Source organism: Sphingomonas sp. CFBP 13603, assembly GCF_014892665.1.
Classification (GTDB): domain Bacteria; phylum Pseudomonadota; class Alphaproteobacteria; order Sphingomonadales; family Sphingomonadaceae; genus Sphingomonas.
In genome coordinates, this window is the sequence record NZ_JADBIA010000001.1 from 450440 (window position 1) to 562880 (window position 112441).

A 112441-nucleotide genomic window follows, 5' to 3' on the forward strand; every position below is an offset into this window, starting at 1 on the left:
CGCGGCGCCGACGACGAGCGGCGGGATCGCGCCGGCGACGCCTAGCGAGGTGCCGACGAGCATCACGGTGAGCGGGATCATCACGATCAGCAGGATGATGAAAGGGACGGAACGGAGGATGTTGACGATGATCCCGAGCACGGCGTTGGCGACGCGGTTCTGCGACAGGCGGTCCCGGTCGGTGAGGTAGAGCAGGACGCCGAGCGGGAGGCCGAACGCGATCGTGAGGATCAGCGATCCGCCGAGCATGACCAGCGTGTCGAGGCAGGCCTTGCCGATGTCCGACCAGTCGATGTTGGCGAAGAAGCTCATGCCGCCAGCGCCGCGAGCATGCGCTGCGTTGCCGGGTGGGCGGCGTTGGCGAAGATGTCGGCGACGTCGCCGGTCTCGACGATGCGGCCGCGCTCGAGGACGGCGACGCGGTCGCAGACGTAGCGGACGACGTCCATTTCGTGGGTGATGAGGACGATCGTCAGGCCGAGGTCTCGGTTGAGCTCGCGGAGGAGGGTGAGGACCGAGCGGGTGGTTTCGGGATCGAGTGCGCTGGTCGCTTCGTCACAAAGGAGGATGTCGGGGTCGGTGGCGAGCGCGCGGGCGATACCGACGCGTTGCTTCTGGCCGCCGGAGAGCTGGGCAGGGTATTTGGCGGCGTGATCGGCGAGGCCTACGCGGTCGAGCAGTGCGGCGACTTTCGTCTCGCGCTCGGCTTTGGATACGCCCGCGAGCACGAGCGGGAACGCGACGTTCGCGGCGACCGTGCGCGACGACAGCAGGCCGAAGTTCTGGAAGATCATGCCGATCCGGCGGCGTAGCGCGCGCAGGTCCGCCGCCGACAACGCGGCTACTTCGACACCATCGACCTCGACCCGGCCTGAACTCGGGCGTTCGAGCGCGTTGATCAGGCGGATCAGCGTCGACTTGCCTGCGCCGGACTGGCCGATGACGCCAAATACGCCGCGCGCCGGGATTTCCATCGACACGCCGTCGAGGGCAGCCGCGTCGCTTGCCGGGTAGGTTTTAACGACGTCAGTTAGGCGTATCATGCGGTGCCCATGACCTGCGCGGCAAACCGCTCCATTTCCTCGGCCTGTGGGCTCATCTGAAGCAGCAGCAGGTCGAGACCGGCCGCCTCGTACTCAGCGACGCGCTCCTTCAACTGTTCGGGCGTGCCGACCAGATTGGGACGCAGGCCGCGGTTGGAGACGGAATATTCCTGGATCTTGAGTTCGCGTTCGAGCTGCGTGCCCGACAGCCACTGGTCGAAGTTCGCGTAGCCGGCGGGGAGTTCGGTGACGCTGGTGACGCGCTCCAGCTCGCGCTTGGCCTCTGCCTCGCTGTCGCGGACGATCGCGTAGGCGGCCATGCCATATTGCATCGGCGCGCCGCCGGCTGCCTCGCGTCGCGCGGCCATGTCGGCGATCTTCGGGGCGATCGCGTCGGCGGGGTCGCCGTGCATGACGTACGCGTCGCACTGCGCGGCGATCATCGCCTTGGCCTTCTCGCTTTCGCCGCCCGCGTAGACGGTCGGGCGCTTGGCGGGCTTGGGTGAGCAGATCGCTTGTTCGGTGGTGTAGAACTGGCCCGCGAAGTCGAAGCGCTCCTGCGTCCACAACCCATCGACGACGGTCAGCCACTCGGCGGTGCGCGCGTAGCGATCGTCGTGCTGGTCGAACTGGAGGCCGTATTGCTTGGCCTCGTCCGCCCACCAGGACGACACGACGTTGAGCGCGAGCCGCCCGCCGGAGATCCGATCGATGTTCGCCGCCGCCTTGGCGAACAGCGCGGGGTGGTGGAAGTTCGGGCGGACCGCGACCATCAGCTCGATGCTGTCGGTCACCGCCGCCAGCGCCGCCGCAGTCGACCATGCGTCGAGTGCGGGCTGTTCGATACCCTTGATATCGTTGAGGTTCAGCTCGGCGATCAGCGTCAGGTCGTAGCCCCAGCGCTCGGCGTTCTGCGTCAGCGCCTTGTTATACGCCCAACTCGCCTCCATCCCCTCGTCGGGGACGTTGCGAAGCCAGCCGCCGAAGACGGGAGTCCAGTAACCATAGCGCATCAGCGGGCCTTCTCGATCTGTTCGATCAGGTAATCGACGAGGCGGTCGTGGGGATCCCAGCCGAGCACATCCAAGGGCTTGGCGACGAAATTCGACAGCGCGTTGATGTCGTAGAAGCGCGCGACGCCGTCGCGGTCGTCGATCATCACCTCGACCCCGCCGACGTCGAGATCGACCGCGCGGGCGATCGCTTCGGCGGCGTCCTTCAAGGTCTGCGAGGGCTCGACCGCGGCCATCCTGATGCCCGAGCCGGGGACGACGCATGCATCCGCGGGGCAGAGATCGAATGCGCCGCCGCCCGCGACCTCGATCGCGTAGAGGAACTTGCGGTCGAGCGTCTCGATCCGGGTGATCGCACCGTCGCGGACGGGAACGTATTCCTGGACCAGCAGCACGCCGTCTACGCTGCTCGGCAGGCCGGCATCGGCTACCGCGGTGCGCAGTTCGTCGAGGCTGTCGAAGCGGATGATGCCTGCGCCTGATCCGCCGATGTTCGCCTTCACGACCAGCGGGAAGCGCAGCGTCTGCGCGGCAGGGACGACGTCGGCGGCGCGGTGGACGACGCGAGTCTCGGGGATCGCGAGGCCTAGCGAGGCGATCAGCGACAATTGGCGGGCCTTGGAGGCGTCGATCGCGAGGACGTCGGTGCCATTGACCACGCGTGCGCCGGTGCGGCGCCAGTGATCGAGCAATGCCATCGTGTCGAAGATCGGATGCTCGTCGTTGCGCAGGAAGCTCGACATCGCGATGCGGTTGAAGACGACGGGGGCGGGGGCGCTCTGGTCGGCGGGGTTCCAGAAACCGTCCGGCGTCGCGCGCGAGAAGTCGACGCCTCGGCGGTCGAGGGCGGCGAACAGCGGTTCGAACCAGAGCGGGTGCTCGTAGAGAATGGCGAGATCGGTCATCGCGACCCGGATACGCATTGCGCACGGGCGTGCAAACCCAAGCAAAACTTTGCCGCGCGCAATATCGTGTCGCCGGGCCGCTGACAGGGAGGGGAGGACGCGGTAGCGTAGCGGATGATCTCCAGATTCGTCACGCTCGCTCTTGCCGTCCTCGGCGCGGTTTCCGTCTCGGCGCAGGAGGCTCCGCTTGCGCCGCCGCCTGTTGCTCCGGCGACCGTCTCGATCGTGATGACGACGAGCGAGGGGCCGATCACGCTGGCGCTGGAGAAGGATCGCGCGCCGCTGACGACCGCGAACTTCCTGCGCTATGTGGATCAGAAGCGGCTCGATGGGGTGACGTTCTACCGGGCGATGAAGCTCGGGGCGGACTCCGGGTTGATCCAGGGCGGGCCGCGGGGTGATGCGAAGCGGCTGCTGCCGCCGGTGAAGCATGAGCCGACCAGCCAGACCGGGCTGTCGCATGTCGACGCGACGATCTCGATGGCGCGGTTCGCGCCGGGGAGCGCGACGGCGGACTTCTTCATTACGGTCGGGCCGGTGTTGTCGCTCGATGCGAACCCGGCTGGGAGCGGGGATACGGCCGGGTTCGCGGCGTTCGGGCACGTCGTTGAGGGGATGGACGTGGTGAAGCGGATTCTTGCTGCGCCGACGTCGCCGACTGCCGGGGTTGGGGTGATGAAGGGGCAGATGATTGCTGCGCCGGTTAAGATTTTGACCGTTCGTCGGGTGAAGTAACGCCACCACTCAATTCCACCCCGGCGGAGGCCGGGGCCCAATTGGGGGACGTTGCTAACGTGGGACTGCGATCAGTTACTCCTACCTTTCCAATTGGGCCCCGGCCTTCGCCGGGGTGGTGTGAGGAAAGGTTACCCGCCACTAGATTGTTTCCCCGCGAAGGCGGGGACCCAGACTGGGCTCCCGCCTTCGCGGGAGAACAAGGGGGCGGGTGGTGCCGTTAGTCGAGGGCCTCAGGCCGGCGCCATCACCCGGATGATTCCGGCCGCGACCTTGGCCGTTACCGGGGTCTTCGCCAGAACCTCCCCGTCGATCGAGATCGGCAGCGGCGGGATCGTGTTGATCTTCAGGCTCTTTCCCCGAAAGTCCCGCACCTTCTCGTGACGAGACTCGAGCCGGAACACGCTCGCATACCAGTTCTGCACCAGTCGCCGCTTCACGTGCCCCATCACCGCCTGCACGACGATCTCGCCCGAATCGACTGCCGCCGCATCCACCAGTTCGGTGCCGCCATGATAGGGCCCGTTCGAGATTCGCACCTCGACGACGCGGATCTTCACCGCGGTCGGGCCTTCGCCGACGATCAGCGTGAACGGGCGGAAGCGCATATATTGATACGTCGCCCACGCCAGATAGCCGACCTTGCCGAAGATCTTCTTCAACCCGTGCGGGACCGTCTCGGCGATCTTTGGGCTGATGCCCATCGCCGCGCAGTTTGCGAAATAATCGCCGTCGATCATGCCGAGATCGATCCTGCGCGGCTTGCCGGTGCGGATCACCTCCACCGCGCCCTCGATATTCAACGGAATGCCGAGCGTGCGCGCAAAACTGTTGGCGGTGCCGAGCGGCAGTACGCCGAGGATCACGTCGTGGCCGACCATCAGGTCCACCAGCCCGCTGACCGTACCGTCGCCGCCGCCGAGAATCAGCAGGTCCGGCTTCTTCGCGAGCGCCCGCAACACCGTCGCCTCCAGGTCCTTCGGATCCTCGACCGCATGCGCGTCGACCTCATAAGGCAGCCCCGACATCGCCGCACAGGCGCGCTTGAACAGCTTCTGGCCCTTGCGCGACTTGGCGTTGACGACGAGCGCCGCGGACGTGATCGTATCGTTCGACATAAGGCCCCCAACGCACGGCATGCGGTTTCGCACCCGTAACGCTTTGCCCGTAAAACTTGATCCGTCGCCGCGCATCCCGCAAAGCCCGCCGCATGACCGCAAGCTATCCCGCGCTTCGCCTCCGTCGCACCCGCGCCTCCGCCTGGAGCCGCCGCCTCCATGCCGAGACCGTGCTGACGCCCGCCGACCTGATCTGGCCGTTGTTCGTCACCGAGGGAGCCGGCGTCGAGCAACCGATCGCCAGCCTGCCGGGCGTGTCGCGCTGGTCGGTCGACGGGATCGTCGCGCGCGGCCGCGAGGCGCGCGACCTCGGCATCCCGTGCATCGCGCTGTTCCCGTATACGCAGGTCGAGCGGCGGACGGAGGATGGTCGCGAGGCGCTCAACCCGGACAATCTGATGTGCCAGGCGATCCGCGCACTGAAGGATGCTGTGCCCGAGGTCGGCGTGCTGACCGACGTCGCGCTCGATCCGTATACGAGCCACGGCCATGACGGGCTGGTCGACGCGGCCGGCTATGTCGTCAACGACACCACCGCCGAGATGCTCGTCGCGCAGGCGCTCAACCAAGCTAATGCGGGTGCGGACATCATCGCGCCGTCGGACATGATGGACGGCCGGATCGGCATGATCCGCAGCGCGCTCGAGGCGGACTCGCACCACAACGTCCAGATCATGTCGTACGCCGCCAAGTACGCGAGCGCGTTCTACGGTCCGTTCCGTGACGCGGTCGGCTCGCGCGGGCTGCTCAAGGGCGACAAGAAGACGTACCAGATGGACAACGCCAACGCCGAGGAGGCGCTGCGCGAAGTCGCGATGGACCTGGCGGAGGGCGCCGACACGGTGATGGTCAAGCCCGGCCTGCCATATCTCGACATCATCGTCCGCGTACGCCAGGCGTTCGAGGTGCCAGTGTTCGCGTATCAGGTGTCGGGCGAATACGCGATGATCGAGCACGCCGTCGCGGCGGGGGCTGCCGAGCGCGACGTGATGGTGCTGGAGACGCTGATGTCGTTCAAGCGCGCCGGTTGCTCGGGTGTGCTGACCTACCACGCGGCGCACGCGGCGAAATTGCTGAATGGCTGACGCTGTCGGCGCGGACGACAGGCCCCTGATGGCGCGCTGGTGCCGGACGATGTTCGTCGCGACGATCCTGACGGGCTCGTTCCTGTTGTTCCTCGTCCAGCCGATGGTCGCGCGGATGGCGTTGCCGCGGCTGGGTGGCGCGCCGGCGGTGTGGAACTCGGCGATGCTGGTGTACCAGGCGCTGCTGCTCGCGGGCTATGCGTATGCGCATTGGCTCGGGCGGGTCAGGCCGCGTGCGCAGGCGGCAGTCCATCTTGGCGTGCTTATCGTTGCGGCACTGTGGTTGCCGATCGGGTTGATCGCGATGGACCTGCCGGCGGACGCGTTGCCAGCCTTGTGGGTGCCGTGGCTGCTCGGGCTGTCGATAGGGCCGTTGTTCTTTGCGGTCTCCGCGCAGGCGCCGCTGATCCAGCGCTGGTTCAGTGCGGCGAGTGGCGGCGGCGATCCGTATGCGCTGTATGCCGCGTCGAACCTCGGCAGTTTCGCGGGGCTGATCGCGTACCCGCTGCTGGTCGAGCCGCTGATGGCGGTGCACGGCCAGAGCCTGTTATGGAGTGGCGGCTATCTGCTGCTGATCGTGCTGGTGCTTGCCTGCGCCACGCGCCTGCCGAAGACCGCGGCGGTCGATCATGTCGCAGCGACCAGCGCGCCGCCGGGCGCGCGGCGGATCGCGCATTGGATCGCGCTGGCGCTCGTGCCGTCGGGGATGATGCTGGCGACCTCGACCTATATCACTACCGATATCGTCGCGATGCCGCTGCTGTGGGTGATCCCGCTCGGGCTGTACCTGCTGAGCTTTAGCGTGGCGTTCGCGAACGATCGCTGGCTCGCCGACCTGCTCACGCGGATCGCGCCGATCACGATTTTGCTGTTCGGTGGCATCATCATGGGCGGGGTCAACGAGCGGCCGTTCTTCAGTGCGGGGATCGCGCTGGTGTTGCTGTTCATGATCTCGGTTGCGTTGCACACGACGCTGTACCGCAAGCGGCCGGCGCCCGATCGTCTGACCGGGTTCTATCTCGCGATGTCGGCGGGTGGCGCGCTCGGCGGGGTGTTCGCTGCGCTGGTGGCGCCAGTGGTGTTCGACTGGACGTATGAGTATCCGCTGCTGATCCTCGCGGCGGGCGCGCTGGTGCCGCAGATGTATCTGTTCGGGCGATTTCGCGCGCTGTGGATGGGCAAGGGGCCGGCGAAACATGTCGCGCTGCTCGCGATCGTCGTCGTGTTGGTTGTCCTGATCGGCTTGCGGATCACCCATCCCGACGGCGCCTTCGGCGAGAGCCGGCAGGGTCTCGATTTCCTCGTGATAGCCGCCATCGGGTTCGTCGCGATCGGCGCGCGGCGGCCGTACATGGTCGTGCTGTCGGGGGCGCTGGTGCTGTTCGGCGGGTATCGGTCGCTCGAGTTCTCGCTCGATCCAGGCGCGCGGGTTCGGAGTTATTTCGGGGTTTATACCGTACGCAACACGCCGGGCCCGAATGGCGGCGTTCGCGAGCTCGATCACGGGACGACGGTGCACGGCATCCAGCTACGTGGTTCGCCTGAGCGCGAGCAGACTCCGACCACCTATTACGCGGCCGGATCGGGCGTAGGGCAGGCGATGCGAGCCGCGCCTGCCTTGTACGGCCCGCAGGCGCGGATAGGTGTCGTCGGGCTGGGGACGGGGACACTGTCTTGTTACGCAAAGCCCGGTCAGCACTGGCGGTTCTACGAGATCGACCCGGCTGTGGTGCGGATCGCGCGCGATACCGGGCAGTTCACCTATCTTTCGCGGTGCCTGCCCAAGTCGGAAATCCGGATGGGCGATGCGCGGATCGCGCTCGCGCATGATGCGCCCGATAGCCTCGACCTGCTCGCGCTCGATGCGTTCTCATCGGACTCGGTGCCTATGCACCTGATGACGCGCGAGGCGTTCGCGACCTATGGCCGCGTGCTGTCGCGAAACGGGCTGCTGCTAGTGCATATCTCGAACCGGTTCATCGATCTCGAACCCGTGATCGCGGCGGCGGCGCGAGAGGGCGGGTGGACTGCGGTCGAGCTGAAATATCGCCCGTCGAGCTTGCTGGTCGATCGCGCGTCGGCGTCGGACTGGGTGGCGTTGTCGCGTGACCCGAAGGCAATCGCGGCGTTGCGAGCGGGTGATGCCGAGTGGGCGCCGCTGGTGCCGCGCAAGGGCTTCACCGCGTGGACCGACGATTATTCGACGATCCTGCCGTTGTTGAAGGGGTTCTAGCCGTCTGATCCTCCCCCGCTAGGGGGAGGTGGCGCCGAAGGCGACGGAGGGGGAGGACACGCAACCAGCATGCTCGCTTTCCTCCCCCTCCGTCTGGCAAGCGCCAGACACCTCCCCCTGGCGGGGGAGGATCAGAAGTGAACTAAGCGGCGGGGAGGCTTGCCTGGATGCGCGTGATCGTGGCGCCTTGGCGATCGTTCTCCGCCTGCGCCTTGTCGCGGATCGCGGCTAGCGCCGGATAGTCGGCTTGCAGCTTGGCAGCGCGATCGGTGGCGCGTTGCTCGATGTCCGTCACTAGTGCGGACGATTGTGCGCGCCAGTCGTCGAGCCCGGCGAGTGCGGTCTGCGCGGCGAGCCACGCGTCGCTGCCGACTGCGCCGCCGCGTGCGGTCCGTGCGAGGGCCTCGGTTTTGGCTGCGTCGCGCGTGAAGCCGGTGGCGATCGCATCGAGCTTGCCCGAGATCGTCCGGATATCGGCATCGAGCACCGGATCGGGCGCGGCCACCGCGGTCTTCACCTCGGGCTCGGCGAATCCGAGCTTCTCGACCGGGCGCAGTCCGAGCGACGGATAGGCGGTGGTATCCTTGCTGCATGCGGACGCCGCGAGCAGGGCGAGTAGCGACAGCGAGCGGAGCGGAGCGGCGAGTTTCATGCCCGCCGCTCTATGCGTCCGCGTCGCGCGACACAACTTTATCGCGCTACGCCCTTGCGCCCCCGAAAATGCCTGCTATCAGCGCCCCTCCAGTGCACCCATAGCTCAGCTGGATAGAGCATCAGACTACGAATCTGAGGGTCGGGCGTTCGAATCGCTCTGGGTGCACCAGGATTTTCCGCTTCACGGCGGGCTTGTCGAACCGGTCACGGGACGGCGATGCACCCATAGCTCAGCTGGATAGAGCATCAGACTACGAATCTGAGGGTCGGGCGTTCGAATCGCTCTGGGTGCACCATTTTTCCTTATCATCGGGCGTCGAGCCAGCGGGCGATGCGATCGAGCAGCCGGTCGGTCGCGTCCAGTCTGCCGCCCATTTGCAGAAAGGCGTGGATCATGCCGTCGAACCGGTCGTGGTCGACCGTGACGCCCGCGTCGCGCAGGCGCTGTCCGTATGCTTCGCCTTCGTCGCGCAGCGGGTCGTTCTCGCAGGTTACGAGCAAGGTCGGGGGCAGGGCAGCGAGGTCGCCTGCCAGGACGGGCGACGCGCGCGGACCGGTGCCGTCTGCGTCCAAGGCTAGGTACAGGTCGATCTGGCGCTCCAAGGACTTCACGTCGATGATGTTGCCGTCTTCGCTTTGCCGCGACGGGTAGGTGGCATCGCGGCGCAGGTCGGTGTTGGGGTAGAGCAGGATTTGGCCACGTAGGGCTGGTTCGCCTTCCGACGTTGCGCGGTAGGCGAGCGCGGTCGCGAGCGTACCGCCTATACTGTCCCCGGAGACGACGATGCGCGACAGGTCGATGTCCAGCGCGTCGGCCTGTGCGATGAGGCCGAGAAGCGTCGTCCAGCTATCGTCGAGTTGCGCGGGGAAGCGGTGTTCGGGCGCCAGGCGATAGGCGGGGGCGGCGACCAGCCAGCCGGTCCGGTTCGCCAGCGCGCGCAACGCCGGGTCGTGGCCGTCGATCGACCCGGCGATCGCGCCGCCGCCGTGGATGTGCAGCAGCAGCGGCAACGGACCAGGCTTCGGGCGATAGAGCCGCACGACCAGCGGGCCGGACTCCGACGGCAGCATGAGGTGGGTGATCGCATGGACCGGTTCCGGATCGCCCGAGAAGGTCTTCAGCAACGCCGTCTGGTAGCGGAAGTCGGCGAGCCACCGCACATCGTCGGCGTGCGGATCAGCATCCGGGGCGAGTGTCTGTATCGTGTCGAGTATCGTTCGAGCCTGTGGATCCACCGGCGCATCTCCTTCGCGGACCGGACGTTCGGTGGCTGTAACGGGTTCCCTGCGCGGGCGGCTGCGACTTTGGACAAGGCCGGGCGTTCAGCGCACTAAGGATTTGAAGGAGATGGCTATGAAGCGGACGGGCAAGCGATTGATCGGCGGGGCGCTGCTGGCGGCGGTATCGGGGATCGGGCTGTCGCTTTATTCGAGCCGCGTCGCGCGGCTTGCCGAAGACCTGGTGCCGGCGGAAGGTCGCTTTCTCGACGTCGCGGGCGCTCGACTGCATTATATCGATGTCGGCAGCGGGCCGGCGATCGTCATGGTCCACGGGCTCGCCGGGCAGTTGCGCAACTTCAGCTATGCGCTCGTCGATTTGCTCAAGGACGAGTATCGCGTGATCGTCGTCGATCGGCCGGGGTCGGGTTACTCGACAGCAACGGGTGCGATGCCGGGGATCATCGGGCAGGGCGCGATCATCGCCGACTTCATCCAGAAGCTCGGGCTCGATCGGCCGTTGCTGGTCGGGCATTCGCTGGGCGGTGCGCTCAGTCTGGCAGTCGGGCTCGACCATCCGCATCTGGTTCGCGCGCTCGCCCTGATCGCGCCGCTGACGCAGCCGTTGGAGCAGGTGCCGGAGAGTTTTCGCGGGCTCGCGCGGATCCCGTCGGGTGCGCGTCTGGCGTTCGCGCAGGTGCTGGGGACGCCGCTCAGCCGGTTGACCGCGAAGAAGACGCTGGAAGGCGTGTTTGCGCCCGAGGCTGTGCCGGAGGATTTCATCACACGGGGCGGCGGCGCGCTGTCCGCGCGGCCGATCGCGATCGCGGCGGCGGCGGCGGATCTTGCCGGGGCGAACGACGACGTGACGGCGATGGTCGGGCGGTATGCGGAGATCGGTTTGCCGGTGCGGATCTTGTTCGGGCGGCAGGATGCGATTCTTGATCCGGCCTGGAATGGTCACCGGACTGCTGCGGTGATTCCGGGGGCTAAGATCGACACGATCGAGGGCGGGCACATGATCCCGATCACTGCGCCGGAGGCTTGTGCGCGGTTTGTAATGGCTGCGTTTGCGGCTGGGTGAGATTGCGGTTGGGGGCAGCGTACTTAAATAAACTATCCACCCCGGCGGAGGCCGGGGTCCAGTTGGAAAGGTCGATGTAACTGAGGACAGCGCTCCCTTAGCGACGTTCCCCAACTGGGCCCCGGCCTCCGCCGGGGTGGTTGCAGAATGGTCAGAACCGATCTGCCATAATCGAGCGGCAACTCCCGCTCCTTGTTCTCCCGCGAAGGCGGGAGCCCAGTCTGGGCTCCCGCCTTCGCGGGAAAACAAGCTTGCGTTTGAGTACCGGTCAGCCCGCGACGGGGAGCTTCACCTGGCCGGCTTCGTCACGCTCCAGAGCGCCGTAGGACAGCACGACCTCCAGCAGCAGCGGGCCGCCATAGATGTGCGGGAACAGCTGTCCCCCCCGCGACTCTTCCCACTTCACGTCGTCGCCAAGCGCTTCGAGATCGATCGCCGCGACGTGCAGGTCCGACTGACCGGCGAAGTGCTTGTCGACCGTCTCCGTCAGTTGCTCGGCGGTGGATAGATGAATGTAGCCGTCAGCCACATCCACCGGCGCGCCCGCAAAGCTTCCGCTTTCCAGAGTCGCCAGTTGCTCCCCGGTCAGCACCTTATAGGCGATCGGATCGCGGCTCATTCGCCGTCCTCCGGGCCCGCAGCCGTGTCCTCGCCGATCGTCGCGCCGGTATCCGGAGCGACCTCGGGCACGGCGTCCGCCAGGTTGATCTCGGCGTCTTCCTCGGTTTCCTCGATCCGTGCGGCGGAGACGACGTGTTCGCCCTTCGCCACGTCGAACAGCTTCACGCCGGCCGAGTTGCGGCTGATGACGCGGAGCGACGCGAGCGTCGTGCGGATCAGTTTCGCCTGGTTGGTCACCAGCATCAGCTGATGGCCCTTCGCCGCGGCGAAACTCGCCACGACGGGGCCGTTGCGCGCGATGTTGTCGATGTTGGTGATGCCCTGACCACCGCGGCCGGTGCGACGGTAATCATAGGCGCTCGACAGCTTGCCATAGCCGTTCTCGCAGACCGTCAGGATGAACTGCTCGCGGTCCTTGAGATCGTTGTAGCGGTCGGCGCCCATGCCGTGATCGCCCTCGCGCTCGCCCTTCCACGGTGCGAACTTGAGGTACGTCTCGCGCTCCTCGGGCGTTGCGCCAACACGGTGCAGGACCGACAGCGAGATGACCTCGTCGTCGCCTTTCAGCGTGACACCGCGCACGCCCGTCGACGTCCGGCTCTGGAACTCGCGGACGTCGTCGCCGGCGAAGCGGATCGCCTTGCCGAGCTTGGTCGCGAGCAGCACGTCGTCATGCTCGCTGAGCAGCGCGACGCCGATCAGCTTGTCCTCCGAACCCTCTTCGAAGCGCATCGCGATCTTGCCGTTCGACGGCACGTTGGTGAACGCGTCCATCGCGTTGCGGCGGACGAGGCCGTGCTGCGTTGCGAACATTACGTGCAGGCGGCTCCACTCGCTGAGATCTTCCGGCAGCGGGAGCACGGTCGAGATCGTCTCGCCCGGTGCCAGCGGCAGCAGGTTGATCATCGGCCGGCCGCGCGTGGCGGGGCCACCCTCGGGCAGGCGCCAGACCTTGTAGCGATAGACCTTGCCGAGGTTCGAGAAGAACAGCACCGGGGTGTGCGTCGAGGTGACGAACAGCTCGGTGACGACGTCCTCGTCCTTCGTCGACATGCCCGCACGACCCTTGCCGCCACGCGCCTGTGCGCGGAACGTGTCGAGGCTGGTGCGCTTGATATAGCCCTGCATGGTCACGGTGACGACCATGTCCTCGCGCTCGATCAGGTCCTCGTCGTCGATGCCATTGGCGGCGGCGGCGATCTCGGAACGGCGCGGCGTGGCGAATTCGTCACGGATCGCGATCAACTCGCCGCGCATCACTTCGTACAGCTTCGCACGGTCGCCGAGGATGTGGAGCAGCTCGCCGATCGTCGCGGCCAGCGCCTTCAGCTCGTCGCCGATCTCGTCGCGGCCGAGCAATGTCAGGCGGTGGAGGCGGAGATCGAGGATCGCGCGGACCTGCGGTTCGGACAGCTTGTAGATGCCGTCGGCCTGCTTGTCCTCGACCGCCTCGACCAGCGCGATGTACGGTGCGATCTCCTCGACCGGCCATTCGCGCGCGAGCAGCTTGCCGCGCGCTTCGGCGGGGCTCGACGACCCGCGGATGATCTTAACGACTTCGTCGAGGTTGGTGACCGCGATGACGAGGCCGAGCAACAGATGCGCGCGCTCGCGGGCCTTGGCGAGTTCGAACTTCGAGCGGCGGGTGATGACCTGCTCGCGGAAGGTGATGAACGCGCCGATGATGTCGCGCAGGTTGAGCAGCTCGGGGCGGCCGCCGCGGATCGCCAGCATGTTGGCGGGAAAGCTCGACTGCGCCGGGGTGTGCCGCCAGAGCTGGTTGAGCACCACGTCGACGGTCGCGTCGCGCTTCAGGTCGATGACGATGCGGACGCCCATGCGGCTCGATTCGTCGCGGATGTCGCTGACGCCTTCGATCCGCTTGTCCTTGGCGGCTTCGGCGATCTTCTCGACCAGGCCGTTCTTGCCGGTCTGGAACGGGATCTCGGTGAGGACGATCGAGCGACGGTCGCCCTTGCCCTCCTCGACGATGTGCCGCGAGCGGACGATGATCGAGCCACGGCCGGTCTCGTAGGCGGACTTGGCGCCCGCGCGGCCGAGGATGATCGCGCCGGTCGGGAAGTCGGGACCGGGGACGATCTCGAACAGTTCCTCGGTCGTGATCGCGCCATTGTCCATGTAGGCGAGGCACGCGGCGATCACTTCGCCGAGATTGTGCGGCGGGATGTTGGTCGCCATGCCGACGGCGATGCCGCCCGCGCCGTTGACCAGCAGGTTCGGGAAGCGCGCCGGCAACACCGAGGGCTCGCGCTCCGAGCCGTCATAGTTGGGCGTGAAGTCGACCGTGTCCTTGTCGAGGTCGCCGAGCAGCGCGTTCGCCACCTTGCCGAGGCGCGCCTCGGTGTAGCGCATCGCCGCGGGTGGATCGGGATCCATCGAGCCGAAGTTGCCCTGGCCGTCGATCAGCGGCACGCGCATCGACCAGTCCTGGGTCATGCGGGCCAACGCGTCGTAGATCGAACTGTCGCCGTGCGGATGGTATTTACCCATCACGTCACCGACGATGCGCGCGGACTTGCGGTAGGGCTTGCCGGCGACGAAGCCGCTCTCGTGCGCGCCGTACAGGATGCGGCGGTGGACGGGCTTCAGGCCGTCGCGGACGTCGGGCAGTGCGCGCGCGACGATGACGCTCATCGCATAGTCGAGATAGCTCGACTTCATCTCGTCGACGATCGAGATCGTGGCGATGCCGGCGGGCTCGCCGCCCTGGGGTTCGGCGAGTATGGTCTCGTCGGTCAAATCTGAACGCTTTCGGCTTGTTGCGGTGTTGTGACACACCTTAGCCGAGGGGGGGGCACCTTACTACCCCCGCGCACGCGTACGCACGCGAGGGAGCAAGGTTTCATCGTTAATTTCGGGCTTATTTGCAGGCGGTCTTGGTCTTGTTGCCGGCGAGCGAGCAATCGTACGTGACGGTCTTGCCGTTCGCTAGCTTGGCGCTGACCATGCGGCCTTTCTTGACCGTGGTGGTACGCTTGGCGACCTTGGTGTTGCCCATCGGCGTGGTGGTCTTGGTCGTCGTGGTGTGCGTCGCGACGGTCTTCGGCTGGACGGTCTTGGTCTGAGCCTGAGTGGCGGCAACCGCTGCGCCGCCGGAGAGCAGCGCGCTACCGGCGAGGATCGCGAGGGGGAGGGACTTCTTCATGCGGGTATCCTCTCGTTTCGGCCTTGGTGGACGATGCCAAGAGACTGCGCCGGAGGACCTGAACGGAGTGTGGCAGGCAGGTGAAATCGGCGTCATGCATAGTGCCGAAGTCCAGCCAAGGCCTTGTCATTCCCGCGGAGGCGGGAACCCATAGTGGCGAACCTTTCGGCTCCATCGCTACCGTCAGAGCATATGGATCCCCGCCTGCGCGGGGATGACGAGGTGGTTGGTCGGCAAACCGGTATCGCTGGCCGTTATGGCGTTACCTCGACCCCGTCCCACGCAAACAGTTTGCCGCTGTCGGGTGCGCGCAGGCCGTCGATGACGTCGAGCAACTGCACCGCCGCGCGGTCCGGCTTGAACAGGTTACCGGGCGTCACGTTGCCCTGGAACGGCTTCGACAGGCCGGTGTCGACCGTGCCCGGATGTAGGCCGACGACGATCCCGCTGGAGTTCCGGCGCTTGTCCTCGATCGAGACCGTCTTCACCAACTGGTTCAGCGCGGCCTTCGACGCGCGGTAGCCATACCAGCCGCCGAGCTTGTTATCGCCGATGCTGCCCACGCGAGCAGACAATACAGCAAACACGATCCGCCCCGCCTTCGGCATCGTCGGCAGGAAGTGCTTCGCCACCAGCGCCGGCCCGATCGCGTTGATCGCGAAGTTGCGCGCCATCCACACCGGATCGAGCTCGCGCATCGCCTTCTCGGGACCCTTGTCGCCGTCGTGGAGCAAGCCCGTCGCCACGATCACCAGCGTCGGCGACCCGACTCGCAAAGCCGCCGCCGCAATGCTAGCCTCGTCTTCCAGATCGAGATGCCGATCGCCGCTCTCCGACCGCGCGAACCCGTAGACCTTATCGAACGCCCCTTCCTCGATCAGCGCCTCTTCCAGCGCCTTGCCGATCCCGCCCGATACACCGATGACGACCGCGCTGCTCACTTGCGCACGAACCGGAACTGCGCGTCGCTGCTGCCCGCCGCGTCATACGCATAGCCGTCGCTGTCGAACCCCTTGATCCCCTCGATGTCGTCGACGCGGTGCTCGACGAGCCACCGCGCGACCAGCCCGCGGGCCTTCTTCGCGTGGAAGCTGACGAACTTCTGCGCCTCGCCCTCGCGGAAATCGATCGCCACGACGCGGATCGACTTGGGCAATTTCCCATCCGCCGCCGCCCAATATTCCTGGCTCGCGAGGTTGAGGATCGTCCCCGATCCCTCCGCCTCGACATCGTCCGCGAGCAGCTTGGCGATCCGATCCCCCCACCAGTCGGTCAGCTTGGTCTTCCGCGGCGCCCAGCGCGTGCCCATCTCCAGCCGGTAGGGCCGCATCAGGTCGAGCGGGCGGAGCAGGCCGTACAGCCCCGACAGCATCCGCACGTGATCCTGCGCGTAATCGACCGCCGCCTCGTCGAGCGTCTTTGCCTCCAGCCCGGTATAGACGTCGCCCGCGAACGCGAACATTGCCGGCCGCTCGGGCAGCGTGTCGAAATCGCGATACCGGTCGGCGTTCAGCTTCGCCAGCGCGGGCGAGATGTGCATCAGTTCCGACAGCTTCTTCTGCGTCAGGTGCGCGGCGGCGTGCGCCAGCGTCTTCGCCTCGTCGGCGAACCGCGGCGTGGTAGGCTCGAGCTTGGGCAGTGCGCTCTCGTAATCGAGCGTCTTGGCGGGCGATAGGACAGCGATCATCGTCGCGATCTACCGCCCACCGCCATCTCGTTCAATCGCGGTTCACGGGGTAAATTCCATGCGCGGGGATACAAGCCGCTTGCTTGAACGTATGCACGGCGGACCATATAGCGTCGGCGCGCGCCACCACGGTAGGGCCGACGCAGAGGGAGAGTTTCCGCATGAAGACCATTTCCAAGCTTGCACTGGTTGCGGCATTCGCCACTGGCGTAAGCAGCATGGCGCTCACCACGCCCGCCTTCGCCAAGGACAAGAAGGCCGATGCGGCGCCAGCGATGAAGCTGAGCCCCGAAGTCCAGAAGCCCGGCATCGCCGCGCAGACCGCGCTGGCCGCCAAGGATTATGCCGGCGCGCAGACCGCGATCGACCAGATCGATGTCGCTGCCAAGACCGATTACGAGAAGTATATCGGCGCCGCCCTGCGCTATCAGCTCGAAACCGAGAAGATCGTCGCCGCGCAGACCGCGAACCCGAATGCGCCGGTCAACGAGACCACGCTCGCCAAGCCGCTCGACGCGCTGATCGCGAATGCGGCGACGCCTGCTGCCGATCGTGGTCGCTATGCGTATCGCCGCGGTGCACTCGCGTTCAACGGCAAGCAGTATCCGGTCGCGCTGCAGTATTTCGCGAAGGCCAAGGAGCTTGGCTACACCGATCCGAACCTCGGTCTGCAGATCGTCAAGGCGAAGATGGATAGCGGCGACGTCGCCGGTGGCACCGCGGATCTCGAAGCCGCGATCGCACAGATGACCGCAGCGGGTCAGAAGGCGCCGGAAGAATATTACCGGTACGCGGTCGCCAAGTCGTACGCCGCAAAGCGCAACGCCGACACGATGGCGTGGCTGAAGAAGTGGGTCACCGCGTATCCGTCGGCCAAGAACTGGCGCGACACGCTGGTGCTCTCGGGCATCCAGCAGAACGCGCTGATCACGCTCGACGAGACGCAGAAGATCGACATCTTCCGCCTGATGCGTGCGACCAACTCGCTCGCCGACCAGACCGACTATCTGCAATATGCCGATAGCGTGAACCGTCGCGGCCTGCCGAGCGAAGCGCAGGCAGTGATCAAGGAAGGCATGGCGCAGGGCAAGATCCCGGCGTCGAACACGATGGCGAAGGGCCTACTGGCCGACGCGACGAAGAACATCGCCGCCGACGGTCCGCTCGCAGGTCTCGAAAAGCGTGCGACGACGGCTGCCAACGGCAAGCTCGCCGCGGGTACGGCCGATGCGTATCTCGGCCAGAACAACTACGCCAAGGCGATCGAACTGTACCGCTTGGCGCTGACCAAGGGCGGTGTCGACGCCGACGACGTCAACCTGCATCTCGGCATCGCGCTGGCACGCTCGGGCGACAAGGCCGGCGCTGCGACCGCGTTCTCGGCGGTGAAGGCCGCACCGAAGTCGGACGTTGCCGGTCTGTGGACGACTTGGGCTGCCGCACCGGCTGCATAAGCCAGCGAAGCCTGGACTTTAGGAAACGGGGCGGCAGCGATGCCGCCCCGTTTTCGTTTATGGGGCTTTGTTCCTGATCCTCACCCGCAAGGGGGAGGTGGCGCCGAAGGTAACGGAAGGGGGAGGACACGCAACGTCGTTCGTTGCTTACGGCGCCCGTCGTCAGGCGAGTGCCTTCAACCTCCCCCTTCCGGAGGAGGATCGAGGGGCTGATGTCAGTCCACCACCACCGGTATTCCCGACAACGCCTTGGCCGTCCGGATCGTCAGCGACGTCTTCACGCTCGCCACGTTCGGCGCTGGAGTCAGGTGGGTCGTCAGGATTTCCTGGAAGCTCTTCAGGTCCGCCGCGACGATCTTCAGGATGAAGTCGATCTCGCCGTTGAGCATGTGGCATTCCCGAATTTCCGGAATGTCTGCAATATGATGCTCGAACGCGGCGAGGTCGTGCTCGGCCTGGCTGCGCAGCGACACCATCGCGAACACCGTGATCGGGAAGCCAAGCCGGCTCGCGTCGAGGTCCGCATGATAGCCACGGATCGCACCCGCTTCCTCGAGCGCTCGGACGCGGCGGAGGCAGGGCGGTGCGGTAAGGCCCACCTGGTCGGCCAGGTCGACATTGGTCATCCGACCGTCGGCCTGCAACAGCGACAGGATCTGCCGATCGATCCGGTCAAAACTCATTTCACGCAACTCCTGATGGGCATCGCAAACCAAGCGATTCATTCTTCATAGCGATAAGATTGTTGCGGCGAAACGCAATTGTCCCACAATGCGACGAAGAGGGTGCCTACCAAAATGGGTTGTTCCTTCGCATCGCCGCGCGCGTTAAGGAATCGGTACGGAGAGCGTGCTAGGCCCGCTGAAGCCGGGGAACGATGTGCGGTTCGACGATAGCCTGAAGACGATCCTTGCCGCCGACATGGCCACCGGTTTCGGTGCGCAATCGGCATGGCGGCAGTTGGTCGACCTGATGGGACGCGGCCGGGCCGTGGTCGATGAGCCCGCGATCGCGCGGTTGCGGTTGTTGCGGCAGGCGGTGCCGGTCGACGTTCGTGCCGCGAGTGCCCGGGCGCTCGCCTTCGCCAAACCCGATGCGCGACTGGTCGGTTTCTTCGCCGAGGACGTTCTGGCGATCGCCGCGCCGGTGCTGCGGACGGCCACGCTGGCGACCGACGAATGGCTCGCGCTTCTCCCGCGGCTGACCCCGGCAAGCCGGTCGGTCCTGCGTCACCGCCGTGATCTGTCAGCTGGCGTTCAGCGCGGTTTGCAGAGCTTCGGCTCGACCGACTTCGTCCTGCCCAATCCCGACGTCGACGAGGGTGCGGTATCGTCGGAACCGATCGTCGAACCCGTCGTCGATGTGACGATCGCGGACGAGGTGATCGAGCCGTCCGCCGGCGAGCGTGTCGTCGCGGAGATGCTGGCTGCCGAGCCAGCTATCGCCACGCCTGCTATCGTCGAGACGGTTGCCGCCGAACCCGTCGCGTCCGCTGTCGTACCGCCCAGTGCGCCACTGAGCGAGACGCCGTTCATGGCACTGGGTGCCGTCGCGCGTGGCCTGCCGTTCGTGGCGGAGGCGCTGCGCCATGCCAAGCTGGCGGAGGCCGAACCGCCAGCATCTGCGCCGGTAAACGCCGCCCCGGCCGACCGGTTCGAGATCTCCGACCTCGTCGCGCGGATCGAGGCGTTCAACCGCGACCGCACGGTCGAGGATGCGATGCCGGCCGCGGCACCCACCGAGATCGAGAGCTTCCGGTATGAGACCGACGCGCGCGGGGTCATCCGCATGGTCGACGGCGTCGCGCGGTCCGCGCTGATCGGCGTGTCGCTCGCGCATGCGGCCAAGCAGGGCGAGGCGCAGCTCGACGGCGTTGCCGCGGGTGCGTTCCGGCGCCGGTCGCGGTTCGGCGATGCCCGGCTCGAGGTCGGCGGCTTGTCCGACGCGTTCGGATCGTGGCGCGTATCCGGGGTGCCCGCGTTCGATCACGATTCGGGGCGCTTCACCGGCTTTCGCGGCACCGGACGCCGCCCGCGTCGCGACGAGACCGCGGAACCGGCACGTGCGGCCACCTCACCGATATCCGATTCGCTGCGCCAGCTCGTCCACGAACTGCGCACGCCGACCAATGCGATCGCCGGGTTCGCCGAATTGATCGAGACGCAGTTGCTCGGCCCCGTATCGCCGACCTATCGCGACCGGGCGACCACGATCCGCACGCAGGCGGGCGATCTGCTCGCCGCGATCGACGATCTCGACACCGCCGCGCGGATCGAAGGCCATGCGCTCGATCTGCGGCCGACGACGGTATCGGTCCGCCCGATGCTGGACCGCGTGATGCTGGACCTGCAACCGCTAGCCACCTTGCGCGGTGCAAGCCTCGCGCTCGCGATGCCGGCGGGCGACTGCGATGTGCTCGGCGATGACCGCGCGGTCGAACGGTTGATCGGTCGCCTGCTCGCCGCGCTCGTATCGGCGGGTCGGCAGGGCGAACGGCTCGGCCTGGTTGTCCGGCCGGTCGCGGATACCGTGACGATCGAATTCGACCGCCCCGCAGCGCTTGCCGCGCACGCTACCGATGTCCTGCTCAGCATCGATGCCGAGCAGGGCGGCGACGGCGATGGGGCACCCCTGCTCGGTACCGGCTTCGCGCTTCGTCTCGCGCAGAACCTCGCAGTCGAGTTGGGCGGCGCGCTGACGATCGGTTCGGAACGCCTCACGCTTCAGCTTCCCGCGGCGCATGCCCGCGCGGTGGAGCGGACCGCCGACGAACAGCGGTGATCGCCGACCGCGCGTATCGACCGCCGCGGCCTCAGCCTTCGCAACGCGTGGCGTGGCCCGACGATTTCAGTACGCGCTTTACCGTCTTCGTCGACGTCGAGGAGGAATTCGACTGGCGCGCGCCGCTGGACACGCGCAACCGCGCGACGACCGCGATGGCGGCATTTCCCGACGCGCATCGCCGCTTCGCCGAGCGCGGCGTCGCCCTAGCCTGCATGGTCGACCACCCGATCGCTACCGACCCGGCCGCGGTCGAGATCCTGAAACGGGTCGTCGAGGATGGGCGATCCGAGATCGGCACGCAGTTGCACGCCTGGGTCAATCCACCGTTCGAGGAGGATGCGACACCGGAAGCGAGCTACGCCGGCAACCTGCCGGGCGCGCTCGAAGCTGCCAAACTCGATACGCTGACCAAGGCGATAACGACCGCGTTCGGCGGCGCGCCACGTGCGTATCGCGCTGGCCGCTACGGCATCGGTCCACGGACTTTCGCACTGCTGTCGGCGCTTGGCTACCGGATCGATAGCTCGATCCGACCGGGCTATGATTACCGCGCGGACGGCGGTCCGGATTTCTCGCGGGGCGACGCGCATGCTTACCGCGACGGTCGCATCGTCGAACTGCCGTTGACTACCATCTTCACCGGCTACGCACGGCGGGGCGGGGACAGGCTGTATAATGTGCTCGGGCATCTGCCGAAGGGCAGGGGACTGTTCGCTCGCGCCGGCCTCCTGTCGCGGGTCGCGTTGACCCCGGAGGACATGCCGATCGAGGCCGCGCTCGAAGCCGTCGCGGTTGCGGTCGGCGAGGGGCTTCGGTTGCTGAACCTCTCGTTCCACTCGCCATCGCTAGCCCCCGGCCACACGCCCTATGTTCGCGATGCCGCCGACCTGAAACGCTTTCACGCGTGGTGGACGGCGATGCTCGACGAACTGGACCGTCGCGGCATTCGTAACGCGTCGCTCGACGAAATCATTGGTGCGCTTGGATAGGTATCGTCGTCCTTTGGAACCGCAGTTCGGCCTATGCGCGGTGTGCTGACGCCTTAAAACAGAAAGGGCGGCCCGTTGCCGGACCGCCCTCTTGGTAAGCAATACTGAAAGCGAGATTAGCGCTTCGAGAACTGGAAGCTGCGACGGGCCTTCGCCTTGCCGTACTTCTTGCGCTCGACGACGCGGCTGTCGCGGGTCAGGAAGCCTGCTGCCTTCACCGATGCGCGCAGCACCGGCTCGAAGCGGGTCAGGGCCTGGCTGATGCCGTGCTTGACCGCGCCGGCCTGGCCCGAAAGGCCACCGCCCTTGACGGTGCAGACGACGTCGTACTGACCTTCGCGCTCGGTGATGCCGAACACCTGGTTGATGACGAGACGCAGCGTCGGACGTGCGAAATACACTTCCTGGTCACGACCGTTGATCGTGATCTTGCCGGTGCCGGGCTTGACCCAGACGCGCGCGACCGCGTCCTTGCGACGGCCGGTCGCATAGGCGCGACCCTGCTTGTCGAGGATCTGCTCGCGCAGCGGCATCGGCTCGCGGACGGGCTCGTTCGAGACCGGCGCTGCGATATCGCCTTCGCTGGTCGGCAGAGCCTGCTCGGCGGGGGCAGCCGGCGCGGGCTGGTTGGTCAGGCTCGCGAGATCGGCGAGCGACTGGCGGTTGTCGGACATTATGCGCCCACCTTGTTCTTGCGGTTCATGCTGCCGATGTCGAGCACGGCAGGGTTCTGTGCCTCGTGCGGATGCTCGGTGCCCTTGAAGATGCGCAGATTGCGCATCTGCTCGCGACCCAGCGGGCCGCGCGGGATCATGCGCTCGACAGCCTTTTCGAGAACGCGCTCCGGGAAGCGGCCGTCGAGGACCTTGGCGGCAGTGATGCCCTTGATGCCGCCGGCGTAACCGGTGTGCTTGTAATAGATCTTCTTCGCGGCCTTGTTGCCGGTGAAGCGGATCTTGTCGGCGTTGATCACGACGACGTTGTCACCGCAATCGACATGCGGGGTGAACGACACCTTGTGCTTGCCGCGCAGGACGTTGGCGATGATCGATGCGGCACGGCCGACGACGAGACCTTCCGCGTCGACGATATGCCACTGCTTCTCCACCTCAGCCGGCTTTGCCGACTTGGTGGTCTTCATGAGCGCCTTCATGGGCGTTAGACCTTCCAGATTGAATGCAAGCGCACCAAGGGGAGGCCCCGCAGCGCGAATGCCGGCCTAATGCTGAAAGGGGGGCTTCAAGTCAAGCTTTCCGCCGGTTTCCTGACGGGTATTATTATACCCGCTGCTTTAGGAGTGGCGCGCTGCCGACTGCGTGCGCGGCGAACATCGCCGCGATCAGGAGGAGCGCGGCGTTGCCTTGGTGTGCGACCGCGACGTCGATCTGCACGCCGGTCATCAGCGTCGCAATGCCCAGCATGATCTGTAGCGTGACGAGGCCGACGACGAAAAACCCTGCGCTGCTGCCGGTCTTGGTCGCCTTGATCGCCAGCCAGATGAGCCCGGCGGCGGCGGCGAACGCGAACCAGCGGTGTATGAACTGCACGACGATCGGGTTGTCGACCGCGTTGCTCCAGGCGGGATTGACCATCGGTACGTCCGCAGGGAACAGCCCGTCGCCCATCAGTGGCCAGCTTGCGAAGGCATAGCCGGCGTCGAGCCCCGCGGTGAACGCGCCATAGACCAACTGCACGAACAGTAGCGCGAGCGCGAGGATCGCTACGGGCGCGAGGCGGGCAGGGGCGGCGAGCGGATTGCGGTGCAGCGCTATCAGGTCGAGCGCGGTCCAGACGATCCCGGCGAGGATCGTCAACGCGGTCAGCAGGTGGACGGCGAGTCGGATGTGGCTAACATCGGTGCGCACCGATAGGCCCGAGGCGACCATCCACCAGCCGATCGCGCCCTGGAACGCGCCGAGTGCGAGCAGCGCCGACAGCCGCCAGCCGTAGCCGACCGGGATACGTTTGCGCACCGCGAACCAGATCAGCGGCAACGCGAACACGAGACCGATCACGCGGCCCCATAGCCGGTGGAGATATTCCCAGAAGAAGATCGCCTTGAACCCGCCGACCGTCATGTCGGCGTTGAACGCGGCATATTCGGGGATGCGCTTGTAGGCGTCGAACTCGGCCTGCCACTGCGCGTCGTTGAGCGGCGGGATGATCCCGCTGATCGGCTTCCACTGCGTGATCGACAGCCCCGACTCGGTCAGCCGCGTGATCCCGCCGATGACGACCATCGCGACGATCAGGCCGGCGACCGTGAACAGCCACAGGGCGACGGAACGAGGACGGGCTTTGCTGAGGAAGGCGGCGCTGGGTTGAAGCATGATGAGGAGATAGTGGTTTGCGCGGCGGGGCGCCATCGGTTCGTGGTGCGCCGTTGCTTCATGTTGCTGGATCCGATCGGGGGCCAAGACCCCAGTAGCCGCAGTGCTCTGCTTCATTGTTCTCCCGCGAAGGCGGGAGCCCAGGCTGGGTCCCCGCCTTCGCGGGGAAACAAGTGAGGATGGCGCGACGTTGCATGGTCAGGGTCTTGCGGAACGGCGACGAAAAACCACCCCAGCACCCAAGAAAATCTGCAATGTAATGTTGTATCCTTTCAGCGGCCCATCTATATCCGACGAACGATGACGCCCTCGGCCACGCATACCCACCGCTTCGCCGGTCTCGATCGCTATGCGATCGGGCTGTCGGGCCTGTGCATGGTGCATTGCCTGGCGACCTCCGTGCTGGTCGCGCTGATGTCGACCGCGGGCGGTTTCCTGCTCGACCCGATCTTCCACGAAGTGGGCCTGACGATCGCGATCGGTCTCGGCGCGCTCGCGCTCGGGCGCGGGGTGCTGAACCACGGCTATATGATGCCTGCCGCGATGGGCGCGCTCGGGCTCGGCATCATGGCGGGCGCGATGACGCTGCCGCACGACAGCGGTGGTGGCGAGACGTTGTGGACGATCGTCGGCGTCGGGCTGCTCGCATTCGGCCACGATCTCAACCGCCGCGCGGAAAGCTGAGCGGGTTGCTGGAACCCTTCCGGCATCCTACTTCACCCAGCATGGCGCACGCTCACAACCACACCGAACCGCAGGGCGCCGATCTTACCGTCGCAGCACAGACGACGCTCGAAAAGGCCGGCGAGCAATGGACGACGATGCGCGCCAGCGTGTTCGCCGCGCTGGCCAGCTTCGAGAAGCCGGCATCGGCCTACGACATCGCCGAAGCCGTCTCGAAAGCCGAAGGCCGCCGCGTTGCCGCGAACAGCGTGTACCGCATCCTCGACCTGTTCGTCGGCGCGAACCTCGCGCGGCGAGTCGAGAGCGCGAACGCCTACGTCGCCAACGCGCACCCGGATTGCCTGCACGACTGCATCTTCCTGGTCTGCGACTCGTGCGGCCAGACCACGCATCTCGATAATGACACGATCACCAAGGGCGTTCGCAACGCGGCGGAGGCGGCCGGCTTCTCCCCGGTCCGTCCGGTGATCGAAGTCCGCGGGCGATGTGCGGACTGCGAAGCGAAGTAGGCTCGCCATCGCGCAATCCTCCCCCGCCAGGGGGAGGTGTCTGACGCTTGCCAGACGGAGGGGGAGGAAGGGCAAACCGCTGTTCCGTGTCCTCGCCCTCCGTCGCCTTCGGCGCCACCTCCCCCTGGCGGGGGAGGATCAGCGTCTACCCCAGCGCCTTTCCCATCCGGATCATCGGCACAGGCACGTCCCCCGGCGTCTCGATCCGCTCGATCGGCAGATACCCGCACGCACGGTACAGCGGCTCTCCGGCCAGCGTCGCCATCATCTCCGCCCGCGCAAACCCGGCCTCTCGCGCTGCGGCCTCGCAAACCGACAACACCAGCCGCCCGACACCCCGCCGCGTAAAATCCGGATCGGTATACATCGCGCGAATCCGCGCGGCGTCGCGCACCGGATTCAGCAACGCCGCATCGCGCAACGCCGTGCTGTGATCGCCGCCATACAGCGTCGCGCGCCGACTCCACCCGCCACATCCGGCCAGCCGCCCGTCCACCTCGACCAGCAGATACGTCCCGTCCGCGATCAGCTGCGTATCGAGCCCCATCACCGCGCGGCTCGCCTCGACCTGTGCGGGCGTGAGAAAGTCCCCCTGCAACGCGCCGATCGCGCGTCCCATCAGCGCGGCGATCGCCGGGATATCCGCCTCGCCGGCCACACGGTGCGTAAAGTTCATAATTGTGCACTTTCCGAGCGATTCCAGTGCGAATGCTAGCGCAGGACACGGTAACAATCGACACGATACGCGCGCTGCATTAAGCCCGTCCGATGGCCGACCTTCCCTCGACACCGCTGCTCGACACCGTTTCGACGCCCGACGACCTCCGCAAGCTGCGCCCGGACCAGCTCCGCCAACTCGCCGACGAACTGCGTACCGAGACCATTTCCGCGGTCGGCACCACCGGCGGACATCTCGGCTCGGGCCTCGGCGTGGTGGAGCTGACCACTGCGATCCACTATGTCTTCGATACCCCGCGCGACCGGCTGGTGTGGGACGTCGGTCACCAATGCTATCCGCACAAGATCCTCACCGGACGCCGTGACCGGATTCGCACGCTGCGTCAGGGTGGCGGGCTCAGCGGCTTCACCAAGCGTAGCGAGAGCGAATACGACCCATTCGGCGCGGCGCATTCCTCGACCTCGATCTCGGCAGCGCTGGGCTTTGCGATCGCCAACAAGATTGCAGGCACCCCCGGCAAGGGCATCGCGGTGATCGGCGACGGCGCGATGTCCGCGGGCATGGCGTACGAGGCGATGAACAACGCCGCGCAGGCGGGTAACCGCCTCGTCGTGATCCTCAACGACAACGACATGTCTATCGCCCCGCCGGTCGGTGGTCTGTCCGCGTATCTGAGCCGCATCGTGTCGAGTCGCGAGTTCCTTGGGTTCCGCGACCTCGCGCGTAAACTCGCCAAGCGGCTGCCACGACCGATCGCCAGCGGCATGCGCAAGACCGATGAGTTCGCGCGCGGCATGACGATGGGCGGCACGTTGTTCGAGGAACTCGGCTTCTATTATGTCGGCCCGATCGACGGCCATAATCTCGAACACCTGATCCCGGTGCTCGAGAATGTCCGCGATGCCGAGGAGGGCCCGATCCTCGTCCACGTCGTCACCAAGAAGGGCAAGGGCTACGGCCCCGCCGAGGCTGCCGCGGACAAGTATCACGGCGTCCAGAAGTTCGACGTGATCTCCGGCGTGCAGACCAAGGCGCCGCCGGGGCCGCCGCAATACCAGAACGTGTTCGGCGCGCAGCTCGTCGCGGAGGCCGCCAAGGACCCGCGGATCTGTGCGATCACCGCGGCGATGCCTTCGGGCACCGGGCTTGACGCGTTCGCCAAGGCGTATCCCGACCGGTTCTTCGACGTCGGTATCGCCGAGCAGCACGGCGTCACCTTCGCCGCCGGCCTCGCCGCGCAGGGCATGCGCCCGTTCTGCGCGATCTACTCGACGTTCCTCCAGCGCGCGTACGACCAGGTCGTGCATGACGTCGCGATCCAGAACCTGCCGGTCCGTTTCGCGATCGACCGCGCGGGGCTGGTCGGTGCGGATGGTGCGACTCACGCTGGCTCGTTCGATGTTACGTACCTCGCGACGCTGCCGAATTTCGTCGTGATGGCGGCGGCGGACGAGGCGGAACTCGTCCACATGACGCATACCGCGGCGCAGTACGACACCGGCCCGATCGCGGTGCGCTATCCGCGCGGCAATGGCACCGGCGTTGCGCTGCCCGAGACCCCGCAACTGCTGGAGATCGGCAAGGGCCGTGTCGTGCGCGAGGGCAAGACCGTCGCGATCCTGTCGCTCGGCACGCGTCTCGAGGAAGCGCTCAAGGCCGCCGAGGTTCTCGAAGCCAAGGGGCTGAGCACGACGGTAGCGGATCTCCGCTTCGCCAAGCCGCTCGACGTCGATCTGATCCGGAAACTGCTTACGACGCACGAAGTCGCGGTGACGATCGAGGAGAACTCGGTGGGTGGTTTCGGTGCGCACGTGCTGACGATGGCGTCGGACGAAGGGCTGATCGACGGCGGGCTCAAGCTGCGTACGTTGCGTCTGCCCGACGTGTATCAGGATCAGGACAAGCCCGAGGTGCAGTATGCCGAAGCCGGGCTCGATGCGACTGCGCTGGTGGATACCGTGCTCAAGGCGCTCCGCCACAATTCGGGCGGGGTGGCCGAAGCGCGCGCATGACCGGGCCGACCAAGGGTCTCGTGATCATCGCGCTGGCGGTGATCGTGATGGTGTCGCTCAATATTGCGATGTGGCGGCGGATGCGGGGTGGGCTGGCTGCGGCGAAGGCCGAGCAAGTCGCTTATCCCGAACTGTTCGATGAGGATGGTTCTCGGATTTCGTGACTTAGAACCACCCCGGCGGAGGCCGGGGCTCAATTGGTGAGGTCACAGTAACGAAGCACCGCGCTCCGTTACCAACGTCTCCCAATTGGGCCCCGGCCTTCGCCGGGGTGGTGTATCGTCAGGTAGGCGACCTCACCCGCCCAAGTAGTGCGTCTGGGCGGCGTCTGTAGCGCTGACCGCAAGGATCGACCGCGCTTTACTTGGCGGTAGAGCCTGCCCTCGACCATCGCCACTCGCCGCGATCACCCGCTCCAGCAGATCCTGCCCTTCGCGCCACCAGCCGATTCCGCTCGCGGCATTCAAATGCCCCTGCGGCCCGGCATCGACGAAGTGGCTGCCCCAGTCCGCCGCCATGCTGTGCGCGCGATCGGGCGTGACCCACGGGTCGTCGCTGCTCGCCACCACGATCGACGGGAACGGCAAGGGCGTTCGCGGAGTCGGCGAGAAGCCCTTCAGTTCGGCCTGTGCGCCGCCGCGATCGACGTCCGCCGGTGCCACGAGAAGCGCGCCCGCTACCGGCCAGCCATAGGGCTGTGGGCTCAGTTCGGCCCACCACGCCACTGCGAGGCACCCGAGGCTGTGCGCGGCGAGGATCACCGGTGCCTGTGCCTGCCGGATCGCTTCGTCGAGTCGCGTCACCCAGGCGTTGCGGTGCGGCGTGTTCCACATGCCGAGCTCGACGCGGACCGTGTCGGGCCGCGCCTCTTCCCATAACGTCTGCCAGTGCGAAGGACCCGATCCACCAAGGCCGGGCACGGTCAAGATCGTCGGCTGGACGGAATCATACGGTGCGAAAGAACCCACAGCGCTTCTCCTTCTCCAAAACCTCGTTCTTCGAGGTCGGGAGCGTGGCCGAAAGACGCTCTTGGGCACGCCATTCGGTCACGATCCCATGCGCTCAAGATAATCCTACCCGTTCGGTAGGCAATGGCATTGCGGCGAAAGGAAGGCAGCTTGCGGCAATCGGATCGGGCGGCGATAGCGGGCGGATGGTGAAGGTACGTGCAGACCAAATGCTGGTCGACAGGGGGCTGGTCGAGTCGCGGACGCGCGCGCAGGCGCTGATCATGGCGGGCCTCGTGTTCGCGGGGACTAAGAAGGTCGACAAGCCGGGGCAGACGCTCGCGGATGACGTGCAACTCGATGTGCGCGGTCGCGATCATCCCTGGGTTTCGCGCGGCGGGATCAAGCTGGCGCACGGCCTTGCGCATTTCGGTTGGGACGTGACCGGTGCGGTCGCGATCGACGTGGGCTCGTCGACCGGCGGCTTTACCGACGTTATGTTAAAGAACGGCGCTGCAAAGGTCTACGCGGTCGATAGCGGCACCAACCAGCTTGCCTGGTCGCTGCGGCAGGACGAGCGCGTCGTCGTCCACGAACAGACCAGCGCGCGTATCCTCACGCCTGCCCATATCCCCGAGCCGATCGACCTGATCGTCTGCGATGCGAGCTTCATTGGCTTGGCCAAGGTGCTTGAGCGGCCGATGTCCTTCGCCAAGCCCGACGCGCGGCTGATGGCGCTGGTGAAGCCGCAGTTCGAGGCGGGACGCGGCGAAGTGGGGAAGGGCGGTGTCGTCCGCGATACCGCGATCCACCAGCGCGTCTGCGACGAGGTTGCGGCGTGGTTGACGGGGCAGGGGTGGAGCGTGGTCGGTGTGGTCGAGAGCCCGATCACGGGACCTGAGGGTAACGTGGAGTTCCTGATTGCTGCTTTGCATGGCCGGCCGGCTTCTGAACAACGGCTATCGGACGTGGCAAGCGAGACGCAATCACCTCCGTCATCCTGACGAACGTCAGGACCCAGAGCCACGCAGGGTGCGCTCGGTATCCTGGATCCTGATTTTCGTCAGAATGACGGCGTGGGGAGGTAGCGTGCCGGAATGAACCACTAGCGGAACGATTCTTGTTGGCGCACGGTTTACCGAACGCCAAATGCGCGGCAGGACGACGCCGCGTAGAGACGGAAGGATTTGTGTGGGCGGTATCGCTTCGAAGGGCCAGTTGAGGATGTCGTTCCTCCGCTGGGCGGTCGTGACCGTGCCCCTGATCCTGTTGCTGGGCTTTCTGTCCGGCCGGTCGGTCAGCGTTGGCAGCGAGAATGCCTGGTACATGGCGCTCGCCAAGCCCGCGCTGAACCCGCCGGGCTGGGTGTTCCCCGTCGTTTGGACCACGCTCTACATCCTGATTGGCCTCGCGCTCGCGATGATCCTCAACGCGCGTGGCGCTCGGTTGCGCGGGCTTGCGGTCGCACTGTTCGTCGGCCAGTTCCTGCTCAACCTCGCCTGGACGCCGATGTTCTTCGGCGCGCACAGGATCGGGCTGTCGGTACTGGTGATCGTCGCGATGCTGGCGCTGTCGATCGCCGCGACCTTCGTATTCGCGCGCATTCGCCCCGCCGCGGCGTGGCTGATGGTGCCGTACATGGTGTGGATCAGCTTTGCCGGCGTGCTCGCGTTCAGCATCGGGCAGTTGAACCCCGATGCCGAAACCCTTGCACCCGCGCCGCATACGTCCCAAATGCTGTGACGCAGCAGTCACTGTATCAGTCACTGCGACAGTCTTTGGGATTTTGAAGCAATGCAGTCCGAAAACCGCGTGTTCGACGATATCGTCAAGGTCTTGAACGGTGCTGCCGGTACGCTTGCGGGCGTCGGTCGCGAAGCCGGTTCGGGCGCGCGGGAACGCGCGCGCGAGTGGCTCGGCGGGCTCGACTTCGTCAGCCGCGAAGAGTTCGATGCGGTCAAGGCGATGGCCTCGACTGCCCGCGACGAGAACGATGCGTTGAAGGCCCGGCTCGATGCGCTCGAAGCCAAGTTTTCCGCACAATCGACAGTAAGTACGCCGACCGGGGCGTCGGTCGACTGACTTTTCCACAGTTTTCCGCAGAATTGGGGCCGATGGGGTTGCCGGGGCGTTTTTGCCTCGGCACCCTTTGTCGTGCGATAAGGACCGCCAGGACCCTATGATGCTTGAACACGCCGACCACGACCACGAAGACGCCGCCCCGATCGACATGCTCGAGAGCTATTACGCCGCGCATGGCTGGGAGCATGAGCGTCACGACGACGAGATCGTCGCGACCGTCAAGGGAAGCTGGGCGACCTATGAATTGCGCGCGCTGTGGCGCGACGACGATAGCGTCCTGCAATTCCTCGCTTTTCCAGACATCAAGGTGCCCGACGAACGCCGTCAGGCTGTGTATGAGACGATCGGGCTGGTCAACGAACAGCTCTGGATCGGGCATTTCGAACTCTGGTCGTCGAGCGGCATATTGCTGTTCCGGCACGCGGCGATGGTCGACGGCGGCGATGACGGCACGATGTCGCTCGACGCGGCGGAACTGCTGGTCGAATCGGCAATCGAGGAGTGCGAGCGCTTTTATCCCGTGTTCCAGTTCGTGCTGTGGGGTGGGAAGAGCCCGAAGGAAGCGATCGCCGCGGCGCTGATTGAAACGCACGGCGAGGCATGAGCTTTCCGGCAGGTCCGCTGTGGCTGATCGGCTGCGGCAACATGGGCGGCGCGATGCTGCGGCGCTGGATCGCCGCGGGGCTCGATCCGGCGACCGTGACGGTGATCACCCGGAGCGGGCAGGGGGCGCCGGACGGTGTCCGCTCGTTGACCGCACTGCCTGACCAAGAGGCGCCTGCGACGGTGATGCTCGCGCTCAAGCCCCAGCAGATCGACGCTGCGCAGGCGTTGCTGGCGCCGCTCCGGGGGGCTCCCAAGCTGCTCCTTTCGATTCTCGCGGGTGTCGATCATGCAGCGCTCGTGCAGCGGTTCGCCGCGGATACGATCGTCCGCGCGATGCCCAACCTTCCGGTGGCGATCGGCAAGGGCGTGACCTCGCTCTACACCGCTGGGGCGTCCGACGAGGCGATCGCGGCGGCAGAAGCCTTCGCAGCCCCGCTCGGTCATTACGAATGGATCGTCGACGAAGCGCATTTCGACGCGGTCACGGCGCTCGCAGGGTGCGGTCCGGGTTTCGTGTTTCGTTTCGCCGACGCGCTCGCCAAGGCGGGGGCTGCACTCGGCCTGCCGGCCGACCAGTCCGCGCGGCTTGCCATCGCCACGCTGGAAGGCTCCGCGATCATGGCTGCCGACGCGGACGTCTCGCCCGCGGTGCTGGCCGACCGTGTCGCCAGCCCCGGTGGATCGACCCGCGAAGGCCTGAACGTGCTCGACCGCGACGACGCACTGGTCGCGCTGCTGACGGCGACGCTGGCCGCGTCAGAACGCCGCAACGCCGAGATGGCTGCCGCAGCGCGCTGAATCGATTTTAGGAAGTTGGCTGGGGCGGCAGGGTTCGAACCTGCGCATGGCGGCATCAAAAGCCGCTGCCTTACCACTTGGCGACGCCCCAACAGAGGCGGCCTTATAGCGGGGCAGCGGCCGGTGAAAAGCCCTTGCGGACGTCAATCGGCGAGATGGTGCAGCCAGTTGTTCTCGTCGGGCGCAGTGCCGCGCTGGATCGACACGAGCGCATCGCGCATCCGCATCGTCAGCGCACCCGGAGCGCCGTCACCGATCGTGAAGCGGCCTTCGGGGCTCGCCACCGTACCGATCGGCGTCACCACTGCCGCAGTGCCGCAGGCGAACGCCTCGACCAGCCGGCCGCTCGCCGCATCGGCGCGCCACTGGTCGATCGTGTAGCCTTCCTCGCGGACCGTAATGCCGTTCGCACGTGCGAGCGTCAGGATCGAGTCGCGCGTGATGCCGGGCAGGATCGTGCCGGTCAGCGCCGGGGTCGCCATGCTGCCGTCGTCGAACACGAAGAAGATGTTCATGCCGCCGAGTTCCTCGACCCAGCGCCGCTCGGCCGCATCGAGGAAGACGACCTGGTCGCAGCCGTTGCGGATCGCCTCGGACTGCGCGAGCAGGCTGGCCGCGTAGTTGCCGCCGCACTTGGCTGCGCCGGTGCCGCCCTGCGCGGCCCGCGTATACTGCTGGCTCACCCAGATCGAGACGGTGGGGGCGCCGCCCTTGAAATACGCGCCGACCGACGAGGCGAGCACCATGTACAGATATTCGGAGGACGGCTTCACGCCGAGGAACACTTCGCTCGCGAACATGAACGGGCGCAGGTACAGCGCGCCGCCGTCGCTCTCCGGGATCCAGTTCGTGTCGGTCTTGACCAGCCGCTCGACCGATTCGAGGAACAGTTCGGTCGGCAGTTCGGGCATCGCGAGCCGGCGCGCCGAATCCTGGAAGCGGCGCGCATTCGCCTCGGGACGAAACAGCGCGGTGCCGCCGTCGGCAAGCCGATACGCCTTCATCCCCTCGAAGATCTCCTGCGCGTAATGCAGCACGGACGACGCCGGATCGATCGTCAGCGGCGCGCGTGCGGTGATACGCGCGTCGTGCCAGCCCTCGGCGTCGCTGTAGCGGATCATCGCCATGTGATCGGTGAAGACTCGCCCGAATCCCGGATCGATCAGCTGCTTCGCACGCTCGTTCGCCGCGACCGGCGTCGCATTCGGTTCGTGCCGAAAGGCGGAGGGCGACGTAAAAGCTGGAGCGGACATCGAAATTCTCTCTCGTGGCGGGTTGCCGACGACTACGGGCGATGTCTAAACCGGTCAACATGTCTGCCACAGCGTCGCCTGCCTCACCCCTGTTCCTCCGCGAACCCGAACTTCGCCGCGGCATGGAGCTCCTCTATTTCGGCTATAGCCACCTGACCCGGTCGATCGACCAGGGGCTTGCCGAAGAGGGGCTGGGGCGGGCGCACCACCGCGCGCTGTATTTCATCGCGCGCAAGCCCGACATGACGGTGAGCGAACTGCTGTCGTTGCTGGCGATCACGAAGCAGTCACTGGGCCGCGTGCTGAACGAACTGGCGGATCGCAAGCTGGTCGAGACGCGGCCGGGCGAGCGCGACCGGCGGCAGCGGTTGCTGCGGCTCACGGCGGAAGGCTCGATCATGGAGCGCGAGTTGTTCGAGGCCGCGCGAATCCGGATGGCGGAGGCTTATGCGAGCGCGGGGCAGAGCGCGGTATCGGGGTTCTGGGCCGTGCTCGAAGGACTGGTGCCCGAAGCCGACCGTTCGCAGGTGTTCGGCCTGCGCGGCTAGCTGGTTCGCGGGAGCGCAAGCGCAGGGCGGCGGGACGATTTGGCGTTGACGCCGCCGCAAGGACTGTGGCACTCGGCCGGTCATCGAGAGCCGGTGCAAGATCCGGCCCGACAGGCGTAGATCGCCGTTCGCGGGTGTAGCTCAATGGTAGAGCTTTTGCTTCCCAAGCAAGTGACGAGGGTTCGATTCCCTTCACCCGCTCCACAAACTGACAGACATCGCCGAGACGGCCTGGCTCAGCGCCTGATGCCGGCCGCTAGGATCGCGTCCGCCCACAGGCGATAGCCCGCTTCGTTCGGATGCGTTCCGTCGGGCAGCAGATCGCGATCGAGGCTGCCGTCCGGTTTCAGGAATTTTGCGCCGATATCGATGTAGCGGACCGCTCGGTCCTGTGCGAACCGCGCCGCCAGCAGCCGGTTGGTCTGCGCGATCGCCACGCGGAGTGGATCGCCGGGAGTGTCGCCGCGCGGAAAGATCGCCATCAGCGCGACATGGCTGCGCGGTGATCTCGTGTGGATGTCGCGCAGGATCGCTTCGATGCCCGACACGACTTCGGCAGGGCTGCTGGCACGCGCGTTGTCGGTACCGGTCAGGTTGTTCGTGCCGATATTGAGCACGACCCAGTCCGGCGCCATGCCGTCGAACTCGCCGGCACGCAGTCGCCACAACACGTTCTGCGTTCGATCCCAGCCGAAGCCGAGATTGGCGACCGAGGCGGTCCCGAATGCGTGCTGCCAGGCCTCGGGACCGCTGACGCGTGCCGCCGTCGGTTGGCCGGCCCAGAAGTGCGTGATCGAATCGCCGATCATGACGATCCGCGGCGTCATGCCGTTCATCGCGAGCACGTCACGGTGCCGCGCATACCAGTCGTAGGAATCCATCTCGAGCCGGGGCACGGGAATGACCGCGGTATCGATGTCGGTCATCGACGCCAGCGGCACGCGCGGCGGCTCGCCGATGAGTTTAGCCAGCGTCGGTTCGATCGCCTCGGCCATCATCCGCTGGCCTTCGGTATCCGGATGCAGCGATTTGCCGGGCTGGGGTAGGCGGGGATCGTAGAACCGCGTGTCGTTCAACGTGCCGTTGGGTTGGCGGAAGATGGCGCCGATATCGAGATACGCGACGCGCGGATCGACGGCGTAGCGCCGGGCGAGATAGGTGTTCACCGCTGCGTCGGTGGCGGTTTTCGCCGGCGTGATCGCGCTGGGCAGCAGCCCGAGCAGGAGGATCCTCGTATCGGGCAGGCGGTGCTTGAGGTCGTCGACTACGGCATCGATCCCCGCCCGGGTCTGCTCGGCGGTCCGCCCCGCGCTGCCGGTGTCGTTGGTCCCGATCAGCAACACGACCGCCTTGGGGTGAAGCCCGGCGACCTCGCCGTTGCGCAGCCGCCACAGGACGTTCGCCGTCGTATCGCCGCTGAAGCCCAAGTTTAGCGCATGGCGAGGAGCGTAGAAGGTCGCCCAGGTCGGGGCGAAATTCTCGTCCGGGAGCACTGCCTTGTCATAATTGTTGGTGATCGAATCGCCGATCAGGACGACCGCGGGATCCGGGTGCCTGGCGACCGTCGCCAGGATCGCCGCGTGGCGACTCGCCCACCAGCTCTGATCGAGACGATCGTTGACGGGGGCCGTCACGCTGGCTGTGGCCGGCGCCGGCTGCGCGTCCAGCGATGCCGAGGCCCCACAAACGACGATGACCGACAGCCAGAGCATCCGGGCAGGGTAGGCGATGCGGCGCGATATCGATGGGGTCATGCAACCCCATAGCTGGATGACGCGGCTAAACCCATGCCTCAACTAAACAGCGTATCCGGCGGCATGAGCGTATCCGCGATCTCCGCGGCGGTTGGATGGCGCAGCACGGTGATCGTATCCGCGTCCCAAGCGATCAGGCCATGCTCGGCGAACTGTCCCAGCCAATAGTCCATACACCACCGTCCCCAGGTGCCGCGGAACAGTCGCGCGTTGCGGACGATCGCGTCGAAATGCTGGTAGGCGGGCGTGTGGACGGCATGGTGCTGGTGATAGGCGCGTGCTCCCCCGACCCACCACATCGGCACCGCGGCCTTTTCCAGTCGCGCGGCGAAGTCGGTCTCTTCGCCGCCATAGCCGACATAGCGCTCGTCCATGCCCCCGGCACGCACCCAGTCGGAAGCCGATATCGCGAAGGACAGGCCCCATAGCTCGCCGTGGTTGGGCGTGGGGCGTATCTCGTCGGATGCGATCGGTGGCTTGGCGGGGTGTCGAACACCAACGCTGTCGAGCATGGCGAAATCGAGCCCGCCCTTCGTCGCGTCGGCAGGGAGGTACAGGACTTCGCCGAGGCGGATGCCGCCGGGCCATGTCGCCGTGTCCGCATAGCGTTCGACCAGCGTGGGGGAGGGGATGCAGTCGACGTCGAGGAAGATCAGTTGCTCGCTCGCAGCCGTCGCTGCGGCGCGATTGCGGGCTGCTGCGAGCGGCATGGCGTCGCCCTCGATGAAGACTTCGCGCACCGAGAAGTCGGTTTCGGGCAGGTCGTCGTGCGCGTCCGGCTGCATGTACGCGATGACGAGTTCGTCGGGTTTCCGCGTGGACGCGTTGAGCCCCGCTATCAGATTGACGAGATGGGCACGGCGGCCGCGAACGAGCGTCAGGACGCTGACCGTCGGCACGCTCACGACGCCTTCCTGATCCCCGTCTCGGTCCCGCGGAAATACGCGACGCCCTCGATCACGCCGCGCGCATGGTGGCCGACCGCGACATAGCCATGCGCGAGATCGGCGCGCGTGCCGAGCCCGTCGGAATAATTGCCGACGATGATCGCGTGGCGTGACGATCGCAGCATCTCGATATCGTTGCCGCTGTCGCCCGCGACGATCACCTGCCGAGGTTCGAGCCCCAGCCGGCGGCGGACATGCTCGACCGCGGTACCTTTCGACGCGGCATGCGGGAGGATGTCGAGATAGCGACCATGGCTCTGGATGATCGAGCAGCTATGGCCGTGCTCCGCCAGCAACGCGCGCACGCGTTCCGCCGCCGCCATGTCGCCGTCCGCGAAATAGCTGAGCTTGAACCGGCGTTGTTCGAGCGGACTCTGCGGTGTCAGCCCGGCGTGGCGACCGACCAGCGCGGCCACCGCATCGCGGTCCCAGCCGGCAGCGATGATGCCGTCCCATTCGGTATCGCGGTCGTACACCGCGCCGCCCAGCGTCCGGTAATAGATTTCGGAGCCGACCGAGGTGATCAGGATCTCCGGCTGTGGCGCATCGTGCTGGCCGAGGACCGCCATTGCGCTGTGGAAGCTTCGCCCGGTGGCGATCGCGAACGCGACGTCGGACTGCGCGCGATGCCAGGTGGCGAAGTCGCCGACGCCGTCTGCGCACCCGATCAGCGTTCCGTCGATATCCGAGACCAGCAGCAGATCGGGCGCGCGATCGACCGCCGTCTCGGGTGCCGCGCCGACGACTTCGCCGAGCAGTCCGGCATAGAGCTGCACGTGTCGATCCCAGTCGTAGGCGCGGATCGCGACCGAGCCGGCGGCGGAATAACGCGACCACAGGATCGGGTCGTCGAGGATCTTCGCGATCGCATCGGTGATTGCGGAGGGCGAGCGCGGATCGACGAGAATGCCGTTGCCACACGTCTCGACGATGTCGTTGGGTCCGCCGCTGTCCGTTGCGACGACCGGCAATCCGCTCGCCGCCGCTTCGAGCAGGGTCAGCCCGAACGGTTCGTTGAGCGCCGGATTGACGAACACGCCGCGCCGCGTGCGCGCATGGGCATAGATCGCGGCGACGTCGTTCGGGCGATGCTGCTTGGGGTAGGACACCTTGCCGTACAGGTCGTAGCGGTCGATCAGCTGCAGCAGCTCGGCGATGTTGTCGCGGATCTCGGGCTCCAGCGTGGTGCTGTCGTCGCGCGTGCCGGCCAGGATCACGAGGTTGGCGGCATCCTGCAACGCCGGCGACCGGCCATATGCGTGGACGAGCGCCGCAAGGTTCTTCTTGGTCACCGGCCGCGCGATTGCCAGGATGACGGGCTTGGTCGGGTCGTCCAGGAAGCGGTTGATCGTCGCGTCGACGCGCGGATCGGTGCGGCAATTGGCGAACTGTTTCAGGTCGCTGCCCGGCGCGAAAACGCGAATCCGACCGGGATCATACGCCGCGTAATCGGCATATTGCACCTCGGCTTCATCGCGCGACGAGGCGATGATCGCGGCGGCGCCGGCAATGGCTTCCTCTTCGATCGCGATCCGGCGATCGAGGCCGGCGGTCTCCGCACAGTCGCGATCGAACGCCGCACGCTTGACGCGTCCCAGCGAATGCGCGGTGAAGACGTACGGAATCCCGGTTCGTGCGGAGACCCGCGCGGCGATCAACCCGGCGTCGGCATAATGCGCGTGCATGACGTCGGGCGCACGATCGAGCGTCGCGATATGCGCGACCAGCGCGTCGACCAGGCTGTCATGCTCGGTCCAGAGGTCTTCCTTGACGAGATACGCGTCCGACGCAGTTTGAAGACGAACGATCCGGGTCGTCCCGTCGATCGTCTCGATCGGTTCGGCATAGCATTCGGCATACACCGCATGATGGAAGGCGCGGGTGACGATCTCCATCCGGTCGATCGCCGGATTGCGGCCGCTGGCGGCGACCAGATCGAGCAGATACCGGATATGACCCCCGGTATCCGCGGTAATTCCGTATTCGACATCGGTGCCGCGCAAACATCCCTGCAACGCGATATGTAGTACGAACACCCTTCCCCCGTTCATCTGTGATTCACTTAAGGAACCGCTCGCGGGGTTGCCGAGTTCCGGGGCGATGACACTTAACACCCTTGTATTGACACAGGTTATTACGTTCTTTGCGGCGCCCCGGTCGTCCTGCGATCACTCGGCATGAGGATTGCTCTACTCACCTGGGCCTATCCTCCTGAAAAGAGCGGACTTACCCGCGCGGCACGCGAAATTGCGCAGTCGCTGGCGGAGGCTGGCAACGATGTCTGCGTGTTCACGATGGACCGCCGCGAAGACAGCAGCGACGGCCGGGTTTCAGTGATCGGGTGTGGATTGCGTGAGGGATCGTTCGCGGCCCGGCTGCGCAAGGTCGCCGGGATCGGGCATCTGGTCGCGCCGTTCACGTTCCGCCGCGCGGTGGCGCGCGAGCATCGCCGGGTACCGTTCGACGTGGTCGAGGCGACCAACTGGTACGCGCCGGGGCTGGCGATCGCGCTCACCGGCCCCGCACCGTTGGTGACTCGCAACTCGACACCGGCGGCGACGTCGGCCGGGACCGTGACGAGCCTGCGCGACCGGTTCGATCGACGCGCCGCAATGCTGGCGGAACGCATCGCCGCGCGGTTGAGCAAGGCGCTGATCTCGAACACGCAACTCCACGGCGACAAGATCGCCACGCTGTACGGCGTCGCGGCGCCCGGCGAAGGCGCGGGCCACGCGGTGATCGGGCTCAGCCTGCCGCCGGAGATCGTCGCGCGCGGCACGGCCGCGACCTACCCGGTCGGCGAGCCGATCGAGTTGCTGTTCGTCGGCCGCGACGAGCATCGCAAGGGCTTCGACGCGCTGATCATGGCGCTCAGGATCCTGTCGCGCCGCGCCGACGCCGGGATGCGCGAGTTCCGCCTGACGATCGTCGGTGTGCACGCGAACGACGTCGGCGCGATCCCCGCTTCGGCCCGCGCGCGCCTGACCTGCCACCACCGCGTCGACGAAGCCACGTTGCACGACCTGATGGGATCCGCGCACGTGATCGTCGCGCCGTCGCGATACGAGAGCTTCGGACTGGTGTATCAGGAGGCAATGATGTTCGGCCGCCCGGTCGTCGCCTGCGCCGAGGACCCGAGCGCGCGGCTGTTCATCGGCGACAGCGGGGCGGGGCTGCTGGCGAGGAGCTGCACCGGTGACGATCTGGCGACGCAGGTGCAGCGGCTGATCGAGGATCCGGCGCTGCGCACACACTATGCTGCGGCAAGTCGTCGGGCCGCGGGGATGTTCACGCGCGCGACACTGGGTGCGCAGACGGTTGCGGTCTATCGCACCGCGACCGAGTCGAAGACCGCGAGCAGCAACGTCTCGTCCTCCGGTCTGCCCGCACCGGCCGACATCGCCTCGTAGATCCGCGTCCGCTCGCGCACCCGCTCGCCATCGAGCCGGTGTTCGAGCGCACCGGTCAGCGCCAGCGAGCTTTCGACGAACGGCACGACCGGGCGTTCATGGACGCGGCCGGCAAAGCGGATGTCGCTGCGGTTGAGGCGGTACTGGATGTCCGGATACGACGCCGACTGCACGCCATCGACCATGTTGCGGCGAGGCAAGCCGAGCGACCGTAGCCCATCTCGGTCCGCCGCCGCGACCAGCCAGCCAAGCGCGTCGAGCAAGGCGACGTCGGGCCGCTCGTCGGTATCGATTTGCAACACCCAGTCGGTCTGCATCGCGTCCTGGAGACGGTTGCGTTGAGCCGCGAAATCGCCGGCGAGCGGATGATGCGCGATCTCGATCCACGGAAGACGGTCGGCGAGTTCACCGGCCTCGGCTGCGGTGCCGTCGAGCAGCACGACGATTCGGGGGAAGGTGTCGCGGTAGCGGGTGGCGATCTCGACGATGTCGGCGCCATCGGCAGGTCGCGCCATGATGCCGAGCCCTGTCGGGTGAGGCACGGTCGTCGCGCGCGTCGCATGCGCGCGGCCGGGACGGTAATCCGGGGGGAAGCGGACGTCGCCCTGCGCAACGGCGACCGGCTCCACCGCGAACCCGAACCGCCATGCCGCGTTCCGCAACCCTGCCGGGTCGAGCATCCAGCGCTCCGCCGGATCGCGCTCCAGATCGACCAGCCCGCTTTCGAGCCTTGCGACGATCTCGTTTGCGACCGCACCGACTTCGCGCACGTCGCGCACCAGCAGGCGGCAATGGCTACATTCGCACCAGTCCGCACGCGCGAGCCAGTCCCAGTTTCCACAGATCGAGCATCGTAATCGCATGGTTCGGGCAACCCGCAGCGCGGGCGAGCGGTTCCCCGCGGCGGTCGTCGCCACCCGGCCTAATGGCGCTTACCGGCGGATGACGGGTGTAGCTCTCAATAGCCGAGCGAATGCGCGAGGGTCAGCAGGAGCCAGTACAACGCGCCCGACAGCAGCATCGCCACCGGCAGCGTCATCACCCAAGCGAGGGCCATGTTCATCACGGTCCGACGCTGCAACCCGGCGCCGTTCGCGACGCTCGCGCCCGCGACGCCAGACGACAGGATGTGCGTGGTCGACACCGGCATGCCGTAATTCACCGCCAGCAGGATCGTCGCCGCGGCCACCAGTTCGGCCGACGCGCCCATTCCGTAGGTCAGGTGCGTCTTGCCGATCCGCTCGCCGACGGTGACGACGATCCGCTTCCACCCGACCATCGTGCCGAGGCCTAGCGCGAGTGCGACCGTCACCTTCACCCAGGTCGGGATGTACCGCGTGCCTTGTTCCAGCTTGCCGCTGTAGCTTTTCAGCGTCGTGATTTCCTGCGCGGTGAAGCGGCTCTGCGCGGCCTTGTCGGCGGCGATCAGCTTGGTCGTGTCGAGCACCAGGTACATGTCGTTGCGCAGGTTCGGCGTCGCCGCGGCCGGCACCTTGCCGAGCGAACCATAGCCCGCGATCCGGCTCGATACGTCGTCCGACAGCGTCGCCAGCGCACCATAGACGACCGGATCTGCGACCCGCTTCGACTTCAGCGCCTGCGTGACGGCGGTGCGCGCCGCACCCACATTCGCCGGCCTGCCGTCGGCATGCGCGACATATGCCGCCGAAGCCGCTCGCGCTGCCTGGACGAACGCCGGCGTCGCGCTCTCGGGCATCGTCCGGTTGAGCGCATAGGCGGTCGGCGCGCAGCCAATCAGGATGAGCATGATCAGGCCCATGCCCTTCTGCCCATCATTGCTGCCATGCGCGAAGCTGACCGCGGTGCAGGTGCCGATCAGCAGCGCGCGGATGCCGCGCGGCGGCGGGGTCTGACCTTCGGGTGCCTCGTACAGCTTCTTGTCGCGCAGGAACCGCTTCATCACGAGCAGCAGCAACAGCGCGCCGACGAAGCCGATCACCGGGCTGAACGCGAGCGCGGAGAGGACTTTCCAGACTTGTGCCATGTCGACGCCCGACGTTCCGTCCGAACCGCCGCTGATCAGCTGGTTGGCCAGCCCGACGCCCAGGATCGACCCGATCAGCGCGTGGCTCGACGAATTGGGCAGTCCGACCGCCCAGGTCGCGAGATTCCAGAGAATCGCCGCGAGCAGCAACGCGAAGATCATCGCGAAACCGCCGGCGCTGCCGACGTTGAGGATCAGGTCGACCGGCAACAGCGTGACGATCGAATAGGCGACCGCGCCCGACGACAGCATCACCCCGAGAAAGTTGAAGAAGCCCGACCACACGACCGCGAACGGGGCCGGCATCGAATGCGTGTAGATGACCGTGGCGACTGCATTGGCGGTATCGTGAAAGCCGTTCACGAACTCGAACCCGAGTGCGATCAGCAACGCGAGCGCGAGAAATGCGAATGCGCCGCCGGCCAAGCTCTCGCCGACCTGCGCGGTATCGGTGGCGATGCTGATCCCGGCATAGGCCATCCCGCCGAGCAGGATCGCGAAGAAGATCCACCGCCCGGACGGATGCAGCGAATGATCGAGCTTCGGGCCGCTGCGGGGAGTCGAAGCGATCGCATCCGCGGTGAATGTGGAGGTAGCCATAGCGCGTGCAGTCGGCCCTAACGATGACAACTTTATGACAGGCCCGATCAAGACGTCGCGGGAGGCTGGTCCGAAGACGGGGCGGCAGCCGTGCCGCCCCGTTCGCGGGTCATCGCGGCGCGACGTTGCTTGCCAGCTGCACGCCGTTGCGCCCGAGCAACGCCGCCACCTGGACGCTGGCGTCCTTGATCATTTCGCGCCGGCATTGCTGCGAGTCGCCGAATGCGTCGAGCCCGCCGGTACGCGGTGCGCACGCGGTGGAGATCGCGGCTCGCAGGCGGTGCTGGAACGCGGTCCGCCCGGCCTCGCTGGTCAGGTCGACACCGGCGAGGCTGACGCGGACGGTGACCGGATCGCGTAACGGCGCGGCCGTGACGCTGGTGGATAAAAGGCATGCGCCGACGATCGCCGCGCAAGCGGCGCTAATCGAGATCTTCATGATGATGTCCTCAAATGGTCCTGCGGTCCGCACGCTCGATAGCGCGCGGGCAACGGCTTGCGTTTCGTAAGGCCTTTCTGAATGCGGCCTCTGCGATCACGAACCACGTTGCTGGCGCGAGCCCTACGCCGCGATCGTTACGCTTGCGCGTCGCTTCCGAGACGGTTCGGCGGCGGTCCGGGTTTATACGATTAATCGACCGGCCGCGTCGTCGAACGGAGCTAGGACCGGCCACGACTCGCCAATTTCCTTCGGACGCCGACCCAAAATGTGATACGGGACCGAGCAAATCACCCGGTCAGCCACATGAAACGCCACGGTCTGGCCGCCTATCCGCATTAACGTATAGGGCGCGGCCTACATGCCCGGATAGCGTTCGAACGCCGGCAGCGCGGCGACGTCGGTCATCCACGCTAACCGCTCCGCGACCTGGATATGCGCGCCAGGCGGCGCAGCTTCGGGGTTGTTCAGCGTGGAGGACTGGATATCGATAATCCCCGGCAGGTATGCGGCGTTGGCGTAGAACAGCCCCGTTCCGCATTTTCCACAGAACTGCCTTCGTCCGGTCGCCGACGATTCGTAGGTCACCGGATCGCCCGAAACGGTCACCTGCTCGGTCTTGAACGCGATCCAGCCGACCATCGGCGCGCCTGCGCTGCGACGGCAATCGCCACAATGACAGAGCGCATGGTGCTCGGGCTCGCCCTCCGCGACATAGCCGATCGCTCCGCAATGACATCGTCCCGCCAGCATGTCCGCCTCCCGTGATGTTCTCGGCTTGTTCCACGTATCGACAACCTGCGCAAGCCATACCCGCTTGCCCCTTTGCCCCCCGTTCCCTACCTGTTCACCGGTGAACCAGATCGCCCAAACGTCCGCGCCGCAAGCAGAGCCTCCCTATCTGCGCGGCCTCAATCCGCCGCAGCGCGAGGCGGTGCTGACCACCGACGGTCCCGTGCTGATCATCGCGGGCGCCGGCACGGGCAAGACCGCGGCACTCACCGCACGGCTCGCGCACCTGATCTTCACCAAAAAGGCGTGGCCATCCGAGATCCTCAGCGTCACCTTCACCAACAAGGCCGCACGCGAGATGCGCGAGCGGGTCGGGCGCCTCGTCGGCGATGCGGTCGAGGGCATGCCGTGGCTCGGCACGTTCCACGCGATCGCTGCAAAGATGCTGCGTCGCCACGCCGAACTGGTCGGGCTGCAATCGAACTTCACGATCCTCGATACCGACGACCAGCTGCGGTTGCTCAAGCAGCTGATCCTCGCCGCGGATATTGACGAAAAGCGTTTCCCGACGCGCAGCCTCGCCGGGCTGATCGACCAGTGGAAGAACAAGGGCCTCGTCCCCGCCGATATCGATGCCGGCGAGTCCGAGCGTTACGCGAACGGCCGCGGCGGCGAGTTGTACCAGCAATACCAGGCGCGTCTGATCGCGCTGAACGCCTGCGATTTCGGCGACCTGCTGCTCCACATGCTGGTGATCCTGAAGACGCACCGCGACGTGCTCGCGCAGTATCAGCAGCGCTTCAAATATATCATGGTCGACGAGTATCAGGATACCAACTCGTCGCAATATCTCTGGCTGCGGCTGCTCGCGCAGGAGCGCAAGAACATCGCCTGCGTCGGCGACGACGACCAGTCGATCTATTCGTGGCGCGGCGCACAGGTCGAGAACATCCTGAAGTTCGAGCGCGACTTTCCGGGCGCGAAGGTCATCCGGCTGGAGCAGAATTACCGCAGCACGCCCCACATCCTCGGCGCCGCATCGGGTGTGATCGCCAACAATGGCGGGCGGCTCGGCAAGCAGCTCTGGACCGAGCGCGACGTCGGCGAGAAGGTGAAGGTCATCGGCGTCTGGGACGGCCCCGAAGAAGCGCGCCGCGTCGGTGAGGAGATCGACATCGTCCGCCGCTCCGGCAAGAGCCTCGACGAAGTGGCGATCCTGGTCCGTGCGCAGCACCAGACGCGCGAGTTCGAGGACCGCTTCATCGCGATCGGCATGCCGTACAAGATCGTCGGCGGCTTCCGCTTCTACGAACGCGCCGAGATCCGCGACGCGCTCGCCTATCTCCGCGTGGTCAACCAGCCGGCGGACGACCTCGCCTTCGAACGCATCGTCAACGTCCCCAAGCGGGGCCTCGGCGACAAGGCGGTCGCGCGCATCCACCAGCTCGCCCGCGCCACCGGCACGCCGCTGACCACCGCCGCCGCCCGCATCCTCGACACCGACGAACTGACCGGGGCTGCAAAGAAGTCGCTCGGACGGCTGGTCGGCGACATCGCCCGCTGGCGCGACATGGCGACCAGCCTGCCGCACGCCGAACTCGCCCGCCAGTTGCTCGACGAGAGCGGCTACACCGCGATGTATCAGGCCGAGAAATCGGTCGAAGCCACCGGCCGCCTGGAGAACCTCAGCGAACTCGTCCGCGCGATGGAGGAATACGACTCGCTCGGCGCGTTCCTCGAACACGTCAGCCTCGTGATGGACAACGAGGGCGGGGCGCAGGATCCGCAGGTCACGATCATGACCATCCACGCCGCCAAGGGCCTCGAATACGACACGGTGTTCCTGGTCGGCTGGGAGGAAGGCCTGTTCCCGTCGCAACGCTCGCTCGACGAAGGCGGCGTGAAGAGCCTCGAGGAGGAACGCCGCCTCGCTTACGTCGCGATCACGCGCGCACGGCGGCTCGCCGTCATCATCCACGCCGCCAACCGCCGCATCTACGGCCAGTGGAACTCGTCGATCCCCTCGCGCTTCGTCGCCGAACTTCCGCCTGAGCACATCGACACGGAAACCACGATGTCCGGCGGTGCGAGCCTCTGGCAGGCCAACTGGTCCGACCGCGCCGATCCGTTCGCCGACGTCGCCCGTGGCACTGGCCGAGGCCCCGGCTGGCAGCGAGCATCCGGCACCGGCAGCACCTTCTCCACCAAACCCGCCCGAGTCGTCGAAAGCCGATCGAGCGCGATCAGCCTCGGCAACAAGGGCCGTGACGACCTCTCGCTCGGCATGCGCGTCTTCCACCAGAAATTCGGCTACGGCGCGATCGCCGAGATCGAGGGCAACAAGCTGGAGATCGACTTCGAGAGCGCAGGCCGGAAGCGGGTCATGGATACGTTCGTGACGCTCACGCCCTAGTCGGGTGCCGGCGCTGAACGGACAGCGCTCATCGCGTACCTCCCCCTCGCGGGGGAGGATTGCAATTCAACCGACTGTCGCGGGCGCCCAGAGCGAGACCGCCAGATCCTCCAGATAGTCCGCCGCCACCTTTGCCGCGTCGGCGTCGTACAGGTCCGCGAGCGCCGCAGGGTCCAGCGCCTTGGCGGCGTCGAGGATGCCGCGCCACGGCGTCAGCGCACCCGGCCATGCCGGCAGCGCCACCGCCGCGCCCAGTTCCGCCAGCCGTTCGGCCTTGCGCGTCTGCTCGCTGAAATATCGCCACTCGGGCGCGCAGACATACGGGCGACCGACGCGGGCGATCTCGTGCACGGTGTTGTCGCCAGCCGAGGCGATGACGACGTCGGCGGCGGCGATGTGATCGGTCACGCCCGGCACCCAGCCGAGTTCGACGAGATTGCCGAAATCGGTCTCGTGGCCCTCGCGGTGGACGGGCCCAAGCACCAGCCACAGCGCGTCGGGTACGGCGCGCGCGGCCATCGTCAGCGGCGCATAGGGCGTTCCCGCACCACCGCCACCCGTGAGGACGACGACGATCTCCCGATCGGGATCGAGCCCCAGTTTCGCGCGCGCCTCCGCCTTGGTCGGGACCGCGTCGACGGTCGTGCAGAGGCCGCCTGCATAGCAGGTGTTGGCGCGCACCCAGTCCGGTGTGTCCGCCTGTTCGAGCGCCTCGCCGAACGGTGCGAGCAGGCCGACGCTCGCCTGATACGCGCCGAGATGCCCCGGATCGAGCCGGTCGCCGTGCATCCGGATGCTGATCGCGGGGACGCTGGCGATCCGTGCGAGCAGCGCGATCTCGGCGGAGACGTCGACCACGAACAGCGCCGGATCGACGTCGTCGAGATGGTCGACGATCGTCCGCATCGTCGCCCGCGTCTTCGCCACGCCGAGCGGGACGCAGTGCATCACCTCGGGGGTCGCCTGAGCGAACAGGCCGGGCGTCGGCACCGGCGCGCCGATCATGTCGGGCAACGCGGCGATCGTAATGGGCCGCTCGAACCCGTCGAACAACGAGGGTTTCGCGGTCAGGATCGTCACCGCGCGCGTTGCCGGCAATTCGCGGATGATCGCCATCGCGCGGTTCGCGTGGCCGCGGCCCTGATGGTGGATGAAGAAGGTGATCGGCTTGCTCATGGTGCCGACCCTAGAGAGATCACCCGGAAACGCGATTGATGTGCGTTAATATACCGCGTCATGCCGGGCGGAGAGCCCGAACGCCGCCTCCACCTCGGGATCGAGCCACGCGGTAATGTGCTCGGCATCGTCCGATTCCAGCGGGGGATAGAGCGTCGGGACATAGGGCGCATGGCCTTGCCCCTTGTAGCTGGTGATCGGCACGAACGGCTCGCGGCAGGCGATTCCCGCCGCCGCGCCGAGAGCGGTCACGAACGCCCCTGGATCGCGCGCGAACGCATCATAGCCGAGCAACGCCACGTTGTGCGCGCGGTTCGTCAGCGTCGACCAATGGCGCAGCTTCGCGGTGCGCTTGGCGATGCAATTGGCAAAGCGTTCACCCGTCTCGGGATCGCGTTCGTGCAGCATCTCGCCGCCCTGCATCGGATGCCCCGGCTCGATGTGACCGAAATGATCGTCCCAATAGCTGTGCCAGTGGCTGCGGATGAAGACGTCGAACGGCTGGGCCTTGAGGTCGGGATGCGCGTGCCAGGGCTGGCGGTGCAGGCTGCGCGCCCAGTCGAACGCATCGCGCGCGACGACCAGCACCAGCGTATCCTTCACGAACAACGTCTGCGGCGGCACGAACCAGTGCTTGAACCCGAACGCCTCGGTGATCTCGATGCCCGGCATGTTGGCCTCGATCGCGCGCGTGACGAGATTCGTCCCGCTGCACCGCTGGCCATAGATCTGCACCCGCGTGATCGGCACGTCGCCACGCTTGAGTATCTGTAGTCCCGACAAAGGCCGAAGCCAGTTCAAGGACTTAGGCGGGGATGTGGTGGCGGCGATCGACATGGCGACGTGCCGCTAGCGCCGTCTTGCGGTTCGCACAATGTCGACGTCGTCGGCAGCCGTCACGAGACGCGTTATTCGCGCGCTAATATACGGAAGGTGTCCAGACATATCCCGGACAAACATAACCTGCATCAGACCGTCATGATCGCAAACCATCACGGGCTGCCAGCCCCCATTTCCCGCGTTCCCGACAACGGCGACTATCCGGACGCACCCGACGGCATCCGACCTGAAAGTCCGCGGATCGTCATCGTCGACGACGATCCCGGACTGCGCGAGCTGCTTACCGAGTTCCTCGTCGATCACGGGCTTCGCGCCGAGGCGGTGGAGAGCGGCGCGGCGCTTCGCTCCCGGCTCGATCGGTCGCCGTGCGATCTCGTCGTTCTGGACATGATGATGCCCGGCGAGGACGGGCTGTCCGTCCTGCGCACGCTGGCCCAAGACGGCGATGCACCCGCCGTCATCATGTTTTCGGCGCTCGCGGGCGAGGTCGATCGCGTCGTCGCGCTCGAACTTGGCGCCGACGATTACGTCACCAAACCGTCCAGCCCGCGCGAAATCCTCGCAAGGATCCGGTCCGTGCTGCGTCGCCGTGGAAACGGGGCGACGGGTGGCGTGATCTCCGCCGGCACAAGCGCCGGCGCACCTGCGCGCGTGGCGTCGGTCGAGGCGTTCGCGTTTGCCGGCTGGAAGCTCGACACCCGCATGCGTCTGCTCCACGCGCCGGACGGCACCACCGTCCGCCTGACGGACGGCGAGTTCCAGTTGCTCAACATCTTCGTAATGGAGCCGCAAAAGGTCCATTCGCGCGACGAGATGATCGAGCGGTCGGGCAGGTCGGACAGCACCGCGCGCGGTCGGACCATCGACGTCAACATCAGCCGGTTGCGGCGCAAGTTGCTCGCGGTCGATCCGGTCGAGATCATCCGCACGGTGCGCGGCAACGGCTATGTCTTCATGCCCGCGGTCGTCGCGCTGTAACGCCGCTCGACGATCGATTCCTTTGCGCGCGCCTCAGATACGGCCGTCGTTGAGCGACAGCATCCGCGAGATCGCCGCTGCGGCGTCGCATAGGCGCACGACGACGTCGTCGAGTGCCATCGGCGCCACCTTGGTCCGGACGAACGGTATCGCCAGCGCCGCCGCGGCGTGATCGCCGCGCAGGATCGGGGCGGACAGCTCGGTGATGCCTTCGGTGAAGCTGCTCGGCGCGTTGAAATGCCCGCGTGCGCGCGTCGCGTCCGCTTCGGCATGGAGGTCGGCGCGTTCGGCCGGCGTGGCGGGCGGCACGAACAGCGTTTCCCATTGCGCGCGAACCTCCGCCGGCTGGAACGCGTACAGGACGATGCCCGACGCGGCATGATGGATCGGGCGGCGATGCCCGACGCGGACCGAGAAGCCGAGCTGTTCGGACGATTCCATCCGCGCGACGACGACCATGTCGCCGCTGGACGCGAACACCAGATGGCAGGATTGCTTGGTCTCGAGCGACAGGCTGCGCATCACCGGCAGCGCGGTTTCCACCAGGTTGCGGATCGGCGGGCGACCCAGCCCCATGTCGAATAGCCGCGAAGTCAGCGAATACCCTTCCATCGTCTGCTCGACGAAGCCGCGCTGTTCGAGCACCTGGATCATGCGGAACAGCTCGCCGGTCGAGCGTTGCAGGCGCTGGACGATCGCGGTCAGGGTGAGGGGGGCATGCTCGGTGGCGAGCAGTTCGAGGATATCGAGCCCTTTTTCGAGCGCCGGGGCGCGGTAGGTCGTCTTGGCGTTCGCCGGAGCCGCCGCGTCGTCGTGATCGTCCTCAGCCGGCATGCCTTGCCCCCAGCGCGGTCCAGTCGCCGCGCGCGATGCGTTCGGCTGCATCGGCGACGGCCGCGCGAACCGCATCGTCGCCGCGCAGTTCGGGGGGGAAGCCCAGCGCCGCATCGATCAGGCGCGCGACCACGTCGGTGGGCGTGCCGTCTCGTGCGGCGGCGGCGAGGCGCTCGCCGGCCGGATCGACGATCGGCGTCCCGGTGCGTGCCTGGCGGATGAGGAAGGCGACCCATGCGCCGAACGCGGTGACGATGCCGGCCGGCATGCGGCCCGCGCGGCGGTGGGCGATCAGCGTGTCGCCCAGCCGGTAGGAGAGCTTTTGCGAACCGTCCTGCGCGATCTGGTCGAGCCGGTGGACGATGACCGGGTTGCGGAATCGCTGGAGCACGGCCGCGCGATACGCATCGAGATCGAGCCCGGCGGTGGCTGGCAGCATCGGCATGATGTCGTCGCGGATCATCGCATCGACGAACTCGGCGAGATCCGCGTCGCGCATCGCATCCGCGACGCTGGTCGCGCCACGCAGCAGGCCGACATAGGCCAGCGTCGAATGCGCTCCGTTGAGGATCCGCAGCTTGGCCTTCTCATAGCTGGCGACGTCGCGCGTGATCGTCGCGCCGACCGAGGCGAGATCGGGGCCGAGCGGGACGCCGATGTCCTCGATCACCCATTGCACGAAGGATTCGCGTTGCACGGCCGCTTGGTCTTCGAGACCGAGCGTTTCCGCCACGTCGGCGTAGAGCGCGGCGTCGGAGGCGGGGGTGATCGAATCGACCATCGTCGACGGCACGCGCACTTCGCCTGCGATCCAGTCCGCCAGCCCCGCATCGCGCGCGCGGGCGAATGCGACCAGCGCGGCGTGGAGCTTGGCGCCGTTGTTCGCCAGATTGTCGCACGGCATCGGCACGAACGGTGCGATCCCCGCGACGCGTCGTACATCGAGCCCCGCTACGAGCCAGCCGATCAGGCTGCGCGGCGTCGCGGTGCCCGCGCAGCCGATCAGGCTGCGCGGCGTCGCGGTGCCCGCGAGGTCATGGACGATGTCGGCATGGGACAGATCGAGCGTCCCGTCGGCGGCGAGGCAATAGCCCTTTTCGGTCACCGTCGACGTCACCAGCCGGACCGCGGGGTCGGCCAGCAGCGCGTGCGTCTGCGCGGCATCGTCGGGACCGAGGAACCGCCGATGCGCGCCGATCACCCGGTTCGACGAATCGGCATCGCGCACCGCGAGCGTGTAGAGCCCGTCCTGCTCGGCGAGCGCGGCGACGGTCGCCTTGCTCCGCATCGAAACCGCGGCGATCCCCCAACGCGGGTCGTCCGCCAGCAACGCGTCGACATAGGCTGCCTGGTGCGCGCGGTGGAATGCGCCCGGCCCGAAATGAACGATACCGATCGTAGGCGGCGTGCGGCCGAGCGGGCTGGGGATCGTCGTCGGCAGCCGATCGAGCGTCGCGTACGTCAGTCGTGTCACAGCGTTACTCCACGTTTCCAGATGGCGATCTCGCGTTCGCCGTTGCGTTCGGCAGCGGTCTCGGCGCCCGACGCGATCGACCGGATGCAGTCGACCAGCGCGGTTTCAGCGGCGGCAAACCCCTGGGCTAGGACCTGGCCCGCGTCGAAATCGATCCAGCCGGGCTTGCGCTGTGCAAGGTCGCTGTTCGACGCGATCTTGATCGTCGGCACGGGAAAGCCGAGCGGGGTGCCGCGTCCGGTGGTGAACAGGATCATGGTCGCGCCGGCGGCGGCGAGTGCGGTCGACGATACCGCGTCGTTGCCGGGCGCCTCCAGCATCGTCAGCCCGTCGATCCGCGCTTGCGCGCCGTAGGGGATGACGTCGGCGATCGTCGAGCGGCCCGCCTTCTGCACCGCGCCGAGCGACTTTTCCTCGAGCGTGGTGATGCCGCCGACGACGTTGCCGGGGGAGGGGTTTTCCGAGACGGGTTCGCCGTGATCGATGAAATACTGCTTGAAGCCGTTCACCACGCCGACGATCGCGTCGAACACGGCGACGTCGGCGGCGCGGTTCATCAGCGCCTGTTCCGCGCCGAACATCTCCGGGATCTCGGTGAACACGACGCGCCCGCCGGCGCCGACGACGCGGTCGCTCATCCGGCCGACGAGCGGGTTGGCGGTCAGTCCCGACAACCCGTCCGAGCCACCGCACTTGACGCCGAGCACCAGCCGGTCGAGTCCGACCTCCTGTCGCTCGCATGCCGCCAGTGCGGCGAGCTCTTCGACCAGCGCGATACCTTCCTCGACCTCGTCAGCGCTCAACTGTGCCGTGAGCGTCCGGATCGCCGGCCGCCGCCACGCCGGGATCGCCTCGATCAGCGCCTTGACCTGGTTCTCCTCACAGCCGAGTCCGACGATCAGCACGCCGCCGGCATTGGGATGGCAGGCCAGGCTCGCAAGGATCTGGCGCGTCCCGTCAAGATCATGGCCGAGCTGCGAACAGCCGTGCGGATGACTGAAGGCATGGACGCCGTCGATCGTGCCGGCGAAGCGCGCGCTGGCCTTGGCGGCGATGCGTTCGGCGGTGCGCGCGACGCAGCCGACCGTCGGCAGGATCCAGATCTCGTTGCGCGTGCCTACCCGGCCATCGGGACGGACGAAGCCGCGGAACGTTGCGGTTGGAGCAGGCGAGGGGGCGTTTGCGGGAGAGACGCCCGCCGGGTCGAACCCGTATTCGAGCGTGCCGGCGAGTCCGGTCGACAGGTTCTGGCTGTGGACATGGTCGCCCGCTGCGATCGCGTCCGTCGCCCGACCGATCGAATAGCCGTATTTCATCACGTCGGTGCCGGCGGCGATCGGCGCGAGCGCGATCTTGTGGCCGCGCGGCACGTCGTGCGCGAGCGTCAGGACCGCGGCGCCCGTATCGATACGATCGCCGGCGCCGCCGTCATGCAACAGCGTCGCGACGCTGTCGCCGGCATGGACTATCACTGCATCGACCATATCGAACCTTCTCGACCGCCTGAAAGCTTATCGAGCCGGTGCTTAGCCGAAATCGCGCCGACTTCACATGTAAAAATAGTTTCGCATGCGGAAATTGCGGTTGGATTTGCGACGTCCCGCTCGCCGTGCGGCATGGCGAACGGGACGGGCGTGGACAGCGGTTACTTCGCCAGCGCGGCGGACTGATCGAGCGGCACTACCGGTAGCCACACGGCGCTCGCCGACGCGCCGCCGCGAACGATCGTCACGGTTGCAGGCTTGTAGTCCGCTTTCTTCGCGAGGAAGATGTTGGGGACGAAGGTCTGCGGATTGCGATCGTAGAGCGGAAAGAGGCTCGACTGGACCTGGATCATGATCTTGTGGCCCGGCTGGAACACGTGGTTCACGGTCGGCAGGCGGAACTTGTATTCCTGCACCTTGCCTGCCGGGATCGCGGTCGGCTTGGCGAAGCTCTGGCGATAGCGGCCGCGGAAGATGTCGAGGCTGATCGGCAGTTCGTAGCCGCCCATCTTCGGATCGCTCGCGTTCTCCGCCGGGTAGACGTCGATCACCTTGACGACGAAATCGCCGTCGGTGCCGGTCGTCTTGGCGAAGATGTCGGCGATCGGTGCGCCCGACACGCGCACCGGCGTGGTCAGCGCCTCGGTGGTGTAGGTCATCACGTCGGGACGCCCATCGACGCCGCGCTGGTCGCTGACGAGCCAGTCGCCCCAGCGGCCGTCACCGAAGTTCACCGGGCGCGGCAGATGCGGCACGGGCTTCGACGGATCGGAGACATAGCTGTCACCACCGGTCGTCGCCGTGCCGAAGCCGAGCGCGCCGCCTTCCTGCAGGTAGATCGGCTTCAGCGGCGACGTGCAGCCCGTCTCGCAGGCGAGCGGCCACGTCGCGAACTTGTCCCAGTGGTTCTCGCCGGTGTTGTAGATCGCGGCTGCGGGCAGCGTGACGGGCGCGCCATCCTTCAGATACTGGTTGAAATAGGGGAGCAGCATGTCCTCGCGGAATTGCTGCGCGGTGTCGCCATTCCATTGGAACGGCCCGAGGCTGCGGCCTTCGCGGTTGATCTGGCTATGTCGCCACGGACCCATCACGAGGTGGTTGTTGCCGAGCTTGCCCTTAGCTTTCAGCGCTTCCCATGCGGTGATCGCGCCGTACATGTCCTCCTGGTCCCACAGCCCCTGTTCCCAGATCGTCGGCACGTTCGACGGGTTGGCGGCGAGCAGCTTGTCGAGCGCCTGGCCCTGCCAGAAGCCGTCATAGGCGGGGTGCGACACCATTCGCTGCCAATAGGGCAATTGATCGTAACCGGACTTCTTCGCCCAGTCGCCGGCCGAGCCGACCTCGCGGAAATTCTCGTAATCGTCATAGCCCCCGGTGGGTGGTGCCTTGCCCGCTCCCTTGTAGCCGGTCTGGCTGCCGAGCCATGCGATGTTGGCGAGACGGAACGCGCCGTAGTGGAACCAGTCGTCGCCCATCCAGCCGTCGATCATCGGGCTCTCGGGCGCCGCCACCTTCAGCGCGGGGTGTGGGGCAAGCAACGCCATCGCGACCGTGAATCCCTCGTAGGACGAGCCGATCATGCCGACGCGGCCGTTGCTCTCGGGCAGGTTCGCCTTGTTCACCAGCCAGTCGATCGTGTCGTACGCGTCGGTGACATGATCGACCTTGGTCGGGTTGAGTGGGCCGATGACGGGGCGCGTGACGACGTACTCGCCCTCCGACCCGTATTTGCCGCGGATGTCCTGGTAGACGCGGATATAACCCGCCTTGACGAACATCTCGTCGGCGAGCGGCAGCGTGGCGAGGATGCTTGAGCTGTCGGAGCGGTTCGCGCGGCTCTTCGCATCGTACGGCGTGCGCGTGAGCACGATCGGCGCGTTGGTGACGCCCTTGGGATAGACGATGACGGTGTACAGCTTCGTCCCGTCGCGCATCGGGATCATGACCTCGCGCTTGACGTAATCGCGCGCGGTCGTCGGCGGCACGAACTTCGCGGGGATGTCGCCACCGGCCGGCGCAACCTTGTCCTGGGCGATGGCGGCGGTGGCCAGTGCGATCGACGCGAGGGCGATCGTGGGCAGGATCGTGAGTTTCATGCGGGACGGGCTCCGTGACAGCGTTGCCGCACGCTACGCTCAACCGGGCCGCAGGAGCAATTGCGATGTCGCGGCATGGGCGATGCCGAGTTCCAGCCCGCGCAACTCCGCCAGCCCGCGCAGCCGGCCGATCGTCGAATAGCCGGGGTTGGTCCGCTTGTTCAGGTCGTCGAGCATCTGGTGGCCGTGATCGGGGCGCATCGGGATGCTGCGGCGATGACGGACCGAGATCTCGCGTACCGCCTGCATGACGGCGGCCATGTCCGTGCTGCCGCCGAGATGCGTGGCTTCGTGGAAATTGCCGGCGTGGTCGCGCTCGACGTTGCGCAGATGGAGGAAATACACGCGTTCGCCGAACCGGCGCACCATTGCGGGCAGATCGTTGTCGGCGCGGACGCCGAGCGATCCGGTGCAGAAGCAGAGCCCGTTCGCGGCGCTGGGGACGGCGGCGACCAGCAGGTCGAGGTCCGCTTGCGTGCTGACGATGCGCGGCAGGCCGAACAGCGGGAAGGGCGGATCGTCCGGGTGCAGCGCGAGCTGGACGCCGTGCGCGTCGGCGACCGGGCATATCTCCTCGAGGAACGAGATCAGGTTGGCGCGCAACGCGGCCGCGTCGATCCCCGCATAGCTGGCGATGGCGGCGCGGAAATCGGCGGAGGTGAAATGCTCTTCGCTACCCGGAAGCCCGGCGATGATGGTGTTTTCGAGCGAGCGGCGGTCCGCGTCGCTCATCGCTTCGAACCGTGCATGCGCCGCGGCCTGCACGTCCGGCGCATACGCGTCGGCGGCGCCCGGGCGTTGCAGGATGAACAGGTCATACGCCGCGAGGGCGATCGCTTCGTAGCGGAGCGCCAGCGCACCGTCGGGCATCGGATAGGCGAGGTCGGTCCGCGTCCAGTCGAGCAGCGGCATGAAATTATACGTGACGATGGTGATCCCGCAGGCGGCGAGATTGACGATCGTCTCCTGATACGCGGCGATCGCGGTGGCGCGTTCGGGCGTGTTGCGCTTGATCGCCTCGGACACGGGCACACTTTCGACGACCGCCCAAGTCAGCCCCGCCGCCTCGATCAGCGCCTTGCGCGCCATGATCGCGTCGACCGGCCACACGGTCTCGTTGGGGATGTCGTGCAGCGCGGTGACGATCCCGGTGCACCCCGCCTGGCGGATATCGGCAAGCGACGTCGGGTCGGACGGACCGAACCAGCGCATCGTCTGAACCATGGCGTGTTCGATCATCGGCATTGTCCTTCTCCACCGTCGGGCGAGTCAGCAGCGTCGGACTTATCCCGGCCGCCGCCGCAATTTCGCGCCAAAGACCATGCGCGGCGTATGTCCGACAAGTGGCGGCCGAAAATTTCATGGGTAATCGGATCGCCGCAGATATCCGCGCCCGGCCGGTCACCGGTTCCAAAGGGCGGGTGACATTACCGAACCAGCGCTTCGCCAAGATGGGCTCACCACGTTCCGCCTTAAGCAAACGGTCGATGGAGACGCGAATAGTCCGCCGCGGAGAGGCATAATACCGATGGATTATTTGATGTGAGACCGACACCGGTATGGTCGGTAAGTTCGTCGCCTTGGCGTACGAAAATGGCTCCCTGAGTACGTCGCAAACTGCATGAATAAACCTTTGATATAACTAGAGGTATCACGGTGCGAAGAGCGTCGGTGCCCCCGACGATGCCCCCACCTTTAAAAATTTGGTCTATTCGGATGGGCCTTGGCGGTTGGCCTTCCAGGCTTCGATCGCGCCCTCGCGCCAAGCCACCGCGCGGCGCGCGATCTTTACAGGCTTCGGGAACGACCCCTCGTTGATCAGGTGATAGATTGTCGTCTTGCCGAGGCCGGTTTCATGCAAGACATCAGGCAGGCGAAGGTAGCGACCGGTTGCCAACATTAGATCATCCCCAGTGCTTGAAGATATACTTCAAGGATGGCTTCCTCCTCTTGGTACTCGTCCTTCTTTTTCTTTCGGATCGCCAAGATCTTGCGGATGGCCTTGGGGTCGTATCCGCGGCCCTTTGCTTCCGCCATCACGTCGGCGATGTCGTCGGCGATGCCCTTCTTCTCTTCCTGAAGGCGCTCGGCGCGTTCAATCAGAAGGCGGAGTTCGTCGGCGGCGACAGCGCCGCCACCCATGCCGTGTTGGCGTTCTTCGGCCATGTCAGCGTCCAATCGTAGCAAGGAGGGCAGCTGCGGCACCGCCCGGGTTGATGGCGAACATGATCGCGGAACCTACCGTCGCGCCGAGGCAGGCAAGCTTGCCCATGTCGACGGAGGTCAGACGATCGGGATCGCTGGGTACGTACGGCGCGCATGAGGCGCAGTCGCAGTCGTGATCGTGGATCTCGACGATACGCAGATGCGGTTCGTGCAGGCGGAAAGTGTGCTCGATCTTCGGCTGACGGCTCATGACCTTTTCTCCGGACGGGGTTGGATGGCGGCGCGGAGCACTTCGAGGCTCCACGTCAGCAGGATGGTGACAATTGAGAGCAGGCCGATCGCGGGGCCGACCGATCCGAACAGGACCAGAGCGAGCGCTACGCCGCTCAGAATGACAGCGATCGCGTGGACGGTGCGCGCGCGGCTCACGAAGAAATCGCCGGGTTTGCCGCGCCGAGAATGCCGACGGGTGAGGGCTTTGCGCCTTCAGCGATCGCCATCCAGTAGGCTAGGACCCGCAGGTCGACGCCGATCACCTCGTGCAGCACTATGGCGGTCGAGGGCGAGATCGCCTCGACGTCCGCCTCGATCATCGTGAGCCCTTCGATACGGCGCTGCACAGTGACCTGCGGAAAGCTCTCGATCATCATCGCGACATTCTCGATCGTCAGGCCAGCGTGTTCGCGACGAAGGCGGATGTACGTGCCCGGAGTGATCGACGGTGCGATGATCGGCGCGGTAATCGCCGCACGGGAGGGGGCGACGGTCATTCGCTCGGCCGACCATCAAGGCGCGAACTCGCTGCAACATCGACGTAATCGATCGCGTCGAGCAGCAAGCGCAGACCTTGCGGGATGTAATCGTCACGTGGAGAGTTCAGGAGTTGAAGCACATGAGCCTGCTCCTGGAGGGCTTTCGATATGTTCGTGAGGGCTTTGCGTCGGTTGAGCATGGCAAAGTATCCAGGCAGCAGAAAACCGCTCCCGGTCGCGGAATGGCGCGGCAGGATCGGCAGGGTTGGCAGTTTGAGCAGCGGCGCTCGCCGCAGGGCGTCAGATCACGGTGGGGGCTCGGGAAGGGGATCGCCGGTCACGAGAAGTGCGATCGTGGTGGTTGACTCGCGTACGACATCTTCCAGCTCACGGATCGCTTGCGCCCGCTGGGCAGGACCAGCGGACGGTAGGCTTGCGAGGACAATCGCCTCGTTTGCCTGAGCGCCTTCGCGGATCTGGATGCAGGCTCGTTGGGCAAGTGCGATGCCGCCGGCGAACGCCTTCTCGCGGGCTACCTTAACCTGCAGAGCGAAGGTTTCGAATAGCGGGCTGCCATCGCCGCCCTCGCGCTGATAAGCGATGTCGAGGGCGATCGCAGCCGGCATAGGCATCTGTTGATCCGACCTGCCGTCATCACCCCAAGCGCGGACGGTAGACTCGTGCCGCTCGACGATGCGCGCGAGATCCTTGTAGCCGTTCTCAAACTGTCCGGCGATTCGCGCAAGAGCGGCGTCGATCGACAGCGGAGCTTTGATCTTCGTCATGTCGTTGCCGCGAAAAGGTGGCGCCGATCGTTGGGGACGACCGGCGTCGGGACGTGCAATCCAGAAAGACACAGACGAGGGGCGGACGCCCGGTCGTGTCGGACGACCAAACGGGAGTTTCGACCGGTCTGCAAGCGGTCGAAAGGGTAGATTGGTGACGTCGACGACACACAGGGGAGGAAATGCCGTCGACGCTCGCCGCCAGGGTGGCGGCAGAGAGAAACTAATGAGGGGCCCTCGCTGGTCATCGAGCAATCTCGTGGACTGGGACCTCGATAATAGGGCTATCCTTCAGCCCCAACTTTACCGCAACGCGGTGGCCAACACCGGACGAGGCCGCGCGAGTACCGCTCAGCACCTTGTAGACGTTCGAGGCGTCTTCACCGATTTGAACGGCGAGCGCGGCAACGGTTTGGCCCTCAGCGGTCATGCGGGCACGTAACGCTTCGATCCGAGCCGGATCCGGACGCGGTGCGAACGGTCGGCCTCTACGTTCCTCATCCTTGGCGACTGCGCAAACCATGCTATGTCCGCTTTGTTGGTCAATACCGTCCACAGTTGGACGATTATTCGAACAGGGTCAAGCAACGTTGATCGATTATTCGTCCAATTTGGTGGAGGTCGGCGCGCGCCTTAAGCAGGAACGTGAACGGCAAGGCATGAGTCAGACTGATTTTGGCCAGATTGGCGGCGTCAAACGCGGCAGCCAACTTGAGTACGAATCGGGTAAACGGCCATTTGATATTCAATATTTGCTCAGCCTGATCCGCACTGGCGTTGATCCGCATTTTATTTTGACGGGCAGACGAGCGAGCGATGGACTGAACGAAGATCAGTCCTCGATTGTGAGTGCCTTCGACGCACTTCCTCCCGTAAATCAGCGGGCGTTACTCCAGCTGGCTTGCTCACTCGCTGATATCCCGATCCCAGCGCCTCCCATCAGCCTTCCGAGCGCCGCAGCCCTCGAAGATGCACTGAATGGATTCCTGCAGGCTTCGCCAGGCCTATCGGGGGACGAGTTAGTTCATGAGCTCGCCAGGAGCTTGCCCACAATTCTTCGCGCCGCTGCAGATGAGATCGATGAAGTTCCGTTGGATCGATCCGATACCGGGCTCTCGCGTCGAGTAATTGAGAATGTCGATCATCGCGCAGCCCAGCCAGGGCGGCGCAGCTGATGCGGCATCGAGAGCAGCCCTGCTCGCAGCCTGGTGTCGATCGATATACCGCCTTCGCCAAACCGCTCAGTCCCCGTGTTCCTATTTTGTTCTATATCAACCCAAAGCTGGAAGCGCGAGTGGCTGACTGAGGAAGTCAGCCAGCCACGGCCAAGTGATATCGAAGGAAACTGAGGAGGCTGTAGTGCCCGCTAGCCCAACCGACGATCGGGGTATTAAGGGGGTACTTAACGTCGAATGCGGGCTCAGGATCGACCGCTTTTACACGGTCTCGGACGGCTGCGGCGGAGGGTCTCTCCACCGCAACATCGGATCGTTGGAGATGACTAGGTAGATCATCAAGAAAAGGGGATGGGAATGTCCGAGGACCAAGACGCGTTAGTTGAGGGCGTAGCTAGCGCCGCAGAAGCAAAGCGTACCTGCGGAATTATTATACCAATCTCTGCGACCGCCAATCACTCGGAGGCTCATTGGTCGTCAGTACGTGTTCTGCTAAGCCGAGCTATCGAAAAAGCCGGGTTCGTCGCTGCGCCGGTTTGGGAAAACTCTTCGGCTGACCGTGTATCGGAACGCATTATTGGAAACATCTTCCACTTCCCGCTCGTGGTTGCCGACATCAGCGACAGCAACCCAAACGTCATGCTGGAGCTTGGACTACGACTGGCATCGAAAAAACCAACCGTGGTCATCGTAAACGTCGGCGGTACGATCCCTTTCGACATTCGCGATTTTCACGCGCTTCAATACCCACCGTCGCTGAGCATTCTAGAAATGGAGAGTTTCATCGAGGAGCTTTCGGCCACTTTGATCGCAAAGGATGAGGCCTCACGCAAAGAGGGATATATCCCATTCCTTGGCCAGGTAGTAGTTGACGTTGTTCAGCCTGGAGAACGAGAGGTTCCAATCCAGCAATATGTTCTAGATCGCTTAGACGAGATCAGCGCAAAGATAAACCGCCCAGCGCCACCTCTGAGGAGTTCCTTAGTCGGCACTCAAAGGATGGAGTTTACTAAGAGGGTGACGAACAGCATTGGTACAGCGTACTTCTTTACATTAGATAACGATTACAGGCCGCAAATATCTGAACAGCTTATTCGTCTTGCGATCGATGCAAAGGTTCATCATGTGGGTGATGGTGTGGATGGATCCTATTACGCCATCGTATTCCCCGAAATTACTGGTGATACCTTCGCGGATCACTTCGGTCAGCGGGTTGAGGAACTCATATCGCCTTTCGGGGGAAGGCTCGGAGTTCCAACGGCGGTGGCGAAAAAAGCAGCGGTCTTCTAACGAATCTTGGGTTCGTAGTACTGAAGGTCGATCAGTTTGTTTTGGTCAATTCGACGGACGCCATTGGGGTATCGTTGAGGTGCGTTACGCCGCATGGCGTTCGCGAATGGCGCATCTTGCGTGACATGTCCGTGGTTGCGGCAGAGGGGATCTTCGCCGCAATCGTGGCCCGCGCTTTATTGCCTAAGGGCTATTGAAGAGCCGATAGTCGCAACGTAGGCTCTTCAGGTGAACGATTTGGAGCGCTTCGAATTTATCGTGCCGGGCTACACGCCGGAAACGATGCCGCTCGACCGCCTGATGGAGTATCTCGGCGAACTGAGCATCATTCTCGGACAAGCGTCGGAGATGCACCTCATCGAGATTCAGAAGTCGAGCACCAAGCCCGTGCTTGTGATGCCTCACGCCGTGGCAGTTAATGCCAGAAATCGTGTGAGCGAAGTCCGGCAAGGAGGCGGCTCGGGTCGCCGCCGGCAGGCTTACGATCGCATACGCCGGCTTGTTTCGGAGGACGGCGGCAAGTCGGCGATACTGCAGGCAAAAGAAGGTAAGCTCCTGGAGTTTAAGAAAATCGATCTTGGCGAGGATCAGATTGTGCACGCGCTCCGGCAGGAAACGAGCGTCGAGGGAGAACTTATCCGGATCGGCGGTCAGCGTGACTATGCTCAGTTGCTCGTGCAGGAAACGTCCGGAATGATTGTCGCCGGCTGCACTGCGCCCCGCGAGCTGGCCGCGAAGATCGGCCGATACCTTTACCAGCCATTGCGTCTGCACGGCATCGCAAGTTGGCAGCGTACCGGCACTGGTAGATGGGAAATAACCCGTCTGCAGGTACAATCGTTTGAGGCACTCGACGATGACGAGCTCGATGACGTCGTAGTGAAGCTTCGTAGTGTGAAGGCTAACTGGCCTGCCGATAGCACGGAGCAGCTGTTATCTATGCGTGGGGGCGCTGCCTGATGCGAGTTGGATTTGACTCGACGATGTTGAGTCTTTTGCTGAACCCAGAATCGCGCGCTCCAAACGATCCAACCACGGGACTGCCTACGGAGTACGTCCAGCAGCGCCTTCAAGGCCTTTTAGGTAAACTTCAGCGGAGCCGAAGCAAGATCGTGATTCCGACGCCGGTAGTCGCGGAGGTGCTGACGTTAATCGGACCTACAAATGGCGACTATCTGTCGATCGTGAATCGATCGAAGGTGTTTGAAGTTCGTCCCTTTGACGAACTTGCTGCATTCGAGTTGGCTTTTCTTAATCGCGATATATTCGCGGCGCTTGACAAAAAATCGGGAGCTGAGCCGTACCAGAAGGTAAAGGTAGATCGACAGATACTCGCGATCTGCAAAGTTGCTCGCTGCGACGCGTTTTATACAGACGACAAGGGGCTGATTGGAAGAGCCAAGCTGTGCGATATTCCTATAGTGCGCATTTCGGATCTTCCGATCCCGGATGAGGCCCGCCAACACGAATTGGGGCTGGAAGAACACGAGCCGCTTGCGCCAGTTCAGGCCGATGATGTCTCGGAGATTGAGACCGACGTCTAGAACTTGCGTATTTCCGGGTGACTATGTCGCCCCCCCCCTGTCTGGGGTACAGCAAGGGTACTAGGCGCCGTACGAGGCACACAAGACCATGATTTTCCCTGCTGCTGGCTAGCTGCGGCGGAGGGTGTCTCCTCCGTTTTTGGGCGAGAAGACTTATGCTACGTAGGCTGAATAAGGATATCTGCTTTTCGTCACAATCGCCGAGCCCGGCTCGCATCTGGGAAGCGCGCCTGCAATTTTTGGAATGTCGATGCTGAGAAATGATCGAAGGTTCGTGATAGCGTTGGTCGCTTTGCTGCTCATCTCCGGTGCCATGTGGGCGTGGATGATTCCCAAATACCCTTCGCTGCCGAACCATGCAGACATGTACGAGCAAGACGCGAGTTATTATCCTGGGTCACAGGCCTGCATGCCGTCCCGTCTTGCTAAATTACCCCCGCTTCAAGTCGATGATGAAAAGTATAAATGCGCACTCGCATTGGAACGAGAGAGTGACCGTGAATTGGCGCAGACGGCACGATCAGCTGACTCGGCCGTTGCCGCGGTTGAAGTAGGCTTTCGGCAAACCATGCTGCTAATCGCCGGCACGATATTTGGAGTTTGGACACTTATCGCTGCAGCTTTCGCTGCATGGTATGGCCGGGCAGCGGCAGTCGCTGCTCAAGACGGGCTAAAAAATAGTATAGAGGCTCAGAAGCCGACCATTGTATTTTCGTTGGAAGACATCGTCGAAACAGTAGGGCAGAATGCCTCTCTCACATTTAATATTGCAGCGACAAACGTGGGAGGCAGCGGATGTGTAGTCAATTCTGTACGGCATACTTGGACATCGGCTGCTGAAACGCCGCGCGCCTTCCTTCAGCATAACCAAGTAACTCCTATCCCGCCCGGCGAAACGAGACGGCTCGCCAAAATAGAAGTGCTTCTGGATGAATTGTACGAGCATCCCTTCTTACTCGGGGGCGCTCATATGGATGGGCCATTTGTTGAGAAAAGCAGCCCAGATCGACGTTTTGCGTTCAGTGTGAATCGGAAGCCGACGATCCACGGTACGCACTACAGCGTCTTGAGCGACCACGTTTGGACTCGGTAAGGGGCCAACGGCCCTTGTAAGGTGAGCCGTCGACGATCCGGATGTGGCGATACAGCCTTACCAGACGGGGGTATCGCGGGGGTACAACGTGTAATACGAAGGCCAGAAACGACGTTATTTCGCGGGTTTGGAAAGGCGGCGGCGGAGGGTGTATCCGCCGCAGGCAAACATCTACTATTAGTGCCCTGAGAGGCTGCTAAGCTACGACCAAGCAAATTGGCGAGACAATGATGAGCAACGTCGAGGAAACCGGGCTTTCGATGATCACCGGGGCCATGACGGGCTTACCAGCACCAGTCCGAACATCGTTCTTTAAGGCCCTTAGCGACTTACTGGGTGGTCTTACGGCTATACCCGCAGCGAAACTGAAACAGTACGCTCAAGGTATTGAGGACACGACGGCGGCTCGAACTGCGTTTGCCGCTGCGGTGGCGAAAGCGGCGGCCGATGGAGGCGTTGTAGAGCCCTTGGTTATGCAGGCAGCCGCAGAAATCTACCTGCCAACTGGTCTGCGCAAAGCTAAAAACAGGATCGGTGTCGCGGAGCGCGCCGCCGAGCATGTGGCCTCCGACACAGGTGACGAAACTAAGACAGCGGCGCCTGACGACGACTGGATGAACACATTCATGCGGTTCGCCGAGGATGCCTCGTCAGAGAAGCTGCAGGACCTTTTCGGACGCATACTGGCCGGCCAGGTCAAGCGGCCTGGCTCTTTTGCATTATCAACCTTGCGAACTGTCAGCGAACTGGATCAGGCAATCGCCGCTGACTTTGGCTTCGTGTGGGCGAAAAGCGTCGGCGAGGCAGTTGATTTCGGAACTGAGTACCAACTAGGTGAGGGCTTCGCGCGGTGGAAGCGGCTGGCACAAGCTGGCCTAATGGCGCCTTCCGAAACCGCCCAGTTCTTGCCGCCATTCAACCCGATCTTGAATGGTAGCGCTCCTTGGACACCCATGAGCGCTGACGGGACCTTTCTGCTAATCCGCTTCCCAGAGCATTGTGGCGCTCGATGGGTCGGTATCGACTTTACGCGCGTTGGGCGCGAGATCGGCAGCATTCTCGCCCGACCAGATTACGAAGCAAATATGCGGGAGGCCGGGCTAAGGCTCGCAACTCAAGGCGTGAACAGGGTTGAGTTACTCTCTCCCGGCAAGCCGGTCGAGGTTATCTACCAAGCACCTACTATGCCCTAAGTGCTTTTGTTGGGGTACACTGTCGCACGACGGTTGAATACCGCCGGCATGGCGGGGTGCGTCGAAGGGTATATCCGCCGCATTGGCTAAAGAAGGCAGGATCGATAGGATGGCTGAGTGTTCTACCTGGGTTGAATCCCTACCGGCGTGGTTTCAGGCGATAGGCTCGGCCGGTGCGATTTATGTCGCTGGACGAACGGTAATTCTTGCTTCGCGAACTACTCGGCGCGACCGCCTTCATGGTGCAGACGCAATATTCAAGCTCTGCTTGGACGTGGTGCAACAAGGACGAGATGCCGTAGCTGCCGCGGGGTCAGGATCGAACGCCTTAGCAAACACTAATTTGGCGCGCTTCGATGACTGCACACGAATGCTCACGCATTTGGAGGGAGCTCTTGTCGATATCGGATCCGAAAAATTGCCCGTAATGACGAGCGATACTCTTCAGATAATGTCGTCCTCGAAGGCGGCAGTAGGGTCCGCCCAGCTCGGGATCACTACGTCTGGGTTAACCGGCGCATCCCTCAGCATACTCGATGAAAATCTACCGAAGATTACCAAAATTCGGGCTGAAATGCTTACTATCGTCGAGCGGCAGCGTGGCCTGGTTGATAGTTGGTTGCGGACAACGAAAGACTAGCTGCTACTTACATCGCACAGTCTGAATGGTGCCTCATAAATGTGGCATTTGCGGCGATTCCCCCTATGTTCTCCCAGGGGATCCGGGGGAATGATGGGAGCATATTCAGAGGTGCTACCGGCACGAGCGAGCCGTAAGCAGCAGGCACTCGATTTCATATCCGATTACATCCTCGAGCATGGCCGCAGCCCGGCAATGCGTGAGATCGCGCTGGCGCTCGACGTCAGTGACACCCGGGCTAAGGCGTTGGTCAAGAAGCTGGCGTTCGAGAAGATGATCGAGCGCGCGGCGGGCGCGCAACGGGCGATCACCGTGCCCGGGCTGTTGGAGCGGCAGCTACTCGAACGGATGCGCAGCATGGGCGTCGTCGTCGACGACGATTTTAAGCATGGCGATCGCGTGCTGCCGTTACCACAAGGTCATCTCCCGCTTGTGGCAATCCTCGAGCATATCCCTGACGTCGACGCCGGGGATCTCCATGCCACACCTACCTGCTGACGCGGCGTTCTCGCTCGCACATTCCCTCGAGCGCGAGGGGCAGCGCGTTGCGCACCTGGTGCTTGGCGAACCGCGTCCGAAACCCAAGGGCGCGAACCGGCTGAAGAAGGGCAAGACGCCGGCGATCTTCGTGCTGGCACCCGGCATCGAGGAGCGCGTTCGGCTACGCGAGGATTGGTCGCATAAGACGAACGGTACGGCCGAGACGCACGAGCATGCCGCGGCGCAGGCGCAGCGCGAAGGTGCGCTTGCCCGCCTCGTCGCTACCGGCGCGATCGACGCGCACCAGCTCGCCGCGGCCGATCAGATCGCCGAGGCGTACCATTCCATCACGGCCGAAGTTGCGGTGCGCACTGCGAACTTGGAACCGCGCAGCTCGGGCGGCGGGCCGCACAGCGCTTCGCACGCGCCAATTGCTGCCGTGATTCGGGAGCGCGCATACGCCCGTTGGCGCGAAGCCGTCGCTCCGCATGGCGCGATGCTGCTCGCGATCATCGTCGACGACATGGCGTTGACGACTGCCGCGCGGGACTGGCGCCTTTCCAACCGGCGGGCGCGATCGATCCTGGTATCGGCGCTGGACAGCTGGAAGCGCTGCTAAGGGGTTACCTTTGGGGAACTTCCCACAAGGGCACCTGCCCAAACGGTCACGTAACTCGCAAATCGACCCCGCCACAGTTGCATCTGTTTGGCACGGTCCGCCCCCCTGAAGGGCCGTGCGGTTCGCAAGAGGAGGTCTGATATGCATCACGATCATCCGCGGCCAGTTGCACTGCGGTCCGCCCAGCCGAACTCGAATTTGGCCGATCAGCTCGAACGCATCACGCCGCGGTTCGATGAACTGACGCAACGAGCGCGGCTGGGCGTCGTATCTTCGGACGATTACAACGTCCTCGAGGAGATGGCGCAGGGCATCGCCAGCGACCTCCTCACCGCCTTCCGAGGCGGCGCTCCCCGCGCTGCCCGTCCGCCCCTCTATGTCAGTGCCGACGGCACGAAGGCAGTTTGGTAATGGCTATCCCACGCGAGGCTATGCGACGTGCCGTCGACGCCGGTCATCCGGACACCGCCCTGATCGGCGTGCCGGTCAGCCTGATGCGCGAGATCCTGAAGTTCCTGCCGGTCGAGATGATCGTCGCGAGCACCGTGCCGACCGCGCCCCAAGGGACGCCGGCATGATCACCAAGCCGCACCTCGCTGCGATCGACGTCGCCGGCATCCCGTACCTTCGGGATGCCAAGGGCAGCCTGGTCCCGCTCGCCGCGGTCAAGCCGGTCGATCTGCTCATGGACGAGACGGTGCGCGCCATCCTCACCGACGCGCGCGAGCTATCCGCCCTCGTCGCCGCGTTCAAGGTCCGGACGTTCGAGCGCGTCGGTGCCTTCCAGGCACTGCTGGCGCAGGAGTACGGCACGACCGTCGGCGGGAAGAAGGGCAACATCACCTTGCTCACTTTCGACGGTCGCGAGCGGGCGCAGGTGCAGGTCGCCGACCTCATCGAGTTCGGGCCCGAGCTGCAGGCCGCCAAGGTCCTGATCGACGAGTGCCTGATGGGTTGGGCAGGCGGCTCGCCGGTCGAGCTGCAGGCCGTGGTCAACGGCGTGTTCCAAGTCGACAAGGAAGGCCAGATCAACCGAGCCGAGCTGTTCCGCCTGCTCCGCCTCGACTTCGACGACGTGCGCTGGCTGCGTGCCATGGAGGCGATCAAGGACTCCATCCGGATCATCGGCTCGAAGACCTACGTCCGCTTCTACGACCGGCCCGCACACGACGAGACCTGGCACCCGGTCACCATCGATCTGGCGTCCGCGTAAGCGTCATGGGGAAGTTGAAGGCGATCGGTAGCATGCTTACCAGGCTGAAGCCGACCATGGGCTCCCTTGCCCCCGTCGAGCGCAGCGCCGACGCCGATCGCCGCCTCTTCAAGCCTTGGCACCAGTGGTACAAGTCGGCCCGCTGGCGGGCCCTGCGCATCACGGTGTTCATCCGGGACCTCTACACCTGCCAGTGGCCTGGCTGCGGCTTTACGTCGGCCGACACGTCGCTCCTGATCGCTGACCACTGCGACCCGCATCGCGGTGACGAGCGGCTCTTCTGGTTGCTCGCCAACCTGCAGACCCTCTGCAAGCCGTGCCACGATAGCCGCAAACAGCGGGCCGAGCGCGCCGCACTTGGATAACCACGCGGGGGCAGGGGGGTGAGTCGATCCCTGAGGGGTGCCGACCCCCTGGACCCCTATGGCTCCCATGCGGAGATTATTTCCTCCTGGGTGATCCCGGGTGCGTACTTTGGTGGCGGGGTGCTGGTCGATGGCAGTTCGCAAATCACCTGACGAGTGGGCGCAAATCGAGCGCGAATACTTGTCGAGCGACGACTCGATCCGGGAAATAGCTGACCGTTACGCAATATCGGAAGCGGCTATTCGTAAGCGCGCGAAGGCAAAAGGCTGGAAACGGCCGGTGCGCGCCCGCGAACCGGTGCGCACTTTGCTTCCCGCGCCGCGCGCACCCCAGGCGGCGCCGGCGGAACCCCGCGAACCGCTCGACGCCGGCACGATCGCCGAGAACGGCCGCCAGTTGGCCGCTCGCATGCTCGACGAGCTGGACACGATGACCAGCTACCAGGGCGAGCTTGAAGAGGCGATCGAGATCATGACAGCCAACGATGAGGATGAAAGCCGGCGCAACGCCATGATGAAGGCGGTGTCGCTGCCGGCGCGGTCGCAGATCCTGAAGAACCTCGCGACGTCGCTCAAGACGATCAACGAGGCGGCCGCGCCCGCGAAGGGCAAGAAAGCGCAGGCGCAGGATCGTGCCGCGGCGGCCGGGCGCAAGTTCGGCGCGATCGGCGCGCCGACTCGGACGATCAATTGACCGATCCCATCTGGTCGACGGCGTGCCTCGACTGGAAACGACGGATCCGCGATCGCCGCACCCTTATCCCGTTCACGCCGCTGTTTCCTGCCTCGGCCGAGGCGAAGATGGCGGTCTTCTGCGCGCTCAAGATCGCAGATCTCGGCATCAACCCGGCAACGGGGGAGACGTGGACGATCGGCGAGAGCGCCGACGAATGGCTGCTCGACTTCGCGGCTGCGATCTTCGGCGCGTACAACGCGGAAACGGGCGAGCAGCTGATCCGCGAGGGCCTGCTGCTGGTGTCGAAGAAGAACACCAAGTCGACGATCGCGGCCGGCATCATGCTGACCGAGCTGATCTGCGGCTGGCGGCCGTCGGACGAGAATTTGATCCTGGCGCCGACGATCGAGGTCGCCGGCAACAGCTTCAAGCCGGCCTGCGACATGATCCGCGCGGACGAGGAGTTAGACGACCTGCTCCATATCCAGGAGCATGTCCGGCTGATCACCAACCGCGACACCAAGGCGACGCTGAAAGTCGTCGCGGCCGACGCGGCAACGGTATCGGGCAAGAAAGCCAGCCGGGTGCTGGTCGACGAGCTATGGCTTTTCGGCAAGAAGGCGAACGCGGACTCGATGCTGCGCGAGGCGGCCGGCGGCCAGGTATCGCGTCCGGAGGGCTACACGCTCTATCTGACGACGCAGTCGGACGAGCCGCCCGCCGGCGTGTTCAAGGAGAAGCTGGCCTATGCCCGCGACGTCCGCGACGGCAAGGTCGTCAACAACGAGTTTCTGCCGGTTCTTTACGAGTTCCCCGACGAAATGCTCGCCGCGGACGAGCATCTGGATCCGGCCAATTTCTACATCACCAACCCGAACATGGGGAAGTCGGTCAGCCAGAAATGGCTCGAGGGGCAGTTTCGCCAGATCGAGAACGCCGAGGACGGCACCAAGCAGGTCTTTTACGCCAAGCACCTGAACGTCGAGATCGGCGTCGGGCTGCGGCATGATGCCTGGATCGGTGCGGTCTATTGGTCCCAGGCGCAGGCGGCCGTCGAGCTTTGGGACGGCTCGCTCGAGCAGTTCCTCGAGCTGGTCGAGGTCGCCGTCGCTGGCATCGATGGCGGCGGGCTCGACGATCTGTTCGGCCTGGCGCTGCTCGGCCGGCTCAAGTCTGATCCGCGCGTCTGGCTGATGTGGAACCGGGCCTGGGCGCATCTCGACGTGTTCGAACGCCGCAAGGATATCGTCAGCAAGCTCCACGACTTCATGGCTGAGAAGACGCTGATCCGCTGCGACGAGCCGACGCAGGACCTGGTCGAGGTCGCGGATCTGCTCGAGCTGGTGAAGGATGCGGGCCTGTTTCCGGACGAGGCGGCGATCGGGCTGGATCCGCAAGGCGTTGCCGCCCTGGTCGACGAGCTGGCCAGCCGCGGCTTCACCGCCGAGCAGATGGTCGCCGTCCCGCAGGGGTTCCGCCTGACCGGTGCGATCAAGGGCACCGAGCGCAAGCTGAAGGACGGCACGTTCAAGCACGCCGGCCAGAAACTGATGAATTGGTGTGTCGGCAACGCGAAGGTCGAGCCGCGCGGCAGCGCCATCCTGATCACCAAGCAGGTGTCGGGGACGGCGAAGATTGATCCGCTGCTGGCAGGCTTCAACGCCGTGGTGCTGATGACGCGCAACCCGCGGACGAACACCTTCGAATATACGGGGATCTGAGCATGTCGATCAGCGGATATCAGCTGTCGCCACGCGCGGCAGAAGCCGAAGCCCGTCGCAACGTCACCACCTCGGCCGAACCGACTACGCCGTCCGTCCAGGCCAGCGCGGACGGCATGAACGACCCCGGCGGCTTCACCTTCCTCAACCTGCTGGGCGGCACGCGCGGCGCGCCGATCGGCGAGCATGCCGCGCTGTCATCGCCCGCGGTGCTGCGCGCGCTCGAGGTGCTGACCGGGCTCTTCGCGATGGCGCCGCTGATCTATTACCGCGAGGAAGACGGCGGCAAGGTGCGCGTCGACGACGCCCCGCCGGCAATCATGCTCCGGACGCGCACGAATGACGTGCAGAACGCCTTCCTGTTCAAGGAGCTGATGCTCGGTGATCTGATCATGACCGGCAAATTCGCCGGATATGTTCACCGCGACGGCCTCTACCGTGCCAGCAAGCTTTCGCGCGTGGATCCGCACGGGATCTCGCCAGTGTCGAGCTGGGACAAGACCGACGGGCTCGAGGTGTTCTACGATACGCATCTGCCCGACGGCACGTTCGAGCGACTGACGCGCAACGATGTGTGGTTCATCCCGGGTTTCTCGCGCGACGGCCTGGTCGGCATCGATCGACTGAAGCTGCTGCAGGACACGCTGCAGGCGGCCGCGGCAACGTCGGCGTTCGCCGCGCGCTTCTGGGAGAACAACGCACAGCCGTCGACGATCCTGACGTCGAAGGCAAAAATGGAGCCTGGCGACAAGACCAAGCTCAAGACGGACTGGCAGAGCCGCTTCTCCGGACCGAAGAACGCCGGCGCCGTCGCCGTGCTCGATCAGGAGATGGATGCGAAGTTCCTCGCGCACGACAATGCGAAGAGCCAGTATGTCGAGGTCCGCGGCTTCTACGTCGTCGAGATCGCACGCGCGTTCGGCGTTCCCCCGCATGTCGTCTTCGAGCTGAGCCGCGCGACGTTTTCGAACATCGAGCAGCAGAGCCTCGAGCTGATCCTGTATTCGATGATGGGCCATTTCGAGCGCGTCGCCGCAGCCGCGACGCACCAGTTCGCCGAGCCCGGTCACTTCTTCGAGTTCCTGCCCGACGCCCTGCTGAAGGGCGATATCAAGAGCCGGTACGAGGCGTATTCGATCGCGATCGACAAGGGCGTGCTCAATCCGGACGAGGTCCGCAGCCTCGAGAACCGCAACAAGCGACCAGGCGGCGAGAAGTACCGCGTCGGGTCGGGCTCGCAGATCGAGGGCGAGCAGCCACCCGCGCCGGCCGCTTTGCCGCCCCCCCAAAACAGTGAGGACCAGTAATGAACGACCGTATCCTAGCGGCCATTCGGTCCGTGCCCTGGGCGATCATGCCCGGTTACCTCGAGGCCATCGAGGCGATGGCAATCCGCGCGCTCGATCACCCGGCTGTCCAGGCGGTCGCCGAGGACGGCCACGTCGAGCGGCATTTCGAGGCAATCGCGCAAATGGGCGAACGCGCAGCCGGCACGCGATCGGCAGCGATCCGCGACGGCGTCGGCGCCCTCCCGATCTTCGGCCCGATCCTGCCGCGCGCGGCGATGATGAACCCGTCGGGCGGCGGTGCGGTCGCGCTCGATCTGCTCGCAGCCGACTTCCGTGTCCTTCAGGCCGACGCGGCCGTCCGCAAGATCCTGCTGGTCGTCGATAGCCCGGGCGGCGTCACCACCGATATCGCGCAGTTCGCGCGCATGGTCGCGCAGTCGCCCAAGCCCGTTTTCGCGCATGTCACCGGCATGGGTTGCTCCGCCGCCTACTGGATCATCAGCCAGGCCAACCAGATCTCGATCGACGCGACCGCGATGGTCGGCTCGATCGGCGTGATGATGGGCGGCAGCGTCCAGGAGAACCCCGACCAGGCCGGCCGGCGCGATATCGCGATCGTCAGCAAGAACGCGCCCAACAAGCGCCCCGATCTCACCACCGAGGAAGGGCGCGCCGTGATCAGCGGCACGGTTGACGCGCTCGAGGACGTGTTCATCGCGGCGGTCGCGCGCGGCCGCGGTGTCACCGAGGCGGTTGTCCGCAGCGACTTCGGACAAGGCGGCGTCCTCGCCGGCGGTCCGGCGGTGAAGGCCGGCATGGCCGACCGCGTCGAGGCCGACGGCCTGGACGGCGCGATCCGCCGCCTTGCGACCCGCACTTCCTCCACCCGGCGCACGGCCGCGGAGAACAACCTGAAGCTTGCGCACGCCCGCGCCGGCCTCTGAACCCCCAGGAGACCTACCTATGCGCATCACCGAGCTCAAGACGAGCCTTGCCGGCGTTCTCGCGGCAGCCGAGCTGATCACGACCACCGCAACCGCCGACGGCGACCGTGACCTGACCGCCGAAGAGCAGGTCGAATTTGACGCCAAGATGACCGAGGCGGCCGGCATTCAGGCGAAGATCGGCCGCGAAGAGCAGGTCCTCAAGCTGAAGGCGTCCGCCGCGGCGCCGATCGTCGTCGGCACGCCCACCGGCGGGCCCGGTACGGTACCCGCGACGCCTGCGGTGCAGCTGCCGGCCGGTACGATGTTCACCCGCATCACCATGTCGCTTGCGGCCTGCAACATGGACCAACGCGCCGCGGCAGATCATGCCGAGCAGGTCTGGGGCACCGAGACCGGCCAGATCGTCGCCAACCAGGAGCAGTCGACCAACGTTCGGGGCGGCTTCCTGATCAACACCGCCTATAGCGCCGACTTCATCGACCTGCTGCGCCCCCGCGTCGTTGTGCGCCGCCTCGGCGCGCGCTCGATCCCGATGCCCGAGGGTAACCTCAGCATGCGCAAGAAGACGCAGGGCACGACCGCCGGCTATGTCGGCGAACGTCAGCCGGCGCCGACGACCGACGTGCAGGTCGGCATGATGTCGATGTCGGCAAAGACGCTGCGCGCGCTTGTGCCGATCACCAACCAGCTGATTCGCCGCGCCTCGATCGGCGTGGTGCAGATGGTGCGCGACGATCTGCTCGAGGGCGTGGCGGTCAAGGAAGACGCCGTGTTCATCCGCAACACCGGCGACACGCTCACGCCGAACGGCCTGGCCGCACTGATGCCCGCGGGCAACAAGATCGCGATCACCGCCGGCGGGACGCTGGTGTCGGTCACCAATGACCTGATGAAGGTTCGTCTGCGGGTCATCAACGCCAACGTGCCGATGATCAGCTGCGGCTGGATCATGAGCCCGCGCTCGAAGATGTTCCTCGAGACGCTGCGCGACGGTAACGGAAACCTGGCGTTCCCCGAGGTCGGCGCGAGCGGTACGCTGTACGGCTATCCGATCGGCATGACGACGTCGGTGCCGGACAATCTCGGCGCAGGCGGCAACGAGTCGGAGATCTACTTCGGCGACTTCTCGCAGCTGCTGATCGGCGACACCGAGGCGGTGACGATCGCCAGCTCGGACACCGCGGCATACGACGATGCCGGCACGATCCGCTCGGCGTTCTCGAACGACGAGACCGTGGTTCGCCTCATCGCCGAGCACGACACCGGTACCCGGTACGCAGCCGCGTTCTCGATGCTCACCGGCGTCACCTGGGGCGCGTAACCCCGTCGGCGGCCTGAACGCCGCCAACCACCATCAACCTCACCACGGGCAGCTTCGGCTGCCCGTGGTGCATCTGGAGAGCCAGCATGGCCGTAAAGTTCAATCATTCGCATTCCGTCGGCGCGCACTACAACAAGGGCGACGTCGCGACGTTCGAACCCGAGGTCGAGAAGGACCTGATCGAGCGCAAGATCGCCGACAAGCACACGTCGGCGAAGGCCGCAGATAAGCCGGCGGCCTAAGCGATGGTCGACGTGGCGGCGATCGATGGCGGCGTGCTGACGATCGCCGCTGCGCGTACTTTCCTGCGCGTCGGTACCAGCGTCGACGCGCAGATCCTCGAGCTGCTGCCGGCAGCACAGGGACGCATCGAGAGCTTTCTCGGCCGCGACGAGCTGGTCGGCGCGACCGGCTGGCCTGCGGTCGACCAGGTGCCGGCGATCGTCGTTCATTGCGTGAAGCTGGCGCTGTCGGACCTGTACGTGAATCGTGAGGGGCCGCAGCTCACCGACGACCAGCTCCGCCCGATCATCGGCCGTTACATGGCGGTGTCGGTCGCATGATCGTCGTTCGCCCGGGCGAGCTTGAGCATTTCGTGCGGCTCGAGCGCCGGATCGAGAGCACCGACTTCGGCAGCGCCGGCAGCGAGACCTGGCAGCTGATCGACGAGATCTGGATCGGCATCCGCGATTCACTGCCAAGCCGCGGCGAGCGGACAGAGGGCGGGTTCACGACGTCGACGCGGCCGGCGCGGGTGCGCATGTATTGGCGCGACGACGTCGAGACCGGCATGCGCCTGGTCGAAGGCAACCGGATCATGCAGATCGTGTCGGGCCCGGCCGAGCTGGGACGCCGCGGCGGCATCGAGCTGATGGTCGAGGATTACAACCCGGGTACGGCAGCCGCCTGATGGCAACGAGCCGCGGCGGTGCTGCAGTCCGGCGCCGCATAGCGCAGCTCCCGGCCGAGCTGGAAAAGAAGGTCCTGCGCGGCGCCGCGCGCGCCGGCGGCCGGATCATCCTAGAAGATGCGAAGGACCGGTCGATCTCGTCGGACGTCGACGAGGCGCTGGTGATGCGCACCAAGGCGGAAGCCGGTCGCATCACGGTCAAGATCACGGTCCGCAAGGGCTGGGGCCGCGCGATCGCCAACTGGCTCGAATACGGGACCGACGCGCATTTCGTTTCGATCGCGAAGGACGAACGCGGCGGAAAGAGCGTCGCCAGGATCAATGCGACGACCAAGCGGTCGATGGTCATCGGCGGGCAGTTCGTCGGCGAGACCGTCTTTCATCCCGGTGCGGGGCCGCATCCGTTCCTGCGCCCCGCGCTCGATATCAAGGGCGCCGAGGCGATCGCCGCGGCGCAGAGCTTCATCAACGCGCACGTCACCCGCTCGGGGATCGTCGCCAGCGCCGAGCCCGAGGGCGATGACGAATGACCGGTGTCGATATCATTGGTGCGCTGCTGATCGACGATCGCGCGGCGACGGCCATTGCGCCGGCGGCGCGGATCAAGGCGGGCGCGCTGCCCGACAACGTCGTCTTGCCTGCCTTCCTTGTCCGACTGGTCAGCAGCGTCGAGAGCCAGCCGCTCAAGCGCCGCGGCACCATCCGGACCGTCGACCGGGTATCTGTCACGGTCCGCGCCGCAACCTATGCAGAGCAGACCGCCGCGATCCGTGTGATCCGCAGCGCCTGCGCGGGCCGCACCGGCGACATCGCCGGCGCCACCAACGCCTCGATCCTGACCGCCGGTACCGGCCCCGATGCGCGCGGCCCCGGGAACAGCTTCGAACAGACCCAAGATTTCCGCGTCAGCTTCGACGCTCCCGCCTGAAGGAGACCACCATGTCCGACACCAAGACCAAGCGCGCCAAGATCGTCCGCGATTTCACTGACGCCGGCACCGAAACGCAGTTCACCGCCGGCGCGACTGTCGAGATGACCGAGGGCGCGTTCGCAAACTACCAGGCGTGCGGCCTGGTCGAGCCCGCTGCCGACGAGCCCGCCGGCCCTGCCGCGCCCGCCGGCCGCAAGGCCAGCTAACCCGCCAGCCCGCTCGAGCGGGTTGTTTCAGCCGGCAGCGCCGGCACCCAGCACCAGGAGATCAACATGGGTTCCAACACCGCAGTAGGTTCGTCGCTCGCCGTTTCGGCCGCGACGCCTGCTACCCTCGACGCGGCCGGCTATGGCGCGCTGACGTTTGTCGAGGTCGGCCAGGTCGAGAAGATCGGCGCGATCGGCGCGAGCTTCGCCAAGGTCGAATTCCAGCCGCTCAAGGGCGCGAAGCAGAAGTTCAAGGGCTCGGCCGATTACGGCGCGCTGCAGCCCTCCTACGCGATCGATCCGGCCGATGCCGGCCAGACGCTGCTTCAGACGTCAGCCGACGACGAGAGCCAGAAGCTCTACTCGTTCAAGGTCACCTATCAGGACGGGTCGAAGCGCTTCTTCCAGGGCCGTAACTTCGGCGCGCCTGAGACGACCGACAACGCCGACTCGATGCTGACGGGTGCGCCCACGATCGAGATCTGCACCAAGATCGTCCGCGTCGCCGGCGTCTGATTCTCTTTCCGGCGCCGGTGCTCCCGGCGCTTGATCCCCCCTCCCGGCGCCCGCGACGCCGGCTCTCCCTTATGCATCGACCGGCCTCGCTATCGCGGGTGCGGGGCGGGTCGGTGCACCATCTTCCCGCGAAGGATGATTTATGACCGCCAAGCTTTTCAACATCGCCTCGCTCGCCGTTGCTGCGACCGCCGCCCTTCACATCAAGAACCCGGCCGGTGAGCTGCTGTACGCCGATGCCGAGCGCACGCTGCCCGTCCGCATCCACCTGCATGGCCCCGGCAGCCAGGTTGCCGGCGTCGTCGAAGCCCGCCAGTCGGCCCGCGCGCTCAAGCGCATGCAGGACAATGACGGCAAGATCACCGCGGCATCGCGCGAGGAGCGTATCGCCGAGACGTCCGAGGATCTTGCCGCGCTGACCGCGTCGTTCGAGAATTTCGAATATCCCGCCGACGCCACCGGCGAAGCACTGTTCCGCGCCCTGTACGCCGACCAGTCGCTCGGCTTCATCACCAAGCAGGTGATGAAGTTCTTCGGTGATTGGGGAAACTTCAGCGCCGCCTCGAAGGCGGCCTGACCCTCTACGTCCGGCAGATGGCGTGGCTGCATGCCACGCCAAAGCCGGACGAACGGAGCCGGCGGGGCAAAATCGAAACAGATGCCCCCCGGCGTAGCCGGATCGACGCGCTCAAGCGCAAGAAGATCGATCCGCAGATGCCGCCCAACCCGGCGCCGCACATCACCACCTGGCTGATCGAGATCGGCCTGAGTGAGGCGGCGGGAATGGGCGAAGTACCGCTCAGCTCGCGCGAGATCGCGGCGTGGCAGGACAACACCTGCATCCGGCTCGAGCCGTGGGTCGCGCGCCTGCTGCGCAAGCTGTCCGCCGCGTACCTTGCCGAAGGGCGGCGCGCCGAAGCGGAAACCTGCCCGCCGCCATGGCGGGCGCCAGTGACCCAGCGCGAGCTGGAAGTCGCGGAAGCCGAACTGCGCAACGTGCTCGGCTGATCGGGGAGGGATATGCCCATGGACGATTCCTCCCCGGCACTCGAAGTCGGCTTCGTCATCGACACCAACGATTCGTTCGGCGAGCTGCTGCAGCTGCAAGCCGCGATGGATTCGACCGAAGCCAAGGTGCTCGCCGACGCCACGCGGATCGAGCGGGCAACCCGGGGCATGGTCGACGTCGCGGCCGGGACGTCGAACATTGTCGCATTCGGTAACGCTGCCTCGCGCGAGCTGCAGACCGCACGCATGGCAATGGCGGGCGTCGAGAAGGCCGGCGAGCGCATGGTCGCGCAGCTCGAGCGGCAAAACAGCACGTTCGGCAAGACCCGCGAAGAGATCCGCGGGATGAATGCCGAGTTTAGGGCAACTGCCGCAGAGCAGCAGGGACTGACGGAACTTGCGCAGCGGATCCGCGCGGAAGAGTCTGCGCTGTACGATAAAGAATTCACGGCCGCACGGCGTGCCGCCCAGGAAGCCAAGGACGCAGCCGAGCAGAAGGTGATCGCTGCGCAAACGGCGGCGCAGGCCATTGAGCTGGAGGCCCAAGCGGTCCGGGAAGCCGAGTTCGCCTACGCAAAGTTTCAGGCGCACGCCAAGATCAAGTCTCGCGAGTACAACGAGCAGCAGGCCGCCAACGAGATCGCCCAGCGCGAGGCCAATGCGGCCGCCATGCGCCTCGAAGGTCTGGCGGCTGAGCAACTGACGCGCGAGCATGCTCAGCTCGCTGCAGTTGTGCGCGGTTCGCATGATGCTCAGATCGCCGATGCAGCCGCGGCCGAACAGCTGCGCATGGCCACGGACCCGCTGTACGCGGCGACCAAGCGCCTCAATGCCGAGATCGCGGAGTCGACGCGGCTCTATCATGCCGGCGCAACGGCGCCCGCCGAATATGCCCGCCAGCAGGACGTGCTGAACGAACGCCTCCGCCAGGGCGCGATCGCGCACGAGGGTGCTGCCGGGTCGATGCGGAAGAGCGGCGGTGCGCTGAAGAACATTGCGGTCCAGCTCCCCGATATCACGCAGGGCCTGCTCACTGGCCAGAAGCCTATGCAGGTGCTCATCCAGCAGGGCGCGCAGATCTTTCAGGTCGCGCAGATGGCCGAGGGCGGTCTCAAGGGCTTTGCCGCGGAAGTCGGCGGGCTCGCGGTTGCGTTCCTGCCGGTGATTGCTGGCGTCGCTGTCGCCGGCGTCGCGCTTTACCGGTGGAAAGAGCAGATCAACGACGACGCCGGCATGAAGAAATTCGCCGAAGGCCTCGGCCTGACGCACAAGGAAATGAAGAAGCTCGGTGACGTGTCCGTCGGAACGGGCGATATCGTCGCTGGTGTATGGAAGACGATCTCGGACGGCCTCAACACGGGCGGCTCCGGTAAGTCGATCATGGATTACCTGTTCTCGCCGAACGATGCGCAGCAAGTCCAAGGCTTCCTGGCATCGATCTACGGCTTCTTCACTGGGACCTATGCGGCGATCGTCGATTTGTGGGGCAGCATCTCCACCACGGTATCGGACTATGTTTCCGCTGCTGCGAAGGCGGTTGCGTCCTTCTTCGCGCCTATCGTCGGGGCGGCACAGTGGGCCGGTACCGCCATCTCGCAAACATTCAGCTCCATTTATGACACCGTCGCCGGCTGGCTGAAGTCGATCGGCAGCGCGATCAGCACCTTCGCCGGTCCCGTTCTGAAGGCGATGGGCTGGAACTACGCAGCTGACGCCGTGACGACCGCCGGCAGCAAACTCGGCTCGGCTTTCGGCAAGGGATACAAGCAGGGGGTTGGCACCGTCGTCGACGGGACGAACAAGTTTTTCGCCGATTCGGCGACGAACGCGATTGCGCATGCCCAGGACGCTGCGACCAAGAAGGCGAACGCCATCAAGGCGGACCGAACGCCCAAGAAGGCACCGGTCGATCGCCACGCTGAATCGCTTGTGCGCGATGCCGAGGCGATCGAGGCGCAGATCCGCAACCTGTATAAGCTGGCAGACGCTTATGGCGTATCGGGCGCCGCGGCGCTGATTGCTGAGGCGCGCGTGAAGGCCGAGAGTAAGGCCATCAAGCAGCAGGCGGATATCGAGGCGTCCGTAAACCGCCAGGTGCGCCTCGCGATCGCGCAGCGCGTATCGGACGCGGCAAAGTCGACAGCCGGTGCGCGCGAGCAGGCGGCCGCGCAGGCGGCGGTCAACGCGCAGGTCGCAGCCGGCCTGGTGCCCGCTGCGCGCGCGGCCGACCTGGTGAAGGATCAGATCGCCGATCTGCCGCTGCTCGCCGCGATCGAGGCGGCGCGTACGCGCGGGCTGACGACCGAGGCGGACCGCGCGACCAAGGCGCTGGCCGACCAGCGCACAGCGCGCGCCGCGCTGACCAAGGCGGAACGCGATGCCCAGTTCAACACCGATATGGCGACCGGCGACGATCGCCTCGCTGAGCTGCGCGAAGAACAGCGGCTGATCGGCGCGACGGACGCCGTGCGCGTGCGTGCGCTGGCGACGCTGAAGGCGACGCAGGAAGCGACGGCCAAGAACCTCGATCCTGCTCAGGCGGCCGCGTACATTGCCCGCCAGGTCGAGATCGCGGATCTTGCCGAGACCAACCGGGCGGCGCAGGACGCGTGGAACGCATCGCTGACGGCGACGGCCGACCTGTTCGACACGATCGACCAGAGCGCGCAGAGCGCTGCCCAGGGCATGGCGGACGCCTTTGGCAGCGTCGGCTCGGCGATCGGCGACGCGCTCACCGTGATGACCGGCTATTATGCGGACCAGGCGAAGCTTCAGGAGGCGCACGAGGCAGCAATCCGCGCGGCCGGTGAGGATCAGCAGCGGATCGATCGCGAAAACCGGTTGTATTCGCTCCGGTCGTCGTCGCAGCAGATCGGCGCGTTCGGCGATATGGCCGCGGCTGCCAAGGGCTTCTTCAAAGAAGGGTCGCAGGGCTATAAAGCGCTCGAGACCGCCGAGAAGGCATTCCGCCTGGTACAGTTTGCGCTGTCGGTCCGCGCGATCGCGCAGGACGCGATCGAGACGGGTACCAAGATCGCCAACAGCGTCGCGCGCATCGCGGTCGGTGCGACCGAGGCGGTGGTCAATGCCATCAAGAGCCTGCCGTTTCCGCTCAACATCGCGGCCGGCGCCGCGACCGTCGCCGCACTGGCGTCGATCGGCGTGTCGATCGCGGGCTCGTTCGGTGGCGGCGGCAAGAACACGCTGGCGCCGACCAACTCCGGCACCGGCACCGTGCTGGGCGATACGTCGGCCAAGAGCGACAGCATCAAGAACGCGATCGATGCGCTGAAGGAGGTCGACACCTTGACCAACACCTTCGCGCGCGAAATGTCGGCATCGCTGAAGTCGATCGACAGCCAGATCGGTGGCGTCGCCGGCCTGGTCGTGCGGTCGGGCAACATCGATGCGTCGAGCGGCGTGACAGAGGGCTTCAAGGCGAACGCCATCGGATCGGTGCTCAGTAAGATCCCGGTCATCGGCGGGATCCTCGGCGGCCTGTTCGGCTCCAAGACCAGCGTAATCGGTAGTGGCCTGTCCGGCGGGCCGCAGTCGGTCGGCGACATCATGAACGGTGGCTTTGACGCGTCCTACTATTCGGACATCGAGAAGAAGAAGAAGCTGTTTGGCCTGACGACCAGCACGAAGTACTCGACGCAATACACCGGGGCGGACGCCGGGCTCGAGAATCAATTCACGCTGATCTTGCGATCGTTCAACGACGCGATCGCGTCAGCGGCCGGCCCGCTCGGCGTTGCCACCGGCGACGTCCAGGCGCGGCTCAACGGCTTCATCGTCGACATCGGCAAGATCGACCTGAAGGGCCTCACCGGCGAGCAGATCGAGGAGAAGTTGTCGGCCGTGTTCGGCGCCGCGGCTGACGGCATGGCAGCGGCAGCCTTCCCGGGCCTCGAGCAATTCCAGAAGGTCGGCGAAGGCGTGTTCGAAACGCTGGTGCGGGTCGCATCTACTGTCGAGGCGGTTGGCGCATCGCTCGACATGCTCGGCACCAGCTCGCAGTCGATGGCGATCGGCGTGAAGCTCGCGCTTGCGGATCAGTTCGACAGCGTCTCGGCGCTGACCGATGCTGCCAGCGCTTATTTCGAGACCTTCTACTCGAAGGAAGAGCAGGCGGCCGCCAAGACCGCGCAGATGAACGGCGTGTTCGCCAGCCTGGGCGTGGCGATGCCGGCGACGCTGTCTGCGTTCCGCCAACTCGTCGAGGCGCAGGATCTGACGACGTCGGCCGGACAGTCGACCTATGCGACGCTGCTGAAGCTCGCGCCGGCGTTTGCGGATCTGCAGGCATCGATGGAGGGTGCGAAGAGTGCGGCCGACATTGCAAGCGAGCGGCAGGATCTTCAGCGCCAGCTGCTCGAGCTGCAGGGCGACACCGCGGCGATCCGTGCGCTCGATCTTGCCAAGCTCGATGCGAGCAACCGCGCGCTTCAGCAGCAGATCTACGCGATCCAGGACGCGCAGGCTGCGGCGACGACCGCCAAGACGCTGGCGGATGCCTGGACCTCGGTAGGCGACAGCATCATGGACGAGGTGAAGCGGATCCGCGGCCTGACGGACGTTGCCGGCGGCAACAGCTTTGCCAGCCTGCAGGGTCAATTCAACGCCGCGACCACCGCTGCGCGCGGTGGCGATCAGGATGCGGCGAAGACCCTGCCGGCGCTGAGCCAGGCACTGCTCACCGCCGCGGCCGAACAGGCGACCAGCCGGCAGGAGTTGGAGCGCGTCCAGGCGCAGACCGCCGCGAGCCTCGAGGCTACCTATGGCGTCGTCACTGCCCTGGCGAAGGGCAGCACGTCGCCGAAGGCAATCGTCACCACTGGCGATCTCATCGCCTCGCTCAACGAGGCGCAGGCAGCGTCGTCGCCAGCGCCCGCCAACGATGACCTTGTGAGCGAGATTAAATCGCTTCGTGAAGAGGTGACCGCCATGCGGAACGAGAATAATTCCGGGCAGGCGGCGATCGCCGGCAACACGCAGCGCATGGATCGACGCCTCGAAGCGGTGACGTCGGCGAGCGGTGGCGACGCTATCAGCGTGGCGAACGCAGCATGAAGGTCACCACCGCTGCGGGCGACGTGATCGAGCTCGGCCCGATCGAGACGGCGCCGACGATCGGCATCGTCGACTATAGCCGTCGCGTCACCGACGATTACGGCGTCACGACGGTCGTCGAGCGCACGTTCTCGCGTCGCATGCAGGTGCGCCTGGCCGTGCCGTTCGACGACACCGGTGTGCTTCAGCGCCGGCTTGCCGCGTTACGCGCGACGCCGGCGACGTGGACCGCCGACGACCGGTTCGCCAGCTTGTCGGTGCGCGGCTTCTACAAGGACTTCGAGGTCGATCACGCGGTACCGCCGCTCAGCTATTGCACGCTGACGGTCGAGGGCCTGGCTGAAACCGCGCCGATCGCCGACGCCGGCGGGGATCCCGCGGTCGCCGGCACGTCGACGTTGCGGCTTCTGCAGCCGACCAAGATCACGAACGACCAGCTGGTCAGCAGCAGCGTTCCAGAAACGGACGCAGCCGAATGGTCCGGGTCGACGACGTACCCGCTTGGTGCGCGCGTCATGCGTGCGGCGTCGCACCGCATCTATGAGTCCTCGATCGCCGGCAATGTCAGCGACGATCCGATCGCCGCTTCGGGCAAGTGGATCGACATCGGGCCGACCAATCGCTGGGCGATGTTTGACCAGGCGCTTGGTTCGCTGACGTCGGCCGCCAACGCGATCGCCGTGACGCTGACCGCGCCCGCGATCCAGGCGGTGGCATTGCTCGACGTCACCGCAGCGACCGTCCGCCTTCAGGCAACAGGCTATGACCGCACGGTTGCCGCCAGCGCTGGCGCCACGACCTTCCTGGATCTCCCGGCCGGCACTACGCGCGTTACCGTGACGATCACCGGCGGATCCGTGTCGGTCGGCACGCTGCTCGTCGGCAAGCTGGTCGGGCTGGGCGTGACCGAGGGATCGCCGACGTCGGGTATCACCGACTATAGCCGCAAGGACGTCGACGACTTCGGCGCGGTGACGATCGTCGAGCGCGCCTGGTCGAAGCGCATGGCGGCCAAGTCGCTGATCACCACCGCGTCGATCGACGTCGTGGCGAACCGGATTGCGGCAGTGCGCGCGGTGCCGTCGCTCTGGATCGGCCTGGACGGGCTCGACAGCCTCACGGTCTATGGCTTCTTCAAGGAGTTCTCGATCGAGGTTGGCGAGACGACCAGCAAACTGTCGCTGTCGATCGACGGTATGAGCACGGCCGGGAAGATCGAGCCGCTCGGTTCGCTGATCAACTGGCCGGATATCGCCGATCCCACCGGCACCAAGCCGACCGACAATGCGGACAAGACCAGCGACAACACCGCCAAGGATACGAACGCGATCAGCGGCCGGCCGGCGAACCAGGTGCTGTCTGATGTCGACAAGGCGAAGACGGACATCGACGACCTGGTCGCGACCTTCGGGACGACCGCCAGCGCGGCCGCCAGCGCCGACGCGGCGCGCGATGCCGAGACGAACGCGAAGACCGCGCGCGATGCCGCCCAGGGTGCGCGCGATGTTGCCCAGGCCGCGCAGGCGCTGGCCGGTGACAGTGCCAGTACTGCAGTTGGCGCCAAGACCGACGCACAAACCGCGTCGACAGCCAGCGTCTCGGCGCGTGATGCTGCCAACGCGGCCCGCGATCTCGCCGCGGGTTACCGCGATGTAGCGCAGGCCGGTGCGAGCAATGCCACCACGGCCGCGACGTCGGCCGCATCCGCGCGGGATGCCGCGGCCCAAAAGGCCAGCGATGCTGCGACCAGCGCGTCGAGTGCCGGCGGTAGCGCCACGACTGCAAGCGGGCAGGCCACGATCGCCACGCAGAAGGCTGATGCCGCTGGCACGTTTGCGTCCAACGCGTCCGCATCGGCATCGACGGCGAGCACGCAAGCCGGCCAGGCATCGACCTCGGCATCGCAGGCTGCGACCTCGGCATCGAGCGCGCTCGGTTCGGCGAACACGGCGACAACGCAGGCGGGCGTCGCGGCGAGCAGCTCGACGGCGTCGCAGAAGGCACAGGCCTATACGGGGCCTCGTCAACTTGCCGCCAACGGTGTGGGTTTCACCAGGTCCGATAGCGGTAGTCCCGAGACGACCATCGCAGCAGGGCTAGGCGTTACGCCGACGTTCCTCAACGGCGTGTGGGGTGTTCCAACTTACATCCGCCAAGTTGGTGTCGTTCCTGCCACCCCGGGCAAGGTTTATGAAGTTGAAGCCGCCTCGTATGTTGACGTGTACGGGGGCAGCAGCGGTGTTTATGCAATTGCAGGCATTGTCGGATTGCGCACTGACTACAGCTATATTTCCGAAGTTCGCGCGAGTGTTGGCAAGACAGTGGCGGGGCCAATTCGTGCAAAGCTGCGCGTTTCGGACGTCGCCAACGCGGCTTTGGGAATCCAGGCTTGGCCTGCTGGTACCGTATGGCTGCGAGCGCATGGGCAGGGCGGCCAGGACGTCGCCGGCAACACCATTCGCGTTACCGAGGTCGGCATCACCGATGTCACCGCCGAGGTAAATGCCGGCAAGTCGGCAACGGCCGCTGCGGGCTCGGCCTCCACCGCGAGCGCCAGCCAGACCGCTGCGGGCCAGTCGGCTTCGGCTGCGCAGGCTAGCGCTGCCACGGCCTCGACTAAGGCGGGCGAAGCAAGCACCTCGTCGGCATCCGCCGCTACGAGCGAGAGCAACGCTCTTGGCTCGAAGAATGCTGCTGCATCCTCCGCTAGCGTTGCGGCAACAGCTCGTAACGATGCCGTCACCGCAAAGAACACGGCGGGCGATAGCGCAACGGCGGCAGCTTCCAGCGCGTCGAGCGCCGCTGCCAGTAAAGGCGGCGCCGATCAGTCAGCCAGCGCGGCCAAGACCAGCGAGACGAATGCGGGAACGTCGGCCGGTACGGCATCGACAAAGGCGTCTGAAGCGAGCACGTCTGCCTCCAACGCCCTCGGATCGGCCAACAGCGCACAGTCGGCGCAACAGGTTGCCGCGCAGGCCAAGACCGACGCTGTTGCCGCAAAGGACCAGGCCGCCTCGAGCGCGAGCGCCGCGGCGGGATCCGCTTCGCTTGCATCGAGCAAGGCGGATGCGGCCGGCACCTCCGCTTCAGCGGCCCAAGCCAGCCAGACGGCTGCCAACACCTCGGCCGGCAACGCATCGACCTCGGCATCGCAGGCTGCGACCTCGGCATCGAATGCGGGTGGCTCCGCCAGCAGCGCCGCCTCTGCCGCCAACGTCGCTGCCAGCGCGCAATCGACAGCGATCTCGGCCGCATCGTTGACGCTGCCCGGCAATTTCGACGGGACGGATACCTATTGGAGCCGCGCGGATAAATCGACCGACGTGGCAGCGACGTCCTATTTCGAGCGCAACGGCGCAGAATACTGGTGGACTGGTAGCGTGCCGGCGGGCCGATACACGTCCGTCGCCGCAAAGGGCTCCCGAGCGGCCGTCGTCGGTCGGAAGTATCAGGCTTTGCTGGAAGTCAGCGCCTGGCAGAACGGGGGTGTGGTTACGATCTCGCCTGGGTTGGTGATCAACCGCAATGGCACCTTGGTCGGCTTTGATACTGGGCAGGCGATCACCGTCCCGGCGACCGGCAAGTTCGTCACCGTGCTGGGTCCGATCTATACCGCGCAGGCCGGGGACACGACTCTCTCGCCTAAGGCCGTGGTGACTGCGGGCAATTATTACGTGCGCAGCGTGACTTTCGTCGACGTCACCGAGCGCGAAGCGGCCCTTGCGACCGCGAATGCGGCAGCATCGAGCGCATCCTCCGCGGCCGCCAGCAAGACCGGCGCAGATCAGTCGGCATCGGCTGCGAACACGTCGGCGACCAACGCGAACACCAGCGCGGGCCAAGCCTCGACGTCAGCCGCGCAGGCCTCGACCTCGGCGTCCAACGCGCAAGGCTCGGCACAATCGGCATCGTCCTCGCAGACTCTGGCTGCCGGCAGCGCCTCGACGGCAACGGACGCAAAAACGGCCGCGCAGAACGCCGCTACAGCCGCGAATACCAGCGCGAGCACGGCGTCGACCAGGGCGAGCGAGGCGGGCACCAGCGCGACGTCGGCCAATCAGGCTAAGCTCGACGCCCAGGCTGCAAACGGTAACGCGGCCGCCAGCGCCAGTGCCGCGTCATCTAGTGCGGCAGCAGCGTCGGCGAGCGCATCCTCGGCGAGCAACACGGCCACGCTGGCATCGCGATTCTCGCAGGGTGCGCTGAGCCGGAATGCGTATTTCGGGACGCTTGGGTGGGGCGGTGACGTGAACACCAACGATAACACACCGCCCGAATGGGTGCTTTGGAACCGCCCGCAGAACAGCTTCCTCGGTAAGAGCGCATACGCATCGTTCTATACCGGCCTGCCGGCGCTGCGGATCGACCGCGGGGGCGTGAACGTCGGTGTCTCGCAACCCATCGCTCTGGCGAAGGGTTGGCACGTCGCCGAGTTCGACGTCTATCTGGAAGACGGCGATTGGAATGGCACCGGCGCCCATATCAACCTGGGTAACGGCTATGCCTTCAACTTCCATTTCGTAAATCAGGTCGACTCGGCCGATGTCGTTTCGGGGCCAATGTTCGCGGGCAATGCGCCCAACGGCACGCGACGTCAGTTCGGGATCCTGTTTTACAACGGCGCCCCATCGGGTTCGACCTCCAACTTCTTCCTGATGGCGGGATGGGAGGGCTTTGGCCCTTCGTATGGAAACGGCACCGGCTTCGCCCGAACCATATGGCACAAGGCGCTTATCCGGCCCGCCGCCCAGGGCGAGATCGACGGCCGCAAGGCGCGCGTCGATGCGACGACTAACACTGCCCGCATCGAGCAGGTCAATTCGACTCTCTCCACCCTGTACGGCTCGCTGGCGCAGAGGACCTCGGACGTCGAGGCGAAGGCAGGTAGCGTCGAAGCGCGTACCGGGATCGTCGAGACCGCGGTCGCTAACGCAACCAGCAAGCTTGCGGCGGCACGCGTCGAGATCTCGGCTATCTCGCCAGGCGGTCGAGCATCGATGACTATCCGATCGGACACCACCAATGGCGCCGCGATCGACTTCGGCGCTGACCTCAACATCGTCGGCAATATCAAGGTCCAGAAGACGACTGGCGGCAAGACGATCATGATCGACAGCGACACCGGCATCACCTTCAACAATGGGACGATCATGAAGGTCATGGGCGTCGGTTTCGGCTCCGCAAACCAGTTCGTGGAATGGATGGGGCCGAGCCAGTCCACCCTTGCTCAATGCACTGAGGCGAACGGATACTCGTACACCAAGACCGATGGATCGGGGTATTACGGCGGCGGGCTTTCGGCAGGGACCTTGAAGAACTCGGGTGCTTCGAGCGATTTGGCCGCGTCGATCACGACGAGTGTCGGCCCCTTCGGGTCCAACGGAAAGGCCGTCAGGTATATCGCCAGCTGGTCCTATACGAGCGCAACCAGTGCAACGTACCCCGCCACCGCCGCTGGCCTGCAGCAATATAACAACGCCGTCGCCAGCAACAACGCGACGAGCGACGGGACCGGCGGGCACTACGGCGTTACGACCACCACGCAACCCGCCTCCACCGTCACGCTGAGCCGAGCGTTTGCGGGGCAGGGCGCGCAGCAGCTGGATCAGCGGACCTATTCGAGCCAGCAGTCCTCGTTCGTGGGTCTTGCTCCGGTGGTCGGGGATTCGGCTGGCCGAGCCACGATCACAACGACGATCGGCGGTGGTGCGACGATCGCCGATCCGACGCTGAGTGCGGCGAATAGAACCGTCACGCTGACGCTGGCGCGTGGGTTCACGTCCGGTCTGGCGAACATGATTCAACGCCTGTCTATCGTATCCGTCGAGGAATGATCGCCGGGTGCACGCGCCAGATGTTTCAAAGGAGAGTACCGTGGCTACATTCACCCCCGAGGATCAGACGCTTCTCGACGAACTCAACTACCGCAAGAACTACGTTGCTTGGCAGGAGCGCGAGGCAGCACGCGAAGCACGGCTTTCCGGTCTGGCTGCTCTTACCTCGATCTTCACCGCCGCGGCCGTGACGCCGTTCGCAACGGTATCAGCTGCGCAGTCCGAAGTATTGGCTTCGAGCGATCCGGAAGTGTCGGGCATGCTGTCCAACATCGCTACCGTGATGGGCTACACCGGCCAGTCGATCGTCAGCCTGATCGAACGCCTGTCGACCGCGGAACCGGCGCCAATGACGCCGAGCGAAGCGGCCAAAGCCGCAGCTCCAGACGCTGAGAAGGCCCCGGTCGAGTAGGCCACCGCCTGCCACCCACAAACAAGCAAAGGCTCGCACCATGAAGAACTATACCCTCGCGGGCCTTTGCTTCGCGGGACGGACAGCCGCGTGAGCGACGCACCGCAGCAGCGCCTGGCGCTGAAGGATTACATCACGGTTGGCTGTTCAATCATTGCTGCAACCGCGATCGTCGGGGGCGTGATCCGTGCGGACGGCGGTCGCGCGGCCAAGATCGAGGACAACACGCGGCGCATCGTGATCCTGGAGGAAGCCAACCAGGCCAAGGCCGACCTGCTGACCAAGATCGACGGCCGCACGATCCGGATTGAGACCAAGCTCGAGATGATGGCGCCGGCACCGAAGATCGCATCGCGATGATCGACGGTCCGGTCCTCATGATCTTGGTCGGCACGACGATCCAAGCGCTCCCGCTCGCGTACAGGCTGCTGATCCATATCCGACGTCGGCCGTGCGCCGCGTCGACGCTCGGCGCTCCCGCCCGCACCTGATCCCGCCGGCGGCCGGCTGCCGCCTTCCACAGGAGATACCGATGAACCTCGACGCATTGCGCCGGGTCCGTAGCCTATGGCTGCGCGCTTGGCCGCTGTGGTCCGTGCGCATGTCCGCGCTCGGTGCCCTGCTCACCGGCTTTGCCGCAGCCACCCCCGACACCCTCCTCCAGATTTGGAACGCGCTTCCCGATCAGGTTCGCAGCAGGTTTCCCGAATCTGTTGCGCACTTCATTCCGACGTTGCTGTTCGTTGCAACGATCGTCGTGCGACTGATGACGCAGCCACCGTCCGGCGACCGCAAAAGCCTGTGGCGGTCGGTCAGCGGAAAGGTCGCGCCGAAGGCGGCCGGCGGCATCGCCGCGGCCGCTATCGCGATGATCGCCAGCGTGATCGCCGTCGAGGGTGGTTACGTAAACCACCCGGCAGACCCCGGCGGCGAGACGAACATGGGCATCACCAAGAAGGTCGCCGTAGCGAACGGCTATGAGGGGCCCATGCGCACGCTGCCCCGCAGCGTCGCCGAGAGCATCTATTACGACCGGTACCTGGTCACGCCTGGCTACGCGACGTTGATCCCGATTGATGCCGCAGTGACCGAGGAGCTTTTCGATACCAGCGTCAACATGGGCCCGTCTCGCCCATCGACCTGGTTTCAGCAGTCGACCAACGCTCTGTGCGGCACCACGCTGACGATCGACGGCAGGCTTGGGCCCAGCTCGATCGCCGCTTATCGCTCGTGCCAGGCAAAGATCGGCGCCGCTCCGCTATGCGTTGCGACGCTCGGGATCCTCGATGCGTGGCAGAGCGGCGAGTACGCACGGCTGATCGGTGCGAACCCTAAACTGCAGGTGTTCCAGAAGGGGTGGATCGCCAACCGCGTCGGCAACGTCGATCGCCGCAAGTGCGCCGCGGTGAAGGCGTGACGCAGGCCCGCATCATCTTCGCGATCGTCATTGCGCTGGCGATCGTCGCCGGCGTCGCGATGATCCGCCACAGTGGCGAGACCGCCGGCGGGGCGAAGGTCAGCACCAAGAACGACCAGGTTCATACCGAGCGCGTCGTCGAGGCGCGCGCCGACGAGCGTGCTGCTGCCACCGTCACCCAGTCGATCGCCGCGCGCACCGTCCGGATCGACGCGCAGACCGACGCCTATGTCCAAGCCACGATCGAGGATCTCCGCAATGCGCTCGCCAATGTTCCGCCTGCAGCTGCTGACGCTGCTCTGCCTGCCGCTCCTGTCGACAGCCTGCGAGACAGCCTCAACGCGGGGATCGCTCGCGCGAACCGAGCGGCCCGCGATGCCGGCACTTCCGGAGGACCTGGTCAAGACTGAGCGACTGGCACCGATCGCCGGCAAGCCGACCGGCGAGCTGGTGTCGATCGATAAGGGTGTTCTCGCCGAGATCGTCGAACGGTTCGCCCAGGCGGCCGGCGCGATCGAGCGCGGCAACAACCGGGCAGGGGGCGTGCGCAAGCTCTGGTCGTGCGTCGACGCGATCATGCGGACCGGCGTTACGCCGGCCGGGTGTGAGGCCGCACCGCGCTGATTGCGGGTTGCTAGGTCGCGTGGCATAGCTTCAGCGCTGCTCTGAGCTTAGCCGCGAGGACAGCCCACGCGCGTGGATACCTAGGGTCGCCGGTTCGCCGGGTGGCCCGCCAAATACAAAACCCTTCGGGGAAATACGCGGGGCGTAGCTCCCTGGGTCTGCGCGGCTAACCACCCGGTCCGTCCGGACGGTTGGCCGCGCAGCAACCTCCTCAACAGTTTCGCGACGAATATCGCACCATCCATCCCGCGGCCAATCGGCCGGGGCTCCGCCGATCGCGTCGATCGGCGGCCATCATGGCGCGCGTAGCCCGTGCCTCGTCATGAAGGTCAAACCACTACCATGCATGCTGCTATCGTCGCTCGCCCGCCCGCTCCGTACATGGGCGGCAAGCGCAACCTCGCAACGCGCCTATGCGCGCTGATCGATGCCACCCCGCACAAGGCCTATATCGAGCCCTTCGTCGGCATGGGCGGCGTCTTCCTCCGCCGATCGCGCCGCGCCGCGGTCGAGATCATCAACGACCTGTCCGGCGACGTCGCCAACCTGTTCCGCGTCGTGCGCCGGCACTACGAGCCGTTCGTCCAGGAGCTGCGCTGGCTAATCGCCAGTCGTGCCGAATTCGACCGCCAGAAGGCAACCGATCCGAACACGCTCACCGACATCGAGCGCGCTGTCCGCTTCCTCTACCTTCAGCGCCTGGCGTTCGGGGGCAAGGTTGTCGGCCGGAACTATGGCGTGAAGGCGCGGGACGGTTCGCGTTTCAACCTTGGCAAGCTGCGTGCCGAGCTGAAGTTGCTCAGCCGGCGCCTCGAGCCCGTCCAGGTCGAGCAGCTCGGCTATGCCGACGTCATCCGGCGGTACGATCATGCCGACGCCCTGTTCTATCTCGATCCGCCCTATGATGAGACCACCGGCTACGGCACCGGCTTCGGCCGAGACGACTATGTCGCCATGGCTGCGCAGCTGGCGACGATCGCCGGTCAGTTCATAATGTCGATCAACGACACGCCGTTCGTCCGCGAGGCGTTTGCCGCCTTCGATATACAAGAGGTTGAGACGACCTGGACGATCGGCGCCAAGGCGACCGGCGCCGGCGCAAAGGTCACCGAGCTGATCATCCGCAGCAAGGCGCGCTGAGACTTCGTGCTTTCGAGTACCTATTGCTGCGTCAGCGCCGGGGTATCGCCTACCTAAAAGCGGGGTACATGCCCCGCTGAAACCCGCGGAAAAGCGTCACTGCGGCGGAGAGTTCCTCCGCCGCAGGCCAACGCCTACACCAAATCTTTGCTTAGATCAGTCGTCGAGATCCTGATCGAGCCTCAGATCAAAAATCCGAAATCTCCGTGACGGCAGCTCACGCCTGCAAAGTCTGAGTTCGTTGCGGGCCCCCTCAATCGACAAGCGCAAAGCAACTGTCGACCACGACGGCAACTTCGGATCGGCGATTTCGACCGAATATCGAAGCTCCGTTGGCTGAAACATATTTTCACCTCGATGTTCAAAGGGTACCATATGCTGACCAACGCTGCGGTGAAAGCCGCGCGGTCGCGCGCGACCGCCTACAAGCTGTTCGACCAAGGCGGCCTGCACCTCTACGTCACACCGGGTAACCGGAAGACCTTCCGGATCAAGTTCCGGTTCGGCGGCAAGGAGCAGCTCCTCACAATCGGTTCCGTTCCCGAAGTGTCGCTAGACGCTGCCCGGGCCCGGTGCGACCAGGTGCGCGAGCTGCTCGGCCGCGGCGAGGATCCGCGAACCTCCACTGTTGCGCCGGTCGGCAAGGCACGTGCTTTCGAGAACGTCGCGCGCCAGTGGCATACGCACATGCGCCGGCGCTGGACGGAAGCGCATGCCAGCGATGTCTTGGCTAGCCTCGAGCGCGACGTGTTCCCGGCGATCGGGGCGATGCCGATCGGCGCGGTCACCGTGCCAGTAATCCTGAACGCGCTGCGCGTCATTGAGGAGCGCGGCAGCCTGGTCACCGCAGGCCGCGTCCGGCAGCGAATTTCGGCGGTATTTGCGTACGCGATGGCGGAGGATCTGGTCGACCAGGATCCCGCGGCGATCGTCAGCCGCGCTCTCACGCCGCCTGCGCCGGCACAGCATCACGCCGCGTTGCTCGAGATCGAGGACGCGCGCGGGCTGCTAGCCGCGGCCGAGCTGGTCGACGTCGTGCTGGTGGTGAAACGCGCGTCGCGGTTCCTGGCGCTGACGGCGGTCCGTTTCGCCGCGGTACGCGGGGCGCGCTGGAATGAGATCGAGGATTTCGATGGCGCGGCGCCCTTGTGGCGTGTCCCGGCCGCGCGGATGAAGCTGAAGGCAGTCAAGAAGCTCGATGCGAAGAACGATCACTTGGTGCCGCTGTCACATCAGGCGGTCGCGCTGCTGCGGGAGATCCGCGCGGATATGCATCCGGACGATGCAAATTTGCATGATTTGATCTTCGACCGCGGCGCCGGCCGGATGATCGGCGAGAAGTCGATCGGCGCGCTGTATGATCGGGCCGGGTTCGAAGGGCGGCATGTTCCGCACGGGTGGCGTGCCACTTTCTCGACGCTGATGAACGAGAAATCGGAGGGGGCAGATCGTGATGTTATCGAGAGGGCCCTGGCACATACCCCGAAGGACAAGGTGAGGATCGCTTACGATCGCAGCGCGCAGCTTCAGCGCCTCCGCGATCTGTTCCAAGAGTGGGCGGATCTGTTGTCGCCGGCGGCGACGCCTGCCGGCTAACTTGAATCGGGCTGGACGAGACCGGCGGCTAGATCCTCGTGGTACTGCAGACAGTCCGCGAGGTTTCGCCAGTCGTAATCGCCGACGATCCAGTCGTTGCCGCATGCGCGGCAGTATTCCATGCCCACACCACCGCCACCACCGCCGAGAATGTCGGTGCCAGGCGCGCCGCAGAATTGACATGGCTCGTGCTCGAACGCGTCCCAGTCGTCGGCTGCGATCGAGCCGAGCGGGGCATTCGATCCGATCCGCCACGCCGGATGTGTTGCATCACCGCGGCCGCTGACGAAGCGACAGATCGCCAATCGCGCCGCCCACTGCCGGGTGCGGTCGAACCGACCGTCCGTAATTCGATCGAGAGGCGTCATTTGGGTCTCTGGTTCGACAGCGCCGCATACGCGACGCAAGAAAAGAACAACGACTTTCGCACACTTCCCCCATCGACAGCCCGGGGCGGCGCAAGCCGCCTCGCTCCGACAGCCGGGTCTTGGCGGTCGGGTTCTTGAGGCATGCCGTTTCGGCTTTGGGGGAATATCAAACTAGCGCCGGCTCCGCGTTCAGCGGAGACGTTCCTTATTCCTCATACCTGAATGCAGGATAGAGCACATATCATGTACTCGCGTTAGCGAACGAAGAAGACGCGCTGGCGAGGGCAGCGCGCAGGGCCGGGTCCTGGACTTCGCGCGGCACTGCCGGCGCACCGGGTGCCACGGCGGCAGGGACGGCCCCCAGGCGGCGGAGCTTAGCAACGAGGATCTGCATGTACCGCTGCCATGTTCGGGGCGCCATGCTGCGCCGATGGTCGAAATAATATGCGTTCGACGTCTGCTCACGCTGAGGGGCAAACTCGCCGTCATTGTTCGTCCGGATGCTACGGCGCACCCAATCCACGAAGCCGCGGCTCTTCAGCCGCTTTATCGCCTCGATCGCCGCGTTGCGGCTGCACACCGCCCACTCAGCGATCGTATCATACGACGGGAAGAGCGCGCCGGTGGCGAAGTCGATCTTCGCAAGCAGCGCCTCGAGAACGGTCACGTCGATGCGCGTCAGCCGGCCGTCGGCGCGCGCGATCGTCGCGTCGAGGCGCTCGATCTCGTGGCGAAGCGTCGCCGGCCGGCCGATCGGGGCCTGCCCTTGCGCGACAAGCGTCGCCAGTTCGGCCGCGAGTGCGTCGCGTAACTCGCGGACCTCGCGCAGCCGACGGTTGGGAAGTTCTTTCCAGTCCTGCCGGCGCTGCTCCTTCGCGCTCTGAACTAGCGCCTCGCCGTGGATCACGCCCTGGGCATGCGATCCGTCGCCGACCTTCTTCCAGGGCTGCGCCCGCAGGTCGTCGACATCGTAGCTGAGGCGCCGCGGCACGCGCCGGCCCTCGCCATGATCGGGACCCCGCGACTTCTCCGCGAACCGTGCGCCCGCGCCGCGAATCAGATTACGGACAGCCTGGCCGGATGGCGCACCTTCGTCCCGGCCCATCACGCCGCACCACCTACGGAGCGCTGCGCTCCGCGAGCTGCTGTGCCGGCTGAAGGTCGACAATCAGAAGATCGGCCCATGCCTGCGCGATCGCGCGCCGACGTGGCATGTAGAGCGCTCGATTGTACGCAGCTTCCGAGGCGGACATTCCGAGCGGAAGATGTGCCAACATCAGATCGATCACGGCGCGATCGCCCGTCCGATCCTCGGCCGCGGCTAGCTCGTTCATTACGGTCGAGAACGTCGCTCGCCAGCCATGAGGAACGTGTCGACCGCGTTGACCGGCATCCCGGTATAGCTTCGACAGCGTATTGTCGCTGAGCGGGTTCTTCGGACTGCTGACGCTGGGGAAGAGCAGGGGCCCGTTCCCGAAACGCTGCAGCGCTACGCGAACGACCTGAACCGCCTGCGTCGACAGTGGAATTACGAACTCGAAGTCGGCGTCGTTCTTCCGCTCGACCGTCAACTTCATCTTCTCCGCGGGTACCCGCCAAATGGGTGATGTCGAATCGAGCCCCTCGAATTCCTGCGGCGCCGCCATCCGTATGACCCCAGGCCGAGCGGCCGTCAGCGCGAGCAGGCGCGAAGCCAGCTTCGTTGCCGGGAAGGCGTCCATTGCTTCGACCTTGGCCAGCACCGCCGTTGCCTCGCTGGCCAATCGCACCGCCGGCCGACGTCCCTTGACCATAGGCAGCAGCGCAGGCTTCACGACGTGCGCCGGGTCGGTCTCCGTCAGACCGGCGCCAATCGCGTACAGGAAGATCTCCGACATGTGCTGGCGCAGCCGGTGCGCGGTCTCGATTGCCGCGCGCTCCTCGACCGCCCGCAGAGTCTTCAGCACCATCGGCACGGTTATCGATCCGATCGGCACCTTGCCGAGTGCGGGGAAGATGTCCTTCTCCATACTCGCCAGCGCTTTCGCCGCGTAGCGCGGAGACCAGGTCGGCGTCTGCGCTGTGTGCCAAGCGCGCGCTATCGGTTCGAACAGCCGAAGCGATTCGGCAGTAACCGTCGCCTCCCGCTGTTTGCGCTCGATCGCCGGATCGATCCCGGCCCGGAGCAGCTGGCGCGCCGCGTTGCGCATTTCCCGCGCGTCCTCGAGCAACACGTCCGGATAGCCGCCGAACGTCAGCCGCTTCTCCTTGTTGCCGAATCGATACTTCATCCGCCACGATCGGAAGCCGGTGGTCGTAACGAAGAGATACAAGCCGTGCGCGTCGGCAAGCTTCTGCGGCTTCTCGGCTTTCCGTGCATTCCGACACTTCGCGTCGGTCAGCATGCGGTGCCCCTAGCGCTGAAAACTGGTGTCCCCAAAGTGCCCCCACTTGGGGCCGGATGCCCCCGAACGGCTTCGAACCGTACCGAACTTCAAATGTGAGGATTTCCGCGGGCTTGCAAGCCTCCGCGGGCTTCTCGGCACCCCCGCGAACGAGGAAATGGCTCCCTGAGTAGGATTCGAACCTACGGCCACTCGATTAACAGTCGAGAGCTCTACCGCTGAGCTATCAGGGAACGTTGCCGGAGGCGGCTCTATAAACGGCCGGTCGGACGATGCAAGCGGGTTTCGCCGCAAAAATGCAAAGTCCGCGATAAACCGGGGTCAGGCGACGAACTGCTCCATCGTGATCCGGTCGTCGAGCGCGTGCTCGGGATCGAACAGCAGAGTCAGTTCGCGCGCGCGGTCCATGCAGATGTCGACGCGCGCGACGTTGCGGATCTCGCGCTGGTCGGCGACGGCGGAGACGGGGCGCTTGCCGGGATCGAGCACGCGGATGCCGATCCTTGCCTTGTCGGGCAGGATCGCGCCGCGCCAGCGCCGGGGGCGGAACGGGCTTATCGGGGTCAGCGCGATCATGCCCGAGCCGAGCGGCAGGATCGGGCCGTGCGCGGACAGGTTGTACGCGGTCGAGCCGGCAGGCGTCGCGACGAGGATGCCGTCGCAGGCGAGTTCGGGCAGGACGATGCGATCGTTGACGGTCACTTCGAGATTGGCGGTCTGGCGGGTCTCGCGCAGGAACGACACCTCGTTGATCGCGGGCAGCGTGTGCGTGCGCCCGTCGACGCCGAGCGCGGTCATACTGAGCGGGATGACCTTGAACGGTTTCGCGCGCTCCAGACGGTCGGTGAGACCATGGTGGCGCCATTCGTTCATCAGGAAGCCAACGGTGCCGAGGTTCATCCCGAACACCGGCACCGGCGGCTTGCGACGCTCCAGCATCGAGTGGAGCGTCTGCAACATGAAGCCGTCGCCGCCGAGCGCGATGATGACATCCGCCTCTTCGACGGACACCCACTCGCCCATGTCGGCGAGTTCGGCCTCTGCGGCACGAGCGGGCGGGGTATTGGACGCGACCAGCGCCCGCCGCTCGTACCGACTCATCCGCCCGTAACGCTCATGTGACGCGCGACCGCGGGGCCTTCGCCCTGGCCGATGCGGAAGTCGTGCGCCTTGGGCTTGGCGTAAAGCCCTGCGTCGATCGCCTCGTCGAGGCCAGCGGTGCCGCCTTCGCGCAATGCCGCCTTCAGGTCGACCTGATCGTCATGGCCGAGGCACATGTACAGCTTGCCCTCGGTGGTCAGGCGCACACGGTTGCAGCCGTCGCAGAAATTGGCGGTCAGCGGCGAGATCAGTCCGAGCCGCGTGCGCGAGCCGTCTACGTTCCAGTAGCGCGCCGGGCCACCAGTCTTGTGCGCGTCGCGCGCGAGCGTGAACTGCTCGCTCAGTTCGTCGAACACCTTGGTCAGCGGCAGGAAGCGATCGGTCCGGTCTTCGTCGATCGCGCCCAAAGGCATCGTCTCGATCAGCGACAGGTCGAAGCCCTCATCGCGGCACCAGGCGAGCATCGGCGCGATCTCGTCCTCGTTGAAGCCCTTCAGCGCGACCATGTTGATCTTGATCGCCAGCCCCGCGTCGCGGGCCGCGTAAATGCCGCCGATCACCTGCGACACGTCGCCATGGCGGGTGATGTAGCGGAAGCGCTCGGGATCGCGGCTGTCCATGCTGACATTGACGCGGCAGATACCGGCATCGACCATAGCCTCGGCATGCTGCGCCAGGCGCGTGCCGTTGGTGGTCATCGTCAGTTCTTCGAGACCCGACCCGATGTTGTGGCCAAGGCGCTGGACCAGTTCGGCGACATCGCGGCGCACGAGCGGCTCGCCACCCGACAGCCGGATCTTGGTCACGCCGCGCGCGATGAAGCGCTCGGCGATGATCGCGATCTCTTCCAGGCTCAACAGCTTGCTGCGCGGCAGGAACGTCATCTTTTCGGACATGCAGTAACGACAACGCAGGTCGCAGCGATCGGTCACCGAAATCCGCAGGTACTTGATCGTGCGACCATGCGTATCGCGCAGCGGCTTTTGCAATGAGGCTGGCGCGATCGTCATCGCATCAGAGCTAGGGGCTGACTTGGTCGGTAACAAGGCCGGACCGGCTGGTAATGGATTGGCGGAGGGCGATACGCCAGCTAGGCTCGCACCGATTGGCTGGGGTGCGACGGGAATGGAAGACATGCAGACGGCAACGACGCTGTTCGCGATATCGTTCCGTCAACGCGATGAAATCGCGGAGATTTTGGCGTCCGCTGGCGCCGGTGCCGGCTGGCACGCGGTGGTCGTGCAGGACGCCCAGGCGATCGAAAGTCGCTTCCTGGCGAGCGGCGCCGCGGTGGCCATGATCGACGCGCGTGGTGCGCTCGACGACGCGCTTTCGGCGACGCGCTCGCTGGGAGGGCTCGTCGCCACCAACGGCGCGGCGTTACTGGTCCTGGTCTCTCGTGGCGACGTCGAGGCGATCGGCGAATTCTTCGATGCGGGCGCGACGCAATTCCTCGCCAGTCCGGCGAGCGATAGCGAACTGGTGCAGGCGCTGCGCTTCGCCGGGCGTCATGCGGCGCGTGCCTCGGGCGGCACGATCGACCGACGCGGCATACCCGGCGCGTCGTTGTACGATCGCGAGACGGGCGACGCGCGGCGCTGGATCGTCGGGCGGATCGCCGACGACCGGCCGGTCGCGGTCGTGCTGGTCGCATTGTCGCGGCTCGATATCGTCAATGCCGCGCATGGCCGACCCGCGGTGGACGGGCTGATCGAGGCCGCGGTCCGCCGTGCGGAGACCGTCGCGCGGGAGGCGATCGGCGTCGAGGCGATGGTCGCGCGGCTCGGCGGGTCGGAGTTCGTGCTGGTGATCGAGGCGTCGGGCGCCGCGGTGACGGCCGCGATCACCGCGCTGGACGCCGCCCTCGCGCGGCCGTTCGCGGTGGCGGATACGCGCGCCGTGCTCGGGTGTCGGTTCGGCGTGGCGCAGCGCCAGCCGGGCGACGATGCGGCGGCGTTGCTGCGCCGTGCGAGCGAGGCGCTGGCCGAGGCGAAGGCGAGCGACGGATCGGTGCTGCACGTCGCGCTGCCCGACGGAGTCGCGCCGATCGACGCGCTGGCGATCGACCTCCACCATGCGATCGAACGCGACGAGATCGATCTGCGCTGGCAGCCGCAGGTCGAGATCGCGAGCGGCAGGATCACGGGGGTCGAGGCGCTCGCGCGGTGGAGCCATCCGAAGCTGGGGCCGCTCGGCGCCGACGCGCTGTTCGATGCTGCCGACCGTGCCGACCTGGGGATCGCGCTGTCCGATCACATCCAGCGGCTCGTGCTCGCGCGCGCGGTTGCCTGGCCGGCGGAATTGGGGACGCTGCGCGTGTCGCTGAACCTCACCGCGGCCGATATCACGCGACCCGGCTTCGGTGCGCTGTTCCTGGCGCGGATCGACGAGAGCGGGTTTCCGCGCGGGCGGCTGACCGTCGAGATTACCGAGACCGGGCTGATCGAGGACCTTGCCGCGGCATCGGCGTTGCTGGCGGAACTGCGCGGGGCAGGGTGCCGGGTGGCGATCGACGATTTCGGCACGGGCTATTCGAGCCTCGCCTATCTGAAGTCGCTGCCGCTCGATTACGTCAAGATCGACAAGTCGCTGGTGCGAGACATCGACGGCAGCGCGCGCGACCGCGTGGTGGTCGCCGGCGCGATCACGATGGCGCGTTCGCTGGGCCTTGCGGTGATCGCCGAGGGGGTCGAGCGACCGTCGCAGCTCGAACTGCTCGCCGCGGGTGGGTGCAGCCTGTACCAGGGCTTCCTGCTGTCGGAGCCGGTCGGCGAGGCGGCGTTGCTCGAACTGATGGCGAGAGAATGATGCGTACCCTGATGCTACCCTTCGCGCTGATGACGGTCGCGACAGCGGCGCCTGCCCAGACGCGAACGCAAACCTCCGCCGAAACCGCGATCCGCCAAAGCATGGAGGTGAGTGCCGCGGGATGGAATGCCGGCGATCTCGTGCGGTTCATGGATGTGTACGCCGATGATGCGGTGTTCGTGACGCCGAAAGGTCTGCTGCGCGGCAAGGAGGCGATCTCCGCGAAATACCGGCCGAGCTTTCGCGGAACGGGCAATGCGCGCGGCAAGCTGTCGTTCGCGTTCCTCGAGATGCGCGGGATCGATCCGCGTCACGTGATGCTGTTCGCGCGGTGGACGCTGACAGGGCCCTCGACCACCGAATCCGGCATGACCACGCTGGTGTTCGAGCGGCGCGGCGCGGCGTGGCAGATCATCGCCGACCACAGCAGCTGATGCGTGCCGGGCACGCATATCGGGATGGTGAAATGACGCAAACGCTCGACCGCGCGACAGCAGCGCGGTTTGCCGAACTGACGTTGGGGCATCTGACCCGCGAATGGCCGTACAAGCTCGACCAGACGCTGGCCGGGCCCGACGATCTCGCGCTGCCGAAGACGTTACACCCCGTATTCCACGGCAGTTTCGACTGGCATAGCTGCGTTCACGGCTGGTGGCAGGTGATGCGCCTCGCGCGGCTGTATCCCGACATGGCGCAGGCCCGCGCGGTCGAGGCGCTCGCGGACCGGATGCTGGTGCCCGCGTTGATCGCGGGGGAGGTCGCGTATCTGGACCGGCCGATGACGGGCGGGTTCGAGCGTCCTTACGGTTGGGGATGGCTGCTCGCGCTGCACGACGAGCTGGCGCTGCGTCCCGATCGGCCATGGGCGGCCGCGGTCGAGCCCTTGGCACGCGCGTTCGCGGCCCGGTTTGCGGCGTATCTGCCGAAACTGATCTACCCGGTGCGGAGCGGGAAGCATGATTGCACCGCGTTCGCGCTGGTCCACGCGCTGCGCTGGGCGCGGACGCGCGATGCATCGCTCGCCGCACTGATCCAGACGCGCGCGCGGGACTGGTATGGCGACGATCGCGACTGCCGCCCGTTCGAGCCCAGCGGGGAGGATTTCCTGTCGGCGACGCTGTGCGAGGCGGCGTTGATGAAAGACGTGCTGGGCGACGACTTCGCACCGTGGCTGGCGGCGTTCCTGCCCGATCCGTTCGGTGCCGCGACGGCGTGCCTGCGCTCTGCCGCGATCGTCAGCGACCGGTCGGACGGCCGGCTCGCGCATCTCGACGGCGTGAACCTGTCGCGCGCGTGGTGCTGGCGGACGATCGCCGACGCGCTGCCAGATCCTGCCACGGCGCGCGCGATCGCCGACGCGCACTTGGCGGAGGCGCTGCCGCATCTCGCGGACGACTACATGGGTGAGCATTGGCTGGCGACGTTCGCACTGCTCGCGCTCGAGGCTGAATGATCTGAAGAGAAGGGGCTGGCGTAGCGGACCACGCTGCCTAAGGTCGCATCATCGAACGAAAGAGAGTGATGATGCAAAGACGCCTGCCGTTCCTGGCCTTGCTGGCCCTTTCCACGACCGCGCTGGCCCAGACGTCGGCCCCCGCAACCGACCCGAACGCGTATCTCGAGGACATCCACGGCGCGCGTGCGCTCGATACCGTCAAGCGGTGGAACACGCAGTCGCTCGCCGCGCTCGAAGCCAAGCCCGGCTATGCGCGCTACCGCCAGCGCGCGCTCGACCTGTTGCAGGCGGATCGCCAGATCGCGACGCCCGACCAGATCCTCGGCGATCAGGTGCTGAACCTGTGGCAGGACAAGACCAACGTGCGCGGCCTGTGGCGGGTCGCCTCGCTCGCCTCGTTCACCAGCGGCAAGCCGGTATGGCGGACGCTGATCGACGTGGATGCGCTGGGCAAGGCCGAGGGCAAGAGCTGGGTGTGGAAGGGCGCGACGTGCCGCTCGCCGTCGTACGACCGCTGCATGGTCGAACTGTCGAACGGCGGCGGCGATGCGGTGGTCGAGCGCGAGTTCGACATTCCGACGGGCAAGTTCGTGACCGACGGCTTCGTCGTGCCGAGCTTCAAGACCGGGCTGAACTGGGCCGGGCCTAACGCACTGTACGTCGCAACAGATTTCGGGCCCGACAGCCTCACCAAGTCGGGCTATCCGCGCACCGTGAAGCGGTGGCAGCGCGGCACGCCGCTTGCCGCGGCAACGATCGTCACGAGCGCGACGCCGGACGATGTCGGGATCGAGACCAACGTCTTCTCCGAAGGCGATCGCCGTTATGCGCTGGTCTCCCGCAACGTCGACTTCTTCCATTCCAAGCGCAGCCACATCGCCGATGACGGCCGGCTGGTGCCGTCGCCTTTGCCCGACGATGCGGTGATGAGCACCGTGCTCGACGGGCGGCTGATCGCGACGCTCGCCTCGGACTGGCGCGGCATCCCAAGCGGGTCGGTGATCGCGTATTCGATCGCCGACGTGCTGGCAGGCCGCGCGCCGGCGATCGAGCGCGTGCTGGTACCGACCGCGACGCAGGCGGTGGAGCAGGTGGATTCGAGCAAGTCGGTGCTGTGGGTGAAGATGCTCGACGACGTATCGGGCCGGCTCGTATCGCTGACGCGCGGCGCGGACGGCATCTGGACGCAAGGCGTTGCGGCGCTGCCGACCGCATCGACGATCCATCTCGAAGCGACCGCGGGCAAGGACGATGTCGCCTTCGCGGTGGTCGAGAGCTTCCTGAGCCCGCCCGCGCTCTATGCCGTCCGCCCCAACGCGAAGCCGGTGGCGGTCGACACGCTGCCCGCGCGGTTCGACGCCTCGACGATGCAGGTCGAACAGCGGTTCGCGACGTCGAAGGACGGGACGAAGATCCCGTATTTCCTCGTGCGCAAGAAGGGCACGACTGGCCCGGTGCCCGCGCTGGTCCACGCGTATGGCGGGTTCCGCAACGCGCAGACGCCGACCTACCTCGTCGACCAGCCCTATCGCTCGGGTCCGGCCGGGTTGTTCTGGGTCGAGGAGGGCAACGCGTTCGTGCTCGCCAACATCCGCGGCGGCGGCGAATACGGGCCGCGCTGGCACCAGATGCCGCTGCGCGAGAACCGGCAAAAGGCGTATGACGATCTTCATGCGGTCGGCGACGATCTGGTCCGCACCGGTGTCAGTGCGAAGCGGAAGATCGCGGTCTCGGGCCGCTCGAACGGTGGCCTGCTGGTCGGCGTCGCGATGGAGCAGCGGCCCGACCTGTACGGCGCGATCGTCATGGGATCGCCGTTGCTCGACATGCAGCGCTATTCGCATCTGTCGGCAGGCGCATCGTGGATCGGCGAATATGGCGACCCGGACAAGCCCGCGGACTGGGCGTTCATCTCGCAATATTCGCCGTACCAGAATTTGAAGCGCGCCGTGAAATACCCGACGCCGTTCATCTACACCTCGACCGAGGACGACCGCGTCCACCCTGGCCACGCGCGCAAATTCGCCGCGCGGCTGGAGGCGTATGGCGATCCGTTCTTCTATTACGAGAACCCCGAAGGCGGCCACGCGGCGGGCGCCGACAAGATCGAGGACGCCAAGCGCGCGGCGCTCGTCACCGTGTATCTGAACGCGCAACTCGCGCCACAACGCTGATCGTCAGGAATCCATGATGCGTAATTTCCGTCTGTTGCTCGGCGCCGCGATGCTCGCGCTGCCCGTTTCGTCGATCCCCGCGCCCGTGCTGGCCGCGCAAGCCGAGACGAGCGCGTTCGCGTCGCTGTCGAAGCGCTATGTCGATGGCCTCGCCCGCCTCAATCCGTCGTCGGCGACCGCGCTCGGCGATCACCGGTTCGACACGCAGATCACCGACATGTCCGCCGCGGGGCGTGCCAAGCGTGAGGCGTTCTCGAAGGCGATGCTCGCCGATCTCCAGCGGATCGACCGCAAAGCCCTGTCGCGCGAGGAGCAGGTCGACGCGGCGCTGCTCGATAATGCGCTGCGCTACGACATCTGGGATACCGAGACGCTCGGCGGGTGGGCGTGGGACCCGCAGGTCTATAACGACATCGCCGGCAGCTCGCTCTATTCGCTCGCCGCGCGCGATTTCGCGCCGTGGCCGCAGCGGCTAAATGCGGCGACCGCTCGGATGGAGGCGCTCCCCGCATTGCTGGCCCAGGCACGCGCCAACATCGTGGTCGCGCGCGTACCGTCGATCTACGCGACGACCGTGGCGAAGCAGAACAGCGGCATCGTTGACATCGCCGAGAGCATGCTCGCGCCGCACAAGAGCGAATTGTCGGCAGCCGACGCAAAGCGGTTCGACGCCGCGCTCGTTAAACTGAAAGCGGCGGTCGCCGAGCATCAGGTCTGGCTCGACAAGACGCTCGTTCCCGGCGCGAAGGGCGACTTCCGCCTCGGCGCTGCGCTCTACGACAAGAAGCTCGGCTTCGCGCTGCAATCCGACCTCACCCGGACCGAGATCAAGCGCCGCGCGCAAGCCGCGATCGTCGACACGCGCGCGCAGATGTACGCGATCGCGCGCCAGATCTTCGGCGCCAAGAAGGGCGCGCTGCTGCTTCCCGACAAGCCGTCCGAAGCGCAGCAACAGGCCGCGATCCAGCTCGCGCTCGAACTCACCTACGCCAAGCGCCCGCCACGTGACGGCATGATCGACGCCTCGATCAAGGCGCTGGCGCAGGCGACCGCGTTCGTCCGCGAGAAGGGGCTGGTCGGGATGCCCGACAGCCCGGTCAAGATCATCACCATGCCCAAGTTCCAGCAGGGCGTCGCGGTCGCCTACTGCGATTCCCCCGGCCCGCTGGAGAAGAACCTCGGCACGTTCTTCGCCGTCTCGCCGATCCCCGACGACTGGACCGAGGCGCAGGCGACCTCGTTCCTCAGCGAATATAACGACTACATGATCCACGACCTCGCGGTGCACGAGGCGATGCCGGGGCATTACCTCCAGCTCGCGCATGCCAATGCGACTCAGTCGACGCTGCGCGCGGTGCTCGGCTCGGGGCCGTTCGTCGAGGGCTGGGCGGTGTACGCCGAGGGCATGATGGCGGACGAGGGCTATCTGAACGGCGATCCGCTGTTCAAGCTCACCGTGCTCAAGATGCGACTCCGCTCGATCTCGAACTCGCTGCTCGACATCGGCATCCACACCGAAGGCATGACGCGCGAGCAGGCGATGCAGTTGATGACGCACACCGCGTTCCAGCAGGAACGCGAGGCGGCGGGAAAATGGGTCCGCGCCTCGCTCGGCTCGACTCAACTGCTGAGCTATTTCACCGGCTATTCGGAGCACATGGCACTGCGCGAAGAGGCCAGGAAGCGGCAGGGCGCGGCGTTCGATCTCAAGCGCTACAACGACGCGCTGCTCGCGCATGGTTCGCCGCCGGTCCGCTACGTCCGCGAACTGCTGTTCGACCTGCCGATCGGCTGAAGCAAGCAAAGAAATGATGCCCGAACCGGTTGGCGGCTTCGGGACTGGCAACCCCGTGCGACACAAAATCGCACGGGGTTGCCGAAACACCGTGACGACAGACTATCCGCGCGGTTCGCGCGCACGATGCGTCCGTCTGGCAGGACGCCCTGCGTAGTTTCCGATCCTGACATGCCGCGTTGGCGGTAGCTATTTCGCCGATCGTGATCCGGTCGCGACGGTGCGATCGGAACGCCCGCCGCGTAAGCCCCGCCGCGCCATCGCGCGACGCCACTGACCGCGCCGTCATCATAGCCAGAAAGCGCATCATCATGGCCTATCAAAGCGTCAATCCGTTCGATGGCAAGCTCGTCGAAGCGTTCGAAACCCTCAGCGATCCGCAGCTCGAAACCAGGATCGCGGCAGCGGACGCGTGCTTCCGGACATGGCGTTATATGCCGTACGCCGAACGGGCGAAGATCATCGCCAGGGCCGGCCAAATTCTCCACGCGCGGGCCGACGAACTCGCCCGCATCATGACGACCGAAATGGGCAAGCGGATCGGCGAGGCGCGTGGCGAAGTGGAATTCAGCGCGCGTATCATGGCGTATTACGCCGCGAATGCGGAACGCTTCCTGGCGCCGGTCAAGCTCAGCCCCACCAATGGCGAGGCGCATATGGAAAGCAGCCCGATCGGCGTGATCTTCTGCGTCGAGCCCTGGAATTTCCCCTATTACCAGCTTGCTCGCGTCGCCGGGCCGCATCTCATGGCGGGCAATACGATGGTGGTGAAGCACGCCGGCATCGTGCCGCAGTGCGCGATCGCCTTCGAACAGGTGATGATCGAGGCGGGTGCGCCGGTCGGCCTCTATACCAATCTGCCGATCAGCCACGACCAGTCCGACACCGTAGTGGACGACCCCCGTATCAAGGGCGTCGCGCTGACCGGCAGTGTCGAAGCCGGCCGCAGCATCGCCGCGCGGGCGGGCAGGAACCTGAAGGTTTCCTCGATGGAACTGGGCGGCAGCGATGCCTTCATCGTGCTAGAAGATGCGGATCTCGACCTGACGGTGCCCTGGGCGGTGTGGGGCCGGATGTACAATACCGGCCAGACCTGCTGCGCCGCAAAGCGGTTCATCGTGGTCGAGAGCATGGCTGACGCCTTCCTCGCGAAGTTCAAGGCCGCGCTGGCTCTGCTCGAAGCGGGCGATCCGATGGACGATGCAACCACGCTTGGTCCGCTCTCGACCGAGCGGGCGCTGGTCGATCTTCTCGAGCAGGTCGACGGTGCGGTCGCGCACGGTGCGAAGGTCGCGCTGGGCGGCAAGCGGATAGATCGTCCGGGGTCGTACATGGCGCCGACCATCCTGACCGATATCGCGCCGGGCAATCCTGCGTTCCGTCAAGAATTCTTCGGCCCGGTCACATCGTTCTTCCGCGTGAAGGACGAGGAGGCCGCGATCGCGCTCGCCAATGATTCCGACTTCGGTCTGGGTGGTTCGGTATGGACCGCCGATGTCGCGCGCGGGCGGCGCGTCGCCAGCCGGGTCGAGACGGGCATGATGTTCATCAACAACATCGACTGGACCGATGCGGAACTGCCCTTTGGCGGGATCAAGGACTCCGGATACGGCCGCGAACTCGGCGACATGGGCATCCAGCAGTTCGTCAACAAAAAGCTCGTTCGCACGCACGACGTGAAGGCGCCCGCCTGACGCTGCTCGAAAATGCCCGGCGGGCAATGCGCCGTCGGGCACCTCGGATGCGCAGGAGGAGATGCAAAAAAGCGCTATTCTGCCCACGTACCCTCGCGCACGGGCAAGGCCGGTATCTTCAGTGATGCGCGCCGCCGCCGCGAAGGTCTAAAGCATTTCCAGCGGAGAACGTTGGCGCGGACGGGGGAACGCCGCGTCGAGCGCCGCGATCACGCCGCCCGACAGCACCAGGTTCGCAGCGGCGGCGTTGTCGCGGACATGCGCAACGGTGCTGGCCTTGGGGATCGCAATGACCCCATCCCGGCGCAGGACCCAGGCAAGCGCGACCTGCGCCGGCGTCGCGCCGATGCTTTTCGCCAACTCTGCCAGCACCCGGTTGGCGAGCAGCCGACCCTGCTCGACCGGGCTATACGCCATGACCGGGATGGCCTGCGCTTCCAGCCAGGGGAGCAGGTCATGTTCCGGTCCCCGTCGGCCCAGATTGTAGAGGATCTGGTCGGTTGCGCAGCCTTCGCCACCCGCCTGGATCAGTTCCTCCATGTCGTCGGTATCGAGGTTGCTGACGCCCCAGTGACGGATCTTGCCCGCCGTTCGCAGCACTTCCATCGCCTCGATCGTCTCGGCGAGCGGCACCGATCCGCGCCAGTGAAGCAGGTACAGGTCGAGCCGATCGGTGCCGAGCCGCTTCAGGCTGGCCTCGCACGCCTTGGCGAGGCGCGTCCGCGACGCGTTTTGCGGATAGGCCTTGCTGACGAGGAATATCTCGTCGCGAACCGGGCCCAGTGCTTCGGCGATCACGCGTTCGGCGGCACCGTCGCCGTACATCTCGGCGGTGTCGATCACCGTCATGCCGTGCTCGACGCCCTCGCGCAGCGCCGCGATCTCGGCTGCGCGGTGCGCTGGCCGTTCTCCCATCATCCAGCTGCCCTGGCCGAGCGCCGGTATCTTTTCCCCGCTCGGTAGCGTCACCGTCTTCATCGAACTTCCCATCAATATCGGTGTCACGCGTTCAACGCGGCACGGCATCTTTTGCTGCATCGGCCTTGTCACAGCGAAGATCTGGGGCGGATCGGACCGGAATGGAGCATGGCAGGGCACGGACCCGCGCAGTGCGACAAAACCAGTTCGATGACGGTATCTTAACCAAAGCGAGTTCATTGGAACTAACATAAGCTAAGGTCTATCGGGGAACGGGTGCGGTGAAGGGTGTTGTGTTCAACTTGCTGGAGCAGGCCGTCACCGATACATATGGCGACGACGCCTGGATCGACCTGCTCGAAGCGGCCGGGGTCGACGGTGCCTATACCTCGCTCGGCAGCTATCCGGATGCGGAGATCGTCGCGCTCGTCGATGCCGCGGCGCATCATCTCGATCTTCGCCCCGCCGACGTGTTGCAGTGGTTCGGCAGGGCGGCGATGCCGATGCTCGCCGACCGCTATCGGCCGTTTTTCGCGGGGCATGTATCGGCGCGCAGCTTCGTGCTGAGCGTCAACGACATCATCCATCCGGAAGTCCGCAAGCTCTATTCGGGCGCGGGGTGTCCGCATTTCCACTTCGGCGACGATGCCGAGGGGCGGCTGGTCATCGGCTATCAATCCCCGCGACGGATGTGCCATCTCGCGCACGGGTTCGTCGAGGGGGCGGCCGACCATTACGGTGAACGCGTCACGATCGAACACCTGGCCTGCATGCAACACGGCAACCCTGTCTGCCGGCTCGCGGTGCGCTGGCTTCCTTGAAGCACTTCGTTGCCCCTGAACCCCGCGATCTCGCCACCCGGCTCGCGCGTGCGGAACGGCGGACCGCGCGGGAACGTGCTGCGCGTTTGGAGGCGGAGGCGATCGCGGAACAGGGGTTGCGACGTCTGTACGAAAGCCAGCAGCGGCTGTTGCTTCTCCAGCGGATCACCGATGGTGCCAACCAGACGGCCGAGATCGAGACCGCGTTGCACGTCGCGGTCACGGAAATCTGTCGGCATATGGACTGGTCGTTCGGCAACGCGCTGCTCGTATCGGGGCAGGGCGACACGGTGACCGGGTGCGACGTCTGGTATGCGGCTGACCCCGACGTGATGTTTCCGTTCGTCGAAGCGTCGCGGGGGGTAAGCTTTGGAAAGGGCGCGGGCCTGCCCGGCCGCGTCCTGATGGATGTCCGGCCGCACTGGATCGACAACGTCATGGTGGATCCCAATTTTCCGCGCGTCGCCGCGGCGGCGCAATGCGGATTGGCCGCGGCGTGTGCGTTTCCCGTCATGGTCGGCGATGAAGTGGCGGGCGTCCTAGAATTCTACGCGCGGCGTCTCATCGTTCCCGATCACGACCTGCTCGGGATCATGGGGCAGATCGGAACACAGCTCGGCCGGGTGATCGAGCGCGATCGCGCGCGCCGCGGGCTGATCCACGACGCGCTCCACGACGCGATGACCCGGTTGCCGAACCGCACCTTGTTCATGGAACGCGCCGAAAGCGGGTTTGCGCGGATGCGAAGCCGACAGGGGGCCGGTATGGCGGTGATGGTCGTCGACCTCGACGGCTTCAAGGCGATCAACGATACGCTCGGCCATCATGCGGGCGACGCGCTGCTGATCGAAATCGCCCGTCGCATGCAGGCGTGCATCGCCGCGGCGGAGGACACGGCACGCGACGGCGGCGCCGCATGGCAGGCGACGCTCGCCCGGGTCGGTGGGGACGAGTTCAACGTGTTGGTCGACGGCGTCGACGACCCGGCCAGCGTCGGCGACCTGGCCGACACGATCCACCGCTGTCTCGCCGCGCCCAGCGTGCTTGCGGGTACGCATGTCCGCTGCCAGGCGTCGATCGGGATCGCGCACGGCACGACCGCGTATGGCGACGTCGGCCAGATGCTGCGCGACGCCGACCTCGCAATGTACCGCGCAAAGTCGCACGGTCGCGGGCAGAGCGTGACGTTCACCGATCAACTGGGCGTCGAAGTGCGGCATCGCACGCAATTGGAGCAGGAACTGCGCCAGGCGATCGCCGAGCGGCAGTTCGTGCTGCATTCCAGCCGATCGTGTCGTTGACCGATCCCGACGGCGTTTGCGGTTTCGAGGCGCTGATCCGCTGGAACCACCCTTCGCGCGGACTGCTGGCACCGGCTGCGTTCATCGACGTCGCCGAGGAGACCGAGCTGATCCTGTTCATCGGCGATTGGGTGCTGCGCGAAGCCTGTGCGCAGGCATCCGCATGGCACCAGCGGTCCGACGGTGGTCCGCGACCGTTCGTGAGCATCAACATCTCGCCGCAGCAGTTCCTGCAACCCGAGTTCGTGGGGCGTGTCCACACCGTCCTGATGGAGACGGGCATCGCACCGGAAACGGTACGGCTCGAAGTGACCGAGGGCGTCGCGATCCTCGATGCGGTGCGAACGTCGACGATCCTCGAGGAAATCCGGGGATGGGGCGTAAAGACCAGCCTCGATGATTTCGGTACCGGCTTCTCGTCGCTCAGCTATCTCCAGACGCTGCCGTTCGATGCGTTGAAGATCGATCGCTCGTTCGTCGCCGCGATGGACGACAGCAGCAAGAGTCGCGGTATCGTTCGTGCGATCCTCGATATTGCCAAGACGATGGGCATGGCGGTGATCGCCGAGGGCATCGAGACCGCTGAGCAGGCGGCCATGCTGCAACGGATGGGCTGCGAGATGGGGCAGGGGTTCCTCTACGGCCGTGCAGAGGAAAATTCCGTGGCGTTCGCGCGACTCTAGCCGGGCTCGCGTCGGGTTACCCTGCCTGTTCGAGGCGTCTTCGAAACCGGTTCGCGAAAATCCTGGCTCGTCCCAGCCGGGTCTGAACGTGGATGGTCTGTCGCGGACGCTTGCGAGGACATCCGTCGCGCCGTACCCCCGCATCGTCGCATCCGAAGGAACGCATGTTGTCCGTCAAACTGGCTATTGCCGCTTTACTGTCCACCACGCTCACCGCCGTCACGGCGTCCGGGCAGGCGCTGCCCCCGCCGGTCGCGCAACCGGGCGAGAGCGCGGACGACACGCGCCTGAAACGACTATTCTACGACAGCGACGAGGCCAGCCTGAAGCGCAACCCGATCGAGGCGATTTTCCGCGGCGACCTGCGGTATGCTGATCGGCTCGGCGAGTATCTGACCGATGCGTACCTCGCCGCCGAACGCGCCGCGATCGAGCATGATCTCGCCGCGCTCAAGGCGGTCGACCGGACGAAGCTGACGGCGACCGACCAGATCGCCTATGACGTGTTCAAGACGCGCAACGAGACCGATCTCGCAGGCTACGCACCCGCGATCCTGAAGGTCCAGCGCGACCTGCCGATCGA

General features: G+C 65.7%; 113 protein-coding genes and 5 tRNA genes (2 of these 118 cut by a window edge). 69 read left to right on the plus strand and 49 right to left on the minus strand.

The features are described 5' to 3' along the window. The 4 genes in view from IFR23_RS02140 to IFR23_RS02155 are tightly spaced (each overlapping or abutting the next) and all read right to left on the minus strand, a layout consistent with a single transcriptional unit that may run on beyond the window. On the minus strand, positions 1-312 hold the beginning of the coding sequence (locus tag IFR23_RS02140) for a methionine ABC transporter permease (protein WP_192974494.1). Its footprint begins 351 nt before the window's first position; 312 of the gene's 663 nt are visible here — the first part of the coding sequence; its start codon is at positions 310-312; its stop codon lies beyond the left edge, outside the window. Continuing rightward, positions 309-1043, minus strand: a complete 735-nt coding sequence (locus tag IFR23_RS02145) for a methionine ABC transporter ATP-binding protein (RefSeq protein ID WP_192974495.1) — start codon at positions 1041-1043, stop codon at positions 309-311. Before IFR23_RS02145 ends, IFR23_RS02140 begins: the two co-directional genes overlap by 4 nt. Further along, positions 1040-2056 carry an LLM class flavin-dependent oxidoreductase gene (locus tag IFR23_RS02150; RefSeq protein ID WP_192974496.1) on the minus strand — a complete coding sequence of 339 codons (1017 nt, stop codon included), beginning with the start codon at positions 2054-2056 and terminating at the stop codon, positions 1040-1042. Before IFR23_RS02150 ends, IFR23_RS02145 begins: the two co-directional genes overlap by 4 nt. After that, complete coding sequence (locus IFR23_RS02155; protein WP_192974497.1) at positions 2056-2961, minus strand: ATP-grasp domain-containing protein; 906 nt, start codon at positions 2959-2961, stop codon at positions 2056-2058. Before IFR23_RS02155 ends, IFR23_RS02150 begins: the two co-directional genes overlap by 1 nt. A gap of 114 nt (positions 2962-3075) precedes the next feature. Between IFR23_RS02155 and IFR23_RS02160 the strand changes: the two genes are divergently transcribed. Then, positions 3076-3696: a peptidylprolyl isomerase gene (locus IFR23_RS02160; RefSeq protein WP_192974498.1), complete on the plus strand. Its 621-nt coding sequence runs from the start codon at positions 3076-3078 to the stop codon at positions 3694-3696. A 233-nt stretch (positions 3697-3929) separates the two neighbouring features. On the opposite strand, the gene IFR23_RS02165 is transcribed toward IFR23_RS02160, so the two are convergent. Beyond that, positions 3930-4814 carry a diacylglycerol/lipid kinase family protein gene (locus tag IFR23_RS02165; RefSeq protein WP_192974499.1) on the minus strand — a complete coding sequence of 295 codons (885 nt, stop codon included), beginning with the start codon at positions 4812-4814 and terminating at the stop codon, positions 3930-3932. A 92-nt stretch (positions 4815-4906) separates the two neighbouring features. Between IFR23_RS02165 and hemB the strand changes: the two genes are divergently transcribed. Next, the gene (gene hemB / locus IFR23_RS02170) at positions 4907-5899 is read left to right on the plus strand and encodes a porphobilinogen synthase (protein WP_121903472.1); all 993 of its coding nucleotides are present in this window, start codon (positions 4907-4909) and stop codon (positions 5897-5899) included. Further along, entirely contained in the window at positions 5892-8132 is a 2241-nt protein-coding gene (locus IFR23_RS02175) for a spermidine synthase (RefSeq protein WP_244655392.1), read from the plus strand. The genes hemB and IFR23_RS02175 overlap by 8 nt, the downstream gene beginning before the upstream one ends. Positions 8133-8274: 142 nt before the next feature. On the opposite strand, the gene IFR23_RS02180 is transcribed toward IFR23_RS02175, so the two are convergent. Continuing rightward, the gene (locus IFR23_RS02180; RefSeq protein ID WP_192974500.1) at positions 8275-8784 is read right to left on the minus strand and encodes a hypothetical protein; all 510 of its coding nucleotides are present in this window, start codon (positions 8782-8784) and stop codon (positions 8275-8277) included. Positions 8785-8878: 94 nt separating this feature from the next. On the opposite strand from IFR23_RS02180, the gene IFR23_RS02185 reads away from it, so the two are divergent. After that, positions 8879-8955, plus strand: a tRNA-Arg gene (locus IFR23_RS02185). Positions 8956-9005: 50 nt separating this feature from the next. Next, a tRNA-Arg gene (locus IFR23_RS02190) sits at positions 9006-9082 on the plus strand. Between the two features lie 10 nt (positions 9083-9092). On the opposite strand, the gene IFR23_RS02195 is transcribed toward IFR23_RS02190, so the two are convergent. Next, complete coding sequence (locus IFR23_RS02195) at positions 9093-10022, minus strand: alpha/beta hydrolase fold domain-containing protein (protein ID WP_192974501.1); 930 nt, start codon at positions 10020-10022, stop codon at positions 9093-9095. Between the two features lie 118 nt (positions 10023-10140). Between IFR23_RS02195 and IFR23_RS02200 the strand changes: the two genes are divergently transcribed. Continuing rightward, complete coding sequence (locus tag IFR23_RS02200) at positions 10141-11088, plus strand: alpha/beta fold hydrolase (RefSeq protein ID WP_192974502.1); 948 nt, start codon at positions 10141-10143, stop codon at positions 11086-11088. Positions 11089-11356: 268 nt separating this feature from the next. Here IFR23_RS02200 and IFR23_RS02205 read toward each other — a convergent pair whose 3' ends face one another. The 5 genes from IFR23_RS02205 to yaaA form a co-directional block, all read right to left on the minus strand. Beyond that, positions 11357-11707 (minus strand): DUF952 domain-containing protein, encoded by a 351-nt coding sequence (locus tag IFR23_RS02205; protein ID WP_192974503.1) that lies wholly within the window; start codon positions 11705-11707, stop codon positions 11357-11359. Further along, positions 11704-14469, minus strand: a complete 2766-nt coding sequence (gene gyrA, locus IFR23_RS02210; protein ID WP_192974504.1) for a DNA gyrase subunit A — start codon at positions 14467-14469, stop codon at positions 11704-11706. The genes IFR23_RS02205 and gyrA overlap by 4 nt, the downstream gene beginning before the upstream one ends. Positions 14470-14590: 121 nt before the next feature. Next, on the minus strand, positions 14591-14875 hold the full coding sequence (locus IFR23_RS02215; RefSeq protein WP_192974505.1) for a hypothetical protein: 285 nt from the start codon (positions 14873-14875) through the stop codon (positions 14591-14593). A gap of 254 nt (positions 14876-15129) precedes the next feature. Continuing rightward, on the minus strand, positions 15130-15816 hold the full coding sequence (locus IFR23_RS02220) for an SDR family NAD(P)-dependent oxidoreductase (protein WP_192974506.1): 687 nt from the start codon (positions 15814-15816) through the stop codon (positions 15130-15132). Continuing rightward, complete coding sequence (yaaA, locus tag IFR23_RS02225; protein ID WP_192974507.1) at positions 15813-16562, minus strand: peroxide stress protein YaaA; 750 nt, start codon at positions 16560-16562, stop codon at positions 15813-15815. The genes IFR23_RS02220 and yaaA overlap by 4 nt, the downstream gene beginning before the upstream one ends. A 161-nt stretch (positions 16563-16723) precedes the next feature. Here yaaA and IFR23_RS02230 point away from each other — a divergent pair, with 161 nt between their 5' ends. Beyond that, complete coding sequence (locus IFR23_RS02230; protein ID WP_107961829.1) at positions 16724-18016, plus strand: tetratricopeptide repeat protein; 1293 nt, start codon at positions 16724-16726, stop codon at positions 18014-18016. Between the two features lie 215 nt (positions 18017-18231). Here the strand turns inward: IFR23_RS02230 and IFR23_RS02235 are convergent, their stop codons facing one another. Continuing rightward, positions 18232-18699 carry an Lrp/AsnC family transcriptional regulator gene (locus tag IFR23_RS02235; RefSeq protein WP_055880606.1) on the minus strand — a complete coding sequence of 156 codons (468 nt, stop codon included), beginning with the start codon at positions 18697-18699 and terminating at the stop codon, positions 18232-18234. A gap of 166 nt (positions 18700-18865) precedes the next feature. On the opposite strand from IFR23_RS02235, the gene IFR23_RS02240 reads away from it, so the two are divergent. Both IFR23_RS02240 and IFR23_RS02245 read left to right on the plus strand, forming a co-directional pair. Next, complete coding sequence (locus IFR23_RS02240; RefSeq protein WP_342344847.1) at positions 18866-20797, plus strand: histidine kinase dimerization/phospho-acceptor domain-containing protein; 1932 nt, start codon at positions 18866-18868, stop codon at positions 20795-20797. Continuing rightward, on the plus strand, positions 20794-21789 hold the full coding sequence (locus IFR23_RS02245; protein ID WP_342344848.1) for a polysaccharide deacetylase family protein: 996 nt from the start codon (positions 20794-20796) through the stop codon (positions 21787-21789). The genes IFR23_RS02240 and IFR23_RS02245 overlap by 4 nt, the downstream gene beginning before the upstream one ends. Positions 21790-21905: 116 nt before the next feature. Here IFR23_RS02245 and rpsI read toward each other — a convergent pair whose 3' ends face one another. The 3 genes from rpsI to IFR23_RS02260 form a co-directional block, all read right to left on the minus strand. Continuing rightward, entirely contained in the window at positions 21906-22463 is a 558-nt protein-coding gene (rpsI, locus tag IFR23_RS02250; protein WP_082441435.1) for a 30S ribosomal protein S9, read from the minus strand. After that, the gene (rplM, locus tag IFR23_RS02255; protein ID WP_060524218.1) at positions 22463-22942 is read right to left on the minus strand and encodes a 50S ribosomal protein L13; all 480 of its coding nucleotides are present in this window, start codon (positions 22940-22942) and stop codon (positions 22463-22465) included. Before rplM ends, rpsI begins: the two co-directional genes overlap by 1 nt. 124 nt (positions 22943-23066) lie before the next feature. Then, positions 23067-24119, minus strand: coding sequence for a COX15/CtaA family protein (locus IFR23_RS02260; RefSeq protein WP_192974508.1), 1053 nt, complete (start codon positions 24117-24119; stop codon positions 23067-23069). A 300-nt stretch (positions 24120-24419) separates the two neighbouring features. Between IFR23_RS02260 and IFR23_RS02265 the strand changes: the two genes are divergently transcribed. Together IFR23_RS02265 and IFR23_RS02270 are read left to right on the plus strand one after the other, a co-directional pair. After that, positions 24420-24803, plus strand: coding sequence for a MerC domain-containing protein (locus tag IFR23_RS02265; RefSeq protein WP_056047781.1), 384 nt, complete (start codon positions 24420-24422; stop codon positions 24801-24803). A 41-nt stretch (positions 24804-24844) separates the two neighbouring features. Continuing rightward, positions 24845-25312 (plus strand): Fur family transcriptional regulator, encoded by a 468-nt coding sequence (locus IFR23_RS02270; protein ID WP_107961831.1) that lies wholly within the window; start codon positions 24845-24847, stop codon positions 25310-25312. 145 nt (positions 25313-25457) lie between these two features. Here IFR23_RS02270 and IFR23_RS02275 read toward each other — a convergent pair whose 3' ends face one another. Next, positions 25458-25988, minus strand: a complete 531-nt coding sequence (locus IFR23_RS02275) for a GNAT family N-acetyltransferase (protein WP_192974509.1) — start codon at positions 25986-25988, stop codon at positions 25458-25460. A gap of 92 nt (positions 25989-26080) precedes the next feature. Here IFR23_RS02275 and dxs point away from each other — a divergent pair, with 92 nt between their 5' ends. Next, positions 26081-28003 carry a 1-deoxy-D-xylulose-5-phosphate synthase gene (dxs, locus tag IFR23_RS02280; protein WP_192974510.1) on the plus strand — a complete coding sequence of 641 codons (1923 nt, stop codon included), beginning with the start codon at positions 26081-26083 and terminating at the stop codon, positions 28001-28003. Further along, the gene (locus IFR23_RS02285; RefSeq protein WP_192974511.1) at positions 28000-28167 is read left to right on the plus strand and encodes a hypothetical protein; all 168 of its coding nucleotides are present in this window, start codon (positions 28000-28002) and stop codon (positions 28165-28167) included. The genes dxs and IFR23_RS02285 overlap by 4 nt, the downstream gene beginning before the upstream one ends. A 132-nt stretch (positions 28168-28299) precedes the next feature. On the opposite strand, the gene IFR23_RS02290 is transcribed toward IFR23_RS02285, so the two are convergent. Then, complete coding sequence (locus tag IFR23_RS02290) at positions 28300-28971, minus strand: alpha/beta hydrolase (protein WP_192974512.1); 672 nt, start codon at positions 28969-28971, stop codon at positions 28300-28302. A 185-nt stretch (positions 28972-29156) separates the two neighbouring features. On the opposite strand from IFR23_RS02290, the gene IFR23_RS02295 reads away from it, so the two are divergent. The 5 genes from IFR23_RS02295 (at position 29157) to IFR23_RS02315 (ending at position 32436) form a co-directional block, all read left to right on the plus strand. Then, positions 29157-29954 carry a TlyA family RNA methyltransferase gene (locus tag IFR23_RS02295; RefSeq protein WP_192974513.1) on the plus strand — a complete coding sequence of 266 codons (798 nt, stop codon included), beginning with the start codon at positions 29157-29159 and terminating at the stop codon, positions 29952-29954. A gap of 220 nt (positions 29955-30174) precedes the next feature. Further along, complete coding sequence (locus IFR23_RS02300) at positions 30175-30693, plus strand: TspO/MBR family protein (RefSeq protein WP_192974637.1); 519 nt, start codon at positions 30175-30177, stop codon at positions 30691-30693. Between the two features lie 51 nt (positions 30694-30744). Next, entirely contained in the window at positions 30745-31032 is a 288-nt protein-coding gene (locus IFR23_RS02305; RefSeq protein ID WP_107961836.1) for an accessory factor UbiK family protein, read from the plus strand. A gap of 97 nt (positions 31033-31129) precedes the next feature. Beyond that, positions 31130-31636, plus strand: coding sequence for a YbjN domain-containing protein (locus tag IFR23_RS02310; protein ID WP_056062753.1), 507 nt, complete (start codon positions 31130-31132; stop codon positions 31634-31636). Further along, positions 31633-32436 carry a pyrroline-5-carboxylate reductase family protein gene (locus IFR23_RS02315; RefSeq protein ID WP_192974514.1) on the plus strand — a complete coding sequence of 268 codons (804 nt, stop codon included), beginning with the start codon at positions 31633-31635 and terminating at the stop codon, positions 32434-32436. The genes IFR23_RS02310 and IFR23_RS02315 overlap by 4 nt, the downstream gene beginning before the upstream one ends. Positions 32437-32452: 16 nt before the next feature. On the opposite strand, the gene IFR23_RS02320 is transcribed toward IFR23_RS02315, so the two are convergent. Then, positions 32453-32527, minus strand: a tRNA-Gln gene (locus IFR23_RS02320). Positions 32528-32579: 52 nt separating this feature from the next. Then, positions 32580-33689: a branched-chain amino acid aminotransferase gene (locus IFR23_RS02325; protein ID WP_192974515.1), complete on the minus strand. Its 1110-nt coding sequence runs from the start codon at positions 33687-33689 to the stop codon at positions 32580-32582. 59 nt (positions 33690-33748) lie between these two features. Here IFR23_RS02325 and IFR23_RS02330 point away from each other — a divergent pair, with 59 nt between their 5' ends. Both IFR23_RS02330 and IFR23_RS02335 read left to right on the plus strand, forming a co-directional pair. Beyond that, entirely contained in the window at positions 33749-34237 is a 489-nt protein-coding gene (locus tag IFR23_RS02330; RefSeq protein WP_192145080.1) for a MarR family transcriptional regulator, read from the plus strand. A gap of 130 nt (positions 34238-34367) precedes the next feature. Next, positions 34368-34441: transfer RNA gene (locus IFR23_RS02335), tRNA-Gly, on the plus strand. 32 nt (positions 34442-34473) lie between these two features. On the opposite strand, the gene IFR23_RS02340 is transcribed toward IFR23_RS02335, so the two are convergent. Genes IFR23_RS02340 through IFR23_RS02350 form a run of 3 tightly spaced genes read right to left on the minus strand, consistent with a single transcriptional unit; the run spans position 34474 to position 38974 of the window. After that, on the minus strand, positions 34474-35991 hold the full coding sequence (locus IFR23_RS02340) for a GDSL-type esterase/lipase family protein (protein WP_197978234.1): 1518 nt from the start codon (positions 35989-35991) through the stop codon (positions 34474-34476). A 38-nt stretch (positions 35992-36029) separates the two neighbouring features. After that, entirely contained in the window at positions 36030-36896 is an 867-nt protein-coding gene (locus IFR23_RS02345) for a glycosyltransferase family 2 protein (protein ID WP_342344851.1), read from the minus strand. After that, positions 36893-38974, minus strand: coding sequence for an HAD-IIB family hydrolase (locus IFR23_RS02350; protein WP_192974516.1), 2082 nt, complete (start codon positions 38972-38974; stop codon positions 36893-36895). Before IFR23_RS02350 ends, IFR23_RS02345 begins: the two co-directional genes overlap by 4 nt. 141 nt (positions 38975-39115) lie before the next feature. Here IFR23_RS02350 and IFR23_RS02355 point away from each other — a divergent pair, with 141 nt between their 5' ends. Continuing rightward, positions 39116-40348, plus strand: a complete 1233-nt coding sequence (locus tag IFR23_RS02355; protein ID WP_192974517.1) for a glycosyltransferase family 4 protein — start codon at positions 39116-39118, stop codon at positions 40346-40348. Here IFR23_RS02355 and IFR23_RS02360 read toward each other — a convergent pair. The 4 genes from IFR23_RS02360 to IFR23_RS02375 form a co-directional block, all read right to left on the minus strand. Continuing rightward, on the minus strand, positions 40264-41211 hold the full coding sequence (locus IFR23_RS02360) for a hypothetical protein (RefSeq protein ID WP_192974518.1): 948 nt from the start codon (positions 41209-41211) through the stop codon (positions 40264-40266). The genes IFR23_RS02355 and IFR23_RS02360 overlap by 85 nt on opposite strands. 95 nt (positions 41212-41306) lie before the next feature. Further along, entirely contained in the window at positions 41307-42953 is a 1647-nt protein-coding gene (locus IFR23_RS02365) for an inorganic phosphate transporter (protein WP_192974519.1), read from the minus strand. A 109-nt stretch (positions 42954-43062) separates the two neighbouring features. After that, a complete protein-coding gene (locus IFR23_RS02370) occupies positions 43063-43392 on the minus strand; it encodes a UrcA family protein (protein ID WP_192974520.1) in 330 nt (109 codons plus the stop codon). Between the two features lie 357 nt (positions 43393-43749). Next, positions 43750-44145 carry a GFA family protein gene (locus tag IFR23_RS02375; protein ID WP_192974521.1) on the minus strand — a complete coding sequence of 132 codons (396 nt, stop codon included), beginning with the start codon at positions 44143-44145 and terminating at the stop codon, positions 43750-43752. A 109-nt stretch (positions 44146-44254) separates the two neighbouring features. Between IFR23_RS02375 and IFR23_RS02380 the strand changes: the two genes are divergently transcribed. After that, a complete protein-coding gene (locus IFR23_RS02380; protein ID WP_342344857.1) occupies positions 44255-46537 on the plus strand; it encodes an ATP-dependent helicase in 2283 nt (760 codons plus the stop codon). Positions 46538-46603: 66 nt separating this feature from the next. Here IFR23_RS02380 and IFR23_RS02385 read toward each other — a convergent pair whose 3' ends face one another. Together IFR23_RS02385 and IFR23_RS02390 are read right to left on the minus strand one after the other, a co-directional pair. Continuing rightward, complete coding sequence (locus IFR23_RS02385) at positions 46604-47713, minus strand: glycosyltransferase (protein WP_192974523.1); 1110 nt, start codon at positions 47711-47713, stop codon at positions 46604-46606. Positions 47714-47758: 45 nt separating this feature from the next. Next, on the minus strand, positions 47759-48463 hold the full coding sequence (locus tag IFR23_RS02390) for a hypothetical protein (RefSeq protein WP_192974524.1): 705 nt from the start codon (positions 48461-48463) through the stop codon (positions 47759-47761). 228 nt (positions 48464-48691) lie between these two features. On the opposite strand from IFR23_RS02390, the gene IFR23_RS02395 reads away from it, so the two are divergent. Continuing rightward, complete coding sequence (locus tag IFR23_RS02395; RefSeq protein ID WP_192974525.1) at positions 48692-49531, plus strand: response regulator; 840 nt, start codon at positions 48692-48694, stop codon at positions 49529-49531. 33 nt (positions 49532-49564) lie between these two features. On the opposite strand, the gene IFR23_RS02400 is transcribed toward IFR23_RS02395, so the two are convergent. The 13 genes from IFR23_RS02400 to IFR23_RS02455 form a co-directional block, all read right to left on the minus strand. Next, positions 49565-50365, minus strand: coding sequence for an IclR family transcriptional regulator (locus tag IFR23_RS02400; protein WP_192974526.1), 801 nt, complete (start codon positions 50363-50365; stop codon positions 49565-49567). Then, positions 50355-51839, minus strand: a complete 1485-nt coding sequence (locus IFR23_RS02405) for a mannitol dehydrogenase family protein (protein WP_192974527.1) — start codon at positions 51837-51839, stop codon at positions 50355-50357. Before IFR23_RS02405 ends, IFR23_RS02400 begins: the two co-directional genes overlap by 11 nt. Then, complete coding sequence (locus tag IFR23_RS02410) at positions 51836-53323, minus strand: UxaA family hydrolase (protein WP_192974528.1); 1488 nt, start codon at positions 53321-53323, stop codon at positions 51836-51838. Before IFR23_RS02410 ends, IFR23_RS02405 begins: the two co-directional genes overlap by 4 nt. 161 nt (positions 53324-53484) lie before the next feature. Continuing rightward, positions 53485-55419, minus strand: a complete 1935-nt coding sequence (locus IFR23_RS02415; protein WP_192974529.1) for a CocE/NonD family hydrolase — start codon at positions 55417-55419, stop codon at positions 53485-53487. Between the two features lie 39 nt (positions 55420-55458). Then, a complete protein-coding gene (gene uxuA / locus IFR23_RS02420; protein WP_244655393.1) occupies positions 55459-56658 on the minus strand; it encodes a mannonate dehydratase in 1200 nt (399 codons plus the stop codon). A 469-nt stretch (positions 56659-57127) separates the two neighbouring features. Beyond that, complete coding sequence (locus tag IFR23_RS02425) at positions 57128-57319, minus strand: helix-turn-helix transcriptional regulator (RefSeq protein ID WP_192974530.1); 192 nt, start codon at positions 57317-57319, stop codon at positions 57128-57130. Continuing rightward, positions 57319-57585, minus strand: coding sequence for a DUF2312 domain-containing protein (locus IFR23_RS02430; RefSeq protein WP_192974531.1), 267 nt, complete (start codon positions 57583-57585; stop codon positions 57319-57321). The genes IFR23_RS02425 and IFR23_RS02430 overlap by 1 nt, the downstream gene beginning before the upstream one ends. A 1-nt stretch (position 57586) precedes the next feature. After that, positions 57587-57835, minus strand: coding sequence for a hypothetical protein (locus tag IFR23_RS02435; protein ID WP_192974532.1), 249 nt, complete (start codon positions 57833-57835; stop codon positions 57587-57589). Continuing rightward, entirely contained in the window at positions 57832-58014 is a 183-nt protein-coding gene (locus tag IFR23_RS02440) for a hypothetical protein (RefSeq protein ID WP_192974533.1), read from the minus strand. Before IFR23_RS02440 ends, IFR23_RS02435 begins: the two co-directional genes overlap by 4 nt. Then, positions 58011-58355: a helix-turn-helix domain-containing protein gene (locus IFR23_RS02445; RefSeq protein WP_192974534.1), complete on the minus strand. Its 345-nt coding sequence runs from the start codon at positions 58353-58355 to the stop codon at positions 58011-58013. Before IFR23_RS02445 ends, IFR23_RS02440 begins: the two co-directional genes overlap by 4 nt. Next, a complete protein-coding gene (locus IFR23_RS20400) occupies positions 58352-58477 on the minus strand; it encodes a hypothetical protein (RefSeq protein ID WP_274599149.1) in 126 nt (41 codons plus the stop codon). Before IFR23_RS20400 ends, IFR23_RS02445 begins: the two co-directional genes overlap by 4 nt. 165 nt (positions 58478-58642) lie before the next feature. Beyond that, the gene (locus tag IFR23_RS02450) at positions 58643-59122 is read right to left on the minus strand and encodes a hypothetical protein (protein WP_192974535.1); all 480 of its coding nucleotides are present in this window, start codon (positions 59120-59122) and stop codon (positions 58643-58645) included. A gap of 244 nt (positions 59123-59366) precedes the next feature. Continuing rightward, complete coding sequence (locus IFR23_RS02455) at positions 59367-59645, minus strand: hypothetical protein (protein WP_274599153.1); 279 nt, start codon at positions 59643-59645, stop codon at positions 59367-59369. 67 nt (positions 59646-59712) lie between these two features. On the opposite strand from IFR23_RS02455, the gene IFR23_RS02460 reads away from it, so the two are divergent. From IFR23_RS02460 to IFR23_RS02630, 36 genes are all read left to right on the plus strand, one after another. Next, complete coding sequence (locus tag IFR23_RS02460; RefSeq protein WP_192974537.1) at positions 59713-60297, plus strand: helix-turn-helix domain-containing protein; 585 nt, start codon at positions 59713-59715, stop codon at positions 60295-60297. A gap of 357 nt (positions 60298-60654) precedes the next feature. Then, the gene (locus IFR23_RS02465) at positions 60655-61587 is read left to right on the plus strand and encodes a hypothetical protein (RefSeq protein WP_192974538.1); all 933 of its coding nucleotides are present in this window, start codon (positions 60655-60657) and stop codon (positions 61585-61587) included. A 228-nt stretch (positions 61588-61815) separates the two neighbouring features. Next, the gene (locus IFR23_RS02470) at positions 61816-62547 is read left to right on the plus strand and encodes a hypothetical protein (RefSeq protein ID WP_192974539.1); all 732 of its coding nucleotides are present in this window, start codon (positions 61816-61818) and stop codon (positions 62545-62547) included. Between the two features lie 23 nt (positions 62548-62570). Continuing rightward, complete coding sequence (locus IFR23_RS02475; RefSeq protein ID WP_192974540.1) at positions 62571-63131, plus strand: hypothetical protein; 561 nt, start codon at positions 62571-62573, stop codon at positions 63129-63131. 274 nt (positions 63132-63405) lie between these two features. After that, a complete protein-coding gene (locus IFR23_RS02480) occupies positions 63406-64224 on the plus strand; it encodes a hypothetical protein (protein WP_192974541.1) in 819 nt (272 codons plus the stop codon). 230 nt (positions 64225-64454) lie between these two features. Further along, a complete protein-coding gene (locus tag IFR23_RS02485; protein WP_192974542.1) occupies positions 64455-65417 on the plus strand; it encodes a DUF2806 domain-containing protein in 963 nt (320 codons plus the stop codon). A gap of 730 nt (positions 65418-66147) precedes the next feature. Beyond that, positions 66148-66555, plus strand: a complete 408-nt coding sequence (locus tag IFR23_RS02490; RefSeq protein WP_192974543.1) for a LexA family protein — start codon at positions 66148-66150, stop codon at positions 66553-66555. Beyond that, positions 66536-67156: a hypothetical protein gene (locus IFR23_RS02495; RefSeq protein WP_192974544.1), complete on the plus strand. Its 621-nt coding sequence runs from the start codon at positions 66536-66538 to the stop codon at positions 67154-67156. The genes IFR23_RS02490 and IFR23_RS02495 overlap by 20 nt, the downstream gene beginning before the upstream one ends. Positions 67157-67297: 141 nt before the next feature. Next, the gene (locus tag IFR23_RS02500; protein ID WP_192974545.1) at positions 67298-67567 is read left to right on the plus strand and encodes a hypothetical protein; all 270 of its coding nucleotides are present in this window, start codon (positions 67298-67300) and stop codon (positions 67565-67567) included. Beyond that, positions 67567-67734, plus strand: a complete 168-nt coding sequence (locus IFR23_RS02505) for a hypothetical protein (RefSeq protein WP_192974546.1) — start codon at positions 67567-67569, stop codon at positions 67732-67734. The genes IFR23_RS02500 and IFR23_RS02505 overlap by 1 nt, the downstream gene beginning before the upstream one ends. Beyond that, the gene (locus IFR23_RS02510; RefSeq protein ID WP_192974547.1) at positions 67731-68369 is read left to right on the plus strand and encodes a DUF3164 family protein; all 639 of its coding nucleotides are present in this window, start codon (positions 67731-67733) and stop codon (positions 68367-68369) included. Before IFR23_RS02505 ends, IFR23_RS02510 begins: the two co-directional genes overlap by 4 nt. 32 nt (positions 68370-68401) lie before the next feature. Next, positions 68402-68734 carry an HNH endonuclease gene (locus IFR23_RS02515; protein WP_244655394.1) on the plus strand — a complete coding sequence of 111 codons (333 nt, stop codon included), beginning with the start codon at positions 68402-68404 and terminating at the stop codon, positions 68732-68734. A 130-nt stretch (positions 68735-68864) separates the two neighbouring features. After that, the gene (locus IFR23_RS20105) at positions 68865-69428 is read left to right on the plus strand and encodes a hypothetical protein (RefSeq protein WP_244655395.1); all 564 of its coding nucleotides are present in this window, start codon (positions 68865-68867) and stop codon (positions 69426-69428) included. Continuing rightward, entirely contained in the window at positions 69425-71131 is a 1707-nt protein-coding gene (locus IFR23_RS02525; protein ID WP_197978236.1) for a terminase large subunit, read from the plus strand. Before IFR23_RS20105 ends, IFR23_RS02525 begins: the two co-directional genes overlap by 4 nt. A gap of 2 nt (positions 71132-71133) precedes the next feature. Further along, positions 71134-72438, plus strand: coding sequence for a phage portal protein (locus IFR23_RS02530; RefSeq protein ID WP_192974549.1), 1305 nt, complete (start codon positions 71134-71136; stop codon positions 72436-72438). Continuing rightward, positions 72438-73364, plus strand: a complete 927-nt coding sequence (locus tag IFR23_RS02535; RefSeq protein WP_192974550.1) for a S49 family peptidase — start codon at positions 72438-72440, stop codon at positions 73362-73364. Before IFR23_RS02530 ends, IFR23_RS02535 begins: the two co-directional genes overlap by 1 nt. A gap of 19 nt (positions 73365-73383) precedes the next feature. After that, the gene (locus IFR23_RS02540; RefSeq protein ID WP_192974551.1) at positions 73384-74688 is read left to right on the plus strand and encodes a phage major capsid protein; all 1305 of its coding nucleotides are present in this window, start codon (positions 73384-73386) and stop codon (positions 74686-74688) included. A gap of 86 nt (positions 74689-74774) precedes the next feature. Further along, a complete protein-coding gene (locus tag IFR23_RS02545; protein ID WP_192974552.1) occupies positions 74775-74930 on the plus strand; it encodes a hypothetical protein in 156 nt (51 codons plus the stop codon). Positions 74931-74933: 3 nt separating this feature from the next. Beyond that, positions 74934-75251 carry a head-tail connector protein gene (locus IFR23_RS02550; RefSeq protein WP_192974553.1) on the plus strand — a complete coding sequence of 106 codons (318 nt, stop codon included), beginning with the start codon at positions 74934-74936 and terminating at the stop codon, positions 75249-75251. Continuing rightward, positions 75248-75598, plus strand: a complete 351-nt coding sequence (locus IFR23_RS02555; protein WP_192974554.1) for a phage head completion protein — start codon at positions 75248-75250, stop codon at positions 75596-75598. Before IFR23_RS02550 ends, IFR23_RS02555 begins: the two co-directional genes overlap by 4 nt. Then, positions 75598-76128 (plus strand): HK97 gp10 family phage protein, encoded by a 531-nt coding sequence (locus IFR23_RS02560; RefSeq protein ID WP_192974555.1) that lies wholly within the window; start codon positions 75598-75600, stop codon positions 76126-76128. Before IFR23_RS02555 ends, IFR23_RS02560 begins: the two co-directional genes overlap by 1 nt. Beyond that, positions 76125-76526: a hypothetical protein gene (locus tag IFR23_RS02565; RefSeq protein WP_192974556.1), complete on the plus strand. Its 402-nt coding sequence runs from the start codon at positions 76125-76127 to the stop codon at positions 76524-76526. Before IFR23_RS02560 ends, IFR23_RS02565 begins: the two co-directional genes overlap by 4 nt. A gap of 11 nt (positions 76527-76537) precedes the next feature. After that, positions 76538-76735, plus strand: coding sequence for a hypothetical protein (locus tag IFR23_RS02570; RefSeq protein ID WP_192974557.1), 198 nt, complete (start codon positions 76538-76540; stop codon positions 76733-76735). A 66-nt stretch (positions 76736-76801) separates the two neighbouring features. After that, positions 76802-77251: a hypothetical protein gene (locus IFR23_RS02575; protein ID WP_192974558.1), complete on the plus strand. Its 450-nt coding sequence runs from the start codon at positions 76802-76804 to the stop codon at positions 77249-77251. Positions 77252-77393: 142 nt separating this feature from the next. Continuing rightward, positions 77394-77828: a hypothetical protein gene (locus tag IFR23_RS02580; RefSeq protein WP_192974559.1), complete on the plus strand. Its 435-nt coding sequence runs from the start codon at positions 77394-77396 to the stop codon at positions 77826-77828. A 17-nt stretch (positions 77829-77845) separates the two neighbouring features. Next, a complete protein-coding gene (locus tag IFR23_RS02585) occupies positions 77846-78259 on the plus strand; it encodes a hypothetical protein (RefSeq protein WP_244655396.1) in 414 nt (137 codons plus the stop codon). A gap of 18 nt (positions 78260-78277) precedes the next feature. Then, entirely contained in the window at positions 78278-83332 is a 5055-nt protein-coding gene (locus IFR23_RS02590; protein WP_192974560.1) for a hypothetical protein, read from the plus strand. After that, complete coding sequence (locus IFR23_RS02595; RefSeq protein WP_192974561.1) at positions 83329-89166, plus strand: hypothetical protein; 5838 nt, start codon at positions 83329-83331, stop codon at positions 89164-89166. The genes IFR23_RS02590 and IFR23_RS02595 overlap by 4 nt, the downstream gene beginning before the upstream one ends. Positions 89167-89206: 40 nt before the next feature. Further along, entirely contained in the window at positions 89207-89578 is a 372-nt protein-coding gene (locus tag IFR23_RS02600; protein WP_192974562.1) for a hypothetical protein, read from the plus strand. A 90-nt stretch (positions 89579-89668) separates the two neighbouring features. After that, positions 89669-89938 carry a hypothetical protein gene (locus IFR23_RS02605; protein ID WP_192974563.1) on the plus strand — a complete coding sequence of 90 codons (270 nt, stop codon included), beginning with the start codon at positions 89669-89671 and terminating at the stop codon, positions 89936-89938. Further along, positions 89935-90069: a hypothetical protein gene (locus tag IFR23_RS20405; RefSeq protein ID WP_274599150.1), complete on the plus strand. Its 135-nt coding sequence runs from the start codon at positions 89935-89937 to the stop codon at positions 90067-90069. The genes IFR23_RS02605 and IFR23_RS20405 overlap by 4 nt, the downstream gene beginning before the upstream one ends. 41 nt (positions 90070-90110) lie before the next feature. Then, complete coding sequence (locus IFR23_RS02610; RefSeq protein ID WP_244655397.1) at positions 90111-90995, plus strand: glycoside hydrolase family 108 protein; 885 nt, start codon at positions 90111-90113, stop codon at positions 90993-90995. Next, positions 90974-91405, plus strand: coding sequence for a hypothetical protein (locus IFR23_RS02615; RefSeq protein ID WP_192974564.1), 432 nt, complete (start codon positions 90974-90976; stop codon positions 91403-91405). Before IFR23_RS02610 ends, IFR23_RS02615 begins: the two co-directional genes overlap by 22 nt. Continuing rightward, positions 91371-91619, plus strand: a complete 249-nt coding sequence (locus IFR23_RS02620) for a hypothetical protein (protein ID WP_192974565.1) — start codon at positions 91371-91373, stop codon at positions 91617-91619. Before IFR23_RS02615 ends, IFR23_RS02620 begins: the two co-directional genes overlap by 35 nt. Positions 91620-91961: 342 nt before the next feature. Continuing rightward, complete coding sequence (locus IFR23_RS02625; RefSeq protein ID WP_192974566.1) at positions 91962-92759, plus strand: DNA adenine methylase; 798 nt, start codon at positions 91962-91964, stop codon at positions 92757-92759. A gap of 375 nt (positions 92760-93134) precedes the next feature. Next, the gene (locus IFR23_RS02630) at positions 93135-94355 is read left to right on the plus strand and encodes a tyrosine-type recombinase/integrase (protein ID WP_192974567.1); all 1221 of its coding nucleotides are present in this window, start codon (positions 93135-93137) and stop codon (positions 94353-94355) included. Here the strand turns inward: IFR23_RS02630 and IFR23_RS02635 are convergent. From IFR23_RS02635 to moaA, 6 genes are all read right to left on the minus strand, one after another. Continuing rightward, the gene (locus tag IFR23_RS02635) at positions 94352-94723 is read right to left on the minus strand and encodes a hypothetical protein (RefSeq protein ID WP_192974568.1); all 372 of its coding nucleotides are present in this window, start codon (positions 94721-94723) and stop codon (positions 94352-94354) included. The two genes, IFR23_RS02630 and IFR23_RS02635, sit on opposite strands and share 4 nt — an antisense overlap. Positions 94724-94964: 241 nt before the next feature. After that, positions 94965-95828 carry a helix-turn-helix domain-containing protein gene (locus tag IFR23_RS02640; protein ID WP_342344858.1) on the minus strand — a complete coding sequence of 288 codons (864 nt, stop codon included), beginning with the start codon at positions 95826-95828 and terminating at the stop codon, positions 94965-94967. Positions 95829-95841: 13 nt separating this feature from the next. After that, the gene (locus tag IFR23_RS02645; RefSeq protein WP_192974570.1) at positions 95842-97107 is read right to left on the minus strand and encodes a tyrosine-type recombinase/integrase; all 1266 of its coding nucleotides are present in this window, start codon (positions 97105-97107) and stop codon (positions 95842-95844) included. A 158-nt stretch (positions 97108-97265) separates the two neighbouring features. Next, positions 97266-97340, minus strand: a tRNA-Asn gene (locus tag IFR23_RS02650). 88 nt (positions 97341-97428) lie between these two features. Continuing rightward, positions 97429-98208, minus strand: coding sequence for an NAD kinase (locus IFR23_RS02655; protein WP_107961854.1), 780 nt, complete (start codon positions 98206-98208; stop codon positions 97429-97431). Then, positions 98205-99218, minus strand: coding sequence for a GTP 3',8-cyclase MoaA (gene moaA / locus IFR23_RS02660; protein ID WP_192974571.1), 1014 nt, complete (start codon positions 99216-99218; stop codon positions 98205-98207). The genes IFR23_RS02655 and moaA overlap by 4 nt, the downstream gene beginning before the upstream one ends. A gap of 115 nt (positions 99219-99333) precedes the next feature. Here moaA and IFR23_RS02665 point away from each other — a divergent pair, with 115 nt between their 5' ends. The 6 genes from IFR23_RS02665 (at position 99334) to IFR23_RS02690 (ending at position 108135) form a co-directional block, all read left to right on the plus strand. Then, complete coding sequence (locus IFR23_RS02665) at positions 99334-101016, plus strand: EAL domain-containing protein (protein WP_446740879.1); 1683 nt, start codon at positions 99334-99336, stop codon at positions 101014-101016. Then, the gene (locus IFR23_RS02670; RefSeq protein ID WP_244655398.1) at positions 101013-101450 is read left to right on the plus strand and encodes a YybH family protein; all 438 of its coding nucleotides are present in this window, start codon (positions 101013-101015) and stop codon (positions 101448-101450) included. Before IFR23_RS02665 ends, IFR23_RS02670 begins: the two co-directional genes overlap by 4 nt. Positions 101451-101482: 32 nt before the next feature. Continuing rightward, on the plus strand, positions 101483-102469 hold the full coding sequence (locus IFR23_RS02675) for a DUF2891 domain-containing protein (protein ID WP_192974573.1): 987 nt from the start codon (positions 101483-101485) through the stop codon (positions 102467-102469). Positions 102470-102537: 68 nt separating this feature from the next. Then, on the plus strand, positions 102538-104646 hold the full coding sequence (locus IFR23_RS02680) for a prolyl oligopeptidase family serine peptidase (RefSeq protein ID WP_244655399.1): 2109 nt from the start codon (positions 102538-102540) through the stop codon (positions 104644-104646). Positions 104647-104662: 16 nt separating this feature from the next. After that, positions 104663-106441 carry a DUF885 domain-containing protein gene (locus IFR23_RS02685; RefSeq protein WP_192974574.1) on the plus strand — a complete coding sequence of 593 codons (1779 nt, stop codon included), beginning with the start codon at positions 104663-104665 and terminating at the stop codon, positions 106439-106441. A gap of 311 nt (positions 106442-106752) precedes the next feature. Further along, positions 106753-108135, plus strand: a complete 1383-nt coding sequence (locus IFR23_RS02690) for an NAD-dependent succinate-semialdehyde dehydrogenase (RefSeq protein ID WP_192974575.1) — start codon at positions 106753-106755, stop codon at positions 108133-108135. A 147-nt stretch (positions 108136-108282) separates the two neighbouring features. Here IFR23_RS02690 and IFR23_RS02695 read toward each other — a convergent pair whose 3' ends face one another. Beyond that, positions 108283-109113, minus strand: coding sequence for an aldo/keto reductase (locus IFR23_RS02695; protein WP_192974576.1), 831 nt, complete (start codon positions 109111-109113; stop codon positions 108283-108285). A gap of 221 nt (positions 109114-109334) precedes the next feature. Between IFR23_RS02695 and IFR23_RS02700 the strand changes: the two genes are divergently transcribed. The 4 genes from IFR23_RS02700 to IFR23_RS02710 form a co-directional block, all read left to right on the plus strand. Then, positions 109335-109874 carry a heme NO-binding domain-containing protein gene (locus IFR23_RS02700; protein WP_192974577.1) on the plus strand — a complete coding sequence of 180 codons (540 nt, stop codon included), beginning with the start codon at positions 109335-109337 and terminating at the stop codon, positions 109872-109874. Next, on the plus strand, positions 109871-111175 hold the full coding sequence (locus IFR23_RS02705; RefSeq protein ID WP_244655400.1) for a sensor domain-containing diguanylate cyclase: 1305 nt from the start codon (positions 109871-109873) through the stop codon (positions 111173-111175). Before IFR23_RS02700 ends, IFR23_RS02705 begins: the two co-directional genes overlap by 4 nt. Next, positions 111172-111858: a putative bifunctional diguanylate cyclase/phosphodiesterase gene (locus IFR23_RS20110; protein WP_244655401.1), complete on the plus strand. Its 687-nt coding sequence runs from the start codon at positions 111172-111174 to the stop codon at positions 111856-111858. The genes IFR23_RS02705 and IFR23_RS20110 overlap by 4 nt, the downstream gene beginning before the upstream one ends. 164 nt (positions 111859-112022) lie before the next feature. Next, positions 112023-112441 carry the beginning of a DUF885 domain-containing protein gene (locus tag IFR23_RS02710; RefSeq protein WP_192974578.1) on the plus strand. Its footprint extends 1411 nt past the window's final position, so the window shows 419 of its 1830 coding nt (coding positions 1-419); the start codon lies at positions 112023-112025; its stop codon lies off the right edge, out of view.

Bases quoted from the DNA above. Each gene is read 5' to 3' on its own strand.
- IFR23_RS02145 (WP_192974495.1), bottom strand. From the start codon at position 1,043: ATGATACGCCTAACTGACGTCGTTAAAACCTACCCGGCAAGCGACGCG.
- IFR23_RS02150 (WP_192974496.1), bottom strand. From the start codon at position 2,056: ATGCGCTATGGTTACTGGACTCCCGTCTTCGGCGGCTGGCTTCGCAAC.
- IFR23_RS02155 (WP_192974497.1), bottom strand. From the start codon at position 2,961: ATGACCGATCTCGCCATTCTCTACGAGCACCCGCTCTGGTTCGAACCG.
- IFR23_RS02160 (WP_192974498.1), top strand. From the start codon at position 3,076: ATGATCTCCAGATTCGTCACGCTCGCTCTTGCCGTCCTCGGCGCGGTT.
- IFR23_RS02165 (WP_192974499.1), bottom strand. From the start codon at position 4,814: ATGTCGAACGATACGATCACGTCCGCGGCGCTCGTCGTCAACGCCAAG.
- hemB (WP_121903472.1), top strand. From the start codon at position 4,907: ATGACCGCAAGCTATCCCGCGCTTCGCCTCCGTCGCACCCGCGCCTCC.
- IFR23_RS02175 (WP_244655392.1), top strand. From the start codon at position 5,892: ATGGCTGACGCTGTCGGCGCGGACGACAGGCCCCTGATGGCGCGCTGG.
- IFR23_RS02180 (WP_192974500.1), bottom strand. From the start codon at position 8,784: ATGAAACTCGCCGCTCCGCTCCGCTCGCTGTCGCTACTCGCCCTGCTC.
- IFR23_RS02200 (WP_192974502.1), top strand. From the start codon at position 10,141: ATGAAGCGGACGGGCAAGCGATTGATCGGCGGGGCGCTGCTGGCGGCG.
- IFR23_RS02205 (WP_192974503.1), bottom strand. From the start codon at position 11,707: ATGAGCCGCGATCCGATCGCCTATAAGGTGCTGACCGGGGAGCAACTG.
- IFR23_RS02215 (WP_192974505.1), bottom strand. From the start codon at position 14,875: ATGAAGAAGTCCCTCCCCCTCGCGATCCTCGCCGGTAGCGCGCTGCTC.
- yaaA (WP_192974507.1), bottom strand. From the start codon at position 16,562: ATGATCGCTGTCCTATCGCCCGCCAAGACGCTCGATTACGAGAGCGCA.
- IFR23_RS02230 (WP_107961829.1), top strand. From the start codon at position 16,724: ATGAAGACCATTTCCAAGCTTGCACTGGTTGCGGCATTCGCCACTGGC.
- IFR23_RS02235 (WP_055880606.1), bottom strand. From the start codon at position 18,699: ATGAGTTTTGACCGGATCGATCGGCAGATCCTGTCGCTGTTGCAGGCC.
- rpsI (WP_082441435.1), bottom strand. From the start codon at position 22,463: ATGTCCGACAACCGCCAGTCGCTCGCCGATCTCGCGAGCCTGACCAAC.
- rplM (WP_060524218.1), bottom strand. From the start codon at position 22,942: ATGAAGGCGCTCATGAAGACCACCAAGTCGGCAAAGCCGGCTGAGGTG.
- IFR23_RS02260 (WP_192974508.1), bottom strand. From the start codon at position 24,119: ATGCTTCAACCCAGCGCCGCCTTCCTCAGCAAAGCCCGTCCTCGTTCC.
- IFR23_RS02265 (WP_056047781.1), top strand. From the start codon at position 24,420: ATGACGCCCTCGGCCACGCATACCCACCGCTTCGCCGGTCTCGATCGC.
- IFR23_RS02270 (WP_107961831.1), top strand. From the start codon at position 24,845: ATGGCGCACGCTCACAACCACACCGAACCGCAGGGCGCCGATCTTACC.
- IFR23_RS02275 (WP_192974509.1), bottom strand. From the start codon at position 25,988: ATGAACTTTACGCACCGTGTGGCCGGCGAGGCGGATATCCCGGCGATC.
- dxs (WP_192974510.1), top strand. From the start codon at position 26,081: ATGGCCGACCTTCCCTCGACACCGCTGCTCGACACCGTTTCGACGCCC.
- IFR23_RS02285 (WP_192974511.1), top strand. From the start codon at position 28,000: ATGACCGGGCCGACCAAGGGTCTCGTGATCATCGCGCTGGCGGTGATC.
- IFR23_RS02295 (WP_192974513.1), top strand. From the start codon at position 29,157: ATGGTGAAGGTACGTGCAGACCAAATGCTGGTCGACAGGGGGCTGGTC.
- IFR23_RS02300 (WP_192974637.1), top strand. From the start codon at position 30,175: ATGTCGTTCCTCCGCTGGGCGGTCGTGACCGTGCCCCTGATCCTGTTG.
- IFR23_RS02305 (WP_107961836.1), top strand. From the start codon at position 30,745: ATGCAGTCCGAAAACCGCGTGTTCGACGATATCGTCAAGGTCTTGAAC.
- IFR23_RS02310 (WP_056062753.1), top strand. From the start codon at position 31,130: ATGATGCTTGAACACGCCGACCACGACCACGAAGACGCCGCCCCGATC.
- IFR23_RS02315 (WP_192974514.1), top strand. From the start codon at position 31,633: ATGAGCTTTCCGGCAGGTCCGCTGTGGCTGATCGGCTGCGGCAACATG.
- IFR23_RS02325 (WP_192974515.1), bottom strand. From the start codon at position 33,689: ATGTCCGCTCCAGCTTTTACGTCGCCCTCCGCCTTTCGGCACGAACCG.
- IFR23_RS02330 (WP_192145080.1), top strand. From the start codon at position 33,749: ATGTCTGCCACAGCGTCGCCTGCCTCACCCCTGTTCCTCCGCGAACCC.
- IFR23_RS02340 (WP_197978234.1), bottom strand. From the start codon at position 35,991: ATGACCCCATCGATATCGCGCCGCATCGCCTACCCTGCCCGGATGCTC.
- IFR23_RS02355 (WP_192974517.1), top strand. From the start codon at position 39,116: ATGAGGATTGCTCTACTCACCTGGGCCTATCCTCCTGAAAAGAGCGGA.
- IFR23_RS02360 (WP_192974518.1), bottom strand. From the start codon at position 41,211: ATGCGATTACGATGCTCGATCTGTGGAAACTGGGACTGGCTCGCGCGT.
- IFR23_RS02365 (WP_192974519.1), bottom strand. From the start codon at position 42,953: ATGGCTACCTCCACATTCACCGCGGATGCGATCGCTTCGACTCCCCGC.
- IFR23_RS02370 (WP_192974520.1), bottom strand. From the start codon at position 43,392: ATGAAGATCTCGATTAGCGCCGCTTGCGCGGCGATCGTCGGCGCATGC.
- IFR23_RS02375 (WP_192974521.1), bottom strand. From the start codon at position 44,145: ATGCTGGCGGGACGATGTCATTGCGGAGCGATCGGCTATGTCGCGGAG.
- IFR23_RS02385 (WP_192974523.1), bottom strand. From the start codon at position 47,713: ATGAGCAAGCCGATCACCTTCTTCATCCACCATCAGGGCCGCGGCCAC.
- IFR23_RS02395 (WP_192974525.1), top strand. From the start codon at position 48,692: ATGATCGCAAACCATCACGGGCTGCCAGCCCCCATTTCCCGCGTTCCC.
- IFR23_RS02400 (WP_192974526.1), bottom strand. From the start codon at position 50,365: ATGCCGGCTGAGGACGATCACGACGACGCGGCGGCTCCGGCGAACGCC.
- IFR23_RS02410 (WP_192974528.1), bottom strand. From the start codon at position 53,323: ATGGTCGATGCAGTGATAGTCCATGCCGGCGACAGCGTCGCGACGCTG.
- IFR23_RS02415 (WP_192974529.1), bottom strand. From the start codon at position 55,419: ATGAAACTCACGATCCTGCCCACGATCGCCCTCGCGTCGATCGCACTG.
- uxuA (WP_244655393.1), bottom strand. From the start codon at position 56,658: ATGATCGAACACGCCATGGTTCAGACGATGCGCTGGTTCGGTCCGTCC.
- IFR23_RS02425 (WP_192974530.1), bottom strand. From the start codon at position 57,319: ATGTTGGCAACCGGTCGCTACCTTCGCCTGCCTGATGTCTTGCATGAA.
- IFR23_RS02430 (WP_192974531.1), bottom strand. From the start codon at position 57,585: ATGGCCGAAGAACGCCAACACGGCATGGGTGGCGGCGCTGTCGCCGCC.
- IFR23_RS02435 (WP_192974532.1), bottom strand. From the start codon at position 57,835: ATGAGCCGTCAGCCGAAGATCGAGCACACTTTCCGCCTGCACGAACCG.
- IFR23_RS02445 (WP_192974534.1), bottom strand. From the start codon at position 58,355: ATGACCGTCGCCCCCTCCCGTGCGGCGATTACCGCGCCGATCATCGCA.
- IFR23_RS02450 (WP_192974535.1), bottom strand. From the start codon at position 59,122: ATGACGAAGATCAAAGCTCCGCTGTCGATCGACGCCGCTCTTGCGCGA.
- IFR23_RS02455 (WP_274599153.1), bottom strand. From the start codon at position 59,645: ATGGTTTGCGCAGTCGCCAAGGATGAGGAACGTAGAGGCCGACCGTTC.
- IFR23_RS02465 (WP_192974538.1), top strand. From the start codon at position 60,655: ATGTCCGAGGACCAAGACGCGTTAGTTGAGGGCGTAGCTAGCGCCGCA.
- IFR23_RS02475 (WP_192974540.1), top strand. From the start codon at position 62,571: ATGTTGAGTCTTTTGCTGAACCCAGAATCGCGCGCTCCAAACGATCCA.
- IFR23_RS02485 (WP_192974542.1), top strand. From the start codon at position 64,455: ATGAGCAACGTCGAGGAAACCGGGCTTTCGATGATCACCGGGGCCATG.
- IFR23_RS02490 (WP_192974543.1), top strand. From the start codon at position 66,148: ATGATGGGAGCATATTCAGAGGTGCTACCGGCACGAGCGAGCCGTAAG.
- IFR23_RS02495 (WP_192974544.1), top strand. From the start codon at position 66,536: ATGCCACACCTACCTGCTGACGCGGCGTTCTCGCTCGCACATTCCCTC.
- IFR23_RS02500 (WP_192974545.1), top strand. From the start codon at position 67,298: ATGCATCACGATCATCCGCGGCCAGTTGCACTGCGGTCCGCCCAGCCG.
- IFR23_RS02505 (WP_192974546.1), top strand. From the start codon at position 67,567: ATGGCTATCCCACGCGAGGCTATGCGACGTGCCGTCGACGCCGGTCAT.
- IFR23_RS02510 (WP_192974547.1), top strand. From the start codon at position 67,731: ATGATCACCAAGCCGCACCTCGCTGCGATCGACGTCGCCGGCATCCCG.
- IFR23_RS02515 (WP_244655394.1), top strand. From the start codon at position 68,402: ATGCTTACCAGGCTGAAGCCGACCATGGGCTCCCTTGCCCCCGTCGAG.
- IFR23_RS20105 (WP_244655395.1), top strand. From the start codon at position 68,865: ATGGCAGTTCGCAAATCACCTGACGAGTGGGCGCAAATCGAGCGCGAA.
- IFR23_RS02530 (WP_192974549.1), top strand. From the start codon at position 71,134: ATGTCGATCAGCGGATATCAGCTGTCGCCACGCGCGGCAGAAGCCGAA.
- IFR23_RS02535 (WP_192974550.1), top strand. From the start codon at position 72,438: ATGAACGACCGTATCCTAGCGGCCATTCGGTCCGTGCCCTGGGCGATC.
- IFR23_RS02540 (WP_192974551.1), top strand. From the start codon at position 73,384: ATGCGCATCACCGAGCTCAAGACGAGCCTTGCCGGCGTTCTCGCGGCA.
- IFR23_RS02545 (WP_192974552.1), top strand. From the start codon at position 74,775: ATGGCCGTAAAGTTCAATCATTCGCATTCCGTCGGCGCGCACTACAAC.
- IFR23_RS02550 (WP_192974553.1), top strand. From the start codon at position 74,934: ATGGTCGACGTGGCGGCGATCGATGGCGGCGTGCTGACGATCGCCGCT.
- IFR23_RS02555 (WP_192974554.1), top strand. From the start codon at position 75,248: ATGATCGTCGTTCGCCCGGGCGAGCTTGAGCATTTCGTGCGGCTCGAG.
- IFR23_RS02560 (WP_192974555.1), top strand. From the start codon at position 75,598: ATGGCAACGAGCCGCGGCGGTGCTGCAGTCCGGCGCCGCATAGCGCAG.
- IFR23_RS02565 (WP_192974556.1), top strand. From the start codon at position 76,125: ATGACCGGTGTCGATATCATTGGTGCGCTGCTGATCGACGATCGCGCG.
- IFR23_RS02570 (WP_192974557.1), top strand. From the start codon at position 76,538: ATGTCCGACACCAAGACCAAGCGCGCCAAGATCGTCCGCGATTTCACT.
- IFR23_RS02575 (WP_192974558.1), top strand. From the start codon at position 76,802: ATGGGTTCCAACACCGCAGTAGGTTCGTCGCTCGCCGTTTCGGCCGCG.
- IFR23_RS02580 (WP_192974559.1), top strand. From the start codon at position 77,394: ATGACCGCCAAGCTTTTCAACATCGCCTCGCTCGCCGTTGCTGCGACC.
- IFR23_RS02585 (WP_244655396.1), top strand. From the start codon at position 77,846: ATGGCGTGGCTGCATGCCACGCCAAAGCCGGACGAACGGAGCCGGCGG.
- IFR23_RS02590 (WP_192974560.1), top strand. From the start codon at position 78,278: ATGGACGATTCCTCCCCGGCACTCGAAGTCGGCTTCGTCATCGACACC.
- IFR23_RS02595 (WP_192974561.1), top strand. From the start codon at position 83,329: ATGAAGGTCACCACCGCTGCGGGCGACGTGATCGAGCTCGGCCCGATC.
- IFR23_RS20405 (WP_274599150.1), top strand. From the start codon at position 89,935: ATGATCGACGGTCCGGTCCTCATGATCTTGGTCGGCACGACGATCCAA.
- IFR23_RS02610 (WP_244655397.1), top strand. From the start codon at position 90,111: ATGAACCTCGACGCATTGCGCCGGGTCCGTAGCCTATGGCTGCGCGCT.
- IFR23_RS02620 (WP_192974565.1), top strand. From the start codon at position 91,371: ATGCCGGCACTTCCGGAGGACCTGGTCAAGACTGAGCGACTGGCACCG.
- IFR23_RS02625 (WP_192974566.1), top strand. From the start codon at position 91,962: ATGCATGCTGCTATCGTCGCTCGCCCGCCCGCTCCGTACATGGGCGGC.
- IFR23_RS02630 (WP_192974567.1), top strand. From the start codon at position 93,135: ATGCTGACCAACGCTGCGGTGAAAGCCGCGCGGTCGCGCGCGACCGCC.
- IFR23_RS02635 (WP_192974568.1), bottom strand. From the start codon at position 94,723: ATGACGCCTCTCGATCGAATTACGGACGGTCGGTTCGACCGCACCCGG.
- IFR23_RS02640 (WP_342344858.1), bottom strand. From the start codon at position 95,828: ATGGGCCGGGACGAAGGTGCGCCATCCGGCCAGGCTGTCCGTAATCTG.
- IFR23_RS02645 (WP_192974570.1), bottom strand. From the start codon at position 97,107: ATGCTGACCGACGCGAAGTGTCGGAATGCACGGAAAGCCGAGAAGCCG.
- IFR23_RS02655 (WP_107961854.1), bottom strand. From the start codon at position 98,208: ATGAGTCGGTACGAGCGGCGGGCGCTGGTCGCGTCCAATACCCCGCCC.
- moaA (WP_192974571.1), bottom strand. From the start codon at position 99,218: ATGACGATCGCGCCAGCCTCATTGCAAAAGCCGCTGCGCGATACGCAT.
- IFR23_RS02665 (WP_446740879.1), top strand. From the start codon at position 99,334: ATGGAAGACATGCAGACGGCAACGACGCTGTTCGCGATATCGTTCCGT.
- IFR23_RS02670 (WP_244655398.1), top strand. From the start codon at position 101,013: ATGATGCGTACCCTGATGCTACCCTTCGCGCTGATGACGGTCGCGACA.
- IFR23_RS02675 (WP_192974573.1), top strand. From the start codon at position 101,483: ATGACGCAAACGCTCGACCGCGCGACAGCAGCGCGGTTTGCCGAACTG.
- IFR23_RS02680 (WP_244655399.1), top strand. From the start codon at position 102,538: ATGATGCAAAGACGCCTGCCGTTCCTGGCCTTGCTGGCCCTTTCCACG.
- IFR23_RS02685 (WP_192974574.1), top strand. From the start codon at position 104,663: ATGCGTAATTTCCGTCTGTTGCTCGGCGCCGCGATGCTCGCGCTGCCC.
- IFR23_RS02690 (WP_192974575.1), top strand. From the start codon at position 106,753: ATGGCCTATCAAAGCGTCAATCCGTTCGATGGCAAGCTCGTCGAAGCG.
- IFR23_RS02695 (WP_192974576.1), bottom strand. From the start codon at position 109,113: ATGAAGACGGTGACGCTACCGAGCGGGGAAAAGATACCGGCGCTCGGC.